The sequence below is a fragment of the Streptomyces sp. 2323.1 genome (genome assembly GCF_900221035.1).
Classification (GTDB): domain Bacteria; phylum Actinomycetota; class Actinomycetes; order Streptomycetales; family Streptomycetaceae; genus Streptomyces; species Streptomyces sioyaensis.
Genome location: NZ_LT907981.1, coordinates 8124836 through 8212355, shown reverse-complemented (window position 1 = coordinate 8212355; position 87520 = coordinate 8124836). Strand labels below are relative to the sequence as shown.

Here is an 87520-nt window from a genome sequence, read left to right as displayed (position 1 = left end):
ATCTCGATGCAGCCAGCATCGGACGCTCCGGTCGGCATCTCGTTGAAGTCCGCGGCTGGGATGGTCTCGAGTCCCCATGCGATGTCGGCAGGTCGATGCTGCCGTAGTCGTACACGAAGGGGGCGTTGTCGCCGTGGTCGAAGAGGAACTGTTCGAGGACATCGTCCGGCCACTCCAGCGAGGCCAGCTCAGGGTCGGTGCGGAAACGGCCATAGCTGAGGCCGCCGTCTCGGCGGCGTGCCATCAGCGGGCCCAGGTCACTCAGCTTCATGTCATCAGGTGTACAGCAGGTTCCTGGTGGTGTTCCCCCTGCTCGACATCACTCAGAAGTGCCGTTCCCAAGCCAGTGGCACCGGACGGGGTGTACCGGCCCATGACAGTCATGCCCGCTACAGGTACCACCCTGTGTCAGTGACCACGCCCTACCTCACCACCCGACCAGCGAAACAATCCCGACCTGACATGCCATCACTGACACCCACCTACTGACACTAAACCGGCACATCGCAGCTCGGCATCCCAGACCTCGGCGGCGATCTGCGCGTGGACGGCATCAGCGGACCGCCGCCTGCGGCCTTGGCGGGGCTGAGGAATCCGGGCCGGGTAGCACGGCCGCCACCATCGCATCGACCGCCGCGGCGTCGCCGGACGGCGGCCGCGCGCTCACGCCAGCTCTGCCTCAGCGCCTCGGGGCCCGGCCTCTCTCTTGCCTCGGCGCTGCGGGGAGCGGACTTCTGCTGGGCGCGGGTCGCAGCGGCGTCGACCGGGTCGGTGACGGCTCATAACAGAGTGTCCTGGTCGGAGTCGAGAGGTCCTGGACGGCCCGTGGACGGCGCAGCTGAACCACCCTTGGGGTTGCAATGACCGCAGCGGGGAAACGTGCGTGCCCGCTATGCCAGAGGGCCTGGATCCGTCGTCGGATCCAGGCCCTCGCGCATCTGGCGGGATTAGCTGGCGTACCGCGTCAACGCAGCTGGCGTCCCATCTTTGCCGACTGACGGTTGTGCCCCTTGGTGTCCCACCACTCTTCGAGCAGGGCGTGGACCAAGTGCACGAGTTGCTTCAGCCGTTCAGGATCGGGCTGGGGTGAGGTGAGCACGTCGGTGAAGGACTTGTCGTCCCAGGGGAGAGTGAACTCCCAGTCTTCTTCCGGGTGCCGTTGCCGCACGACGGTGATCCAGTACGTGAAGGTGACGCTGCGGTTGGCGTGGTGATGAACAGTCAGGTTCGTGACCTCAAACCTGACGTGCCCGTCGCCAGAGGCGAACGAGCGAGCCAGAGCTCGCTCTGCCGGCGTCTGTTCCACCACGCGAACCATCCCCCTTCGCCTCACCTATCGATGAATGAACTCCCCTCGCACGGGAGCGTTAACACTTGCTGGCACTGGCCAAGCTCGTGACATTGTACGCAGTGAGAACATCATTTTGCCCGCCAGGGGTTCCGATGATGGTGCGGAACCGTTCCCTGGGCGGGCATTGATTGGTGAAGATGGAAAATCCAAATGTAACGGGGGTTCCATTGGCGATGGCGTTGCCTATCGTGCTGTCCATCCCGCGGCTCCAACCGTGCCCCTTCTTGATGTGCTTCCACCCCCACGTCGGCGTCCCGCAGCGCAGCGTGAACCTGCGAGGACCGCGGAAGTACTGCCGCACGATGTAGTACCGGCCGTGGTGCTTGCACGTTTCCTCGACGCTGCTGACAGCGACGCCCCTGGGCTTGCTGGACTGCGCGTTTGCCGGACTGGCTGCCGGAATCGCCAGCGCCGAGGCGGCGACGGCGGTCGCAAGTGCCACCTTGGCGGCACGAGCCGGGTTGAGACGCACTAATTCCCCGTTGACTATCTTGCCCTTCATGAATTCCCCGTTCTTCGCGAATGCTTGCGTGACTATTTGTAGCAACCGCGCAAGGCAGGGTCGAGTGAATTTTCGATCGTTGGCGTGATCTGCGCCGCGTGGCCAACACGCCAGGATGGCGAGCCTGCTTGACTCGTTGGCGAGCAATGAAGTGGACCGGGAAAGTCCATTTGGGAGGGCGTCTTAGATACCGGAATTACTCGTACCGCCCCAGGCGGCAGTAGAGCTGACGGCTTCTGGCGGCAGGCCGCTATCCGCGGATCCGCCCTTGTCGACTCTCACCGCACGGGGCTGGTGACCATCCCTGTCCGAGCGGCCAGAACACATTCGACGCTGGGTGATCGACCGCTCCCTCGGCGCGCCGACGGCGTCGGCTAGGGACTCGATCTCCCCGGCCAGGTCCCGCAGCTGCTCGTAGATGGTCGCCGTCTCATCCGCCATGCCCACCATCCTGGCAGCCCCCGCACCCACCCGAGCTCCGGCGCTGCGTAGCAATCGTGTGGCACGCCGGGCGTTACTGGGGTCATGACCCTGCAGTCTTCGTTTCCGGTGCCGAACGCGTTCGAGCTGTTGTGTGCGCAGTACGCACAGCGGCTGCCCGCGCAGCTGGAGGACCTGAACGGTCCCGCCCACGGCACGGTCGACCTGCCGCTGCACGTGGTCTGGTCGGGCCGCCGCTCCTACGGACTGGAGCAGCCGCGCTCCCGGATGAGCCTGTACCGCACCCTTCCAGGTCCGATGACGGGCCGGCATAGCGCTTCAATTGGCGAGTCCCGCCACACGAAGCATTCAGTCACACTGCCGGCGGCTCATGCTCACGGAGCGAGTCAGGCGGCTTGGCTGATGTGGTGCGGCTCAGGCGTTGCCGGTGTCATCGTCCGGCTCGTCGAGGAGGTGAGGGCCGTTGTTACGCACGTTGTTGACGGCTGTCGATACGGCGCGGGCGCCGAGGTGGCCGGCGGCGGGGGTTGCCAGCAGCGCGCGTAGCTCGTCGGCGTCCTGGTGGGCGGGGTCGAGCCAGGCACTCCAGTCGGCGGGAGCGACCGCAAGCGGCATACGGGGATGGACGCGGCCGGCGGCATCGAGGCTTCGGTGGTGATGATCGTGCAGGTGGCCCACCACGCCCCCACTGCGCCGTCGTCTTCGACCGCCGGGTCGCGCCAGAACTCGTACAGGCCGGCAAGAGCCATGACTTGACCGTCGTCGGGGCTGATGAAGTACGGCTGCTTGCGGGCCTTGGCAGTTTTGGTGGCGGCGACGTTCTGCCACTCGTAGAAGCCGTCCGCGGGCAGCAGGCAGCGCCGCTTGGCGAACGCCCGGCGGTAGGCCGGCTTCTCCGCGACGGTCTCCGCCCTGGCATTGATCATCTTCGCGCCCGTGTTCAGGCTCTTCGCCCACGACGGCACCAGACCCCAGCACAGCGCCCGCAACTGCCGCGTGATCTCACCCGTCTCGCACTCGACCCGCTCCAGCACCGACCACACATCGTCCGTCGGCGCCACATTCCAGCTCGGATCCAGAGCCCCGTCAGAGTCCCAGCACGTGACATCGAAGACGCTCGCCAGGTCCTGCGGACTTCGGATGGACACGAATCGACCGCACATACCCCCACCCTGCCAGGAACCCGCCCGAAAGCCGGGCCCAGACGACCGGTGTCCTCTGACATGCAGTCTTGACCGTTTGCCAGGCTGGTTTGACCGGCCCGTTCCGTGCTGAACCGCTCCTTGCTGCAGGCGACGGCCCGGCCGGCCCGGGGTGGCAGCTGGCGATGGGGCGCTGTGCCGGGTGGATATCGGCCTGGCGGCGACGGAGATGCGGGAGTCGGGACGGGACTGGCCGCCGTCAGGGGGACTTCACGGCGTTGACCATGGTGTATCCCATCTTGTCCCGGCACAGGGCGAGGATCCGCGGGTAGACAGTGCCGAGCTGAGCCATCGCATCGGTGCCCACCAGCTCCGCGATCTGGGCGCGCCTCGCGGCGAACAGGCGCGGCATCAGCTCGTAGGTGGGCTTGAACTCCCGGGACATGTCGCGAGTGCCTTGGATGGCGAAGCCGGCCTCGCCGAGCATGCGGGAGTAGTCCTCGGGTCCAGCGGGCAGGCGGGAAAGGGCGAACGCGGCCTGGAAGAGCTGGACTTCCTCGGGTGTGAAGGGCACGGCTTCGTAGCAGTCCGCGAGGACGAAGCGGCCCCCGGGCCGCAGCACCCGCCGAACCTCGCGGATCGCGGCGGGGCGGTCGGAAAAGTGAGCGAAGGACTCGATGGCCCACGCGGCGTCGAAGGTCTCGGACTCCTGGGGCAGGGCCATGGCGTCCGCCTGTTCAAAGGTGACGCGGTCGGACAGCCCTGCCTTCAAGGCGCGGTCGCGGCCGGCCCGGATCTGCCCGGCGCTGACCGTCACGCCGAGCACGCTCGCGCCCGACTCGGTGCCGATCCGCACGGTGGGGCGGCCTGTGCCGCAGCCGACGTCCAGCATCCGCTGTCCCGGCTGCAGCCCGACCACGTCGATGAGGGTGCCGGTCCAGGAGTCCTGGGCCCGGGTGAGTTCCTCCCACATCTCGTCGGCCGTCAGCTCCCCCGTCTCCGCCCGCACGCCGTCGGTCCACATGCCCAGGTGCATGCTGTCGCCCATGGTCAGGCCGTACAGGCCCCGAAGCGGTCGTACCATTCGCCGACCTCCCGGGCCGATGGATTACTCATGTCCAACTCCTCGCTTCCGGGCAGCCCACCAGGTGGGCCGGCGCCCCGGGCCGACCCGGCCGATCGCCCCGCTGCCCTCCACCTTCCCCAGGACGGGCGCGCAGTGAGGCCACAAGGCGGGGCGCACAGAAGCACGGATGGATCCATGCACTGAAACAGCAGGCACACCGCTATCGGCGGGGGTGGCGCTCGTCGCCGTTTACCAGACGGCGGATCACGCGGTCGAAGCGGCCAGTGGGCTCGGCCAGCTGGATACGGCACCCCGCGCAGTGCACGCCGTCGGACGGCGGCGCGGCCTCTTCCCGCGGGTCATATTCGAAGGGGCTGCTCTCCAGCGGCCCGTGGCACTCCTGGCACACCGGGTCGGGCTCCCTGGCGGCCTCGGCAGCGGCCTCCTGTGCCGCCCACCGTTCCCTCGCTTCCTGGCGTTCGCGCTCGCGCTGCTGCTCCTCCTGCTCGCGCTGCTGCTTGCGGAGCTGATCGCGCTGACGCTGGCGGCGCGTGAAGGCGCGCTCGCCGTCGGGGTTGTCCAGGGCCTCGCTGAGGGGCTGCCAGGTGGAGTGGCCGAAGCGCAACCAGACCGGGCCCAGGGGCCCGTGCTCGCGCAGCCGGTCCAGGGTGGTGACCAGGATCGGCACGGCGTCCGTGTAGTCGGTGTAGCTGTCGTATTCGTTGGTGCCGTAGCCGAGAGCGAACCGGCAGTACCGGCCTGCCCAGTGCTCTTCGGTCAGCCGCATGACGCTGTTGATGCGGTTGTTCATCGCGGTGGGCCCGACCTGCTTGGTGAACACGATCGCCAGGGGCGGATACCCCCCTTCCAGGGGACCGTAGAGGGTCTCCCACATCGGTGTCGGCTCGCCTGAGCGGGTGGCTGGCTTCACGGTCCGGCGGAAGAACTCGCGGTAGCGGGCGGCCTTGGAAGGGAGGGCGACGGGGCTTTCGGTGCCGTTGTCTACCTCCACCGGCTGCCCGGCCTCCGGAGCGGTGAGCACCGCGTCGGCGCGGGGGCTGTTCTTGCCGGGGGTGGTGAGCGTGCCGGAGACCGGGAGCACGACCTCTGTCGCCCAGGAGCTAATCTGTCCCAGCCCCTGCGAGCGTTCCTGGGCGGCCGCTGGAGCAGCGGAGGTGCATCGCCCGCCGGTGCGCTGGTCGGCGCTGTGATGGCGGGGTGGGGGCGTTTGCGGGGTACGGGGCGGGTCGGCTCGGGTGGGGTCTGCAGGAACGCGGTGATGGTGTCGGTGACCTTCACCGCGTGCTTGGCACCGGAGCGCGCGGCGCCGCGGGCGGTGCCGCCCATCTCCCGCACCGGCCGGTCCAGCACCGCGGCCGCGGCCTCCAGGCCGGGGCCGGTCAGGTTCCACAGCTTCTCAAAGACCAGGTTGCCGTTGGTGTTGGTGCGGCCGGCCGAGCCGAGCGACTCCACCAGGCGTCGCGGCCGAGGTCGAGGCCGCCGTTGCGGAGGGTCTGCGCGCTGGCAGTGCCCGGACACATCAGCTGCCGGATCTGCTCGGCGGTCGCCACCTTCACCACACCCAGCGCCGCGAGGACCATCTGCCGCGTCTTGGCCGTCGACCCGTACGGCCGGCGCACCGTCCCGCCCACTGCCCCCCCCCCCCCCCCCCCCCCCCCCGCACCGGTCACGCCCCGGTGCGTCCGCCCGGCCATGCAGCCACGAGCCCGGCCCGGACCGACGCCCACCCCAACTCACCAACACCCACCACTGAGTGGGTGTTTCACAAGTCCGCCCTTCCCCACTATGAGATGCCGCCGTCCTACGTCGTCGGTCTGAGCGGGCTCGCTCGCTTCTGCGGGGCTGTCTTCGAAGATCCCGAGTTCGGGTAGCTACGCTGGATCCGCATGCTGGAGGAGGTTGCGATCGGTATGGGTGATGCGCACGGGCCCGGACGGTCTGAGCAGGAGGAGGCGCTCGGAGCCGGATGGGAGAGGCACCGGCCTGCGGTTTTCGGTGTGGCCTACCGGCTGCTGGGGAGTGTGGCTGATGCCGAGGACGTGACCCAGGATGTGTGGTTGCGGGCGGCCGGAGCGGATCTGCGGGACATCGGTGATCTGCGGGCCTGGCTGGTGACGGTGGCCGCGCGGCGGTCGTACGACATTCTCAAGAGTGCCCGTTTCCGTCGGGAGAGCTATGTCGGGCCGTGGCTGCCGGAGCCGCTGCTGACGGGGCCGGACGCGTCGCAGCCGGTACTCGTCGATGAATCCGTCAGCTCGGCGATGCTGCTGATCATGGAAGAGCTGAGCCCGCCGGAGCGGGTGGCTTTCGTCCTGCACGATGTCTTCGGTCTTGAGTTCGGCAAGATCGCCGAAGTGCTGGACGTCTCCGTGCCGGGCGCCCGGCAGCTCGCCTCGCGGGCGCGACGGCGGGTGGCCAAGGCGAAACAGTCCATGCCGCAGGCGTCGAAGGCGGAGCGCGAACGCGTCCTCGCGGTTTTCCGCGCCGCGTACGAGGCCGGGGACCTGGCCGGCTTGGTCAGGCTCCTGCACCCGGACGCCGTCTTCGTCACCGACGGCGGCGGCAAGGCATTCGCGGCACGCAAGCTCATCCACGGCGGCGAGCGCGTTGCCGAGGTCATGGTGCGTGTGGGACGCCGGTGGCGTCCGGACCGTATCGCCTTCGCTGAAGTCGGCGGCGAGCTCGCCCTGGTGTTCTACCGCGAAGGCCGGGTCCACTCCGTGGACACGGTCCAGATCACAGACGGTCTGATCACCGCGTACCGCAGGGTCATCAATCCCGACAAACTCGTGCGCGTCTGAGCTGTCACACCTGGAGGGGCTACCTCGTCTCCCTGGTGAATTGACCGACTCGCGCCGCGCCACGCGGCACGATCCTGAGGAGCCCTGCCATCATGACCACGCCTGCCCCGGCCGCTTCTTCCGCCGCTGCCGTCCCGCCGGTCGTCGCCATCGCCCATCACTCGGGCTTCGGCCACACCTCGGTGCTGGCCGAGGCGGTGCGCGAGGGCGCCGCCGACACCGGGGCGACCGTCCACCTGGTCAAGGTCGACGAGATCACCGAGGAGCAGTGGGCGCTGCTCGACACCGCCGACGCGATCGTCTTCGGCTCACCGACCTACATGGGCACCGCGTCCGGCGCCTTCCACGTCTTCGCCGAGGCCACCTCGAAGCGCTGGGCGACCCGCGCCTGGCAGGACAAGCTGGCGGCGGGCTTCACCAACTCCGGTTCAAAGAGCGGCGACAAGCTGCACACCCTGCAGTTCTTCTCCGTGCTGGCCGCCCAGCACGGAATGCACTGGATCAACCTCGGCCTGCCGTCCGGCTGGCACTCCACCACCGCCTCCGAGAACGACCTCAACCGCCTCGGCTTCTACCTGGGCGCTGGCGCGCAGACCGACACCGACCGGGGCCCGGACGGCGTCCACAAGGCCGACATAGCCACCGCCGAACACCTCGGCCGGCGAGTCGCCGCCCAGGCCGCGGTGTACGCCGCCGGTCGCGCCGCGGTCGCCGCCTGATCCGCCTCCCACGGGTGCCGGGCGCCCGTGAGCGACGTACGCGCCCGGCCCGCGCGCCCCGTTCCGCGCGTGCCGCCCGTACAACTGGCGTCACGCGGCCTGGACGAGTCCGCGGCGGGGCGGCGCTGGGGTAGCGGCGGGGCCCGGTCAGGCGGCGTCGGCCGCGTTGGACGAGGGCGAGGTGGCGGCGTGCTTCGGCGAGCAGGTGGCGGCGGTGGAAGTGGCCGTTGCCGTTCATCACGAACACCGTGGCGGTGACGTCGACGGCCGCCAGGCCGACGTCGACCACGGCGGCGACCCGGGCTCGGATCGCAGCGGCCGCGGCGCGGGCGCGCTCAAGAAGGGAGTCGATGAGGTGGGCGCCGGCGGCAAGGAAGGCCCGCGCGCTGGCCCGCCAGTCGTCGCGCAGCTGCGCCAGGGAGCGGGGCTGCGGCTTGGCCGGGCGGGTCTTGCGAGCAGCGATCCGGTTCAGCTTCGCCCGTGCCGGCTCGGAGACCTCGGGCGCGAACTTCAGGTTCCCGTCGTCGTCGGTGGCGGTGACGTACTCGCGCTCCAAGTCCGTGAGGCAGGCGGCGATCTGCTCGCTGCGACGGGAGGTCCAGCCGATCAGCTCGTGCGGCACCCCGGCGACCTCCATCACCGGTCGGCGCCCGGCCGTGACCGTGCGCGGCTCGGACGCCAGGCCAAGGGCCTCACACGCCTCAGCCATCACGACTTCGTTGTAGAGCGCTGATGCGGCCACAACGTTCTCGTACAGGACCTCTGTGTGAACCGAGCCCCAGGTGCCGTCCGGGCGCTGGGACTTGACCGACAGAAGGAGGTGGTCGTGCAGGAGCGGCATCCCTGAGCGAGCTTCGTAGTGGCGGAATCGGGCGGCGGCCAGGCCGTGGGCGGGACGGGTGCGGTAGATGCCACGGGCGCCGTAGCGGATGACGGCGACGTCGTCCTCGATCCACGCGAGCACCGCGGCGATGGCGAACTCGTGCACGCCCTCGACCACTCGCCGGGTCTCGTCATCTCCGAGGCCCACAGCAGGTAGAGCGTCGGCTGCGCACTGCGCTGCTGGTGGGCTGATCCCCTCGGCGCCGGCCTCGGTGCGCGGCTGACGCGACGCCGAGCCTGTCCCTTTCAGGCAGGCAGCCGGGCAACCGGGTCGCGTTGCCACGATCCGGCTGCCCGGCCTGCAGGCGAGAGTGTGCAAGTGCTCCGGCTCTACCGATCCCGTCCCTCGGCGCGCCAAGCCTGGTTGTTTGCTCTGGTGCACGGCATGAGGCCGACCTCGCGGCGTTCGCCGTTGGGCCGGCCCATGTCCTCAAGGCACTTGCCGCTCATGAGGTGCCGGAGTACCACGATGTCGTCATGGATGGTGACCATGCGCCACTGCTGATTGAAGCCGTAGTTGCACGTCCACTGCTGCACGCCCGCGCCATCGTAGGCGCCGTCACGCGGTTCGACGCACCTGTACGAGCGGTACGTGTGCAGCACAAAATTGCCGGCATTATCCGATCCCATGCCGAACACCTGGTTCCGCCCCTCCTTGCACTTGTACTGCTGGATGACAGCGCCATCGGCGTAGGACTCGTCCCTCACGTCCAGACATCTGAGCGTCTCCAGGCTCCTGAAGCGAAAGGTCTGTAGCGACTGCGCATGGGCAGGCGCCGCCTGCGCGACGCCAGTCGCACCGCTCGCTCCCACGAGGCTCACGAACATGAAGGCACAGAGCAACACAGCGCTGCGGAAGATGCGCTTGGACATACAGATGGCTCCTCTTGACCAGGCAGGTTGATCGGCAATTGCGACGCCATCAGACCGGAGAGGCAGACGCCCGGGTGATACGAAAACCAGACATTCTCACCCATCACTTTCGGCGATTCACCGCACGCCGACATCGTCGGCGCGAACGCGCTCGGGCTTCAAAGCGTGTGGGGGTCGAACGGGCAGTCGTGGACGCCGAACTCCGTCCGGCCCACGCACGTTGCCGAGGACGTCGCCACCGCGATCGACTACATCATCAACACGACGGGATAGGACAGCCATCCGCTCCGCAGCCCCAGCGAGGCTGAACCTGTGAATCTTCGCCGCCACTCACGCAGGTTCGTCGGAACATGTGCGCTTTTCCGAGCGACTCGTTGGACAGGCCGCCGCCCTCGAACACAGCGCCGGCACCACCCTGTTCGAACGCCGCCCGGACGGGGTGCGGCTCACTCCCGCCGGCTTGACCATGCTGCGGCACGCCCACACGATCCTCGCCTCACTCGCAGCGGTCGAGCGTGAACTCACAGGCACCGTCCCACAGACCGAACTGGTGCGGCTCGGGGCAGTCCTGAGCGCGGGCTCGGCGATCCTGCCCGCCGCACTCGCACACCTCGCGAAGGCCGACCCGCAGATCACGGTCACCACCCGCGAGGGCACCACGCCCTCCCTGATCCGGGCGTTGCGCGCGGGCTCGCTCGACCTCGCAGTGCTGACATCCCGCCCACCCCACCGGCCCTTCGACAGCGAGTTGCCGCGCCTGCACCTCGAGACCGTCGCGGACACCGAACTGGTCGTGGCCGTGTCGTCGACCGGAGACTTCGCCGGACGCACCACCGTGCACATCGACGAACTGGTCGACGCCGCATGGATCGCCGCCCCGTCGTCGAACTCCGAGCCGCTGCTCGGCGTCTGGCCCGGCCTGCCCGGACGGCCGCGCGTCGTCCACTCCGCGCGCGACTGGCTGACGAAGCTCCAGTTGGTCGCCGGCGGCTTCGGCGTGACCACGGTGCCGTCCGGGCTCTCACCGATGCTGCTGCCCGGGGTGAGCGTGCTGCGCGTCGACGGCGCACCCCCCGAAATTCGCCGAGTGCTCGTGGCACGCCTCTGCGGCCACCCCACCCCGGCGATCACGGCCGTCACCCAAGCAATCACTTCGACCGCCTGAACCGCCACCAAGGCCGCACACACCGCGTGCACCCCTTTCCCTCTCACGGGTGGGCACTTCTGGTGCGTCATGCCGGCGTCCCGTCAGATCGGAGTCGGGGTGCATGGCACACACCTTCAGCGCCTCCGCGCGAGCCTGCTCGAACGCTCGGACCACGGCTGGCCTGATGGAGTGTCACTACCGTTTGCCCGACACGGAGACGTCCGCGGCCTCAGACGGGACCAAACCCTCGCAACCGAATACTGCGGTGGCCCTCCGCGATCGCTGCCCGAGATCTGTGCCAGAGCCCGCTCGAACCGTGCGAGCCGCACGAACGATGCCCCCGGGGTCGCCATCGGGTCCCAGGGGGCATCGTTATCGTCCTCCCGTAGCTCCGCCGCCAACTGCGTTCCACACCGCACGAGAACACCGCGTGGCCTGCGTCGGCGCGCCCCCCGATCCGCAGAGGTTCTCACTCCCCAGTGCGGTGAGGGTCTCGGAACTAATGGTGACGGTCGCGTGGAAGCTTCACCCAGGTCCTGTGGTCATCTTCGTCCTTGGCGAGCCACCGGTAGCAGCTGAACTTGGCGTTGACGTCGATCGTGACCTTGTTCAGGTACCAGCCAGGTTTCTTACCGCTGTTGTCGTGGCTGATTTTGATGCTCGTGATCCGGCCGACGTCGCGGAGACCGAGAGTGAAGCGATCGGTCTTGCCGCGCTCGAAGTTGTTTCCGGAGTTGTCGAGTCTGATCGGTCCTACGGAACCCCTGGTGCCGTTGATGGTGATGTAGACGTTCGCGTCGGTGCCAGCACCGTCCTTTTTGCCGGTGTACACGGCAATGCGGTATTGGTGTTGAGCCACACCGATCCCTTTGTGCAGGGGAACGGATGGTGTGTTCTGTCGCCCGGAATATGTGTGGCCCGATCCGATGCGGGGTGTGACGCTGGCAGCGGCGCTTTCTGAGGTCGCCATGATGGTGGCGGCGGCAAGCGCCATCGTGCCTGCGACGACACGACCTATGCGCATCTTCAAGACATGCTCCTTTCAGCTGGTGATGTGGATACGCCCCGTACCCTTTCCTTATTTCGTCGGCGGCGGGGCAATCACCAGCTTGCCGGTGTACACCAAGAGATGTCGTTAGCGATGGGTCCTCGATCGGCTTGGAGATGCGTCTACTCGGACTGATGTGAGTGCGTGATTCCGGTAGTCGCTGGGCGGCATGCCGTAGGCAGCGCGGAAGACTCGGGTGGAGTCGGCAGCGCGAGGGAAGCCCCAGCGGGCGGCGATAGCGTGGATGGGGGTAGTGCAGAGAGCGGGGTCACCAAGGTCGCGGCGGGCATGGTCCAGGCGCTGGCGGCGGATCCAGACAGCGATCGGCTCCTCTTCGTGCTCAAAGAGGCGGTACAGGTAGCTGCGAGAGATGCGGTGCGCGGCGGCGATGGCGCCCGGGGTCAGTTGCGGATCGTGCAGGTGCTGTTGGACGAAAGCACGGATGCGCAGGACGAGGCTCTGCCGGTGAGTTTCCGGTGGGAGCGAGCTGCCGGCATCGAGGGCGTGGGCGAGCAGCGCCGACAGCAGGTCGACCACCACAGTCCCGAGCCGAGGCCCGTCGGCCGCCTCGTAGGGAGAGGTATCCCCCGCCAGCTGACTGAGCAGCTGTGCCAGCAGGGCGCCGAATCCTTCGCGGGTTGACAGGCGCACCGCAGTGACTCGGTCGAACGCGTGCCGAGGCAGCGGCAGCAGAGCTTTGGGGACCTCCAGCCCGACTCCCGTGTGCGGCCTTGAGTTGTCACCCGCATGAACGTCGACGGGCCGCGACGTATCGACAACGCACAGGCTGTCCGGACCGTGAACGGTCTCCTCATTGCCCCGAACGGCGCGCAGCGCCCCGTGCAACGACAGAGAGAGGTGCAATCCCTCAGGATCGGACTGGCGGATGAGTTTCGGCGTTCGTCGAAAGCACACTGGCTGGAACGTCGTCGGCCACACTGATACGGCACCGAGGTCCAATACGCGTTGTGAAGCCAGGAAATCCGCCCGGTGGTCGCTGCACAAGTCCAGCGGAGCATGCGTCCCACTGACCAGCTCGCGCCAGCAGTCGAACCGGTCCGCCGGCGGTAAATCGGCAGTCCGGAACAGCCTCTCGGTAAGCATGTCTTCCCTCCTCAGCTGCCTCACGAGCCCTTGAGCAGCACGTGCCTGCGTCCTGATACGGAAGTTCAGGAGTCCACCAGTCGCCGATACACAGCAGATGAATACCCTGGTGGGGAGCGCCCTGCGCCACCGACTCACATCGCATATTTGACCTACAGCAGACTTCAGCCGCAGCGATGGGAGAACCGTCGGTCCAGGAACCGTGAGATCAGCCGAGGTCCGCTTCGGCACCGCCCGCGCCAGGGTCATCGACGTAGCGGTCTATCGCGCGGCCCACATCAACGCGCTGAACGCCGCCCACGATGAGGTCGGCGGGGTCACCCGCACCCTCCACCTCACCGTCTGCCGCCACAACCGGACCCGGAGCCGGTGAGGTGCGGCGCGTGCCCGCCCTGAACCATTCCCCGTCAACGACGGAGCGAGGCTCGGAGCAACGGCAATGCGTACACCTGGTAGGCCGCAGTGGTTTCGTCGTCGGCGTGCCGGTCGGCGGTGCCGGTGCGGATGAAGCCGACTTTGGCCAGGACACGGCCGGAGGCCGGACTGTCGGGGTGGTGCATCGCCTCCAGGCGCTCCAGGCCGGCAGTGGTGAAGGCGAAGGCAACGACGTGTTCGCGGGCTTCGGTGGCGTAGCCGTTGCCCCAGGTATCCTCGCGGAGGATGTAGCTGAGGGGGCCCATGGAGGCCGTGAGGTCACGTACCGGGCCCATTGCGTTGGCCGACGGCGCTGCTGGGGTGGGGCGGAGCCGAAGGCAGCCGGGAACCGTTCCCGCCCAGGCCGTTTCTTTCGGATCATCGTGCGGTCCAGATGTGGATGGCCGCGAGGTGGAGTGCTCGCCCTCGCGGTCTTGCTGTATCTGACCGGGCGCGACCGTGCCGTCGTCGCCGAGGTCCAGCGCAGACTCGCCCTGTCGACGGTCTCGCGGTCGACTTCGTCGTCGAGTCCGTTCCGAGTCAGCTGGTGGAAATCGTCGACCGGGTGCGGGACGGGCGCCTTCGCACGCACATTGGAACCGTCGCGACCCTCGACGACGCCGTCCCCGCGCTCAACCCGACCGAGCGGCGCAAGGGCAAGACCGTCATTCGCGTGCGCCCCTGAGCTTCCTGGAACGGACGGAGCAGCAGGAGCTGACGAGCGGGAAGTTCAGGCAGGCCGAGGCGTGGCCGCTCGTGCGACCCGACCGATGGCTCGCGAACGAGGCGCTCAAGGCCCACGCCGCCGGAATCGTCGCCGCGGTCGCTGCTGCCGGCGGGTGACGCAGCCTTGCCGCCGGTCGGGAAACCGTCACGGTGACGGTTTCCCGACCGGCACTCCGTCCGGAGCTGACAGCGAGATGGACCCCAGCGCCCCAGTCCGCCCGTTCGGGAGGTCCGGACGCCGTATCCAGTAGGCCGCTGACCTGCGACTACTACTGATGCTGCGTAGATCAGCTTCTAACGAACCTTGACAGCGGCGGCGGAGACAGCTGATGTGGCCACTATGCCGCGCGCCGCAGCCGCGGTGGCCGATGCTCTCAGCACGGGTGGCCGTTGTCGACGTTGAGGCCGATGACTTGTGCGCATTCCGCAGGCCGCTGCCCTGGCGCCGATGGCCGCGCACCACGCTCACTTGCCGGGGGCTCCCCGGCGAGCTGATCGAGGATGCAGCGTTGATCGTCTCCCAACTGGTCACCAACGCGGTTCAGCATGCAAACCCGATCCTGTTGCCCAGGAGCCCGAGCGGTCTTCTGGCTCCTCCTTAAGGCTGATCCCCGTAACTTTCGTCGGTCCTTGAATTCCTCACACCCGTCAGGAGGGCCATCAGCACGGTGGATGAATGCCACCCGATGGCGGCCTTCGTTCCGGGACCACACCGCCTTCGGTGCGGCAGCAGGCCGAGGCTTCCTCGGCCTTTCACCCATCGACCCGAGGACTTCACATTGACACGACGACGACGGCCTCCCCTCTTTAAACGGCCCACCTCTCTCGTGGTGACACTAGGACTGGTGGGCTCCTGTGCCACCGTCATAGCGTTCAACGCGTCGGCCAACCCGCCGGGCCCGCGGGGAACTGACATCCGTGCCCTGGTCTACGCGGCGCTCAAGAGCGATCCGGCCACATCGCACTACACGCGGAACCAGACATTTCGAATGCGGGCCATAAAGCAGGAGAAAGACGGAGACCGGCATATACGGATGGACCGGTACTACAAGGGCTTGCCGGTCATCGGCGGCGACCTTGTGCTCCACATGACCAAAGACGGCGAACTCAAGGGCGTCAGTCAGACCCTCACGTCAGAGCCCACCTTTGGTACGAAGCCCCAACTTTCTGCCGAAGATGCGTGGACGAGTGCGTTCAAACGCACCCCCTTGCGGGAAGGGAAACCGGGCGGAAAAGGTAAAAAAGGCGCCCTCCTGAGCAAAGACTCCGTCCGGAACGCGCGGGCCGGATCCCGGCTCGTCGTGTGGGCAGGGAAGAAGAAGCCTCGGCTTGCCTACGAGAACGTGATCCGCGGCGCTTACCCCGACAGCACACCCGCCGAGGTGCATACATACGTCGATGCGGAGAGCGGGAAGGTCCTGGGCACCCGCGATCGGTACATGCACGAGCGGGGAGTCGGCAAAACCCTCTACAGCGGTCAGGTGCCGCTGGAGACGAGTCCCGGCAAACAGGGTGGATTCGAACTCACCGATTCCACACGGGGCGGGATGACCACTGTGGATGCCAACAACCAGTGCGCGCCGCAGGATCCTGACCCGAACTGCCTCAACGGTGGCGGGGGGCCTGGCGGTGATGGCGGGGGACCTGGCGGTGACGGCGGGGGACCTGGCGGTGACGTCGGCGGGCCCGGTGGTGACGTCGGGGGACCCGGCGGTCCTGGTGGTCCGCAGGGGGGAGCTGCCGCCTTCGGTGTGGGGCCCTTGCCAAATGTGTCGGGGGATGCCGGCGGGGACTGCCTGCACGGAGTGCCGGTCTGCTACGGGGAGGGCCCACAGGGCAGGCAACCTGAGGAAGTCCCGCCGCCGGGCGGCGACGGCGGTCAAGTCGGCGGTGGCGGTCAGGGCGGTGGTGACGGCGGTCAAGTCGGCGGTGGCGGTCAGGGCGGCGACAAGGCCAATCCACTGGGAATACCTGGAGCCGCGCCCGTCGTCAGTCAGGACAACAACTTCGGGACCGGGAAGGAGGCCGATCGGGCAACCGTCGCGGCGGACGTGCAATTCGGAGCCGCCCAGGCGTGGGACTACTTCCAGAAGCGGTTCGGTCTCAACGGATTCAGCGGTGATGGGCGAGGTCCGACCCTTTATGCGCACTACGGTCCCCAAATCACCAACGCCCTCACCGACGGGGAGTCCTTCACAGTGATCTTCGGGGACGGAGATGGCAAAAGCGTTGGGCCGTTCACGCCACTCGACGTCGTCGCCCACGAGATGGGGCACCTGGTGACCCTGCCGAACAACATCCTGACCGAACAGGGTGAACCGACGGCGCTCAACGAGTCCACGAGTGACATATTCGGCACGATGACAGAGTTCTTCACCAACAACCGGAACGACCCGCCGAACTTCCTCCTGGGCGAGGACATGGAGGACGGTTCCCAGAAGAGAAAGTTTGAGCGCTTCATGGACCGCCCCTCCCGGGACGGAGCATCGCCTGACTGCTTTTCCCCCGAAGTCGGCAAGCTTGACCCGCACACCGGCGGTGGAGTGTCGAACCACTTCTTCTTCCTGCTGGCCAACGGCAGCGGCAAGTCCAAGTTCGGCAACAGCCCGACGTGTGACAAATCCCAGGTGAAAGGAATCGGCGCGAAAGCCGCAGAGCAGATCTGGTTCCGAGCCGTGACGACGTACTTCACCTCCAACACTGGATTTCTGGATGCCAGGAAGGGCACTTTGCAGGCTGCCGCCGACCTGTTCGGCAAGGACAGCACCGAGGTGAAGACCGTAACCCAGGCATGGGACGCGGTGAACGTGAAGTAGCCGAGCCGGTGGGCTGATTCCCGTAGCGCAGGAGGCCTGAGGGCTTACGATTCACCACACGCCACTGCCGGCTGGGGCAAGCGGGCCGCCACTGGGAAGCCCGGCCCTCGGGCTCCGGCGCGACGGGATTCGGCATGAAGGACGGCGATGATATTCGGGATCAGGGGGCTGCGGGGAGTCGTGGCGCGGGGCGGACCGGAGGCGGGGCGAAAGAGACCGCCCGCGAGGCGATCTAAGCCCCGGCCGCACCGGCACCAGAAGCGGCTGACGATCAGTCGGGCCTTCGTGATCGATGCCGCGCTCGCGGTGGCCGCGCTCACTTACGGCCTTCTGCAAGCGCTGGTGTTCCAGCCGCTCTGGCGCACGGCGTCCTCGCCACCTGGCAGCGGGGCACCCTCTGATGCCCTTTACGTGGCGATCACGGTTGCGGAAATCCTCGCAGCTCTCTCCCTTCTGACCAGACGTCGGCTGCCATTGGTCCTGGCCGCGACTCGTCGACCTATGGCTTGGAGGTTGCGGAACCACCTTTCCCGTAGCGGTCTACACGCTGGTCGTGCGTGGCTGGAGCCGCTGGGCGGTGGCGGTCGGTCTTGCCGGGTCGGGCGGGCCGCTCCTGGACTTTCTGCTGTTTGTCGGCGAACGACCTCCCGTGCTGCTGTTTGTTCAGGAGTTCGCGGTGGGCTACCTGGTGCCGATGCTCGTCGCTCCGACACTGGCGGCCACCACGGTGCGCACACATCGGGCCCTCATACGCAGCCTGCAGCTCAGGGCGGAACAACTCCAGCGGGAACAGAAGTTGGCCACCCGGAACGCCAGGCTGGAGGAGCGCGCACGGATCGCCCGAGACATCCATGACGTAGTCGCCCACTATGTGGGGCTCATCGTCATCCAGTCAGGGGCTCTGGAAATCAGTGAGCCAAAAGGGTCACCGGCGCACCGGAGTGCCCGTCTCCTCGGCGATCTGGGGCGACGCGCAATGGGTGAACTCCGTGACCTGCTGGCCGCGTTGAGGTGCGAGAACGGGGACGGGCAGGCAGAGGTGCCAGCCGCTTCGCCCGAGATCAGCACCGAACCGTGGCAGTGGGATGTTGAGGCTTTGGTGAACGGGGTGCGTCGTGTCGGCGTATTAGCTACGTGTCACGTCATCGGAAAGCCCCAGAAAGTCGGCGTGGCGGCGCAACAGGCCGCCTATCGTGTGGTCCAGGAGGGGATCGCGAACGCGGTCCGGCATGCCCCCGGATCCGAGATCCGCGTGATGGCTGCGGTGTCCGCCCGGAGCCTGGATGTCTGCGTCCGCAACGGCCGGCCGCCCGAGCCGGCCGTGTCGACCCTGGGGGGTGGCAACGGTCTCATCGGAATACGCGAACGAGTATCCGCGCTGGGGGGAACCGTGCGGGCTTCTGCAACGCCGCAGGGCGGGTTCACTCTGATTGCCCGCATACCAGCCGGCGCCCCCGCCGATTCGAGCACGGCCGGCGGGCCGCAGGGTGCGCAGGAGTTCCCGAAGCCCGCTCCCCCTGGGGAGTTCGATGATACGGGTGCTGCTGGCGGACGACGAGGCACTGGTGCGGCAGGGCATCCGTCTCGTGCTCGAATCCGATGACGATATCACCGTGGTCGCCGAGGCCACCGACGGCTCACAGGCCATCGACACTGCTCGCCGACTTCAACCGGACGTCGCCATCATGGATATCCGTATGCCCGTCATGGACGGACTCGCCGCTGCTCGCGAAATGGCGCTCCTTCCGCAGCCGCCACGAGTGGTGATGCTTACGTCGTATGCGCAAGATGAGTACCTTTTCGCGGCCCTCAAGGGCGGGGCCGACGGCTTCCTTGTCAAGGATGTCTCGCCGTATGACCTGATGAACGCCGTCAAAGCAGTAGCGAACGGCGACGCCATCATCTCCCCGTCGATGACTCGGTCGCTGATCCAGCGTTTCACGCCTCCCGAGGTCTCGCCGGCCTCCAGCGCACAGGAGCGCTTGCGCGCTCTCCCGAAGGAGCAGCGCACGATCCTCGCCCTCATTGCCGAGGGCTTGTCCAATGCCGAGATCGCCAATTGCCGCGGCCTGACGGAGTCTCAGGTCAAGGTGCAGGTCAGCCGGATCCTGCGAATGCTCCGCTTGAACAACCGGGTCCAAGCGGCGATCGTCGCTTACTCTGCGGGCCTGTCCCACCAGGATTTGGCGCTTTGATGAGGCTCCTTGAAAATGGGTCTGGGCGGAATTTCGTGGCGGTCACGATCGCAGCAGGACGCGGGTACGGAGGAGTCTGAAGGATCCGCGTCGGTCATCTGCCGCTTGATCGTCTTAGTCGGGTAGCCGGGTCACGTTGCCGTGACCCGGCTACCCGACTTACTACTCCAGCAGCGGTTCGTGTCTTGAGCGGCGTTTTCGATAGTGGCAGCGGCGGGCGATGGCTTGGCGGTGTCTTCTCCAGGCCGACCACTTCAGTGCGTGGGTAACGGCGTTGCGGTCGGCTCGTGGGTGGGGCAGGAGAGCGTCCAGGAGTCGCCGGATTTCTGCCACGGTGAGTGGGACGAGGGCTGATCCGTTTCTGCAGCCCCCTTTGGCGTATCGCCGGCCTGGGCTGTGAGTGCTGTCAGGAAGGCGTGGGCGAGCATCGCCAGGGTGATGTGCCGGTACCAGCCGATGTAGCGGCGGACCTCGTACTGGTCCAGGCCGCATTCGTTCTTCGCTGCCTGGAAGCACTCCTCGATCGCCCAGCGGGATCCGGCGATGCGCACCAGCTCGGCCAACTCGATACCGACGGGTGCGTAGGCAAGGTAGTAGGCAAGCTCGCCGGGATCGGACAGGCTGCGGCGGGCCATCACCCAGCGGTGATGAGTCGGCGGATCGGGGTCGAAGATCAGGCTGGCGGGAAGCTTGGCCGCGGCCCAGTCGTAGACGCGAGGGCCCTTGGCGCCGTCGCCGCAGGACAGCCGCTGCCAGGCATCGGCGGGGGCATCCTCGATGAGCTGGTCGATGCGCCAGATGCCGGCCAGGGATTTGATCTGCTGGGACTTGGGCACCGCGACCACATAGCCAACGTCGAGTTGTTCGAGCAGACGGCGGAAATGCCAGTCCTGCCCGTAAGCCTCGTCCGCGGTGACCCAAGCGGCGGGCAGACCCGCGGCGAGGCATCGGCGGACGATGTTCCGGGCCAGCTCGCCCTTGGTGGCAAAGCCCCGCTCGTCAGGGACCTTCGCTGCTCGGCAGCGGTCGCGGTCGGAGGTCCAGGCTTTCGGCAGGTAGAGGTCCCGGTCGACCATAGCCCGGCCCGAGCTGGTTGCGTAGGCGGCGAACACCCCGATCTGACAGTTGTCGATCTTTCCCGAGGTGCCGGTGTACTGCCGGCCCACCCCGGCCGACGTGGTGCCCTTCTTGATGAACCCGGTGTCGTCGATGATCAGCACTCCGTCCGGACCGAGACGTTCACCGACGTAAGCACGTACATCGTCACGCAGGGCATCCGCATCCCAGACGCTGCTGTTCAACAGCCGCTGAAAGCCGTCCGGAGTGCGATGGCCTGCCCATTCCGCAAGCTGCCAGCCGTTCTTCCTTGCCGCTTGGCCCAGCAGACCGCGGACATAGTCCCGCATCCGCCACCGCAGATCCGCCCGGCCGAACCGGCCCGCCACCCGCTCGAATACCGACTCCAACTCCGCAGCCCAGCAACTGACTTCAGTCATCCCCTCCATGCCAGGACAACGACAACCGCCAGCTCAGGACACGAACCGCTGCTGGAGTATTACAACGGCTAACACAATGAGGTGGATCGGCGCTGATGGCCGTTGCCGACAGGGCAGTCGAGCGTTCGGTCTGGCGTGGGGATGTCGCCGTGGATCGTGTCGGATGGGCTGTGGGACCGCTTGGAGCCGCTGCTGCCGCAGCGTAAGCGCCGCTTCCGGTATCCGGGCCGCAAGCCCTTGCCGGACCGGGAGGTGCTGTGCGGGATCCTCTACGTGCTGCACACCGGGATCCAGTGGGAGTACCTGCCCCAGGAGCTTGGCTTCGGCTCAGGCATGACGTGCTGGCGACGTCTTCGGGACTGGAACGAAGCCGGCGTGTGGCAGCGGCTGCACGAGGTCCTGCTAGCTGAGCTGAACGCAACGGCAAAGCTCGACTGGTCCCGCTGTGTGGTCGACTCCTCCCACGTCCGGGCGTTAAAAGGGGGAGTCACACTGGCCCGTCGCCGGTCGACCGGGGCCGGGCCGGCTCGAAACACCACCTGATCACCGACGGACACGGCACCCCGCTCGCGGTCCTGCTGACCGGCGGCAACCGCAACGACGTCACCCCAGCTCATGCCCTTGCTCGACGCGATCCCGCCCGTACACGGCCGAGTGGGCCGTCCACGCCGCAAGCCAGACTCACTGTTCGCCGACCGCGGCTACGACCACGACATCTACCGCGACCAGGTTCGCGAGCGCGGCATCGTGCCGGCCATCGCTCGCCGTGGTACCCGACATGGCACCGGGCTGGGTACCTACCGCTGGGTGATCGAGCGGAGTTTTGCGTGGCTGCACGGCTTTCGGCGCCTGCGGATCCGGTGGGAACGACGGGCGGACATGCACGAAGCGTTCCTCAAACTCGCCTGCTGCCTGATCGCTCACCGAAAACTCGGCTCATTGTGTTAGCCGTTGTAAGAGGGGCTAACAGAAAGCTGGGTGCGGTTCGAGCCTCTGTTGCCGGTGCGTGAGCGCAGATCCCGCAACGCTGGTCGTTTGCCGTTGGATGACCGGCGGTGTCTGCAGGGGATTCTGTTCGTGCTGAATACTGGTATCCACTGGTAGTGGCTGCCGCAGGAGCTCGGCTTCGGCTCCGGTACGAAGTGCTGGCGCCGGCCGCGGAACTGGAACGAGGCCGGGCTGTCGGATCGACTCCACCAGGTGTTGCTGACCGAGCTGCACCAGGCGGGGAAGCTGGACTGGCCGTGGGCGGTGATCGACGGCTCGCACCGGCAGGCACGTCGGGGCGGCCCAAAACCGGCCCGAGCCCGGTCGACCGTGCCAGACCGGGCTCGAAGCACCAGGTGATCACTGCCGCCCATGGCGTCCCGCTGGCCATCAGGCTCACCGGCGGCAACCGGCACGATGTCACCCAGCTGCTGTCCCTGCTCGACGCGATACCCCACATCAAGGGATGCACCGGCAGACCTCGTCACCGGCCGCGGCAGCTGTTCGCCGACTGCGGCTACGACTTCGACAAGTACCGCCGCTTGCTGTGGAAACGTGGGATCAAGCCGGTCATCGCACGACGCGGCGTGCCGCATGGTTCCGGGCTCGGCACCGTCCGCCGGGTCGTTGAGCGCACGAATGCCTGGATCCACGGCTTCCGTCGACTGCGGATCCGTTAGGAGATCCGCGACGACGTCCACGAAGCCTTCCTCAAACTGGCCTGCTGCGTGATCACCTACCGACGCGCCCAAGCATTCTGTTAGCTCCTTTTAGTGCGAGCGTAGAGTCTCATCGACGCGCAACTTCTCCAACATTTCCCTCTGCTGCTTCGCCGATTGAACGCAGCCGGCCCCCGTTTTCTCTACGGCTGTGCGCCGATGGCATGCCTCGACGATTGCCAGCCGGCGCATTGCGACCAGCAGCGGTTCGACAAGCACGGTGAGTGTCACGGCAGCCCCCGCCCGTGGTGCTTGTGCGGACAGCTGCTGGAGCAGCTTCGCGTCGTGGTCCGCCAGCTCGGCCGCATGCCGGGCATACGGAAAGAGCTGGCAGGCGTCGCACGGGTATCCCAGCCGATGCAACGCTGCGACGGAGTCCACAAGCATGTGGTGAGCGATGCTGCCCTCGCCCTGCTGCGCCCCGGCTGTCCAGCCGACATGCTCCAGTAGGTCCCCTACGACTCGTCGGGCCCGGTCAGTGCTGGGATCGTCGACGTCAGCCCCTGTAGAAGTGGGCGGCAGCGCCTCAACGGCGGTAGCGAGCCGCTCGTCCAGGGGCAATAGTGCCGTCGTCCATGCTCGCGAGCACCTCTCGGACCCGGGACACCGGCATGCCGCCGACCTTGACCAACGCCCGGATCAGGCACAAGCGTTGGAGATGCCCCGCGTCGTAGCGGGCCTTGGTGGCGCTGACGCGCTCGCCAGGAGGGAGCAGCCCCTCACGCAGGTAGTACTTGATCGTCGCAGTGGAGACACCGCTTCTTTCGCACAGCTTTGACAGCCGCATCCTTCTTCGCTCCGTTCTGAGGGCCTACCGCTGACGACGCAGCCGCCGGGTTGGCGTCAGTCACGACGTGTGCCATCAGCGTCACGAAGGCCGTGGCAGCGACGCGCGCCGCGGCACTGCTGTAGGTGTCGTGTGCACGAGGCCTGGAGGTGCCATCCGTGGAGCCGCTGGGGCGCGGAAACGTCTTTGGTGTGTGACTCATGTTCTGCCTCCGCAGCGAGTCGCACGGTCAGCCGATCCCGTAGCACGGCACGGCTATGAGCAGGTGCCATCGACGATGTCACCTACATGCCGATAGGGCTTCTTCACGCGTGCTGCACTCTGCTGTCAGAGGGTGTTCCAGATAAGCTGCTTGTCCGCGATCTGGATCACGTCCGGAGCAGCAGTGCGGGGAAACGTTGGCGTAGGAGCCGACCGGTCACGGCAGATGATCTCCACTCCAGGACGCGTGGTCAGCCATCAGGCCGCAGGCTCGGCCTCGCGCCCAGGCCCTTTCATGTCGACAGTCACGGAGGATCTTCCATGTCTTCATGCGCGCGAAGGCGTGCTCGACGCGAGCATGGACGCGGCGGTGTGAGGCGTTGTGTTGCTGCTTCCCTGCCGCAAGTTCCTCGCCTGGAGCACGTCGGTGCGGGATGACCAGCCCGGTGCCCCGATAGCCGCCGTCAGCGGTGGTGGTTACCCGACCGACCATGACCTTCGCACCTGATTCTTCCCATGCCCTTGCAGTCATTGCGGTTTCCGGGCACCGGTCGGCCAACGGCGACGACCAGGCCGCTCTCCGCGTCCAGCACGACCTGGTGGTTGTTGGAGTAGCGGTAGTTCTTGGACTGCTGGGCAATGGCGCGGTCGCGGGTGGGCACCAAAGTGCCGTCCACGACCAGAACAGGGCCCTTGCGAAACCGTTGGCGCTGCTTGAGCGCGAGCAGCCGACCCGATACAGCGGACGATACGAGCGGCTGAGGACTTCGAGACTCCGACCAACGGGGCTAACTGCCGCAGCGTAAGGTTTCGTGCGCCAATACGTGACCACCAACAGCCCACGGTCCTCCAGCGGCAGTGACCGGGGCCGTCCCGGGCGGGACGTACCCACCTCCTGTCGAAGCATCCCCCTGACCAACGCGTCGAAGGACCGAGGGGACAGTCCCGTGAACGGAGCTATCCAGGACGGACTGGACGCCGTGATCACACCAGCCATAGCAAGATCATCCAACTCCTGGCCAGCGGTTACGAGACCGCCTTTAGTAGCGGAAGTTCGCCTTGTCGCCGCGAATTTGGATCACGATCGGCTTAATGATTTCATTCCCCTCCTGCGGGTGGAGTTCGAGCTCCAGGTTTCTGACCGCGCCGATGGCATGCATCAGCGCCTCTTTGCCTCCGCTGTCCGTGGCTGCCACCTGAGCTGCGAAGAGGTCTCCCACCTCTTCCCACCCCTCACCGGGGGCGAATTCGCAGCGGAACCAAGGCTGGTCGATTTCGATGCAGAAGAGGGTGCCAATCGATGTCTCCCTACTCCTCAGATCCCATGACTGCGCGGACACTTACTGCCTTCCTGTTTTAACTGGCTTCTTGGTATCAGAACGTGGGTGGGGCCCGGGCAGATCCCTTCCCGGGCCCCTGGCTAGCTGCGCTAACTAGCGCAGCGATGTCCCTGAGAATCTCTTCGAGGCTGGCGCCGGCCAGGCCTCTTCGCCGACCGACGGCTTACCCGCCGCTCTGCCCATGCAGGCTACGTCGAAACTGCTGCCCCTGGAGCTGGGGTTCGGCTCGGGCCAGACCTGCTGGCGGCGGCTGGAAAGGTGGCCGCCGCGGCTGTGCGAGCCATCATCGGGGCCCCGCTCACGGAAACGCCGTGACCGGGGCCCCAGGATCAGTTGCCGCGGAAGATGCCGACCGCGACTAGTTCCGGTACCGGAACACGATCCGGCCGCGCGTCAGGTCGTACGGCGGGAGCTCCACCAGCACCCGGTCTTCCAGCATGATCTTGATGTAGTTCTTGCGGATCTTCCCGCTGATGTGCGCGAGCACCTGGTGGCCGTTCTCGAGCTCCACGGTGAACATGGCGCTGCGCAGGCACTCGACGACCTTGCCCTCGACTTCGATGACGTTCTTGTTCTTCGTCATCGCACCAGCTCCAGGTTGCTGCTCATCGGCCGGGCGCCGATGCCCTCAATCAGCGCCGAGGCTGCTTGGTTGGACTCGTGGACTTCGGTCCAGGCCGCGGCGAACCCGGAGCGGTGCAGCGTCCCCAGCGCGTGGGCCAGCAGCGCCCGCGCGATGCCGCGTCGCTGCTCGCCGGATCGGACCGCGACCAGCCCGATGCGCGGCCGGTTCACCGTCACCACCCGGATCAGACCCAGGTAGCGGTCCGGCGCCGCGGCCACCGCGTACTTCGACGGGTCGACGATGGTGTCTCCTTCGGGGCGGGCAATTACCTCCGCGGGCATCGACTGCCACCCGACGGTCGCCTCGACTTCGTCACGGATCGCGCGGTCCACCGCCCGCAGCAGACTCTCGTCCGCCTGACCGGCGGGCACGATCGTCACGCCCGAAGGCGGCAGGACTGCTTCGAGCCCTGTGACCCGCGGGTCGGTCGGCACGACGTACTCCCACTCGCGGCGCCGGATCGTGAACCCGGCCCGCCGCCAGCCAACCGTCAGCTCGATGTCGGCTTCGTCGACCACCGTGTACAGCGGCGCCGGCAGTTCTGCCAGCATCGCCTCGGCGAGCCGGTCGAAGATGGCGTCGTGCCAGGCGTCGATGCTGACGAACAAGCGTCCGTCGGGCCGGTGCTCCGCATGCCCGCGGCCGACCACCAGGTCGTCATCCAGTGCATGCCATTGCCTGTCCGCGACGCGCGTGATCATCACCGCGTTCTCGCTCAGGCCAGATGTGAAAGGCTTCGTGTTCATCGGAGTCTCCTTCCAGGAGTGCCTCGATCTCAGGCGCTCCTGGCGACACCGAACGTCAGCCGCCGGACCGTGACGGGTTGAGGGAGCACCCTTGGGTAACTGTGTCCACGGGGCTCACCTCCATACGACGACTTCACGGTCCACCAGGAAAGTAGCAGCGGGGGGCCGCCTCGCTCCAATCCTTTTCCAGGGCTCGTAACGCGATCATGATCCGGTCTTCTTGAGGCGTCTCCAGCAGATGAGGCTGCAAGCCACGAGGGGAAGGAGTCATGGAGTTCGATACGGCGTTCCCAGCGGACCGCGAGGCGTTTGAACTGGTGGAGCAGGGCGAAGGTCTGGGACACGCCGGACGACGTGTTTGGCGGCTTCGGTGGCGTTGCCGTTGCCCCAGGTGTCCTCGCGGAGGATGTAGCTGATGCCATGGGCGCCAAGGGTTCTGTCAGTGCTGGATTCAGCGCCGTAGCAGCCGCTTTTGCATCAATTCGAGGGGCCCGTGCTCAAACCGTCGCAGCCACAGGCTTGCTCCCGTCACCAGCACCAGGCAGATCACCGCCCACAGACCCATCACCCACCACGGGCCGCTGTCCCCCCAACGGGACGCCAGACCAAGGCCGATGCCGTAACAGGCCAGCATGGCGAGCACGTTCTGCAGTACGTAACAGGACAGGGCTGTACGGCCGACGGAGGTCAGAGCGGAAGTCAGTGGGCCCGGATGACGGAGCCGGTCCATCACCATGCCGATGAGGCCGAGGTAGCCGACCGCCAGCACCGGAGCCGTCACGTACCGTTCCAGGAGGAAGAAGCCCGGACCGCCCAGCACGGCAAGAGTGGTCAGGGGGAGGCCGACGCCCAGGCCCCAGCCGGCCAGTCGGCGCCTGATGCGCCGTCCTGCTGCGTCGTTCTGAAAGGCCCCGGCCCTGAAGAGCCGTACGCCGAGCAGGAACAGGAACACCAACAGTGCGAAGGAGAGCACCGGTTCCATGCGCAGCACGACGGCGTGCGACAGCCGGAAGGTGACCTGCTCCGTGTACCCCCCTTCGGCGTACAGCGTCACGGCATCGGTGTCGGTGTCGGGGCCGCCGCCCGTCGCGCCGCCCGAGGCGAACAGCAGGGCAGTGGTGAGCAGTGTCATCGCCGCCAAGTGGAGTGCGCCCATGGCGATCCACGTAACGCGCTGGGCCCGCGCGGAACGTGTGAGCAGCCAGGCCACCAGCAGGGCGACCACCGCGTAACCCATCAGCACATCCCAGGCGAAGACGAGTACGAAGTGCACGGTCCCCTCGGTGAAGAGGAACAGTGCCCGCCACTTGTACCGGCCCGGCCACGGCTGCCCTCGCTGGGCGGCCGACCGGAACTGGATGGCCAGCCCGACGCCGAAGAGAATCGTCAGCATCGACAGGAACTTGCCGTTCGCGAGGCTCCGGAAGACCGTCTCCACCGCCCCGGCCAGGGTTGATGAATCGGCCCCCGCCGAGGTTGCCGCGTTTCCGCTGAGGGCGCCCCATTCGGCGCCCGGCCCGGCGAACAACCAGACGTTGCTCATCAGCGTCCCGAGAATGGCCACGCCACGCAGCACATCCAGCAAGGGCAGGCGCCCCCGCGTCCCTGACCCTGCGTTCCCGGCGCCCCCCTCCCCCGTCACGACGCGCGTCTCCGCTGCCTCGGCCATCCCGGCTCCTCCTGGGTTGTTCGCTTTCCCACCATGGTCGGGGCGCTCGACGCCGGATTTCTCGTCCGCTGCGACGAGATGCCCTACATCCTTCGATGCAGCGGAGACGAAACGTGTGGGACGTAGGGCACAGTGCGCGCGTCGGTGTCATGCGGGCTCTGGCTGTCTGAACCGACATTGGGGAGGACACCTGGAGGCGCCGACGGTGTGGGCATGGGCAACCCTCCGAAAGTCGGTGGCATGGCGGCGCCGCCGCTCGTACCGTGCCCGCTATGAATGCCACGCCGACCGTCGCGCTCCCCCGCCCTGTCCGTGGAGTGAAGGTGTACTCACGGCAGACGGTCGGGGCGTGCGCGCCGACCTACGGACGAGCAGAGCTGGACTTCGAGCCGGCGCCACCGTCGGCCGCCTCGTCTATCGAGTTCGTCTGTACCGTTGAGCCCGAACCATCGCCAGAGTACGAAGAGTCCCTCGCCCAAGGCATTCTGCGCGAGCTGGCCGCGGCGGACATCGAAGAACCCGACGCCCGCCGCGGCCCCCCGGTGAGGGCCCGCGTCATCGTGCGTGCCATGTCATGGCACTGGGTCGACAGTTGCGAGTTGGTATTCGCACGCCTGGGCGCCCTCGCTGTAAGGGAAGCACTGGCCTGTGTTTTGGAAGACCGTGAACCGCAGTTGATCGAGACAAGAGTGAAGCTGCTCTTCACGCCGTCGCCCTGGCTGTCACGGCCTGCCGGGCCGGCTACTCGATCTACTTCACCAGCCTCGACGACATGGTCCGCCACCTCAAAGCAGCCGAGACCGCAGGCCGTCTGACCAGCAAGCTCGGCACCTACCTGCGGCCCAGCGTCCTCGTCGTCGATGAAGTCGGATACCAGCCTCTGGAACGAGCCGAGGCGAACTTGGTCTTCCAGGTGATCTCGAAGCGCTACGAGAGTGGCTCGATCATCCTGACCTCAAACAAGACCTTCAGCGAATGGGGGCAGGTGTTCGGCGACGAGGTCCTGGCCACTGCCATCCTCGACCGCCTCCTGCACCACTGCGAAGTGATCTCCATCAACGCCCCAGCTACCGCCTGGAGAAACCGCCTCAAGGCCATCGAGCGAGAGACCGAAAGCCGCCTAACTGTAGGTGAGATGTGGCCGTGAGGGGCCTGGTTGGCCATCAACGAAGCGAAGTACCGTGACTGCACGGAGTAACGCATCACTCTGGTCACGCTAGGGGTCTCCGATCTCGCTTGCGCCAAGAGTTTCTACGAGGCCCTGGGCTGGCGGGGGCAAGAAGTCGAAGAGACCGTCTTCTTTCAGGCGGGTGGCCTGGGACTGGTCCTATGGGGTCGAGGCAAACTAGCGAAGGACTGCGGCCGGGAGCCCGCACCGGCGGCCGGTTGCGACGGGATCGCGCTGGCACACAACGTCCGGTCCGAAGCGGAGGTTGATGCTCTGCTCACGGCAGTGGAGCAGGCAGGTGGGACCGTTACGAAGCCCGCGGCCATCAACGCCATCGGGTTCTACTCCAGCGCCTTCATCGATCCGGACGGCCATGCCTGGGAGATCGCGCACAACCCCGGGGTTCCCCTCGCCGCGGACGGCTCGATCACCCCGCCCGATTTCGGCAGCCTCTAGGGCTGCACGTTCATCCATACGCAGCTCTGCATTTCACCCCGACCAACGCCTCCCGGGCCAACCCGATCGAGGCGCACTTTGGACCGCTGCGGCAGTTCACCCTCCCCAACTCCCATCACCCCAACCACACCGTCCAAACCCGCGAGCTGCACCGTTACCTGCGCTGGCGCAACACCAACGCCCACCATCCCGACGTGCTGGCAGCCCAACGCAGCGAACGCGCCCGGATCCGCAGCGAGAAGGACATCCGTTGGGGAGGACTGCCCCTGGCCGCAGCGGCCTGACCGTCCCGGCGCTGCGGTCATAGCGGCAGACAGCCGAGCCGCCGATCAGCTGACATGTGCGGCGATGGTCCGTGCGCACTCCATCGACTCAGCATGCGCGGTGTCCACCTCCAGGTCATAGACCATGCCCCGGTGGACCACATCCGCCTGGGACGCCGCCATTCCGATGACCCGATCGCCTCGTGCGACCTCACGGCCTGCAGCAACCGCACTGTCACACCGGACGCCGACCCACAGCACCCGCAGTTCACCCAAAGCCTTCTGCCATCGCTTCTGCGAGTCCGCTCCACCAAGGAAGACCTCATCGACGATCACCCGGGCACCCGCACGGGCCATCGCAGCGACCCCCTCGATCCATGCCGCTTCCAACGTCCGGAACTCCGGGCCGACAATCACCTGTCCGTCCGGAGCGAACTCGATTCCCGCATCCGACGCCTGCATGGACGCGGGCATCGCGTCGACCAGCGTGTCGGTCCCGAGGGCCAGCCACGGATCCGGCAGAACCACCTGCAGACACCGGACGATCCCGGACTTCCCCGAGCTGGAACCACCGTTGAGAACGATCACGTCAGTCATCACCGCGCCACAATAGAGGCAGCGCAGCAACCCGGCCCGGAAAGTGCTCAGTCGATACAGAACTCGTTGCCCTCGATGTCCAGCATCGGGATGCACGACTCGTTTTCCTCACCGGCATACAGTGTCCGCACGTGGGTCGCACCGAGCGCGACCAGTCGTGCGCACTCGGCTTCGAGCGTGGCGAGGCGCTCATCCCCCACGAGCCCGGTGCCGACCCGGACATGCACCCGATTCTTGACGATCTTGCCTTCGGGGACGCGCTGGAAGTACAGGCGCGGGCCCACGCCTGAAGGATCACTGCAGGCGAACCTTTCACCGGTAGTCATTTCGAGGTGACTTGAGGAGTCATTTCCCGGCGGCAGGCAAGATCAATGCAGGTGACTTTTGATGTCGTTCCCGACGACGCGCCGGGGCCCGAGATAACTGACAGAAGCGTCGCCCCCCTGCACCGCGACGGACGACGCTGGTTCCGGACTGTTGATCGTCACGCAGTAGGCTCATTCCGCAACACGACGCGAAGGGGAGATCGGTGGCGCGGGTTGCGGTGATCGGTGGGGGTATCAGCGGACTGGGGACGGCGCTCATGCTTGGCCGACGGGGCCACAGGGTCACGTTGTTCGAGCAGGACGCGCGGCAGGCCGGAGAGGACCTGGAGCGGGACTTCTTCCACTGGGACAGGCCCCGAGTCCCGCAGGCCATCCAGCCCCACTCGCTGCTCGCGCCTGTCCGCACCGTGTTGCGCGCGGAGGCCCCTGATGTCTATACGGACCTGCTGGCACGGGGAGCCCGCGAGTACCACGAGTTCGACTGGTTCGGTGAGCATCCGCCGCATCGGCCTGGCGATGAGGACTTGGTGACCCTGCGCACCCGCCGCATCGTGCTGGAGACCGCCCTGACCACGGCGGTGCGGCGGGAACCCACCGTTGAGGTGCGGCGAGGCTGTCAAGTGCGCGCCCTCACCCTCCGGGAGGGCCGTCCTGCCCGGGTCACCGGCGTGCAGGTGGGTGCGGCAGCCCACCAGGCGGACCTCGTCGTCGATGCGTCCGGTCGCCGCTCGCCGGTGCCCGCATGGCTGATCGCGGCCGGCTGCCGCCCGCCCGTGGTCGACAACCATCGCACAGGGATCGCTTATCTGTGCCGCTGGTACCGCCTGCGCGCCGACGGCCCGCGTGATCCTGGACGGGTGAAGACCGGCTCGGCCGCACCGTTCGCGCTCGCCGTCGTCTTCCCCTCCGACAACGACACCTTCGCGGTGAGCCTGGTGCTGTCCACGACTGATCCCACCCGCGGCGCGCTCACCGATCCTGCCGTGTTCGAGGCCGTCGCTTGCCACTTCCCCGCGACCGCCGCCTGGCTCGACCTGGCACCCGAACCGCACTCCACCGTCCTGGCGATGGCAGGCCTGGACAATCGCTGGACCGCCCTCGCCGACGACGCTGGACCGGTCGTCACCGGCCTGGTCAACGCCGGGGACAGCCTCATCCACACCAATCCCACATTCGGCCACGGCGCGGCCCTCGGCCTGCGTGCCGCCCAGCACCTGGCCACCCATACCGACCAGATCGCTGCGGACCCCATGAGCTACCACACCTGGGCAGCACAGGTCCTCCGCCCATGGTTCGACGCGCAGGTGAAGGCCGACCACGCCGACGAGCAACGCCTCGCCGAGGGCTCACCACCCGCAGATCGGCGGGCGGCCGCCCTGGCCGCCTGCGCCTTTGACGATCCTGTCGTCATGCGGGTCCGCGCCCAGGTGCGCCATCTCCTGCGACTGGCCGACGACGCCTACGGCACCGACGAAGTGGACCGACACGTCACCGCCTGGCTTGCTGCCCACCCAGAGTTCACGCCGAAACACGACGGCCCCACCCGAGATCAGTGGGATGCACTCATCCCAAGCTGAGTGCTTGCCTGGCGCTGCAGGCCTCATTCAGAGCTTCAGCCCGCTCAGCCTGTGCTTTGGTGTGGGCGAGGCGGTAGGACGCGGTGCCGGTCTGGATGATGGGCCGTTGAAGGTCGCGTCGGCGAAAGAGTGCTGGCGGTTGCGCTTTGGTCCGGGCTGAAGGAGCTGCGGTCGCCTTAGGGCGCGCAGAGGCTGTGTCCAGCGTCTTGCGATTTGCGGGCGCAGTGGTTCCTCACGTGCGCAGATTCTAAGGTCAGTTGACGTCGTAGCACTGCACTTCTGAAGGCCATGCGGCACCAACGTGTACTAGCCACGTGAGTGCTATGTGGGGTGGGCGCAGTCAACAGTGCGGATGATCGGCAAGCGGCAGCGAGCCTCCCCGGATGCCCCCTCCGCGCCACGCTGGTGTGATCGCTGCAGCGACCACACCTCTCGTGCATGAGAGTGGCTGATATTGACTCAAGAGTTCTATCTTGCCGACAGCGTGAGGAGGCCCGGGTGCCGCACAAGCCAGCCGCGCGCGACCAGCCGTTTCACCTCGGCCGCGGCGCCTCCACCCGGGCCGACACCACCCATGCCGAACGCTACGGCCAACTCCTGGCAGGTCAGCGGCCCCTGCTCGAGCCCCGACGGCAACCGCGACCACCGGAGCGCTGGCTGCCGCGCCCGGGTCGTAGGCTCACGTGCGTTCCCGGTGGCGCTCCATTCGTGACGGCCGGACGTCTCGCAGACTGCCTCGCGTGACGTGCTGCACGGCTGATGGAAGGACATGGCCCGTAACGGTCTGCCACACTCCAAGTGCGTTGGCAGGAGGGGGACATGCATGGTCATCGTGGGCTTGACAATCATCGCGGTCGTCGTCTTCGTCGTCCTGGGGTTCATTTTCCGGTCCCACGACCGAGACTCCGCGGCCACGCTCGTCCAGGGGATCGGCGCGATCGTGGTTCCCGCCGCCAGCGCAGCGTTATGGCTGACGAACCGAAGGCCGCGGACGGAACTCACCGAGCCGGCACTGCGCGACTTCGCGGACGAGCTGGCTGAACGGGTAAAGGCGCAGTGGAGTGCCGCGGCGAGCGAACGACGGCTGATACATCCGAGCCCCGTGCCGGTGCGCTGGAGGTGGTCGACTCTTCCCGTGTCGGGTCCGGCGACCGACGCAGTGGGCACCGGGACCGGGTCTTCGCGGTTTCGGCCCCTGCCCGGGCTGGCCCCGATCACCGCGGCGGATCTGGAGTCGGGTGCCGTTCGGGACCTGTTCCGCCTCTATGGTGCGCTGGACTCCGGGCGGATGGTGATTGTCGGAGCCGGCGGTGCGGGTAAAAGCGGCGCCGCCATTCGGTTGCTGCTCGACGCCCTCAGCCATCGCGAGGCGCTCGAACCCGAGGCGCGCGCGAGAGTTCCCGTACCAGTGCTGCTGACGCTGAGCGGATGGGACCCGCTGAACCAGCGGCTTCATGACTGGCTCGCCACTCGACTGACCACGGACTACATGTTCAGGAAGTCCGAAGACCACGCGGGCGGTGTAGTCTCCAGGCTCATCGGCACTGGTCGAATCGCCGTCTTTCTCGACGGGCTGGACGAGATACCCGAAGCCGTACGCCCCGCCGCTCTGCGTGCGCTGAACGAGCAGACAAACTTCCGCCTGGTCCTGTTGAGCCGCGTGGGTGAGCTTGTTACGGCCGTCGCCGCGGAGGGACCGCTGTCCGGCTCCGCCGGGCTTGAACTGCTTCCGGTCAGCGCCCAGGACGCGGCGGAGTACCTGACGCGTTGCCAGGCGCAGCCGCCCCCGGAAGCCTGGCGCAGTCTGGTGCGGCACATCCGTATGAACCCTTCAGGCGCAGTAGCTGAGGCACTGGACACACCATTGATGCTCACGCTGATGCGCGACACCTACCGCGGGGATCAGCGCTTCGATCCCGAGCGCTTTGGGGACAGGGCCGCAGTAGAGGACCACCTCCTTGACCGAGTCCTGCCCGCCGCCTATAACGACGACCGGCCCGGACAACCGCGCAGTCGCTACAGCCTCGGCCAGGCCGAGCGCTGGCTCGGAGTCATCGCGCACCAGATGAACAGCGAGGGAAGCCGCGACCTCGCCTGGTGGCAGGTCCCCCGGTGGCGGCCGACCTGGCCGAGAACGGCAGCCAGTTGCCTCCTCCTGGGATTCCTCGCCGGGGCGGCGGGCCTCTTCTGGGCCGGGCCAGCCGCTGGCCTGGGAGCCAGCGCGGTGGTGGGTCTCTCCGTGACGACGTCACTCACATACGGACGTGCCGGGGACTCGCCCCAGCTGTTGGGCCGTCTGCAGTGGAGGGACTTCGTCGTCCGCGAGAACTTCGTGTTCGGGATCGCAGGCGGTGGAGCGGCCGGAGTGGCCATCGGCGTCGCCCTCCTCCTCACCCATCACCGCGTCGTTATGCTTTTCGGAGGACTGGTGATCGGCCTCCTCGCCGGTGTGGTGGGAGGATTCGTCACGGGTCTCAGCAATCGCAGCGCCGACAACCGGACTCCCATCGGTCCTGTCTCCTGCTGGAGACAGGACCGCCATTACACCCTCACCGCCGGAATCGCTGGCGGCCTCGCCGGCAGTCTCATTGGAGGAGCATGCCTGGGACTGCTCGCCGAATTGGCAAACGAGCGCATCTTCGGGGTCATCGACGGATTCCTGTCCGGGATCGCGCTGGTGACGGTAGGTGGCCTCCTGCTCAGTGTGGCGCTGAGCCTGGTGGGATCGGCGACCTGGCGCACCTTCCTCGCGAGTCTCCAGCTGCGCGTGAGGAACGAGGCTCCAATCCGCCTGGTCAGGTTTCTCTCCGATGCTCACGAGCGGCACGTCCTGCGGGCCGTAGGGCCCGTATACCAGTTCCGCCACGCCCGGCTCCAGGATCGTCTGGAAGAGGCGTTCACGACCCGCAACGGGCCCCGAGCCGACGCTTAGCGGCCGCCCTCCGGACCGGACGACGACGGGCGCGGCCCTCCGTCCATCACACCTTGAACTGGGGTGTTGCAACTTCCACCAGAACCCAAGAACCGCCGGGGGCTTCGTCGTGCTGCCCGGAAAAACCACCGTGCCCACCTCCGAGGCCCTGCCCCGCTTCACTACCGACCTCCAGCACCTCGCCCCCCGGCCAGCGCCGCCGCTTCCACCGCATCGTCCGCAACGCGTTCGTCCCCGACCTGAGCACCGGGCTCCACGATCACTCGCCCCATGGAAACAACCGCCCAAACCCGCTCTGCCGACCGCAGCTGTAGCCTGTCTGCCGCTAGCTGGCACATATTTCAGGAGTAGGGATGTTCGACCTCATCGTCATCGCGTACGTTCCCAAGGCCGAAGACATCACCCCGGTCGCCGACGCCCTGGCCCGAATGCGCCCACTGTGCCTTGCCGAGGACGGCTGTGTCAGTTGGGAGGCTTACCACTCTCACGAGGATCCGGCCCGGTTCGCCCTGGTCGAGCGCTGGGCGACTCGGGACCACTGGGAGACCCACGATGCTGGTGAAGCCATCCAGAAGATCTATCTGCCCGAGATCATGCCGCGCATCGAGCGTGAGGTGCACCCGAGCGCTCCGGTACGGCTCTGAAGCCAGGGCCTGCCTTGAGGCGTGATCAAGATGTTGGACAATTCTTCCGGTGAGCGTTCGGTGGCTGGTGGAAGCCCGGTATGGCGCGTACGGGGCTCAGGGACGATGAGTGGGAGTTGATCGACCCGTTCCTGCCTGTAGGCAGGTCCGGCCCCGTAGCCGGAGCCTCTGCGGGAGCAGTTCGAAGGCGTGATCTGGGGTTCCGCTTTGGCAGTCAATGGCGGGAGATGCCACCAGAGTTCGGCGCCTGGCAACCGTTTACAACCACTTCGTCCCAAAGGGCGACACGGCCCCCATTCACTCAGCCCCACGATGCCCCAGCCCCGCCGGGCGGCTTCAGTGAGGACGCAACCCCAGTCCTCCAGCAGGGCGGTGAACTCGTCGAAGTCGCCGATCCAACGACCAGGGTCGGCGGCATGCTCCACGAAGCCCCTGCACAACCCGCTGAGCCGGGGTCGTACCCCTTCCCACGTCGTGGCCAGTTCCCGAACGCTGTCCGGTGACCGCGCGATCAGCAAGCCGTACGAGAATCCAGGGTCGCTACAGAAAAAACCCGGCTCCGTGTGCTGCTCCGCATCGTTCCCATACTCGACAGAGTCTCGAATCAGCCACACCGGCTCAAAGTGTGGCGAACGCCGCGAGGTCGACCTCATCCCGTGCACCGGAGCAAACAACGCGGCAGCGAAAAAATTGGTGTGCGGGGCCGACGGAACCGGGTAATGTCCTTGTCATGTTCTTCCAGACGCCGATTTACGAGTGAGAGCGTGACGGGCCCCTGCTGACGTCCTTCGGCGTCGCCGCGCCCGTCCCCCACCGATGAATCCGTAGATCACTTCACATCATTCCGGGAGAACCCGTGAGCAAGAACATCAACAACCCCGTAGGCATGGGCGGCGGCCAGCGCAAGAGGCTGTCCCGCGCCGAACGGCAGAACAACGGTCCGCACCGCAACCTCGACCGCCAGGGTGCCGCCGACCAGAAAGCGGAGCTGGTGCGCAAGATGCGCGAGAAGGCAGGCGCAGCCGAGGGCGCCGGGCAGACGGGCGACGAGACCGCACAGAGCTGACGCACCGCCGCCGGAAGGCGGCACCGCACGGGGCAGGGCCCGACCGGGACGCGCGGTCCGGGCCCTGCTGCCGTACTGGGCGGGGCCGGTCCCGCTCAGCTCTCGGCCGACCTTGCAGCACCATGGAGAACGGCGATCTCCAACGGATACTGTTGGCGATTTTGGTGGCGCTCCACTCATCCATCGCGAACGAGACTTCCGCGAAAGCCAGGGTCGTTTGAGAACGTCGGCCAGAGTCGGTCTCAAACGACCTGGCAGCCGCGCTGATCAGCAACCCACCACATGCAAGACACCTCCACAGGACGGCAGTTCGCGCCTGCACCTCGTTCGCGTGGAAAACCGAAGCCTGGAAGGCCACCGCCGCGCCGGGAACAGCCAGGCCGGTCGGCAGGTTGCATCGACCGAGGGACCGGCGCCGCACGGGCGGGGAACACGGAGACCACAAGGCCGTCCGCCCCACCAGGATCCGGTCCCAGGTTCGCGGTACGCCCGCCGCGCACTCGAACAAGACGTATTTCTGCAGGAGGACTGTTTCATGACTGACCGGCCCTTGACACTCATGGCAGTACACGCCCACCCCGACGACGAGGCCACCGGAACCGGAGGGGTCCTCGCGCGGTACGCGGCGGAGGGCATCCGCACGGTTCTCGTGACGTGCACCGACGGCGGTTGCGGTGACGGACCAGGGGGTGTCAAGCCGGGCGACCCCGGGCACGATCCGGCGGCCGTCGCCCTGATGCGCCGTCAAGAACTCCAGGCGAGCTGTGAAGCCCTGAAGATCAGCGATCTGGAAATGCTAGACTACGCCGACTCCGGGATGATCGGCTGGCCGAGCAACGACGCCCCCGGATCCTTCTGGCAGACCCCCGTGGAGGAAGGCGCCGCCCGACTCGCGGAACTCATGCGGCACTACCGACCCGACGTGGTCGTCACCTACGACGAAAACGGCTTCTACGGCCACCCCGACCACATCCAGGCCCACCGCATCACGATGGCGGCGCTGGAGATGACCGCGCTGACGCCGAAGGTGTACTGGACGACGATGCCCCGCTCGATGATGCAGCGGTTCGCGGAGACCATGCGTGAGTTTCAGGAGGACATGCCGGAGCCGGATCCTGCCGAGGCCGCCGCGATTGCCGAGATCGGTCTCCCCGACGATGAGATCACCACGTGGGTGGACACCACCGCATTCAGCGGTCAGAAGTTCGATGCCCTGGCCGCGCACGCCAGTCAGGGCGAGAACATCTTCTTCCTCAAGATGGGGAAGGAGCGGTTCGGCGAATTGATGGGCATGGAGACCTTCGTACGTGTCCAGGACGCCACCGGCACGGCCGTACCCGAGAACGATCTCTTCGCCGGACTGCGCTGATCCGACCGTCCGGCCGAGGCCCGGAAAGGCTCATCGGCCGCACGGCGCGATCGAGCGGATACATCCGGAGGCTTGTCCCCGCGAGTTCCGCTCCGGCAGCCCGCGTCCAGCTGCCGGGGCGACACGGTCCGCATCCCGTGCTGGGGACGGTGGCAGGCCCTCTCCGGAAGCCAGAAGGCGGTGAACCGGTCCCACGCAAAGATCCGGGCCCGCGTCGAGCAGGCCGTCGCCACCCTCAAGTCCTTGCGGCTCCTCCGCAAACTGCGGTGCTCGACCACCCGGATCACCAGCCTCGTCCAGGCCGTCCTCATCCTTCATCTGACCAGCTCAGAGTGATGGTGGAAAAGGCTCAGTGGCTGCCCCGGCTCTTCGCCCGCATCGGCCGCTATGGGCGTCCGAGGAGTTGGCTGCCGGCTGTGTTGTCGGTGCGGGCGGTGAAGTAGTCGGTGAAGGCCTGGACGAATTCGTCTTCGGTGATGCGGCCGTCTCCATCGTGGTCGAGCTGGCGGAAGCCGTGGTTGAGTTCGGCAGGGTGGACCCGGGAGCCGCCGAAGATCGTGCGGTACTCATCGGCGCACAGATGTCCGCTGCCGTCGGAGTCCGCAGCGTGGAAGACCGCCCGCACCGCGACATGCAACCCCTGCTCGAGATAGCCCGGCCCGGCGTCGATTCCGGTGAGCATGGCGGTGACGAACTCCTCGCAGGTCACCTGTCCGTCGTCGTCAGCATCCATGCCGGTCCGCAGGTGCTGCCACCAGGTCTCGAAGGCGGCGTAGACGCGGGCTTCGCGCTCAGGGGTGAGTTCGAGCGGCCAGCACACGTTGTGCGCCATGGCCTGCAGATCGGCCGAGCTGATGCGGCCGTCGCCGGTCTGGTCGAGGACCTGGCGGAAGAAGGTCCGCAGACGCGCCGGGCGCGAATCGGCACCCTTGCGGCGGCGTGGTGCGGGAAGCCGGACACGGCTTGCCTCCGGCGGGGAAGGACGGTCGGTGGAGGCGGTGGAAGGCTCCGAAGTCGAGGAGGTGCCGGCCAGTGGGGTGCGGTAGCGGCGGTGCTCGGGCAGCGCATTCATCAGCACGCGCATGCCACGGTGCAGGATGAAGGACAGCAGGGCCGCGCGGCGGGTGCGGGGCAAGTTGAAGCGCTCGCGGAAGGCTTCCGGCAGATCCGCGATGGTCAGCGCACCGATCACGTGGGCGGCCATCATGCGCACAAGCGGCCAGGCCGGCTTCAGGTGACCGAGGCGGCGGGGTGCGGGTGCTTCACGGAGCATGTCGAAGAGCAGGTAGCGCACGGGTTCGCTGTATTCGAGGCGCTCGCGGATCGTGCGGTCCATATACATGGGCACGTCCGCGGCCGTGGACGGGAACAGATCGTCGGAGAGGCCGAACTCGGTACACACTGCACGGAATTCTCCGTACATCTGATCCAGTTCGGGCGGTGCCAGCGGGCGTCCGGACAGTTCCCGCATCGCCGTCATGCACTCGTACAAGGTGACCAGTACCCACACCCGCACCGCCGGGTCCAACGCTGTGAACTGCCTGCCCTGTTCGTCGGTCCCGGCCAGACGGCGGTGCGTGCGCTCTAGACGGGCAATCTCACGGCGTAGCCCTTCACGGTCGGAGAAGAACAGCCGCTTCCCGCTGTCCATGGTGTGCTCGATACGCCGCCATGGGTGCGCGCGGTAGGTGGAGAAGTGGGCCATGCCGGCGGCGACCGCCGGATCCGCGGTCTGCAGAACCAACAGCCGCCACGCCACCAACCCGATCCGCCACTCCCCCAGCGTGCGGCGCAGCAGCGAATCAGGACCAGGAAGATCAGCGGTAGCCAAGGGGACGTCTCCTCAAGCAGGTACAGGAATGGGCAGGGGACGCCCGAAGAGCGATCATCCGGCTATCCGCCCAGCCCAACGGTCCTACCGGAATCCGGGAGCGGCCAGGTTCCCGAATTCACCCATCCGAGACACGCCACAGGGCCGCAGAAACGGGCGATACGGACACGGGACTTCTACCGGTCCGCCTCTACCCGAGCACGACATTCCGAGCAGAGCGGGTTCTCTGCGGCGCCGCGAGCGTCCGGTTGGAGTTCACATAGCTCAGAGGCGGTGGAGGCGACGGCACCGTGCACAACACCGCCAAGGCGTACTGGCGAAGAAGAAGCCGTGAGGCCGGCCTCAGCCATGGGTGGTGTGCGGACGAAATCGATGGATCGGCCTCCGAAGAGCGCCTGTCCATCCCCACAGGCCTGTACTCCCGCGGCTTCGACTCAGCACGCGGAGCACTCTGGAGGCGGCGTTGGAATCACTGGGGAATCACGAAGGGCCACAGTGGACCGCGGGCGATAGCCGGCCGATTATCCGAGAATTCTCTGGAGATTGTTAAGGTCTGAGCCGTCCAAGAATTCGATGCTTCCTACGGACCGCGGGTATACGACGGCACCATTATCGGCCCGGCCGGCCTCAGCTCCTGTGCGGGCCCCGGCATGAAACGAGGCGTTCATGGGATTCATGCACGGGCGCCGCATCGCACACTGCCCGTATTGCGGCCACGCCTACAGGGACAGAACGGTTGCGCCAGAGCGTCTCCTCACACGCATGGCAGTTCAACGGCCACACCCGCCGGCCGGGCCGGACCCCGGTCCCGCCGCACCGCCCGGCGGGACGTCCGGCACCGGGCCGAGCCCGGCCAGGCTCCCGTCCAGCCAGGCTGCCACCAGCTCCACCCGCGAGCGTCGGCCGGTGCGCTGGAACAGCCGGGCCAGCCGTTGTTCGACCGTCTTCTCACTGCACGCCAGACGGGCCGCGATCTGCCGGTTGGTCCCGCCTTCGCCGACCATGCCGATCAGCTGTACGTCCGCCTCGCTCAGGCCCTCGCGGGCCGAACGGCCCCTCGGCAGCGGCACGTTGCGGCGTAGCGCCGACCGGCCGAGCAGGACGCGCCCGGGGCGCCCCAGCGACAGCAGGTGGGTGTGCCGCGCCGCCTCGGCCAGCCACGGCTGGGGGTCGTCGTCGACCTCGGCGAGGACCTGGCAGCAGTACAGCATCATGTGCCGGTCGCCCCGCCGCCCGGCCGAGCGGTAGGCCTCGTGCGCACCCTCCGCGTCGCGGTCCAGCATCCCGCGGGCGACGAGCAGCGCCTCCCGGGTCAGGGCCGTGTCGGCCTCCGCGTGCAGTGCCACGAGCTGTTCCAGGGCCTGCCGCGCCTGCCGCGGCCGGGTCTCCTCGGCGAACTCCACGATCCGCAGCAGCACCCTCTCGGCCCCCGCGAGCAGGCCGCTGTCGCGCGCCCGCCGCACGTCGTGCCAAGCCTCCTCCAGCGCCGCGTCCTGCTGTCCCGACCAGTACCGCACCCCCAGCCGGGCGCGGGCCACCAACGGGTGGACGACCGTGCCGGGAATGCGGTCGAGCCACTCGCGGGCGCGGACGAGATCACCGCGCAAGCAATGGATCTCGGCCGCCAGTGCCCGGGCCAACTGGCCGCCCGGCCCGCCGCGGGCCCCGCCGCGCCGCTCGATGCCGCGGGCTGCCGACAGGGCGTCGTCCCAGCGCCCGGCCAGGTAGTCGCGGACCATGGCGTGGTAGCGGCCGGCGGCGCTGTGGCCCGCGGGTACGTAGCGCTCGCCCAGCACCGATTCGAGGGCGCCCGCCAGGTCACCGTAGGCCGCGGCGTCACACAGCCGCCCGATGGCCGCCTCGCAGACCTCCTCCCGCTGAAGGCCATGGACGGCCCTCGCCAGCTCCTCGTGGCCGCCCACGGCGGCGGCCAGCGTCCGCAGCTCGGCCCAGGACGGCAGCGGACCGTGCCCGTCGTGCAGCCGGTCGCTGTCCGGGGCGGGTTCCGCGGACGAGGGCCACGGGGTGAGCGGGCCGATCCCGTACCGGCCGCCGAGCGCGGCCAGCACCGCCGCCCGCGGCATCCGCGCGAACACCTCCCGGGCCACGGCGCCGTCGTCGTAGGGCGACCGGTGCTCGTGCAGCGCGGACAGCCCCCAGGCGTGCGTGGCGAACTCCAGCCCGCCGCCGTCGGTGGGGCCGGGGTCCCGCAGGCCGGCGAGGATCGGTTCGGCCAGTGCGAGGACGTGGGCGTGGTCGCCGCACCCCAGTCCCAGTTCGGCGGCCTCGCGCAGCACGCCCAGCGTCGCGGGGTAGTTGGGCGGCAGACGGCGCAGCGCGGACAGGTAGGCCCGCGCCGCCCGCGGGTGGTAGGACCGGGCGTCCTTGGCGGCGGCCGCCAGCAGCAGCGGCACCGCCACGCCGTCGTTCAGCGCGGGGCCCGCAGCCGCGACATGGTCGGCCAGCAGCGGATGGCAGGCGCCCGCGGTAGCGGGGCCCAGCCGCTCGGCGACCGTCCGCACGACGGCGGCGTGCAGCGCGCGGACGTCGCGGCGGGGCGGCAGCGTCCGCAGCGCCGCCGCCAGCGCGGGGACGGCGAAGGCGAGCCGGCCGTCCCCGTCGATGGTCAACGCCCCCTCCCGCGCCAGCCGGTCCACCGTCCGGCAGAGGTCCGCGGCGAGCACCGCGCACGCCGGGATCAGGGGGTGCAGGTCCTCCAGCCGCAGTTCGGCGCGGTGCAGGAGCCCGGCCAGGACGACGGCGGCGTCCGTACCTCCGGCGGTGACCCGGCGCAGCGGTTCCGCGTCCACGGTGAGCCGCAGGCCGTCCTCCGTTCCGGCCAGGCAGGCACGGCCGTCGAGGTCGACGAGGCCGTCGTCCTCGTCCAGCGCGGCGAGCACCGACAGCACGGCCGCGGGGTTGCCGGCCAGGGGGCCGAGGGACCGCCGCACCGCCGCGAGCAGCGCGGGTTCGGCGGGACGGCCGAGGCGCTGTCCGACGAGCTCGCCGACGTCCTCCGGCCGCAGCGGCGGCAGGTCGAGCACCCGGTCGGCCGCCGTCACCAGGTCGGGCGCGCCTGCCGGGCCCCGGAACACCGGACGCCCGGCCATCACCACCGGCAGGCCCGCGGGCCGGAACACGCGCAGCATCAGCTGGAGCGCGGACGCGGTCGGCGGATGCATGCGCTCGACGTCGTCGAGGACGAGGGCGAACGGCACGCGGCGCGCCGCGTCCGCGAGGGTCTCGCCCAGCGTGGACAGCAGCGTCAGTTCGCCGCCGTCACCGCAACGCGACTGCGCCCGGCGCACGGCGGTGATGTGGGCCGGGAGCCGGCCGTCCTGGACCTCGGCGAGCACGCCGCAGACGGCATCGGCAAGGGTGGCGGCCCCGGTCGGCCCGGTGGCGGTCTCCCAGGACAGCCGCAGCACCTTGGTCCCCTCCTGGACCACCGCGTACCGCGCCTCGTCCAGCACGGCGGTTTTGCCCGCTCCGGCCTCGCCGGTCACGAGCAGGGTCCGCGCCGTACCGGCCGGACGCAGGGCGTCGGCGACCACGCCGACTTGGTGGTCCCTGCCGACGAGAGATGCACGGCGTTCCACTGGACTCCTCACTCGCTTTCGGCCCACGTCGACCGGGGCCCTCCCGCTGATCGTGACCTCGTCGCGGGAGACGGCCATAATGCAGGCTCCGACGGGACCGGCGCACCGGTCCCGTCGCGCGTACCAGGCGGAATGCCCGCCGGTGACACGGCGTTGAGGAGGTTCCGTGGACAGTGGCCGGGGGGCGGAAACCGGGGTGGTGCGCGGCGCCATGGCGACGTGGGCGGACGGTGCGAGCGGGCAACTGGTGGGCCGCGAGCAGGAGTTGGCCGAGTTTGAGCGCTGCCTGGACGACCCGGACGGTCCCGGCCTGGTGCTCGTCCACGGAGAACGGGGGGCGGGGCGCAGCGCGTTCGCGCATGCGGCCGCCGAACGGCTGGCTGCGCGGGATCATGTGGCCCTGCCGCTGGCCTGTGTGCGCGGGGACCAGGACCGTCCGCTTCTGCTGGCGCTGCGGGTGGTCACCGCCGTGCGGGAGCACCGTCCGGTCACCGGGAGGCAGCTCGCGGCCGGCCGGGCGGGCCTGGAGGCCGAGGTGCTGCACGCCACGGAGAGGGGCGATCGGGCGGCGCTCGCCGACGCACTGCTGTCCGCGCTGACGCATGCGGCGCCCGTGGGCGTGGTGGTGGACGACGCGCAGTACGCCGACGCGGCGTCCCTCGACGTACTGGGAGCCGTCGCCGCCCGTCGCCCCCCGGAGGTCCGGCTGGTGATCACGTCGGTACGGCACACCGGCGGGACCGGTGACGCCGCGTCCGGCCGCCGGCAGGACCAGGCCGTCGGACTGCCGGCGGAAGCGGGCACGGCGCGGACGATTGCCCTGCCGCGCCTGACCCGGCCGCAGCTCGCCGACATGGTGGCGCGGCGGTCGCAGGCGACGCCCGACCCGGCTCTGGTGGCGCGCGTCCTCGGGCTGACCCGCGGGATTCCCGCAGCCGCCGACGTGCTGCTCACCGAGTGGTCGCGGCGGGACGCGGTGCGCATCACCGACGGGCACGCCTTCCTCGCCGCGGGCGCGCCGGTGCCGGTACTGCCCGATGAGGACCGGTTCATGAGGGCGCTGCACGAGCTCGGCGAACCGTGCCGGACGACGGCCGCGGCACTGAGCATCCTGTGGCCGCTCGGCCGGACGGCGGTGGCGCTGGTGGCCGGGTCCACCGGTCTGTCCGACCAGGAGGTCGGCGACGGCGTGCGCCGCCTGGTCGCCGCGGGCCTCCTCGACGAACTGCCCGGCGAGGACGGCGGCGGCCCCCGGGGCTGGGTGTTCCGGTCACCGCTGATGGAGCACGCCACCCGGGAACGGCTCGGGCCCCTGGAACGCGCCCGGATGTCCGCCGCCGCGGTGGAGGCTCTCTGGGCGGCGCGGGACGGTGCGGCCGCCGCGACGGCACCGCGGCGCCCGGCCGTGCTCCTGGAGGAGGCGGACACCGTCACGTACCTGCCCGACCGGATGGCCGACGCGGGCGGGCTGATCGACCGCGAGCGCGCGACGGCGGAACTCACCGTCGCCGCCGAGACGTTGCACCCCGACCCCGAGGACCGCGGCATGCTGCGGTGGTTCCGGGCGGCGCTGCGCCTGATCGAGGAACCGGCGGCCCGCGAACTGGCGTTGCTGCGGTCGGTGAAGGCTGCCTGGGTCGTCGGCGACCACCCGGCGGCGGGCCGGGCGGCGGAGACGATTCTGCGCGACCCCTCCGACGTCGTCAGCGCCCCGGATCTCCTTGAGCTCGCCGCCGTCCAGGTCCTCGCGGCCGCCGCCGGGAAGGACTGGACGCAGCTGTCCCGGATGGGCTCGGCCGAGTGGTGGGAGCGTCTGCGGCTGCCCCCGGAGGCCGCCGTGCCGGCGCGGACCCTGGCGCTGTGCTTGGCCGATCAGTGGCAGGAGGTGCTGGACCTGCTCTCGCGGACGGAGGCGGTGTGGCGCCCGCACCCTCAGATCCGGCTGATACCCGAGCTGGCGCAGGTCGCCGGGAACCTGGTGCAGGGCCGGACCGACGTGCTCGCCCGCGCCCTGGAGACGCCGCCGGATCCCGGCCTCCCCCCGGAGGCGCTGTACTCGATAGCGGCCGGGTACACCCTCCAGTTGCTCGGCAACGCGGACCTGTGCGGCGCCATGGACCTGCTGAAGGACCGCGGGATGCCGCCCGAGGCGCTTCCCCCCACCACCCACTTGCTCCTGCTCCACCTCCAGGGTCGGTGGGACGACGCACTGGCGCTGGCGCGCGGCATGGTCGCGAAGGACCAGACGTTCATCGCGGCGCCCCAGCACCATCTGTTCGCCGCGGGGACGGCCGCCATCCTGCTGGCCAGGGGCAAGCCGGCCGGCGCCGCCCGTCTGATCGCCGGTGAGCGCGGGACCCACGAGGGTCATGCGGAGATCTTCCTGGACGTCGCCGAGGCCGCGGTGCTGCGGACCATGGGCCGTCCCGACGCGGCCGACCGCATCTTGCGGCGCGGGCTGCGGGAGGCCGACGCGCGCAGCTATGTCTACGGAACCGACGAGTTGGCCGCTGCCCTCGCCATGCTCCGGGCGGAGGACGGCCGGGCCGATGCGGCGGCGGGCTGTCTGTGGCGCCTTGAGGAACTCGCCGGGCGTACCGGCAGCGGACGCACCCGGCTGCTGTACCTGCTGGCAGCGGCGCGGGTGCGCCAGCAGGGCTCCGGCGCCGCGCGCGAGCTGCTGCACGAGGCGGTGGAGCTGGCCCGCTCGCGGTGCCAGCCGTTCGAGACCGCGGTCACGCTCGCGGCGGCGGCCGGGGACGCGGGCCCCCCGGAGCTGCTGCACGAGGCGTACGAACTGTACGGGGAGACGGGCTCGTTGCTGAGCCGCTTCCACACCCGGGCCGCGATGCGCGAGGCCGGGCTGACCGTCCCCGGCCGCAGACAGGCCACCGCCGAGAACGAGCAGCTGCTGGCCACGCTGGTGACCGAGGGGCTCGCGAACCGCGAGATCGCCACCGTGCTGCGGCTCAGCGAGGACGCCGTCGCCAATCGCCTGTCACGGCTGTTCGCACGCACCGGTCTTCGGTCCCGTACCGAGGTCGTTTCGGCCATGCTCACCGGCCACGCCCTGACCGCTCCGGGCCACTGAACGTCCCGCCGCGCGCCCGTCTCCCCCGGGGCAGGCCGGGGCGGAGCGAGGCCCGGGGAGTCCCGGCGGGGAAATCCCTTTCCGCGGAACTCTCCTGGGCGGCCGGCGGACTTCTCCTGAACGGCGGGGGTCTCCTGAACGGCAGGGGTCTCCTGCGGATGGATGCGACAGGTTTCCCTGTCCTTAAGCGATCGAGGCGTGCGGAAAGCCGGTGGGCAAAAGTACGTGGCACGATCATCTACCTCATGGGCGATTACCGATGGGGAGGCGAAATGCCTGAGCAGATACTCACCGGCACCGTGTGTGTGGCGGTCCACTCACCCGACGCCGTGGTCCACGCGGGACTTGTCAGCTCCCTCAACCACGACCACCGCATCCAGGAAGTCCCACCGGAGAGAATCCACGAGGCCGACGCCGTCGTCGCGGCCTTCGACACCGTCGACGCCACCGCACTGGACCAGCTGCGCGCCCTGTCCGACAGGCCCGACACCCGCTTCCTCCTCGTCGCCGGACGACACTGGCGAGCAGACGTCTCCGCGGCGATCGACCGGGGAGTGCGCGCCGTGCTGTGGCGTGACACGTTCACTCCCTCCGCCTTCGTGCGCACCCTGCTCACGGTCGCGGACGGCGGCGGCAGCTTCCCGCCCACCTTGCAGGGCGCGCTGATGGAACAGGTCCGGTGGACCCACCGGGAGGTCCTTGCGCCGCGCGGCCTCACCGCCTCGGGCGTCAGCCCCCGCGAACTCGATGTCCTCCGCCTGGTCTCGGAGGGCAGGGAACTTGCCGAGATCGCCACCAAGTTGTGCTATTCGGAGCGCACCGTGAAGTACATCCTCTACGGCCTGATGAAGCGTTTACAGCTGCGCAACCGCGCGCACGCCGTCTCCTACGCCATCCGCGCCGGCCTCATCTGATCAACGGCAGGACACATGCCGATCCGGCCTGGCACAACCCGCAGCGGAAGGCAATGGCGCCCGAATCGCTCACCATGGCAGCGCGTTGGCGCCTGCGGTGTCCCGGGGTATGCACAGGCCTGTTCAAAGGGGCAAAGGCCCTCAGGAATGCTGGACTCCGGACCGGCGCCCCTGCAATGTGACGGAGCGTGATCCACCAAACAACCGTCCGGTTAATGCCGGATCCAAGGAAGTCAGCGTCATCCACCGGAGTTTGGCGCCCCACCGTGCGTCCGCTTCCACCGCTTTCTCACCCGCGGAAGATTCTCGCCACCGACCGGCCTCCTTCGCTGCGTGCCGTCTTCTGCGCCACGGCACGCACGCCTTTGCATCCCGGCCAGTGGCCGAGCGGAGCCTCTCGTCGTGGTGATGCCCTCCGCGGTCGACTGACCGTCGGGAACGAGAGCAGGCGGGGCCAGAGGGGACTGAGGGTGAAGTGAACTTCCGCATCTTGGGCTCTCTTCAAGCAGTCGTGGACGGCGCGCTGATGCCGCTCGGCGGAGTGATCAAACGCCGGCTGCTCGCCTACCTTCTGCTGAACGCCAACCGGGTCGTGGCCACACACAAGCTGCTCGACGTCCTGTGGCCGGACGAAACGCCCCGCACCGCACGCAAGATGGTCGGCAACGCCGTCCGAGGCCTGCGGCTCGATCTGGCCCACGGGGCCACGGACACGCGTGCGGCCATACTGACGCTTGCTCCCGGATACCAGTTGCGGGTCGACCCCGACACCGTGGATCTGTTCCAGTTCCGCCGGCACGTGGAACGAGGACGAGCCGAAGCCCGCACCGGCGATCATGCCGCCGCGGTGTGCACGCTGCGGGGGGCGCTCGGCCTGTGGGGAGGTGTGGCACTCGCCGACCTGGCGGACGGCGACTTGAACTGGCCCGAACTGGACGGTCTGGAGAGTGAGCGACTGGGTGCCCTGGAGGACTACTTCGAAGCCGGACTGGCGATCGGCCACCACCATGAGATTCTGGGCGAGCTGCAGCGGGCCGTCGCCGAGGACCCGCTGCGTGAGCGGCTGAGCTGCCAGCTGATGGTGGCGCTCTACCGGTGCGGCCGGCAGACCGACGCGCTGTCGGTGTTCTGGCGTATCAGGACCGAACTCGTGGAGCGGTTCGGGCTGGAGCCGTCGCGGGAGCTGCGTCGCCTGGAACGGTCCATCCTCGAACACGCCCCAGACCTGGAGGTGCCGGCCGCGCCGGTGGCGGAGTACCAAAAGGCGCCCGAGCGGCCAACGGTGCCGGCCCTCGTCGAACAGCAGGCGACGCGTCGGCCGGACGCGCCCGACGTCCGTGATGCTTCGTCCGTGAGCCGCGTGCGGTCGCGGGTGGGCAGGGAGCACAGACGCGATCACCGTGTGGTGCCCGACCGCGTGGAGGACGGCGATCGGCAGGGTACGGGCCACCGGGCGACGCCCCGTCGCACGCGGGTGAGCGTCGTCCTGGTGTGGGTGCGGCACGACGTGTCCGACGACCATGATCTGTACGGCGTGCAGAAGGCCGTGGCGGACATCGAGGCGGTACTGCGGCAGCAATCCACGCAGAACGGGGGGACCGTGGGACCGGTGACGGCGCCGGTGTTCTCCGCCGTGTTCGGAGTCGACAACCCTCGCCGGGACGACGCCACGCGTGCCGTGCGGACGGCCGTCGCCCTCCGGGACCGGATCGATGGCGGCGGGCTGCGTAGCAACCCGTCCTTCATCCATGTGCACGTCGCTGTGGTCACCGGTGACGCCTGCTTGTCGTACCTGCCGGCGCACAGCGGCCTCCCGACGGTCACGGGGGACGCGGTCGACCGGGGCCTCCGACTGCTGGCGATGGCGCCCCGAGGGCAGGTGCGGGTGTGTGAGGTCACGCGCCAGGCGACGGAATCGCACATCTCGTACCACCTGGGCCCCGAGCCGCCGGATGGCTGGGAAGCGCTCCGCATCCGGACCGGCGCAGGTCATGGCTTGCAGGATGTGCGTTCACCGGAGCCGTCCGAGCCATCGGACGGACCGGGCCTGCCGCAGCTCACGGCCCGATCTCTCTGAGAGGGCGTTAAGTCCGTTTCTGATAGCGGCCGCGTCCGGGTTGGTCGAGGAGCCCCTGACGAACGAGTCGTCCCAGGCGGGAGCGGGTGACGTTAATCGAGGGCTCGCCGGTGGGCAGGCCGAGGTGTTCGTGCAGGTCACGGACGCGGAATACCTGCCCGGGATGCTCGTTGAAGGCAGTCACGATGCGCTGGTAGACGGTGGCTGACTCCGCGGGGGCCGGTTCGTGGTCGGGCCGGGCGAGGCCGTCGATGACCTTGCGGGTGGCTACCAGTTCGGCCAGGCGCGCCTCGGTCTCGGCGAGGGCGGTGGTGAGCTGCTCGATCTGCTCTCGCAGGTTGTCGGATCGTGCAGCGGTCTCGTCGTGCTCGGCCTGCAGCAGCCGCAGGAGTTCGGAGACATTCATGCGGCCAGCTCCACCTCGTCGCGCCAGGCGGGGCTAGGGGCGGTGAGGCGGCGGAGCATGCCGGCGGTGGAGGCCCAGTAGACGCGGGAGGCGGCGTTGTCGGGCCGGTGGTCGTAGTCACGGGCGAGGCGGCGGTGGAGCATGAGGGTGCCGTTGACCTGCTCGACCACCCACCGCTTCGGTTGCGGAGCGAAGCCTTTGCCCTGGTCGTCGGGGTTGCGGCGGACCACCTCGACGGTGATGTCCTTCACCGCCCCGTGGATGATCACGACGTCCTTGAAGCCCTGGTCGACCAGGGCCTTCTCCAGGCGCATCCCGCACCGTTCGGCTGCCTGGTCCAGCAGGGCCTTGCCGGCCTCGTTGTCGTGCGTACTGGCCGCCAGGACCACCACACCGATGATCAGGCCCATGACGTCCACGGCGAGCCCGCGCTTGCGGCCGGGCGTCTTCTTGTTCGCGTCCAGTCCCGTCGTCGCCTTCGGCACCCCGGCCGCCACGCGGACGGACTGGGTGTCGATGATCACCAGGGACGGATCTTCTAATCGTCTGGCCCGCTCCCTCACCTGGCAGCGCAGGAGCTCCTGGATCCGCTGGTCGAGGCCGTCCTCGCGCCACGGGCCGAAGTAGTAGAACACCGCGGACCAGACCGGTAGATCGTGCGGCAGGTACCGCCACTGGCAGCCCGTCCGGTTCTGATAGAAGAGCGCGTTCACGACCTCCCGCAGGTCGCAGGAGCCTGGGTCGCCCGTCGCTGACCGCGCCCCCGGTCCTTCTTCCAGGCCGTGATCATCGGCTCGATCAACGCCCACTGCGCATCCGATAAGTCGCTGGTGTACGTCCCTCTCTTCACACCCCGCATCTCCACATGGGCATGCCCACCCGAAGGCTCGTACCACGATCAGTAACACGATCAAGCGATCACGAACCGAGAAGGATCAGACTTATCGCCCACTGATGGTGGGGCTGGCCGGGGGTGGCCGGCTCTCAGTCGTGGTGGTCGCTCAGGCGCGCGGTGCGGGTGATGCGGCTGCCGTCGAACAGCTCGATGACTTCGCGCGCCGACCTCTCCAGCAGGAACCGCACGTCATCACTATCGTGGATCTTCACGACGGGTCCCCTTCCTTATCCGTCTTCTTCCGTCGCCGCGACCGGGGCTCTGCCAGGGTCAGCTCCGGCGGGCTCCACTCCTGTGTCCCCTTCTTGTTGGTGACGGCGCTTGTCCGGGCCCAGGGGACGGGGCGGTCGCACGCCGCCTGGATCGAGCGGCGGGCCGCGCGCACCGGTCCACTCCGGCGCGCGGCCCGCACCACCTTCGTGCTCGGTGGGCGAGTTACTCGATTCGGAACGCCTTCGGCGGCGTCTGGTTGCCGGCGTTGTCGTAGCCGACGGCGCAGTACGTCCACGGGCCTTCGGACGCGCTGAGGGTGACCGGGACACGCCGGTAGGGGTGGTAGCCCGAGAGGTCAGCGCAGTCGGTGGTGGCGGCCGGGCCGTACTTGATCTCGAAGGAGGTCAGCTCCCAGAGGTCGAAGACCGGGCGGACCCGGTAATCGGCATCACTGCCTTCACCGAATTTCTGGATGTCGAGGGAGGGCTCCACGGTCGGAGGGGTGTTGTCGATGCGCGCGTACGCGTAGCTGGGGTGGGTCAGGGAGGCGGTCCAGCCCGCGCCCTGGAAGGTGGCATCCGGGCCGCCCGCCGCGCACAGCACGTACAGGTTGTCCTGGGTCGGCAGGAGCCGGGCATAGTCGGCGCCGCCCTTGCCGAGCCGCTGCGGACGGCCGTAGCCCTGCGGGTTCGTGCAGTCGGTCGCGCCGAACGGGCCTGTCTTGAAAGCGACGTAGGACTGGTGGCCGCCCCCGCCTGCGGTGATATGGGCGTCCCAGCGGGCCGGTCCCTCGGGCGTGTGGCTCTGCGTCTCCGTGCCGCTGAACTGGACGTTGACCTGGATGCCGGGGTCCAAGCGGCAGCCGTTGCGGTGGAGGCGCAGGCCCGTCCTGTCCAGGCAGGAGGCGACCGCGTCGACGGGCGTGACGTAGACGGAGTCGTCGGCCGGGACGACGAGTCCGTGTGCGCTGCCCTCGCAGGGGCGGCCCAGGCCGCAGCCCAGATAGCCGGGCGTGGCAACGGTGTTGATCAGGCCGACCAGCCGGTTGTCCGTGGCCGTGGTCACCGGGCCGCCGGACGAGCCGCCGCTGACGCCCCGGCAGTCGGTGCGGGCGAAGCCCTTCCACAGCCAGGTGTACTCGTGCACGGACACGTCCGAGCCGGTGACCTGGCAGCTGGACAGGCGCAGGAACCGCTCGTCATCCGGGACGCCGATGATGGGAGCGTGCGCCGCCTCCAGGCGCGTGCCCCGCGCGGGAGTGCCGGTGGGCGACAGGGTGCGCGGGGTGACATCCAGCTGCGCGAGGTCGCCGTAGGTGACGGACAGCCGCAGCACCGCGACGTCGGTGTCCTTCATCGTCGCGTACTCGACGCGCTCGACCCCGAACGTCTTGTGCTCGGCGGTGTTGTCGTGGAAGAACGCGGGGGTGAACGACCATCCCTCGGGCGCGGGCTGGTCGGCGACCACCTCGTTCGTGCCCAGGGTGTCCCTCACGCAGTGGCCGTTGGTCAGGACCAGCGCCTTCTGTGCCGGAGCAGGCTCGGCGGAGGCCGCGACGACTGTCGCGGTGCACGCCGTCCCGCCGCCTGGGCCCGCGAGGAGCCGGCCCGAGGAACGGAACTTGTGCCCCGCACCGGAACCGGCATCGATCAGCGGTGCCGCATGCCGCCCGGCCGGCCCTGCCGCGTACACCGGTGCCGCCCACAGCAGCCCGGCGGCAACCGCCCCGCCAACACAGGCAGCCAGCCCGGCACGCAGGCGCGCACCGGGCATTTTGGCGCGCGTGGCGCCAGCCCTACAAGTGGTGCCCTTCACGGCACTCCCTCTTCATGATCGGCGAATGATGCGCGCCGACTGTGGCAGAACGCCCCGCACGCCGCCATGGCGACTGTGTGTTTTCGGTCAGTAACATAGAGTGATATGACGGAGGTGGGCGCTGCCGCCGGCGGGGGTGACCCTGTCGCGGCCGACGGTTTCGGCGGCGCGGCTCGACCAGGAGTCGATGACGATCGCGACAGCCTGCGGGGATCGGTCCATGCCCTTGTGGATGCGGCGCCGCGGCTGGTCGCGGAGCAGGTTGAACGCCCCGCACCCGGCCCGCCCGAGACAGGCACCGCCTACCAGGCCATCGTGGACGCCTTCAACCAGTACCCCGGCCAGGTGTTCAGGGCTCGTGAGCTGCACGAACTCCTCGGCATGCCCACCGACAAGACATTCGTCAACATCACCCGCAGCCGCCTCGGACGCCTCACCCGCCAAGGCTTCCTCACCCAGCCCGGACGAGGCCGCTACCAGAAGCGGACTTAACGTCCTCTGATGAGGTGCAGGACGTGGTGGATGTCGTGCGTGAACCGGTCGACCGGGCTACGCATGCTGCGCGGGCCGTCGGCACGGCCAAGGCTGCTGCGGTGCCGGTCCACCGCAGCAGGGGGACAAGGGCAGCGCACCGGCCACCGGCAAAGGACGCGTCACATCGCGGTCTTCCCCGGGCCTGGGTGGGCCTCTCAACCAGGCAGTGGGACAGCGGAGAGCCGCTCGGCGACGAAGCCGGTGACATCGGCGACGTTCTCGCTGAGGAAGAAGTGACCACCGGGGAACACCCGCAGTGCGAAGGCGCCCGTGGTGTGCTCCTGCCAGGCGGCTGCCTCATCCGGGGAGGTACGGGGGTCGTCGGCGCCGGTCAGAACGGTGACCGGGCAGCGGACGGGCGGTTCCGGCGCGAAGCGGTAAGCGCCCAGGGCTTGGTAGTCGGCGCGCAGCGGCTCCAAGATCATCTCAAGCATCTCGTCGTCTCCCAGCAGCCGGGGATCTGTGCCACTCAGCTCCCGGATCTCGGCGAGCAGGCTCTCCCTGCTGCTCAGGTCGACGTTCTCGTCCCGATGGCGGGACGGAGCGCGGCGCCCGGACAGGAAGAGCGCCACCGGTGAGGTGTGGAGTTCCCGCTCGAACCTCCGTGTCACCTCGAATGCCAAGAGTGCCCCCATGCTGTGGCCGAAGAACGCCATCGGGCGGTCCGCGAATTGTCGCAGCCGGTCGAACAGGAGGTCCGCCAGGACGTGCAGATCGGTCACACAAGGCTCATCGCGCCGGTCTTGACGCCCCGGATACTGCAGGGCGAGCGCATTGAATCGGTCCGACAGGGAGGCGCAGAAGGGCCGGTAATAGCTGGCGGAACCACCTGCATGGGGAAAATGGACGAGAGGGAGCGCCTCGGCGGGACCCGGTAGATAGCTGCGGATCCATCGGTCCGACTCGGTGACTTCTGAACTCAACTCATTTCCCCTTCCGCTGTGGTGAACTTGCGCCCTGCGTTGAAGTATTCAGAGAATCGCAGTCGCCCACGGTCGATTCAACCCCCCGCCTCGCGGGGCTATTCAAGTCGGGGGCCATAGGGGGTGGTTAGGGGATTGTCCTGCCGCTGCGGACCGGTGAACCCTTCTAGCGGAACCCGCAGCGTCAGTGGAGAGAACGGATGGTCATGACAGGTGAAGGTCGGTCGGACCAGCTGGTGACCGCGCTCCGGAAGGTCACGCGGGACCTGCGCGATACACGGCGACGGCTTCAGGTGGAAGAGGAGAGGAACGGCGAGCCCATTGCCATCGTGGGAATGAGCTGCCGTTTCCCCGGTCATGTGGACTCCCCTGAAGCGCTCTGGGAGTTGGTGTCGTCAGGGAGGGTGGCCAGCGGTCCGTTTCCCGTGGACCGGGGCTGGGATCTGGACGCGCTTTTCAGCGAGGCACCGGACGGAAAAGTACCGTCGTATGTGCGCGATGGCGGATTTCTCTACGACGCCGGATGGTTCGATGCCGCGTTCTTCGGGATATCTCCGCGCGAAGCCGTGACAATCGATCCGCAGCAGCGACTGCTGCTGGAAGTCGCCTGGGAATCCTTGGAAAGGGCCCGGATTTCTCCACAAACCTTGCGCGGCAGCGACGTCGGCGTCTTCGCCGGGGCCATGAACCAGGACTACGCCGTCCGACTGCACGAGTCCATCGAGGATTTCGAGGGTTTCCTGACGACTGGCAACACCGGCAGCGTGGTCTCCGGTCGGCTGTCCTACACCCTCGGTCTGGTCGGCCCGGCCGTGACCGTCGACACGGCCTGTTCCTCGTCGCTCGTGACCATGCACATGGCGGCCCGGTCGCTGCGCAGTCGGGAATGCTCGCTGGCCCTTGCCGGCGGGGTGACGGTGATGTCGATGCCCACGACGTTCACCGAGTTCTGCAGGCAGCGCAACCTTGCCCCCGACGGCCGGGCCAAGTCCTTCGCCGCCGCCGCGGACGGCACCGCGTGGGCCGAGGGCGTCGGCATGGTCGTGCTGGAGCGGCTGTCCGACGCCGAACGCAACGGCCATCCCGTGCTCGCGTTGATACGTGGATCGGCGGTGAACCAGGACGGGGCCTCCAACGGCCTGTCCGCCCCGAACGGGCCTTCCCAGGAGCGTGTCATCTGGCAGGCCCTGCGCGACGCCCGGCTGACGGCCGATGAGATCGACGCGGTGGAGGGCCATGCGACGGGGACACGGCTGGGTGATCCGATCGAGGCGCAGGCGTTGTTGGCGACGTATGGCCAGGGCCGGCCTGCCGATCGGCCTTTGTGGCTGGGGTCGTTGAAGTCGAACATCGGGCATGCGCAGGCTGCCGCGGGTGTCGGTGGCGTGATCAAGATGGTGATGGCGTTGCGGCACGGGGTGTTGCCGCAGACGCTGCACGTGGATGAGCCGACGCCGGAGGTGGACTGGTCGGCGGGTGAGGTGCGGTTGCTGACACAGCGGCGGGACTGGCCGCGTGCGGGCCGGCCGCGCCGGGCCGGCGTGTCCTCCTTCGGGGTCAGCGGCACCAACGCCCACCTCATCCTCGAAGAAGCGCCGGAAGCTGCTCCACACGACGCTGCCGGGGACCGCGCGGACACCGGCGGCGGCGCGACGCTGCCGTTGGTCCTCTCGGCCCGTACCGCCGCCGCCGTCCGGGAGCAGGCCCGCAGGCTGCACAGCCACCTGACCGACCACCCCGAGCTCATACCCGCCCAGGTCGCCGGCTCGCTGGTGACGACCCGGAGCACGTTCGACCAACGGGCCGTCGTCCTCGGCACGGACCGGGCCGAACTGCTGGACGGGCTGGACAGTGTCGTCCAGGGCGTTCCGGACGCACGGACGGTCATCGGTTCCGCCGTCGGCGGCCGAGAAGTGGTCTTCGTCTTCCCCGGTCAAGGAGGCCAGTGGGCAGGCATGGCCCTGGAGCTGATGGAGGAGTTCCCGGTCTTCGCCGAGACCCTGCACTCCTGCGCCGACGCCCTTGCCGACCACGTCGACTGGTCCCTGCTGGACGTCCTGCGCGAGGCTGAGGGGGCACCGGGCCTGGACCGGGTCGATGTGATCCAGCCGGTGCTGTTCTCGGTCACGGTCGCCCTCGCCGACCTGTGGCGTTCCCTGGGCGTCGAGCCGTCGGCCGTGGTGGGCAGTTCCCTGGGCGAGATCGCGGCCGCCTACACGGCCGGCACGCTGTCGCTCGCCGACGCGGCCAAGGTGGCGGTGCTGCGCAGCCGGGCCCTGCTGGAACTGTCCGGACGCAGCGGCATGGTGTCCGTTCCTCTCGGGCGGGCGCAGGTCGAGGAGTTGATCGCCGCCTGGCCGGACCGGCTGTTCGTCGCCGGGGTCAACAGCCCGTCCATCAGCGTGGTCTCCGGCGACAACGAGGCGGTGGACGAGCTGCTGGCGGTCTGTGCCGAGCGGGGCGTACGTGCCCGGCGCGTCGCCACCGACTGTGCCTCCCACTACCCCGCCGTCGAAGCCCTCGAAGAGCGGCTGCTGACGGACCTGGCGGACGTGGCGCCGACGCCGGCGCGCATCGCCTTCCTGTCGACGGTCTCCGGGGAGTCACCGGAGACGGAAACGGTCCCGGACGCCGCGTACTGGTACCGCAACACGCGCCGGACCGTCGAGTTCGGGCCGGTCATCCAGCGGCTCGCCGCCACCGGGAGCAAGGTCTATATCGAGATCAGCCCCCACCCGGTGCTGCAGGTGGCGCTGTCCGAGATCGTGGAGGGAGAGAGCGGGGAGGCAGCCGTTCTCAGCACCCTGCGACGCAATACGGGCGACCGGCGGGCCTTCCTCACCTCCCTGGCCAAGGCATACGTCAGCGGCGTCACCGTCGACTGGGCGGCGCTGCCGGACCTGGCCGGCGCTGCGCACGTCGACCTGCCGACGTACGCCTTTCAGCGCGAGCGCTACTGGCCCCGTCCGGCGGCCGCGGCGAACGGCAGCCGTGGACCGGGGGCGGGTGCCCCCGCGACCGTCGGCCAGGGGACGGTGGACTCCCACTTCTGGGAGGCCGTGGAGAAGGGGGACCTGGGCAGCCTCGGTCCGGACGTACGGTTCCACGACGAGACCCCGCTCAAGGACGTCCTCCCGGAGCTGGCCTCCTGGCACCGCCACGGGCTCGAACAGGCGAGAGTGGACGGCTGGCGGTACGTCGAGCGGTGGCGGCCGCTCGACGTATCCCCCACTGGGCCGCACGGCAGGTGGCTGCTGGTCCACCCGGGCGGCACGGAGTCCGACGCCACCACGGAATGGGTGCGGGAGAGCCTGCTGGAGGCGGGTTGCCCGGTCGTCGACGTCCTGGTCGACACGACGGACACCGACACCGCGGCGGTCACCGAGCACCTGAAGCAGGCCTGCGCGGGCGGCGGGCCGGAGCCGGTCGCAGTGGTGTCCCTGCTGGCCTTCGACGGGCGGCGCGACACCGCGTGTCCCTCGGTGCCCCGGGGCACGGCGGCGACCCTCGCCCTCGTCCGGGCGCTCGGCGCCGCCGGGATCACGGCACCCCTGTGGTGCCTGACGCAGGGCGCGGTCACGACCGGTACCGGCGACCGGCCCGGTGCTGTCGAACAGGCCCAGATCTGGGGCCTGGGCAGGGTGGTCGCGCTGGAACACCCCGACCGCTGGGGCGGACTCGTCGACCTGCCGAGCACCCTCGACCCGCACGTACGAACCCAGCTGTGCGCGGCCCTGGGCGGCGCGGACGAGGACCAACTGGCGCTGCGCCCGGTCGGCATCCTCGGACGCCGACTCGTCCCGGACGGCGGCGATCGCCCGGCCGCTCGGACCGCCCCCTGGCGGCCGGCGGGAACCGTCCTCATCACCGGCGGTACCGGCGCTCTGGGCGCCCACGTCGCCCGCTGGGCCGCCGCCCGGGGAGCCGGCCATCTGCTGCTGACCAGCCGACGCGGGGCCGACGCACCCGGCGTGGCCGAACTCAGCGCCGATCTGGAGGCGTCGGGCGCCACCGTGACCGTCGCCGCCTGCGATGTCGCCGACCGCCGGGCCGTACAAGAACTGCTCGACGGCATTCCGGACCGGCATCCGCTGACGGCGGTCTTCCACGCGGCCGGAGTACTCGACGACGGCATGACCGCCGACCTGGACACCGCACGCCTGGAAACCGTCCTGGCGCCGAAGACCGAGGGGGCCCGTCTGCTGGACGAACTCACCCGCGACACCGAACTGTCGGCGTTCGTGCTGTTCTCCGGCTTCGCCGCCACCGTGGGCAGCAGCGGCCAGGCCGGTTACGCCGCCGCCAACGCGCACCTCGACGCCCTGGCCCAGCGGCGTCGGGCCGACGGACTGCCCGCCACCTCGATCGCCTGGGGGCCGTGGACCGGAGGCGGTCTCGTGGACGAGGGCATCGAGGAGCGCCTGCTGCGGCGCGGCCTGACCGCCATGGAACCCCGGCTGGCCGTCCTGGGGCTGTCCGCGCTGCTGTCCGACGGCCCCGACGGCCCCGCGAACGTGGCACTCGTCGATGTCGACTGGCGGCGGTTCCTGCCCTCGTTCACCGCCTCCCGGCCGAGCCCCCTGCTGCGGGAACTGTCCCCGCCCTCGCAGGCGGACGCCGGCGCGACCGGCGGGCGCGATGGCACCCCCGGCGGCGGGGCCGGCCCCACGCTGGCCGAACGCCTGCCGGGCCTCACCGGCGCGGAGCGGGACCGGCTCCTGCTCACGACGGTCCGTGCCCAGGTGGCCGGCACGCTCGGGTATCCCGGGCCCGACGCCGTGTCCCCGCGGCAGCAGTTCAAGGAACTCGGTATCGATTCCCTCACCGCCCTCGAACTGCGCAACGGACTGCAGGCCGTGGCCGGAGTCGCGCTGCCGGCCACGCTGGTCTTCGACCATCCGACACCGGAGGCGGTCGCCGGCCATCTGAGCCGGACCATCCTCGGTGACGGGGCGCACACGTCGTCCTCACTCTTCACCGAGATCGAACGCCTCGGCTCCGCGCTCGGCTCCGCCGACCTGGACGAAGCTGAACGGAACCTCGTCGCGACCCGACTGCGCTCGCTGGCCTCCCGGTGGGACGTCGGCCCGTCGAGCGACGCCGGAGACGTCGCACAGACGCTGGCGGACGCCGACCGGGCCGAGGTCCTCGCCTTCATCGACCGAGAGCTCGGCATCTCGTAGCCAGGAACCGTCGTCGGCCCATATTCCAGAGATGAGCAGGAAATGCGATCCGAAGAACAATTGCTGGACTACTTGAAGCGCGTGACCGCGGACCTGCACGACACCCGGGTGCGGCTTCAGACGGCGGAGGAGGCGTCGCGCGAGCCGGTCGCGATCGTCGGGATGGGGTGCCGATACCCGGGCGGCGTGTTCTCGCCGGAGGATCTGTGGCAGTTGGTCGCCGAGGGACGCGACGTCATCGGAGATCTCCCCACCGACCGTTCCTGGAACCTTGACACCCTCTACGACCCCGATCCGACGGCACCCGGTACCACGTACGCCCGCGGCGGTGGGTTCGTCGACACCGCTACCCATTTCGACGCGGGGTTCTTCGGGATTTCACCGCGGGAAGCTGCCGCGATGGACCCGCAGCAGCGGCTGGTCCTGGAGACGGGCTGGGAGGCGTTGGAGCGCGCCGGAATACCCCCGACGTCGCTCGGCGGGAGCGACACCGGTGTCTATATCGGTACGGGCATGCAGGACCACATCATCCACCTCCAGAAGTCCCGGCAGGAGGCCGAGGGATTCGTCGGCACCGGTAACGCCATCTCGGTGGTGTCCGGTCGGCTCGCCTACACCCTCGGGCTCGAAGGCCCCGCCGTCAGCGTGGACACGGCCTGCTCGTCCTCGCTGGTGGCGCTGCATATCGCTGTCCAGGCACTGCGCGCCAAAGAGTGCTCGCTGGCCCTGGCAGGAGGGGCGACGGTCATCAACACCCCTGTGATGTTCGTGGAGTTCAGCCGCCAGCGCGGCCTGTCCCCGGACGGCAGGTGCCGGTCCTTCGCGGCGGACGCGGACGGCACCGGCTGGTCGGAGGGCGTGGGTGTGCTGGTGCTGGAGAGGCTGTCGGACGCGCGGCGTCACGGGCACCAGGTGCTCGCCGTCGTCCGCGGGTCGGCGGTCAACCAGGACGGCGCCTCGAACGGCCTGACGGCGCCGAACGGACCGTCGCAGCAACGGGTGATCCGGCGGGCACTGACCGCGGCCCGGCTGACGGCCGATGAGGTCGATGCGGTGGAGGCGCACGGGACAGGGACGCGGCTGGGTGATCCGATCGAGGCGCAGGCGTTGTTGGCGACGTATGGCCAGGGCCGGTCCGCCGATCGGCCTGTGTGGCTGGGGTCGTTGAAGTCGAACCTCGGGCATGCGCAGGCTGCCGCGGGTGTCGGTGGCGTGATCAAGATGGTGATGGCGTTGCGGCACGGGGTGTTGCCGCAGACGCTGCATGTGGATGCGCCGACGCCGGAGGTGGACTGGTCGGCGGGTGAGGTGCGGTTGCTGACACAGCGGCGGCACTGGCCGCGTGCGGACCGGCCGCGCCGGGCCGGCGTGTCCGCCTTCGGGATCAGCGGCACCAACGCCCACCTCATCCTCGAAGAAGCCCCGCAAGAGACTCCCGACGATGCGGCTGCCCCGGCACCCCGCCTCCCGGGCATGCCGTGGGTGGTGTCCGGGCGGGGCAGGCAGGCGCTGCGGGCTCAGGCGGCCCGATTGCGGGACTGGGCCGCGGGACACCCGGAGGTGGCGCCGGAGCAGGTGGGCCTGGCCCTGGCCACGCGGCGGTCGGTGTTCGAGCACACTGCGGTGATCACCGGCGCCGGCCTCGACGACATGGTGAGCGGGCTGTCGGCCCTGAGCGAGGACCGGCCGGCGCCGGGCGTACGCCTGGAGACGGCGGCCGGGGGCGGTCTCGCCTTCGCGTTCACCGGGCAGGGAGCCCAGCGCCCAGGCATGGGACGCGGCCTGTACGAGACCTTTCCCGCGTACGCCGAGGCGTTCGACGAGGCGTGCGCGGCACTGGACCCGCACCTGGAGCGCCCGTTGGCGTCGGTGGTCTTCGCTGACGATCCCGCCGGTGCCGAGGCGCTGAAGACGACGGCCTACGCACAGCCGGCCCTGTTCGCCGTGGAGACGGCGCTGTTTCGTCTGATGCAGTCGGTCGGCGTCCACCCGGATCTGCTGATCGGGCATTCAGTGGGCGAGCTGTCCGCTGCTCACGCGGCCGGGGTGCTCTCCCTTCAGGACGCGGCACGGCTGGTGGCGGCCCGTGGGCGGCTGATGCAGTCCCTGCCCGGGGACGGACGGATGCTCGCGGTCCAGGCGTCGGAGGACGAGGTGCTGCCGTTGGTCGCCGAGCTGTCGGAGAAGGCCGGTGGCTTGGCGGTGGCCGCGGTGAACGGGCCCGAGTCGGTGGTGGTCTCGGGCCGCACCGAGGTCGTGCGCACGCTGGAGAAGGAGTTCGCCGGGCGTGGCCGCCGCACCCGGTACCTCGACGTGAGCCACGCGTTCCACTCCCCGCTCATGGATCCGGTTCTGGAGGAGTTCGCCCGGATCGCGGCGTCGGTCACCTTCCGGCCGGCGACGATCCCCGTCGTCTCCAACGTGACCGGGGACGTGGCCGGCGACGACCGGCTCGCGGACCCCGCCTATTGGGCGGACCACATCCGCGCCACGGTCCGGTTCGCCGACGGAGTACGGGCGTTGGCCCGCGAGCAGGTGGACACCGTGGTCGAACTGGGCCCGGACGCCGCACTCACGGCGCTCGGCGGCGAGATCCTCGACCAGGACACGGCCGCTTTCGTGACCACCCTCAGCCGCAAGCACGACGAGACGTCCACGTTCCTGACGGCGCTGGCCCGGCTGCACGCCCGTGGCATCCCCGTCCGCTGGACCGCCGCGACCACCCCGGTCGAATCGCCGGACCTGCCCACCTACGCCTTCCAGCGGGAGCGCCACTGGCTGGACGGCGTGGCGGAGACCGATGTCGCGGGCACCGGCCTGACCGGCATCGGCCATCCGCTCCTGCCGGCGGAGACCGAGCTACCGGGCACGGAGGGGGTCGTCCTCACCGGCAGCCTGTCGCTGCGGGACCACGCCTGGCTCGCCGACCACGCCGTGCTGGGCGTGGTGCTGGTGCCCGGCGCGGGGCTGCTGGACATGGCCCTGACCGCCGCCGAGCACGCGGGCTGCAACCGGGTCGAGGAGCTCACGCTGGAGAGCCCGCTGGTCCTCCCCGAACAGGGAGCCCGCTCCGTGCAGGTCCTTCTCGGCGCGGCCCAGGACTCCGGGCAGCGCGCGATCACGATCCACTCGCGGCCGCAGGACGGCGACCCGCACGCTGCGTGGACGTGCCACGCCACCGGGCTGCTCGCCACCGGTCCGCAGGAGGAGCCGGCCACTTCTTCGCAAGCCTGGCCGCCGGCCGGGGCCGTCCCCGTCCCTGTCGACGACCTCTACCTCCGCCTTACCGAGGGAGGCGTCGACTACGGACCGTCGTTCCGGGGACTGCGGGCCGCCTGGCGGCTCGGCGAGGACTTCTACGCCGACATCGGCCTTCCCCTCCTGTCCGACGTGGAGCGGTTCACGCTGCACCCCGCGCTACTGGACGCCGCCCTGCATTCCCTCGCCCTGCCCGGCGCGATCCTGCACACGGGCCAGGCGCACCTGCCGTTCTCCTGGAGCGGGGTACGGCTGCACGCCTCGGGGGCCGACGCGCTGCGCGTACGGGTCCGGGCCACGGGGCCGAGCAGCGTCAGCCTGGAGCTGGCCGACGGTACGGGCCGGCCCGTGGCGACCGTCGGTGAACTCGCCCTCCGTCCGGTGTCCCAGGAGCAGTTGCGGGCCCCCGGCTCCGACGCCACCTCTCTGTACACGGTGGAGTGGCCCGCGAAGGAGCTGCCCGAGGGCGCGGACGGCTCCGCGGCGCGGACCTGGGCACTGATCGCGGCCGCCGAGTCCGACGGGTACGAGGTCAAGGGCGTCGAGCTGAGCCGCTACACGAGTCTCCCGGCGCTCGCCGCCGCCCTCGACGCCACTGACGCGCCCGCGCCCGAAGCGGTCCTCGTCCCCTGCTTCCTCCCCCACTCCCCCGGCGGCCCGCCGGAAGGCTCCGCCGACCTCGTCGAGCGGGCGCACGACTACGCCGCGACCGTCCTCGGCCTCGTGCGCACATGGTTGCGGGATACGCGTTTCGAGGCTTCCCGACTCGTCCTGCTCACCCGGGGCGCGGTCACGCCCGACGCCGGCCACCATCCCCTCGGCGACGCATGGGGCAGTCTCGCCTGGGGGCTCGTCCGGACCGTGCAGAACGAGCATCCGGGGCGGGTCCTCGTGGCCGACATCGACGAGGATCCGGCGTCCTGGTCCGTGCTGCCCGGTGTACTCGCCCACGAGGAACCGCAGGTGGCCATGCGCCGTGGTGTCGCCCACGTGCCCCGCCTGACCCCGGCCCGCGCCGCCGCCCAGCGGCCCGCCCCCTTCGACAGCAGGGGAACCGTGCTGGTCACCGGCGGTACGGGAGGACTGGGCAGTCTGCTGGCCCGTCATCTCGTGGTCGAGCACGGCGTCCGGCATCTGCTGCTGACCAGCCGACGTGGTCCGCAGGCGCCCGGAGCCGCTGCCCTCGCCGCCGAACTGACCGAGCTGGGAGCGCAGGTGACGGTCACCGCGTGCGACATGGCCGACTCCGCCGCCGTCGAGGAGCTCATCGGCTCGCTCCCCGCCGGCCATCCGCTCACCGCGGTGATCCACACGGCCGGCGTCCTGGACGACGGTCTCGTCGAGGATCTGACACCGGAGCGGCTGAACACGGTACTGCGTCCGAAGGCCGACGCCGCCGTCGTTTTGGACCGGCTGACCCGTCACCTGGATCTGGCCGCGTTCGTGCTCTACTCCTCCGTCGGAGGCACCTTGGGCGGTCCGGGCCAGGGCAACTACGCCGCCGCGAACGCCTTCCTGGACGCGCTCGCCCATCGCCGCCGCGCCGAGGGACTTCCCGGGCTCTCGCTGGGCTGGGGGCTGTGGAGCGACACCACCGGCATGGCCGCCGAGATCGGCACCACGCACGTCGGCCGCCTGAACCGCTCCGGGCTGGTCACGATGTCCCCCGCCGAGGGGCTGGCGTTGTTCGACGCGGCGATCGGCGGGGAATACGGCCCGGTGGTCCTGCCCGTCCGTCTCGACCTGGCCGCGCTCAAGGCCCGTGCCACCGCGGGAGCGTTGCCGTCGGTGCTCGCCGACGTGGTCCGCACACCCACGGGTCCGGCGCGCGCGGCGAAGAGCGGCACGGTATCCGGGGCCGCGCTACGGACGAGTCTGTCGGAGCTGCCGGAGGACGAGCGCCGCCGGATGCTGCTGGACGTCGTACGCGAGAACGTGGCAGCCGTGCTGGGCCACCATCAGGGCGGGGCGATCGACGACGAGCAGCCGTTCAAGGACCTCGGGCTCGACTCCCTCACCGCGGTGGAGCTGCGCAACCGCCTCGCCGCCGCCACCGGTCTCCAGCTCCCGGCCACCCTGCTGTTCGATCTGCCCTCGCCGTCGGCGCTCGCCCACCACCTGCTCACCCGCATGGGGTCGCAGGAGAGCAAGTCCCCGGTGGCCGAGGCCGTCGACCACCTCACGGCACTGCTCACCACCCATGACGTGGGGGACCCGGAACGCAGCCAGGTCACCGCCCGGCTGCGCTCCCTGCTGTGGCGGCTCGACGACGGCGCGGCACAGGGTACGGAGGACGCCGCGGACCCGGCGGAGACGGACGACGACATCTTCGCGCTCGCCGATCGGGAGCTGGGCCTGGCGTGAGCCCGGCTCCGCGCCCTTCGAGCCCGGCCGCCCTCCGGCCTCCCACCGAAAACACAAGGAGTCCACCCGTGTCCACCGATCCCACCGCGTCCGAGGCACCCGGTCCATCCCGCGAGTCCGCCGGGTCCTCCGGGTCCCCGCAATCGACCGAGGAGAAGTACCGCGACTACCTCAAGCGCGTGACCGCCGATCTGCGGCAGACCAAGCAGCGCCTGCGGACCGAGCGTGAACAGGCCGCCGAACCCCTCGCGATCGTCGGCATGGGGTGCCGTTTCCCGGGGGGCGTGCAGTCGCCCCAGGACCTGTGGGAGCTGGTCACCGCCGAGGTCGACGCCATCGGCCCGCTGCCCGCCGACCGGGGCTGGCCGCTGGACACCCTTTACGATCCCGACCCGGACCGCCCCGGCAAGAGCTACGTCATGGAGAGCGGGATTCTGCACGACGCCGCCGGATTCGACGCCGAGTTCTTCGGGGTCTCACCGCGCGAGGCCCGGGCGATGGACCCACAGCACCGGCTGCTGCTCGAAACCTCCTGGGAGGCCCTCGAACACGCGGGAATCCCGCCGACCTCGCTACGGGGCAGCACCACCGGCGTGTACGTCGGGCTGTCGCCCTTCGGCTACGGACCCCAGTCCGCGGAGGTCCCCGCCGACGCGGAGGGCCACGTCGTGACGGGCGGTGCGCCGGCCGTCGCCTCGGGACGGATCTCCTACCTCTTCGGTCTCGAAGGACCGGCGATGACCGTGGACACCGCGTGCTCGGCGGGGCTGGTCGCCCTCCATCTGGCCGGTGAGTCGCTGCGCCGGGACGAGTGCGACCTCGCCCTGGTCGCCGGGGCGGCCGTGATCGCCACCCCGATGGTCTTCACCGAGTTCAGCAAGCAGCGGGCGCTGGCCCGGGACGGCCGTTGCAAGGCGTTCTCGGCCGACGCGGACGGCACCAGCTGGTCGGAGGGGTGTGGTGTGCTCGTCGTCGAGCGGCTTTCCGCGGCCCGCCGCAACGGCCACCAGGTACTGGCCGTCGTCCGGGGCTCGGCCCTCAACCAGGACGGGGCGTCGAACGGCCTGACGGCGCCGAACGGCCCGTCGCAGCAGCGGGTGATCGAGGCCGCGCTCACCGCCGCCAGGGTCGCCGCCGACCAGGTGGACATGGTGGAGGCGCACGGCACCGGCACCCCGCTCGGCGACCCGATCGAGGCGCAGGCACTGCTCGCGACGTACGGCCAGGGCCGCGGCGCGGAGCGCCCGCTGCGGCTCGGCTCGCTGAAGTCCAACATCGGCCACACCCAGGCCGCCGCCGGCATCGCCGGGGTCATCAAGACCGTCCTCGCGCTGCGGAACGGGGTCATGCCCAAAACCCTGCACGTGGACCGGCCGACCACCCAGGTCGACTGGTCGGCCGGCCATGTCGAACTGCTCCGCGAGGCGCTGGCCTGGCCGGAGGTCGACCGGCCCCGCCGGGCCGCGGTGTCCGCGTTCGGTGTGAGCGGCACCAACGCGCACGTCATCCTCGAATACGACGCCCGCCCTGCCGAGCCCGGCACCGGCACCGAAGCGGGAGGCAGTGCACCGCCCGCGTCGCCGGGGCCCGTCCCCGTCGTCCTGTCGGCCAGGACGTCCGCCGGTCTCGCCGCACAGGCGGCCAGACTCCACCGGCACCTGCTGGCCACGCCCGACGCGGAGCCGGCCGACGTCGCCTGGTCGCTCGCCACGACCCGCACGCACCTGCACCACCGGGCCGCGGTGGTGGCCCCGGACCGTACGGCTCTGCTGGCCGACCTGCGGTGCCTGGCGGACGGACTCGACCTGCCGCGGAACGTCGCCACCGGCACGGTGACGGCGGGCCGGAAGGTGGCGCTGATGTTCCCCGGCCAGGGCTCGCAGTGGCCGGGCATGGCCCGCGAACTGCTCGCGTCCTCCCCGGTGTTCGCCGAGTCGCTGCACGAGTGCGCCCGGGTGATCGACGAGATGGTCGACTGGTCGCTGATCGGCGTCGTGACAGGCGCCGACGCACAGCGCCTCGACGAGGTGGACGTCCTGCAGCCCGCGCTGTTCGCGGTCATGGTCTCGCTGGCGAAACTCTGGCGTTCCTACGGCATCGACGTCCACGGCGTCGTCGGCCACTCCCAGGGGGAGATCGCTGCCGCGTACATTTCGGGCGCGCTGTCGCTGGCCGACGCCGCACGGATCGTGGTCACCCGGTCCAGGCTCCTGATCAAGGTCGCCGGCCGCGGTGGTGCCCTGGCGGTCGGGCTCTCCGTCCAGGCCGCCACGGACCGGATCGGGCCGTGGCACGGAAAGCTGTCCATCGCCGCGGTCAACGGGGCGGATTCGGTCGTCGTCTCGGGCGAGGCCGGGGCGTTGCGCGATTTCCAGGAAGGCTGCCAGACCGACCGGGTGTGGTCCCGGCGCGTCGATGTCGCGGGCATCGCCGCGCACTCGGCCGAGATCGAGTCGGTGCGCGACGAACTCGTCGCCGCCCTCCAGGGCATCGCACCGCGCGAAGCGGCCGTGCCCTTCTACTCGACGGTCACCGGCACCCGGCTCACGGGCCGGGAGCTGGACCCGGAGTACTGGTACCGGAACCTGCGGGAGCCCGTACGGTTCCTGGACATCACCGAGGCGATGCTGGCCGACGGGTTCGGCTTCTTCGTCGAGGCCAGCCCGCACCCGCAGTTGACGGTCGGCACGCACCAGACCCTCAAGGCCGCCGGGTCCGACGGCACGGTCCTCGGCTCGCTGCGCCGCGACGCGGGCGGCCCGGAGCAGATGCTGCTCTCCTTGGCGGAGGGTTACGTCCACGGCCTCCCGGTGGACTGGACCCGCGTCCTGGAGCCGGGCGCGCGGGTGCCGTTGCCGACGTACGCCTTCCAGCACGAGCACTACTGGCTCACCGCCACGGACACCGTCGCCGCCGTGACGGAGACCGACGCCCGGTTCTGGGACGCCGTGGAGCGCGAGGACCTGGCGCAGCTGACCGACGACATCGGCACGGACGCCGGCCTGGCCGAGGTCGTGCCCGCGCTCGCCCGCTGGCGGCGCGAGGGGCGGCGCCGGTCGCGCCTGGACTCCTTGCGCTACCGGATCGCCTGGCAGGCCGTCCCCGAACCGCCGTCCGCGGCCCAGGTCCCGGGCCGTTGGCTGCTGGTCGGCGACGACGACCGGACCAAGGAGGTGGAGCGGCTGTTCGAGGCGGCCGAGGTGCTGTCCGCGGGCGGCGCGGACCGTGCCGCACTCGTCGAACGGCTCGGCGGGGCGGGCCCGTTCGACGCCGTGGCCTACGTCGGCCGGGACGCCGAACGACTGCTCGTACTCGTCCAAGCCCTCGGCGACCGGGACGTCACCGCCCCCCTGTGGTGTCTGACGACGGGCGCGGTCAGCACCGGCCCGTCCGACCCGCCGGCCGATCCCCACGGTGCGGCCCTGTGGGGGCTCGGCCGGGTCGTCGCGCTGGAACGGCCGGACCGCTGGGGCGGACTGGTGGACCTGCCCGGCTCGCTGGACGACCGGACGGCCGGACTGCTCGCCGGAGTGCTGGCGACCGCCGACGAGGAGGACCAGCTCGCCGTCCGGTCGAACGGCGTCTGGGCCCGGCGGCTCGCCCACGCCGCCACCGCCGAGTCCCCGGGCGAGTGGAAGCCGTCCGGCACGGTGCTCATCACGGGCGGGACGGGGGCCATCGGAGGGGCGGTGGCCCGCTGGCTCGCCGAGCAGGGCGGCTGCTCGCTGGTCCTGGTCTCCCGCCGTGGCCCGGACGCCCCCGGCGCGGCGGAGCTCGCGGCCGAACTGGCAGCCACGGGCACGCCGTTCCGGATCCTCGCCGCCGACGTTGCCGACCACGCCGCCATGACGCGGGTTCTGAGCGGCGTCACCGAGGAGTTCGGGCCGCTGCGCTCGGTGTTCCACGCCGCCGGTGTCCCGCAGAGCACCCCGCTGGAGGACATGACGGCCGACGAGTTCCACGAGGTCGTCTCGGCCAAGATCGACGGGGCCCGGGTGCTCGACGAGCTCCTCGGCGACACCGAGCTGGACGCGTTCGTCGTGTTCTCGTCGATCTCCGCGGTCTGGGGCAGCTCCCGCAGCGGCGCCTACGCCGCCGGCAACGCCTATCTGGACGCCCTCGTCGAGCAACGCCGCGCCCGCGCCGCGGCCGGCACCTCGGTCGCCTGGGGGTTCTGGGGCGACGGTGGCATGGTGGACGCCGAAACGGCCCCGCTGCTGCGTCGCATCGGCCTCGTCCCGCTGAGCCCGCAGGACGGCATCGCCGCACTCCACCTCGCCCTCGCGAACGACGATGTGGCCGTGACCGTGGCCGAGGTCGACTGGGAGCCGTTCGCCGCCACCTACACCGCGGCCAGGCCCCGCCCGCTGATCGAGGGCCTGGAGGAGGTGCGGCAGGCTGCCCTGCGTGGTGAGGCGGGGCCGCGGGCGGAGTCCGTACCGGCAGAGGTCTTCCGCCGCCAGATGCTGGCGCTGGGAGCGGCGGAACGGCTGACGGCGATGACCGATCTCGTGCGCACCGAGGCGGCGGCGCAGCTGGGGTGGAGCGACCCGGAGCGCATCGAACCCCACCGCGCCTTCCGGGACCTCGGACTCGACTCCCTGGCCTCGGTCGGCCTGCGCAAGCGGCTGGACGGCAAAACGGGGCTCAGGACTCCGGTGACCCTCGCTTTCGACCACCCGACACCCGCCGAGGCCGCCGCCTTCCTGCTCGGACTCCTGCTGCCGGAGGGTGCCGACAGCGACCCGGCGGTGCATGTCGGGAACGAACTCGACCGTCTGGAAGCGGCACTCGCCGGCTTCGAGGCGGGATCGGTCGGCCGGGCCCGGATCACCATGCGCCTGTCGAGCATCCTCGCCCGCTGGAAGGAGACCGGGCCGTCCGCCGCCCAGCCGGCCGCCGACGAGGACGCCGCGGACGCGGGTCTCGCCGACGCCTCCGACAACGAACTGCTCGACGCCCTCGGCCGCGAGTTCGGTATCTCCTGACGAGCCGCCTCCCGGCCCGACATCCGTATGTCCCGAACAGGCACCGCCACGAAAGGCTTCCCCCGTGCCCCAAGAAAAGAGTGCGTCCGCCGACGGACGGATGCGGCATTTCCTCACCGAGCTCACCGCGGAGCTGCGCCAGGCCAAGAAGCGGATCAGCGCGTACGAGGCCGCGGAGAACGAGCCGGTCGCCATCGTCGGGATGGGCTGTCGGCTGCCCGGTGGCGCGACCAACCCGGCCGAGCTGTGGGAACTGGTCTCCACAGGCACGGACGCCATCGGAGCCTTTCCCACCGACCGCGGCTGGGACACCGAGCGGATCTACGACCCGCTGGGCGAACAGCCCGGCACCACCCGGGTCCTTGAGGGCGGCTTCGTCCACAACGCGAGCGGCTTCGACGCGAGGTTCTTCGGCATCTCACCACGTGAAGCGGTCGGCATGGACCCGCAGCAACGGCTCCTGCTGGAAACGGCCTGGGAGGCCCTTGAGGATGCCGGGATCCTCCCCGCCGACCTCCGCGGCAGCCGCACCTCCGTCCATGTCGGCGCCGGCACGCAGGGCTACGGCTGGAACATGTACGCCGACGACCGGGACACCGATGCCGAGGACCACAGCATCATCGGCGTCACCACCTCCCTCGTGTCCGGGCGCATCGCCTACACCCTCGGCCTGGAGGGAGCGGCGCTGACCATCGACACGGCCTGCTCGTCCTCGCTGGTGGCGCTGCACCTCGCCTGCCAGTCGCTCCGCCGTGGCGAGAGCGACCTGTCACTGGCCGGCGGTGTGACGGTGATGGCGGCGCCGAGCGTGTTCGTCGAGTTCACCAAGCAGGGCGGCCTGGCCGCCGACGGCCGGTGCAAGTCCTTTTCCGACGACGCCGACGGTACGGGCTGGGCCGAGGGCTCCGGCGTCCTCGTCCTGGAGCGACTCTCCGACGCCCGCCGCAACGGCCATCAGGTCCTTGCCGTGATTCGTGGCTCCGCCGTCAACCAGGACGGTGCGTCCAACGGTCTGACCGCCCCGAACGGTCCGTCCCAGCAGCGCGTCATCCTCGACGCGTTGGCGAGCGCGCGACTGGAACCGCGGGACATCGACACCGTGGAGGCGCACGGAACAGGCACGACGCTCGGCGACCCGATCGAGGCCCAGGCGCTGCTGGCGACCTATGGTCTGAACCGGGATCCCGACAAGCCGCTCTGGCTGGGCTCGCTGAAGTCGAATATCGGGCACAGCCAATCCGCGTCGGGCGTGCTGGGCGTCATCAAGACGGTGCAGGCCATGCGGCACACCACCCTGCCGCCGACCCTGCACGCGGCGACCCCGACCACAGCGGTGGACTGGAGCGCGGGAGCCGTCCAGCTGCTGACCGAGTCCCGTCCGTGGCCGAGCGAGGGACGGCCGCGCCGGGCCGGGGTCTCCTCCTTCGGGATCAGCGGCACCAACGCGCACGTCATCCTCGAAGAGGCCGAAGCCGAGCCCGAGGTGCACGAAGCCGCCCCGGAAGGTCCGGTCCCGCTGCTGCTCTCCGGCCGGTCGGAACAGGCGGTACGGGACCAGGCGGAGGCGCTGCGCGCACACCTGCTGCGCCGCCCCGCGGACGAGCTGACGAGTGTGGCCAGGTCATTGGCCACCACGCGGACCGTGTTCGAACACCGCGCCGTCGTCGTCGGCGAGACCCGTGAAGACCTGCTCGACGCGCTGTCGTCCGTGACCCCGGTGCTCTCGGGCCCCGGACGTGTGGCGGGTCTCTTCTCCGGTCAGGGTGCGCAGCGGCCGGGCATGGGGCGTGAGCTGGCGGGGCGTTTCCCGGTGTTCGCCGCCGTGCTGGACGAGGTGTGCGCGGTGGTGGATCCGTTGTTGGGGCGGTCGTTGCGGGAGGTGATGTGGTCGGGGCCCGCGGAGGTGCTGGAGCGGACGGAGTTCGCGCAGCCGGCGTTGTTCGCGTTCGAGGTGGCGATGGCGCGGTTGTGGCAGTCGTGGGGTGTGGAGTTCTCCGCGCTGGTGGGGCATTCGGTGGGCGAGATCGCCGCGGCGTGTGTGTCGGGGGCCCTGTCGTTGGCGGACGCAGCGCGGATGGCGGTGGCGCGGGGCCGGTTGATGCAGGCGTTGCCGGAGGGCGGAGCCATGGTCGCGATCGCCGCGAGCGACGTCGAGGTCGAACTCCTCGCCTCGGGGGAACCCGCGGCCACCATTGCCGCAGTCAACGGCCCCGAGTCGGTCGTGGTCTCCGGCGCTGAGGCTGCCGTCCTGCGGATCGCGGACTACTGGCGTGAACAGGGCCGCCGTACCTCCCGGCTGAGGGTGAGCCACGCCTTCCACTCCCCGCTCATGGAACCGATGCTCGACGACTTCGCGGCGGTCCTCGGCGAGCTGACCTTCCACGAGCCGTCCATCCCGGTCAGCCCGTCGGCGGACAGCTCGCGGTCCTTCGCGTCCGCGGAGTACTGGCTCGACCACGCCCGCCACGCCGTCCGCTTCGCCGACGCGATCCACGAGATGCCCGCGGTCGACCTCTTTCTCGAACTGGGCCCGGACGCCGCACTGACCCCGCTGCTGGACGGGGACCGCCCCGCGGTGGCCACCGCCGGCCGGGACAAGCCCGAGGCGCTCACCCTCCTCCAGGCCGCGGGCCAGGCGCACGCCCATGGTGTGGCGATGGACTGGCCGGCCCTGCTGGGCGCCGGACGGCGGGTGCCGCTGCCCACGTACCCCTTCCAGCGGCAGACGTACTGGCTCGGCGGCACGGCCTCCCCCACCGCCTCGAACGGCGCCCGTCCGGCCGCCCGCAACAGTCCGGAAGAGCGGTTCTGGGCAGCCGTCGAGCAGGAGGACGAGCAGGCGCTCACCAGCCTGGGCGCACCGGCCGAACTCGCCCCCGCTCTCCCGGCGCTGGCCCAGTGGCACCGTGATGCCCGGTGGCAGAGCACGCTGGACTCGTGGCGTTACCGGGTCGTCTGGCAGCCGGTGGCCGAGCCCCGGTCCGTCGCACAGGTTCCGGGTACCTGGCTGGTGGTGGTGCAGTCGGCCGACGACAGCGAGGAGACCACCGCGGTGCGGCGCGTCGTGACGCGGATCCTCGCCGACACGGTGTTCGTGGAGACCGGGACCGACCGCGGGGAAGCGAAGGCAGCGCTGGTCGACGCCCTCGCCGACACGCCCATGCTGGCCGGAGTCGTCAGTCTGATCCAGCACCCGGACGCGCTCCTGACCCTCCTGCAGGCACTCGGCGACGCGGGGACGGGCGCCCGGCTGTGGTGCCTGACCCAGGGCGGGGTGGGCACGAGCGACGGCGAAGCGCCGCGCAGCGCCCACGCGGGGGCGTGCTGGGGACTCGGTCTCGTCGCCGCTCTCGAACACCCCGACCGCTGGGGTGGTCTGCTCGACCTGCCGGTCCGGCTCGGCGAGCGCACCACCGGCCGGCTCGCCGGCGTACTCGCGGGCGACGTGGTCGAGGATCAGGTGGCGTTGCGGGACAGCGGCGTGCTCCTGCGCCGGCTGGTGCAGGCCCCCGCCCTGCCCGCAGCCCGTGCCTGGAACCCGTCCGGCACCGTGCTGATCACCGGCGGCACCGGATCACTCGGTGCGCACGTGGCCCGCTGGCTCGCCGAGCGCGCCGCGTGCTCCTTCGTCCTGCTCTCCCGCAGCGGGCCCGACGCGCCCGGGGCCGCTGAGCTCGTCGAAGAGCTGGAGAAAGCCGGCGCCCGAGTCAGCGTCGTCGCGGCCGACGTCACGGACCACGGGCGGATGTCCTCCCTGGCGGCCGAACTCGCGGCCAGGGGCGAACCGGTGCGCGCGGTCTTCCACGCCGCAGGCGTCGGCCAGAACACCGCACTCATGGACATGAGCCTGGAGGAGTTCCGGACCGTCTACTCCAGCAAGATCACCGGCGCCACGGTACTCGACGAGGTGTTCGACGATGCGGAGATCGACCTGTTCGTCCTCTTCTCGTCCGTCTCCGGGGTGTGGGGCAGCGGTCGCTACGCCGGGTACGCCGCGGGCAACGCCTACCTCGACGCCCTCGCCCGGATGCGCCGCGCCCGCGGGCTGGCCGCCACGTCCGTCGCGTGGGGAGTGTGGGCGGACTCCCACATGGTCACCCCCGAGGCCGAACAGCAATACCGGCGACGCGGCTTGATACCGATGCCCGCGTCCAAGGCGATCGCCTCACTGGAACGGGTTCTCGACGCCGACGAACTCACGGCAGTCGTGGCCGACATGGACTGGGACCTCTTCATGACCGGCTACGGCGCGGCTCGTCGGCGCCCGTTGCTGGAGGAACTGCCGCAGGTGCGGGCGCGGCGTCCGCAGGAGGCGACCACCTCCACCGCAGACCGCAACGACCTGCGGGGCAGGCTCGCCGGACTGTCACCGGCCGAACGGGGGCCCCTCCTGGACGACTTGGTGCGCGCCACCCTCACCGAGGTGCTCGGTCACACCGACCCGTCCGCCATCGCTCTGGACCAGCCCCTGGTGGAACTCGGCTTCGACTCGCTCTCCGCCGTACAGGTGCGCAACAAGCTGGGCCTCGCCACCGGGCTCTCGCTTCCCATGATGCTCGTCTTCGACCACCCCACAGTGACCGCCGTACGCGACTTCCTGGCTGCCGAACTCGACGGCGCGGGCCGGGACCGGACGGCACAGAAGACGGGTGAGGGGCACGAGGACCTGGTGTCCGGGGCCGACGAGTCCTTCGCCGCCATTTACCGCAAGGTCGCGCTCCGGGGCCGTACGGAGGAGGTCGAAGACCTGCTGGGCAGCGCGTCAGGCCTGCGTGCTCGCTTCTCCGATGCTTCGAAGGCTCCGGACGGCACCCGCTTCGTACGGCTCGCCACCGGCGGGCAAGGGCCCGCTGTCATCAGTTTCCCGCCCTTCGCACCGGTGGAGCAGACCCTGCAGTTCGTCCGGCTGGCCAGCTTCTTCCGTGACCGACGGGATCTGAGCATGGTGACCGTGCCGGGCTTCCTGAAAGGCGAACCACTGGCCGAGAGCATCGATGTGCTCATCGACGTCCTGGCCGAGTCGGCCATTCACTGCGCGGCCGGCTCGCCCTTCGCACTGCTGGGGTACTCGTCGAGCGGCTGGCTCGCGCACTGCGTCACGGCCCGGATGGAAGCTCTCGGCACACCGGCCCAGGGGCTGGTGCTGCTCGACACGTACCTCCCCGACGGTATGTCGGTGGCACTGCGCCAGGCGATGACGTACGAGGTGAACGAGCGACGGTCGCGGTTCACCAAGCTGAACTTCACGACGATCACCGCGCTCGGTACCTACCGCAGGATGTTCCGCGGCTGGACCCCGCAGCCGGTCTCCACGCCCACGCTGTTCATCCGGCCCGAGGACTGCATCCCCGGCGATCCCGGGCTCCCGCCGCTCACCGGGGAGTGGCGCACGCACTGGCCGCTGCCGCACACCGACGCGACGGTCCCGGGCGACCACTGCACGATCGTCGCAGAGAACGCCGACGCCACCGCGGCCCTGGTCCACGACTGGCTGGACGCCCTCTGACCGGCTCGCTGCCTCCGGTCCGGCCCCGTCGCCCTCGCATGGACGACGGGGCCGGCTTCACAAAAAAAGGGGGGTGCCTTGCATTCCGCCCCCAGCTATTCACCGTCCGAAGTACGCCCTTACAGCCATGGTTCAGATATCTGTACCGGAGAGGGAATAAGGGCTAGGGGAAGCTAGGGGTTATCTCTGCCACGACCCGGTCCGTAACGTCTGTCGCGAAGCATGGAACCGGAGGTAAAGGACCGTGTCTCTTTCACTCGTGCACCCATGCCCCTCCCGTGCAGAGGTGTCGGCATAATGGGGCCGCGGACCGAGGCCGCCATAGGAATTCTCGGCACCGGCTCGTACCTCCCCGCGGAAACGGTCTCCAATCATGTGGTCGCCGAACGATCGGGCGTGACCGCCGAGTGGATTCAGGCCAAGACGGGTATCCGCAGCCGTCGTTATGCGGCCGGGCACGAAGCCACCTCCGACCTTGCCGCCGAAGCGGCGCAGGCCGCTCTCGCCACTGCCGGGATCACCGCTGGGCAACTGACGTGGATCGTGGTGGCGACGTCTACCCCGGACCATCCTCAGCCCGCCACGGCCTGCTTGGTCCAGCAACGGATCGGTGCCCGCGCCGCCGCGGCCTTCGACATCAACTCGGTGTGCAGCGGTTTCGTGTTCGCACTGGTGACGGCGGCCCGGCTGCTGTCCTCCACCCCAAACGGGCCGGTCCCGTACGGCCTGGTGATCGGGGCGGACGTGTACTCACGCATCATCGACCCCACAGACCGTCGCACCGCCATACTGTTCGGTGACGGCGCCGGAGCCGTCGTACTCGGCCCGGTGCGGCCCGGCCACGGGCTGATCGGCGCGCACCTCGCCAGTGACGGCGAGCGGCACGATCTGATCCACGTCCCGGCCGGCGGCAGCCGCGAACCGGCCTCGGAGAAGACCGTGGCCGAAGGTCGGCACTACTTCCGCATGAACGGCCGGGCGGTCAGCGACTACGTGCGGTCCGAGCTGCCCCGGGCGGTGCGGGCAGTGCTCGCCGCCCACGACGTGGAGTCCGCCGACGTCGATCACTTCATCCCGCATCAGGCCAACGGCGTCCTGCTGCGCACGGCCCTGCCCGATCTCAGGTTGCCCCGGGCACGGGTCCACCTCACGGTCGCCGAACACGGCAACACCAGCGCCGCGTCCATTCCGCTGGCGCTCGACCAGGCCCGGCGGCAAGGCGCCTTCGCCGACGGAGAGCTGCTCCTGTTGGCCGGATTCGGCGGCGGCATGTCGCTCGGCACCGCGCTCGTCAGATGGCAGAGCGGCGAGGCCTGCCACTGAGGACACGCGCACTCGCCCCACCGGCCGCCCAGGAAACGACTCGAAGGACTCAACGGCATGGCTAAGCGCTTCTCCACCATCGCGGTGATAGGTCTCGGGACCACCGGGTCGGTGCTCGCGAACATGGTCGCCCGCAGCGGCCACCGGGTGATCGCCGTCGACACCGACGCCTCCGCTCTGGACCTGGCCGGTGCCCGGCTGACCGACACCGGCCGAGCCACGGTCGACCTCACCACGCGCCCGGCCGACATCACCTCGGCGGACCTGGTGATCGAAGCGGTACCCGAGCGGATGACGACCAAGTGCGAGGTGCTCCGTCACGCGCACCACGCGTGCGCCCCGGACACGGTGTTCGCGACGACGACCACCGGACTGGCGGTGACCGACATCGCCTTCGGCTCGGGGCGGCCAAGTCGCACGGTGGGGTTGCACCTGTTCCCACAGGGGCCGATGGACCGGGCGACCGCCGTGGAGGTTGTGAGCACGCCCCTGACGGACGGGTCCGTACTCACCGACGTCCAAGCACTGATCCGAGACCTCGGGCAGGTTTCGGTGTCGGTGCCCGATCGCGCGGGCTTCGTCGGTGGGGCCCTGACGATGGCCTATCTCAACGACGCCGCGACGATGTACGCACAGCGCTACGCCTCACGCGACGGCATCGACACCGCCATGATGCTGGGCTGCGGGCTTCCGCGGGGGCCGCTGGCCCACCTGGACGCGATCGGGCTGGATGTCGCGCGTGACACGCTGGACGCCCTGTACGAGCGCACCGGTGACCGCCGGTTCCTGCCCGCCCCCGTACTGACGCACATGGTCGCCGCCGGCCTGCTCGGGCTGAAGACCGGGCGTGGCTTCTACGACTACGGCGCCCCGGACGACGACGGTGCCGCGGACACGGGCGACGAGCTGCCGACGGCCCGCCCCGTACGGCGTATCGGTGTAGTGGGTTCGGGGACGATGGCCACCGGCATCGCGGAGGTCTGCGCACGGGCGGGGTACCCGACGACTCTCGTGGCGCGCAGCGAGGTCCGCGCCAAAGAGGCGCTCGCCACCGTGGAGAACTCGCTGAACCGGGCGGTGCAGCGGGGCAGGCTGACACCGGAGCAGCTCACCTCGTCGATGGAGTCGCTGACCGGGGTGTCCGGCCTGGAGGCGGTCGCCGGATGCGATCTCGTGGTCGAGGCGGTCGTGGAGGACATCGACGTCAAGCGGACGGTGTTCCGGGAACTCGACGCCGGGTGCGAGGCGCAGACCGTGCTGGCGACATCCACATCGAGTCTGCCGGTCATCGAATGTGCCATGGCGACCGGTCGGCCCGAGGCCGTGGTCGGGATGCACTTCTTCAATCCGGCACCGGTGATGAAACTCGTGGAAGTCGTGCGGACCGCGCTGACCTCGCGCGAGACGCTCGGCGTGGCGCACGCGACCGCCACCGCGCTCGGCAAGCGTCCCGTGGGTTGTCCGGACCGGAGCGGTTTCATCGTGAACGCGCTGCTGTTCCCCTATCTGAACAGTGCGGTGGCCCTGCTCGACGAGGGGATCGTCACCGCCGAGGACATCGACACGGTGATGGCCCTGGGGCAGGGCTATCCCATGGGCCCGCTCCAGCTGCTGGACGTGATCGGTCTGGATGTGTCCGTGGCCATCCTGCGCACGCTGCACAGCACGTTCCGGGAGCCATGCCTGCTGCCCTCGCGCCCTCTTGAGCAGCTCGTGGCGGCCGGCCACCTGGGCCGCAAGCGGGGCAAGGGACTGCGCAACCACGAGGGCTGAGCCGGTTCGCACTTCGCGTCCGTGCGCGACACCAGTGACACACCGTACTTCTGGAGGAATCATCATGCGGGAGATCGTCAGCGCTGCCTTGTCGGAAGATGCGGTCGGTGCGGATTTCGACGCCTTGCCGGTTCCGGAGTCCTACCGCGGTGCCGTCGTCCTGCGGGACGAATCGGAGATGTTCCAGGGAATGGCGAGCGCCGACAAGGAACCCGCGAAGTCCCTGCGCGTGCGCGAGGTGCCGACTCCCGAACCCGCTCCGGGCGAGGCCCTCATCGCGGTGATGGCCAGCTCCATCAATTACAACACCGTGTGGACCTCCATTTTCGAGCCGATGCCGACCTTCGGTTTCCTGCAGCGGTACGCGCGGTCCAAAGAGCCTGGCGCGGAGCGGCACGATCAGCCGTACCACGTGGTGGGTTCCGACCTGGCGGGCATCGTGCTGCGTACCGGGCCCGGCGTGCATCGCTGGAAGCCGGGCGACCGGGTCGTGGCGCACTGCCTGTCCGTCGACCTGCAGTCCCCGGACGGGCACGACGACACCATGCTCGACCCGGAGCAGCGCATCTGGGGGTTCGAGACCAACTTCGGCGGGCTCGCCGAGCTGTCCCTCGTCAAGTCCAACCAGCTCATGCCGATGCCCAAGCACCTCACGTGGGAGGAGGCCGCCGCCTCCGGACTGGTCAACTCCACCGCCTACCGGCAACTCGTCTCGCGCAACGGCGGGCAGATGAAGCAGGGCGACGTGGTGCTCGTCTGGGGCGCGGCGGGCGGCCTCGGCTCGTACGCCACGCAGCTCGCGCTCAACGGCGGCGCGACTCCGGTGTGCGTCGTGTCCGGAGAGCACAAGGCCCAACTCGTCCGGTCCCTGGGCGCCGAGCTCGTGATCGACCGGGCGAAGGAGGGGTACCGGTTCTGGAAGGACGAATCCACGTCCGACCCCAGGGAGTGGAAGCGCCTGGGCTCCCACATCCGGGAGCTGACCGGGGGTGCGGACCCGGACATCGTCTTCGAGCATCCCGGCCGGGAGACCTTCGCCGCCAGCGTGTACGTGGCGCGGCGCGGCGGCACCGTGGTCACCTGCGCCTCGACGTCCGGGTTCCGGCACGAGTACGACAACCGCTATCTGTGGATGTCGCTCAAGCGCATCGTCGGCAGCCACTTCGCAAACTACCGGGAGGCATGGGCGGCCAACCGTCTCATCGGCCGGGGGATGATCCATCCGACCCTGTCCACGGTGTACCCGTTGTCCGACGTCGGCATCGCCACGCAGGCCGTGCACCGCAATCAGCACGCCGGCAAGGTCGGGGTGCTGGGCCTGGCGCCCGCGGAGGGGCTGGGCGTCCAGGACGAGGCGCTGCGAGCGCGTCACCTGGCAGGTATCAACCGTTTCCGCCCCCACAGCCACAGCAGTTGAGGCCCGGCCCTGGGCGCCCGCCACGCATGACGAGAAGGAGACAGAGATGGCGTTTGCGCGTGTACACCTCGACGAATCGAAGTGCGTCACCTCGGGGCAGTGTGTCCTGACCGCCCCCGAGGTGTTCGATCAGCGGGAGAAGGACGGAGTCGGCATTGTGCTGACCGACTCCCCCGCCCCGGAGCTGCTCGGCAAGGTGCAGGAGGCCGCGGCCGGCTGTCCCGCGGCGGCGATCCGGCTGTTGCACCAGCCCGCCTGACGGGTGGTCGGCGGCTGATTGAGGGGGCATAGGGGGGTGTCCGACAGCGCGGCGGACAGGCACGTTTGTCGAGGTGACCTCACCGCGATGCCGACGTGACGTCACCACACCGCTGCGGGGGAGGCGGAGGACGGCCGCGAGCGGATCCTGAACCACCCGCGTCGTGGTCCGAGTTCCGGTTTCGACAGACATACTCACTCACCGAGTACGGAGCATAAAGAAATTGGCAGCCAACAGTTCTCTACCAGCCGAGCCGCTCATCGACGAGATCCCGCTCTCCCTGTGGGGACGGAACGATCTACGGGTCCTGCCATGGGAACGCGATCCGGTCGACCTGGGCTTCCACTCCTATACGTATCTGGTCGGATCCGACTCGGACATGTATGTCGCCAAGTGCGTGCCCGCCGCCCAGGGGCCGAAATTCACGAGCGGCCTCACGGTCGCCCTGGTGGTGGAGGAGCACGGCATTCCTACCGGCGGGCCACTGCCGACCGCCAAGGGCGAGATCACCGCGTACCACGGTGAATGGTGCTGGGCATTGCTGCGTCACCTCGACGGCGGGCGGGCCGACGAGAACGATCCTGTGCATATGCGCCGGGCCGGCGAGACGCTGGGAGCCATCCATACCGCGCTGGTCAACACCCCTCCTCCGCCGGACATCCTGAGGTGGGACCACTTGGACGCCATGATGGTCGCCGAGGCTCCGTTCCTGGAGGACAAGCCATGGATCCAGCAGGCCATGTGCGAGGCCTACGAGACGGTGGCCGGCAAGGTCATGGTGGGCCTGCTGCATTCCGATGCCAGCATGAACACGTTCCGGGTGAAGCCCGAATCGATGGGGCTCTTCGACTGGGGCGAAGTCATGCACGGCCCCTTCCTCTTCGATGTCGCCACCGCCCTCAGCTATCTGGAACGGTCCGTGGACGTCGGCCCGCTGCTGCGGGGATACATGGCGAAGTCTCCGGTGTCCCCGTCGGAACTTCCCCACCTCGGAGCCCTCCTGAAGTTCCGTGCGGCCGCGGAGGCCTGGATCTACGCCCGCCGCGAATGGGTGGGCAATGACATCGGGAACATCGGCGATCTCAGCAATGCGAACCTCCTCGACCGGGCACGGAAGAACCTCGCGTCGGCCGAGCAGGACGGCGAGCGTTTCCTGAGCCAGTACGAGTGAGCACCCCCGTATCCGGACCGACCACGCCTCATTGCCTACGCTAGGAGACTGAACACGATGTCGCAGCTCTCGTCCGAACTCCCCGCTTTCCCCATGTCCAAGGCGAAGGGCTGCCCCTTGGACCCGCCCCCCGAATACGCTCAGTTGCGTTCGAACCGGCCGGTCGCGAAAGCGAGGCTGTGGGACGGCAAGGAAGTGTGGCTGATCACCGGGTATGACGAGATCCGCTCGATCTTCACCGACCCGCGTATCAGTGTCGACAACACGCAGCCCGGTTATCCCTGGCTGAGTGAGCAAGCACGGACCGTCGTGCTGACCGGCGGCGTGAAGCCGGTGGGCCGGATGGACCCGCCCGAGCACACCGCCATGCGGCGCATGCTGGGCCAGGGATTCCTCGTCAAGAAGATTCAGAACATGCGTGGCGATGTGGAGGCCCTCGTCAACGGGCTCATCGACGACATACTCGCGGGCCCTCGGCCGACGGACCTGGTGACGGCGTTGGGCATGCCGGTTCCGTCCACCGCGTTGGGATGGGTGCTGGGTGTTCCCCCGGCCGACAAGCGCCTCATCAGCCTGGTTCCCCGGCTTTTCGACGAGGACTCCGGGCTGGAGGGCGCCATGGAAGCCCGCGCCGAACTGTTCGCGTACATCGATGAGTTGATCACGCACCGGGAGAACGAACCGGGCGACGACATCATCAGCCACCTGGTCGGCTACTACCAGAAGGGCGAGCTGTCACGGGCCTCCGTGCTCACCCAGGCGGTCACACTGATCGCGGCGGCACTCGACACCACCAGGAGCATGATCACCAACGGGATTCTGGCCCTGCTGCAGCATCCCGAGCAGGCGGCGGCGCTGGTCGAGGACCCGGACCTCGTACCGGCGGCGGTCGAGGAACTCCTGCGCTACACGGTCGTCACGGAGTTCTCGTCCAAGCGCGTGGCGGCCGAGGACATCGAGATCGCGGGCGAGACCATCAAGGCGGGTGACGGCATCATCTGCCTGATCAGTGCGGGCAACCGGGACGAGAAGGTCTTCACCGATCCCGACACCCTGGACGTCCGGCGGGACGCCAAACAGCACCTGGGCTTCGGGGCCGGCATCCACACGTGCATCGGGAAGCAACTGGCGCGCATGGAGCTGGAAGTGGTGTACGGAACCCTGTTCCGCCGGATCCCCGAGCTGCGGCTGGCGGTCCCCTTCGACCAGCTGGTCTTCCGCAACACGTTCGACGTGCAGGGCGTCCGGGAGCTTCCCGTCACGTGGTGAGGCACGGCTGTTGACGGTGGTTTCCGAAGCATCGCACCTCCGCGCGCTTCGTCCGCTGTCGCTCCTCGGCAGGGCGCACCCGAGCGCCCTGCCGGTCGCGTTGATGTTCCCTCCCGGGCCGTACGCGTTCCTGCGTGGCCGGGGCGCCGGCCGGACCGCGGCCCTGATGAGTCGACCGAGGACAACCGCCATGATGGAAAAGACCCTTCCTGCCAGGTCCATGTCCCGGGCCTGGATAGGCCGATACTCCCTGGCATGGCTCGGGCTGTGGATGGCCTACCTGGTGCCGCAGCAGTTCGCACTGCCCGACCAGCTGGCCCGGGTCGACCCGACCGGCCGGATCGCCGACTTCGGCGTCATCAACGCCGTGTGCGGCGTCGTCGCCCTGTTCACGCTGCCGCTGTTCGGCACGCTGTGCGACCGGACCCGATCCCGGTTCGGCCGCCGGCGGCTCTGGGTCGCCGGCGGCGCGACGCTGTTCGCGAGCGGCCTGGTCGCCACCGGCCTGCAATCCGACTGGACCGGGATCGGCCTGTCCTGGCTGGCGTGTTCGATCGGCTTCTGCATGGCCACGGTCGGCTTCACCGCACTGGTCGCCGACCAGGTCCCCGAGTCCCAGCGCGGCACCGTCTCCAGCGCGATGTTCGGACCGCAGACGGTCGGCGTGGTGCTCGGCCTGTTCTGCCTGACCGCGATCCCCGGCGACCTGCCGCGCTACTTGCTGCTCGCGGCGGGCGTTCTCGTGCTGGCCGCGCCGTTCGTCCTCAAGCACCGCGACACCGCCACGACCCGGTCCGACGGTGGTGTCGGCCTCCGCGAGTTCGTGGCCAGCGTTCGGGACAACCCCGCGTTCGCCTGGACCTTCGGCACCCGGGTGCTGATGAATCTGGCCAACGCGCTGGCCACCAGCTACCAGCTGTACTTCATCACCGACGTGCTGCGGGTGGCCCACCCCGAGCAGGTGCTTCTGCTGCTGACCATGGTCTACCTGGGGTGGACGCTGGTCTCGGTCTACGTCTGCGGGGTGCTGTCCGACCGGCTCGGCCGGCGACGGGCGTTCGTGGCCTGCGGCGCGATCGGCCAGGCGCTGGGCTGCGCGGTCGTCGCGATCGCGCCGGGCATGGGCACCGCGCTGGCGGCGACGTCGCTGTTCGGCATCGGCGTCGGCGCCTACCTGGCCGTCGACCAGGCGATCATCACCGCGGTGCTGCCGGCGGCCGAGAACCGCGCCCGGGACCTGGGCATCATGAACATCGGCCTGTTCGGACCGCAGACCCTGGGGCCGCTGCTGGCCGGCCTGGTCATCGGCGCGCTGGGCGGATACCAGGTCCTGTTCGCACTGGCCGGGGTCACCAGCCTCGTCAGCGGCCTGCTGATCTACCGCGTGTCCTCGGTGCGTTGAGCGCGCCGAGCGCGACGGCCCCGACCGTCTGACTGGAGTCCACCGATGTTCCGTCCGCTGCGGGTGTTCGCCGACGTGCCGTCGCTGCGCGCCCTGCTCCCGCTGTCCCTGATCGCCCGCATCCATCTGAGCGCGCTGCCCGTGGCCCTGTCTTTCCTCGTCGCCGACTGGACCGGCTCGTACACGATCGTCGGCGCGGTCACCGGGGGCATGGCCATCGCCCAGGCGGTGGCCGGTCCGGTCCGCGGCCGGCTCGCGGACCGCGGCTCGGCCGCCCGGCTGCTGCTGGTCACCGGCGTCGGCTACGCCGTCGGGCTGGTGCTGCTGGTCGCGGCGGTCGCGGTGCTGCCCGGCGGGGCCTGGCCGGTCGCAGTGCTGATCTCGTTCCTCACCAGCCTGGCCATGCCGCCGATCTCCCAGATCAGCCGGGCGACGTGGCCGCGGCTGGCCGAGGGGGCCACCCGTGAGTCCATCTTCACGCTGGAGGCCACCGGCAACGAGATCGTCGAGATGGGCGGCCCGGTGCTGTCCGCCGGCGTGGTCACGCTGGTCAGCCCCGCCGCCGCCGTCGGCGTGTGCGCCTTCCTCGGCGCGGTCGGCGCGGTCGTGCTCGGCCTGGTGATGAAGGGCGCGGGCCTGGACACCACGCCCAGGCCCGCCGCTGCCGCCGCAGGCAGTAGTGCGGACAAGCCCGCGCGGCAGCGGTCGCTGCTGCGCAACGCCGCGTTCTCCCGGGCCGTGCTGGTCTCGTTCTTCCTGATGGGTTCGCTGTTCGCGGTCAACCTGTCGGTGGTGGCGTGGGGCCGCAACATCGGTCACGCCGAGGCAGGCGCCGGTCTGGTCGCGCTGTGGAGCGTCGGTTCGGCGCTCGGCGGGGTGGTCATCGCCGGCCGGGGTAAACGCTCCAACGTCCCGCTGCGCATCGGGCTGTTGGCCGTCGGCATGGCGGCACTGGCGTTGCTGCTGCCGCCCATGGCCAACTCGACGTCGTACTGGCTGCTGGCCCTGGTGATGGTGCTGGGCGGTACGGCGATCGCGCCAAGTCTGGCGGCGAGCAACTCGCGGGTCGGCCAGGTCGCGCCGGAGGACCGCCGCGCGGAGGCGTTCGGCTGGCTGGCCGCCGCGACCACCGGCGGCGTCGCGCTGGTCCAGCCGCTGAGCGGGTGGCTGCTGGACACCGTCGGCCCCGCGGTGGCCGTCGGCTGCGGCGCGGCGATGGCGTGCCTGGCCGCAATCATCGCCGGCACGCTCCCCCGGCCCAAGCCTCCCGAGGTGTCCGAGGCGTCCGAGGGCTCCGAAGTGTCCGAAGCGGACGCCGGGGCGCAGGGGTGAGCGCGATGCGGGTTGTCGTTCTCGGGGTGACCACCGGTCTCGGCGGCCGGCTCGCGTCCTACCTGCTGGCCGGCGGGGACACGCCGGTCGGACTGGTCCTGCGGGACAGCGACGCCGAGCGCATGCGGGCCGCCCGCATCGAACCGTTCGTGCTCGACACCGACGGATCCGACCTCGACGTGCAACTGAAGCGGGCCTTCCGCGGCACGGACGCCGTCGTGCTGGCGGCCGGCACCGGCACCGGTCCGGGTTCGCTCGGCGCGGCGGTGTCCTCGCCGGCGGCTCAGTTGTGCGCCGCGGCCGAGGACTGCGGCGTCCGCCGGTTCGTCATGGTGAGCGCGCATCTGCCCGGCGCCCGGGACCGCGCCGCCCTCGGCGACCAGCTCGACGCCTACCTGGCCGAGAAGCGCGCCGCCGAACAGGTGGTGCGCGAGCAGGACCTGGACTGGTGCGTGCTGCGCCCTGGCATGCTGACCGACGATCCCCCGCTGGGGACCGTGCGGGCCCGGCCCGACGGTGTGCCGGCGGTCGGCGACGAACTCTCCCGCGGCGACTGCGCCGAGGCGATCCGTACCGTGCTGACGCAGGGAATCACGGGTGTGTGGCATGCCACGACCGGAATGACGCCCATCGAGCACGCATTTCGCGTGTGATGTCGCTGTTCCTTCTCCCCGGGGCCCGCGAGAGAGCGTCACCCTGCTTCCCCGGGGAGTTGTTCACCGGTCTTCGACCTGGCTTACGCAGGGAACGGCTGCCGGCCGTGCTCCAGCCGGAAATTCGCCGCCGTGGCCAGAAAGAGATCGTTGGATTCCCGGGCGCCCACAGTGACACGGACCCCGTCCTCGGCAAGCACCCGTACCCCGATACCGGCACGGGCACAGACGCCGGCGAATTCCGCACTGCGCTCGCGGAGCGGCAGCCAGAGGAAGTTGGCCTGGGAGCGTGAGACCGGCCAGCCCTGCTCGATCAGGGCGCCCTCCATCCGGTGCCGCTCGGCGATAACCAGGTCAACCCGCTTCATGACGTCGTCCGTTGCGGCCAGGGAAGCGATTGCCGCCTCCTGCCCGATCTGGCTGACCCCATAGGTCGCCATCGTGCGCAGCGCCGCTGCGACGGCTTCCGGGGCAATGGCGAAACCGATCCGCAATCCGGCCAGGCCGAATGCCTTGGAGAAGGTCCGCACCACGGCTACATTGGGGTATTCGCGGCATACGGTGGTGCCGTCCGCCGCGTCCTTGTCGGACACGAACTCGGCGTACGCCTCGTCCAAGACAACCAGCACGTCCTCGGGAACGCGGGCGAGGAACTCTGCCAATTCGTCACGGCCCACTGTCCTGCCGGTGGGGTTGTTGGGGGTGCAGAGGAAAATCAGCCGTGTCCGTGCGGTGACACGCTCCGCCATGGCGTCGAGGTCGTGGTACCCCTCGTCGGTCAACGGAACCGCGACCGGGGTCGCGCCGCAGATGGCCTTGGTGATGACGGGGTAGGCCTCGAATGACCGCCAGGCGTACATCACTTCGTCCCCTGGGGCGGCCATGGCCTGAATGAGCGACTGGATCACGCCCACCGACCCCGCGCCGGCTGCGAATCGGGTGGGCGGCAGGTCAAACCTGTGCGCCAGTGCGGCTATCAGTCGTGCGCAGCCGATATCCGGGTAGCGGTTGAATCGCCTGGCGGCCGCGATCGCCGCGTCCAGGACACCGGGCAGCGGATCGTAGGGGTTCTCGTTCGCCGCCAGCAGGTGCGTGAGTTCCGCAGTGG

The 87520-nt window shown here is 69.5% G+C and carries 54 protein-coding genes and 14 pseudogenes (1 of these 68 only partly in view); 39 read left to right on the top strand and 29 right to left on the bottom strand.

Annotated elements, in window-relative coordinates; genetic code table 11:
• The 3 genes and pseudogenes from CPH93_RS35245 to CPH93_RS37155 form a co-directional block, all read right to left on the bottom strand.
• Nucleotides 1–271: pseudogene (locus CPH93_RS35245) on the bottom strand (hypothetical protein); the annotation flags it as partial.
• A 693-nt stretch (nt 272–964) separates the two neighbouring features.
• Nucleotides 965–1309 (bottom strand): hypothetical protein, encoded by a 345-nt coding sequence (locus tag CPH93_RS35240; protein ID WP_159394935.1) that lies wholly within the window; start codon nt 1307–1309, stop codon nt 965–967.
• 58 nt (nt 1310–1367) lie between these two features.
• On the bottom strand, nt 1368–1853 hold the full coding sequence (locus CPH93_RS37155) for a hypothetical protein (RefSeq protein WP_231977099.1): 486 nt from the start codon (nt 1851–1853) through the stop codon (nt 1368–1370).
• Nucleotides 1854–2378: 525 nt separating this feature from the next.
• On the opposite strand from CPH93_RS37155, the pseudogene CPH93_RS37150 reads away from it, so the two are divergent.
• Nucleotides 2379–2582, top strand: a pseudogene (locus CPH93_RS37150) (hypothetical protein); the annotation flags it as partial.
• A 126-nt stretch (nt 2583–2708) separates the two neighbouring features.
• Here the strand turns inward: CPH93_RS37150 and CPH93_RS35220 are convergent.
• The 3 genes and pseudogenes from CPH93_RS35220 to CPH93_RS35210 all read right to left on the bottom strand — a co-directional run bounded on the left by CPH93_RS35220 (nt 2709) and on the right by CPH93_RS35210 (nt 5604).
• A pseudogene (locus CPH93_RS35220) lies at nt 2709–3457 on the bottom strand (SOS response-associated peptidase).
• 238 nt (nt 3458–3695) lie between these two features.
• A complete protein-coding gene (locus CPH93_RS35215; protein ID WP_096215210.1) occupies nt 3696–4520 on the bottom strand; it encodes a class I SAM-dependent methyltransferase in 825 nt (274 codons plus the stop codon).
• A gap of 202 nt (nt 4521–4722) precedes the next feature.
• On the bottom strand, nt 4723–5604 hold the full coding sequence (locus tag CPH93_RS35210; protein WP_096211572.1) for a hypothetical protein: 882 nt from the start codon (nt 5602–5604) through the stop codon (nt 4723–4725).
• Between the two features lie 829 nt (nt 5605–6433).
• Here CPH93_RS35210 and sigJ point away from each other — a divergent pair.
• Both sigJ and CPH93_RS35200 read left to right on the top strand, forming a co-directional pair.
• Nucleotides 6434–7324 carry an RNA polymerase sigma factor SigJ gene (gene sigJ / locus CPH93_RS35205; RefSeq protein WP_096215225.1) on the top strand — a complete coding sequence of 297 codons (891 nt, stop codon included), beginning with the start codon at nt 6434–6436 and terminating at the stop codon, nt 7322–7324.
• Nucleotides 7325–7416: 92 nt separating this feature from the next.
• Complete coding sequence (locus tag CPH93_RS35200) at nt 7417–8043, top strand: flavodoxin family protein (protein ID WP_096211573.1); 627 nt, start codon at nt 7417–7419, stop codon at nt 8041–8043.
• A 436-nt stretch (nt 8044–8479) separates the two neighbouring features.
• Here CPH93_RS35200 and mobF read toward each other — a convergent pair.
• Both mobF and CPH93_RS35190 read right to left on the bottom strand, forming a co-directional pair.
• Nucleotides 8480–9031: pseudogene (gene mobF / locus CPH93_RS37710) on the bottom strand (MobF family relaxase); the annotation flags it as partial.
• Nucleotides 9032–9255: 224 nt separating this feature from the next.
• A complete protein-coding gene (locus CPH93_RS35190) occupies nt 9256–9798 on the bottom strand; it encodes an RICIN domain-containing protein (protein WP_096215208.1) in 543 nt (180 codons plus the stop codon).
• A gap of 102 nt (nt 9799–9900) precedes the next feature.
• On the opposite strand from CPH93_RS35190, the gene CPH93_RS37385 reads away from it, so the two are divergent.
• On the top strand, nt 9901–10071 hold the full coding sequence (locus CPH93_RS37385; protein ID WP_096215207.1) for an HAD hydrolase-like protein: 171 nt from the start codon (nt 9901–9903) through the stop codon (nt 10069–10071).
• A gap of 79 nt (nt 10072–10150) precedes the next feature.
• Nucleotides 10151–10963: a LysR substrate-binding domain-containing protein gene (locus CPH93_RS35180; protein ID WP_331716968.1), complete on the top strand. Its 813-nt coding sequence runs from the start codon at nt 10151–10153 to the stop codon at nt 10961–10963.
• A 481-nt stretch (nt 10964–11444) separates the two neighbouring features.
• Here CPH93_RS35180 and CPH93_RS35175 read toward each other — a convergent pair whose 3' ends face one another.
• On the bottom strand, nt 11445–11969 hold the full coding sequence (locus CPH93_RS35175) for a PLAT/LH2 domain-containing protein (protein WP_231977510.1): 525 nt from the start codon (nt 11967–11969) through the stop codon (nt 11445–11447).
• Nucleotides 11970–12080: 111 nt separating this feature from the next.
• Entirely contained in the window at nt 12081–13097 is a 1017-nt protein-coding gene (locus CPH93_RS35170; RefSeq protein ID WP_096215726.1) for a helix-turn-helix domain-containing protein, read from the bottom strand.
• Nucleotides 13098–13299: 202 nt separating this feature from the next.
• On the opposite strand from CPH93_RS35170, the gene CPH93_RS36025 reads away from it, so the two are divergent.
• Nucleotides 13300–13470 (top strand): hypothetical protein, encoded by a 171-nt coding sequence (locus CPH93_RS36025; protein ID WP_159395131.1) that lies wholly within the window; start codon nt 13300–13302, stop codon nt 13468–13470.
• Between the two features lie 34 nt (nt 13471–13504).
• On the opposite strand, the gene CPH93_RS35165 is transcribed toward CPH93_RS36025, so the two are convergent.
• A complete protein-coding gene (locus CPH93_RS35165) occupies nt 13505–13807 on the bottom strand; it encodes a GNAT family N-acetyltransferase (RefSeq protein ID WP_096215204.1) in 303 nt (100 codons plus the stop codon).
• A gap of 251 nt (nt 13808–14058) precedes the next feature.
• Here CPH93_RS35165 and CPH93_RS37140 point away from each other — a divergent pair, with 251 nt between their 5' ends.
• The 4 genes from CPH93_RS37140 to CPH93_RS35145 all read left to right on the top strand — a co-directional run bounded on the left by CPH93_RS37140 (nt 14059) and on the right by CPH93_RS35145 (nt 19248).
• The gene (locus tag CPH93_RS37140; RefSeq protein WP_231977097.1) at nt 14059–14196 is read left to right on the top strand and encodes a hypothetical protein; all 138 of its coding nucleotides are present in this window, start codon (nt 14059–14061) and stop codon (nt 14194–14196) included.
• 886 nt (nt 14197–15082) lie between these two features.
• Nucleotides 15083–17053 carry a M4 family metallopeptidase gene (locus CPH93_RS35155; RefSeq protein ID WP_159395130.1) on the top strand — a complete coding sequence of 657 codons (1971 nt, stop codon included), beginning with the start codon at nt 15083–15085 and terminating at the stop codon, nt 17051–17053.
• Between the two features lie 553 nt (nt 17054–17606).
• Nucleotides 17607–18656: a sensor histidine kinase gene (locus tag CPH93_RS35150; RefSeq protein WP_159395129.1), complete on the top strand. Its 1050-nt coding sequence runs from the start codon at nt 17607–17609 to the stop codon at nt 18654–18656.
• Nucleotides 18583–19248: a response regulator gene (locus CPH93_RS35145; RefSeq protein ID WP_096215201.1), complete on the top strand. Its 666-nt coding sequence runs from the start codon at nt 18583–18585 to the stop codon at nt 19246–19248. The genes CPH93_RS35150 and CPH93_RS35145 overlap by 74 nt, the downstream gene beginning before the upstream one ends.
• Nucleotides 19249–19502: 254 nt before the next feature.
• On the opposite strand, the gene CPH93_RS35140 is transcribed toward CPH93_RS35145, so the two are convergent.
• Nucleotides 19503–20744: an IS701 family transposase gene (locus tag CPH93_RS35140; protein WP_096215200.1), complete on the bottom strand. Its 1242-nt coding sequence runs from the start codon at nt 20742–20744 to the stop codon at nt 19503–19505.
• 141 nt (nt 20745–20885) lie between these two features.
• On the opposite strand from CPH93_RS35140, the pseudogene CPH93_RS35135 reads away from it, so the two are divergent.
• Both CPH93_RS35135 and CPH93_RS35130 read left to right on the top strand, forming a co-directional pair.
• Nucleotides 20886–21692: pseudogene (locus tag CPH93_RS35135) on the top strand (IS5 family transposase).
• 30 nt (nt 21693–21722) lie between these two features.
• Nucleotides 21723–22495: pseudogene (locus CPH93_RS35130) on the top strand (IS5 family transposase).
• Between the two features lie 6 nt (nt 22496–22501).
• On the opposite strand, the gene CPH93_RS37495 reads toward CPH93_RS35130, so the two are convergent.
• From CPH93_RS37495 to CPH93_RS35100, 7 genes and pseudogenes are all read right to left on the bottom strand, one after another.
• Nucleotides 22502–22837: a hypothetical protein gene (locus CPH93_RS37495; RefSeq protein WP_331716967.1), complete on the bottom strand. Its 336-nt coding sequence runs from the start codon at nt 22835–22837 to the stop codon at nt 22502–22504.
• A gap of 139 nt (nt 22838–22976) precedes the next feature.
• Nucleotides 22977–23237, bottom strand: a complete 261-nt coding sequence (locus CPH93_RS37490) for a MerR family transcriptional regulator (RefSeq protein ID WP_331716966.1) — start codon at nt 23235–23237, stop codon at nt 22977–22979.
• Between the two features lie 418 nt (nt 23238–23655).
• A pseudogene (locus tag CPH93_RS35120) lies at nt 23656–24435 on the bottom strand (transposase).
• A 43-nt stretch (nt 24436–24478) separates the two neighbouring features.
• Nucleotides 24479–24778 carry a hypothetical protein gene (locus CPH93_RS35115; protein ID WP_096215199.1) on the bottom strand — a complete coding sequence of 100 codons (300 nt, stop codon included), beginning with the start codon at nt 24776–24778 and terminating at the stop codon, nt 24479–24481.
• A 358-nt stretch (nt 24779–25136) separates the two neighbouring features.
• A complete protein-coding gene (gene infA, locus CPH93_RS35110) occupies nt 25137–25361 on the bottom strand; it encodes a translation initiation factor IF-1 (RefSeq protein ID WP_010981942.1) in 225 nt (74 codons plus the stop codon).
• The gene (locus CPH93_RS35105; RefSeq protein ID WP_096215198.1) at nt 25358–26149 is read right to left on the bottom strand and encodes a GNAT family N-acetyltransferase; all 792 of its coding nucleotides are present in this window, start codon (nt 26147–26149) and stop codon (nt 25358–25360) included. Before CPH93_RS35105 ends, infA begins: the two co-directional genes overlap by 4 nt.
• A gap of 451 nt (nt 26150–26600) precedes the next feature.
• On the bottom strand, nt 26601–27818 hold the full coding sequence (locus CPH93_RS35100; RefSeq protein ID WP_231977096.1) for a DUF418 domain-containing protein: 1218 nt from the start codon (nt 27816–27818) through the stop codon (nt 26601–26603).
• Between the two features lie 706 nt (nt 27819–28524).
• Between CPH93_RS35100 and CPH93_RS35095 the strand changes: the two are divergent.
• From CPH93_RS35095 to CPH93_RS35085, 3 genes and pseudogenes are all read left to right on the top strand, one after another.
• A pseudogene (locus CPH93_RS35095) lies at nt 28525–28965 on the top strand (ATP-binding protein); the annotation flags it as partial.
• Between the two features lie 54 nt (nt 28966–29019).
• The gene (locus tag CPH93_RS35090; protein ID WP_096215197.1) at nt 29020–29442 is read left to right on the top strand and encodes a VOC family protein; all 423 of its coding nucleotides are present in this window, start codon (nt 29020–29022) and stop codon (nt 29440–29442) included.
• A 32-nt stretch (nt 29443–29474) separates the two neighbouring features.
• Nucleotides 29475–29726 (top strand): annotated as a pseudogene (locus CPH93_RS35085) (IS630 family transposase); the annotation flags it as partial.
• A 45-nt stretch (nt 29727–29771) separates the two neighbouring features.
• On the opposite strand, the gene cpt reads toward CPH93_RS35085, so the two are convergent.
• The gene (gene cpt, locus CPH93_RS35080) at nt 29772–30302 is read right to left on the bottom strand and encodes a chloramphenicol phosphotransferase CPT (protein WP_096215724.1); all 531 of its coding nucleotides are present in this window, start codon (nt 30300–30302) and stop codon (nt 29772–29774) included.
• 47 nt (nt 30303–30349) lie between these two features.
• Nucleotides 30350–30610 (bottom strand): annotated as a pseudogene (locus tag CPH93_RS35075) (VOC family protein); the annotation flags it as partial.
• Nucleotides 30611–30831: 221 nt separating this feature from the next.
• Here CPH93_RS35075 and CPH93_RS35070 point away from each other — a divergent pair.
• The 7 genes and pseudogenes from CPH93_RS35070 to CPH93_RS35035 form a co-directional block, all read left to right on the top strand.
• Nucleotides 30832–32205 (top strand): FAD-dependent oxidoreductase, encoded by a 1374-nt coding sequence (locus tag CPH93_RS35070; protein ID WP_096215196.1) that lies wholly within the window; start codon nt 30832–30834, stop codon nt 32203–32205.
• Nucleotides 32206–33028: 823 nt separating this feature from the next.
• Complete coding sequence (locus CPH93_RS35065) at nt 33029–35137, top strand: hypothetical protein (protein ID WP_096215195.1); 2109 nt, start codon at nt 33029–33031, stop codon at nt 35135–35137.
• Nucleotides 35138–35490: 353 nt separating this feature from the next.
• On the top strand, nt 35491–35781 hold the full coding sequence (locus CPH93_RS35060; RefSeq protein ID WP_096215194.1) for a putative quinol monooxygenase: 291 nt from the start codon (nt 35491–35493) through the stop codon (nt 35779–35781).
• An 80-nt stretch (nt 35782–35861) separates the two neighbouring features.
• Nucleotides 35862–36032, top strand: a pseudogene (locus tag CPH93_RS36020) (transposase); the annotation flags it as partial.
• 605 nt (nt 36033–36637) lie between these two features.
• On the top strand, nt 36638–36847 hold the full coding sequence (locus tag CPH93_RS35045) for a DUF6243 family protein (protein ID WP_096215193.1): 210 nt from the start codon (nt 36638–36640) through the stop codon (nt 36845–36847).
• A gap of 535 nt (nt 36848–37382) precedes the next feature.
• On the top strand, nt 37383–38216 hold the full coding sequence (locus tag CPH93_RS35040) for a PIG-L family deacetylase (protein WP_096215192.1): 834 nt from the start codon (nt 37383–37385) through the stop codon (nt 38214–38216).
• Nucleotides 38217–38333: 117 nt separating this feature from the next.
• Nucleotides 38334–38552: pseudogene (locus tag CPH93_RS35035) on the top strand (transposase family protein); the annotation flags it as partial.
• A 49-nt stretch (nt 38553–38601) separates the two neighbouring features.
• Here the strand turns inward: CPH93_RS35035 and CPH93_RS35030 are convergent.
• Both CPH93_RS35030 and CPH93_RS35025 read right to left on the bottom strand, forming a co-directional pair.
• Nucleotides 38602–40047, bottom strand: a complete 1446-nt coding sequence (locus CPH93_RS35030; protein ID WP_096215191.1) for an oxygenase MpaB family protein — start codon at nt 40045–40047, stop codon at nt 38602–38604.
• Between the two features lie 770 nt (nt 40048–40817).
• On the bottom strand, nt 40818–43646 hold the full coding sequence (locus CPH93_RS35025) for an AAA family ATPase (protein WP_231977095.1): 2829 nt from the start codon (nt 43644–43646) through the stop codon (nt 40818–40820).
• Between the two features lie 166 nt (nt 43647–43812).
• Here CPH93_RS35025 and CPH93_RS35020 point away from each other — a divergent pair, with 166 nt between their 5' ends.
• From CPH93_RS35020 to CPH93_RS35010, 3 genes are all read left to right on the top strand, one after another.
• Nucleotides 43813–46737 carry an AAA family ATPase gene (locus CPH93_RS35020; RefSeq protein ID WP_159395128.1) on the top strand — a complete coding sequence of 975 codons (2925 nt, stop codon included), beginning with the start codon at nt 43813–43815 and terminating at the stop codon, nt 46735–46737.
• A gap of 272 nt (nt 46738–47009) precedes the next feature.
• Nucleotides 47010–47651 carry a helix-turn-helix transcriptional regulator gene (locus CPH93_RS35015; protein ID WP_096215188.1) on the top strand — a complete coding sequence of 214 codons (642 nt, stop codon included), beginning with the start codon at nt 47010–47012 and terminating at the stop codon, nt 47649–47651.
• 475 nt (nt 47652–48126) lie between these two features.
• On the top strand, nt 48127–49728 hold the full coding sequence (locus tag CPH93_RS35010) for a BTAD domain-containing putative transcriptional regulator (protein ID WP_159395127.1): 1602 nt from the start codon (nt 48127–48129) through the stop codon (nt 49726–49728).
• A 7-nt stretch (nt 49729–49735) separates the two neighbouring features.
• Here CPH93_RS35010 and CPH93_RS35005 read toward each other — a convergent pair whose 3' ends face one another.
• The 4 genes and pseudogenes from CPH93_RS35005 to CPH93_RS34995 all read right to left on the bottom strand — a co-directional run bounded on the left by CPH93_RS35005 (nt 49736) and on the right by CPH93_RS34995 (nt 53015).
• Nucleotides 49736–50134, bottom strand: coding sequence for a type IV toxin-antitoxin system AbiEi family antitoxin domain-containing protein (locus tag CPH93_RS35005; RefSeq protein WP_173909939.1), 399 nt, complete (start codon nt 50132–50134; stop codon nt 49736–49738).
• Nucleotides 50131–50993: pseudogene (locus CPH93_RS35000) on the bottom strand (IS5 family transposase). The gene CPH93_RS35005 and the pseudogene CPH93_RS35000 overlap by 4 nt, the downstream one beginning before the upstream one ends.
• A gap of 125 nt (nt 50994–51118) precedes the next feature.
• The gene (locus CPH93_RS37380; protein WP_269460133.1) at nt 51119–51241 is read right to left on the bottom strand and encodes a hypothetical protein; all 123 of its coding nucleotides are present in this window, start codon (nt 51239–51241) and stop codon (nt 51119–51121) included.
• Nucleotides 51242–51464: 223 nt separating this feature from the next.
• On the bottom strand, nt 51465–53015 hold the full coding sequence (locus CPH93_RS34995) for a trypsin-like peptidase domain-containing protein (protein WP_096215186.1): 1551 nt from the start codon (nt 53013–53015) through the stop codon (nt 51465–51467).
• Nucleotides 53016–53162: 147 nt separating this feature from the next.
• On the opposite strand from CPH93_RS34995, the gene CPH93_RS34990 reads away from it, so the two are divergent.
• Entirely contained in the window at nt 53163–53549 is a 387-nt protein-coding gene (locus CPH93_RS34990) for a hypothetical protein (protein ID WP_159395126.1), read from the top strand.
• 197 nt (nt 53550–53746) lie between these two features.
• Here the strand turns inward: CPH93_RS34990 and CPH93_RS34985 are convergent, their stop codons facing one another.
• Entirely contained in the window at nt 53747–54514 is a 768-nt protein-coding gene (locus tag CPH93_RS34985; protein WP_096215184.1) for a thioesterase II family protein, read from the bottom strand.
• A 230-nt stretch (nt 54515–54744) separates the two neighbouring features.
• Here CPH93_RS34985 and CPH93_RS34975 point away from each other — a divergent pair.
• The 13 genes and pseudogenes from CPH93_RS34975 to CPH93_RS34915 form a co-directional block, all read left to right on the top strand.
• Nucleotides 54745–59697: pseudogene (locus CPH93_RS34975) on the top strand (type I polyketide synthase); the annotation flags it as partial.
• Between the two features lie 42 nt (nt 59698–59739).
• Nucleotides 59740–65319 (top strand): type I polyketide synthase, encoded by a 5580-nt coding sequence (locus CPH93_RS34970; RefSeq protein WP_231977093.1) that lies wholly within the window; start codon nt 59740–59742, stop codon nt 65317–65319.
• A gap of 68 nt (nt 65320–65387) precedes the next feature.
• The gene (locus CPH93_RS34965; protein ID WP_096215181.1) at nt 65388–70307 is read left to right on the top strand and encodes a type I polyketide synthase; all 4920 of its coding nucleotides are present in this window, start codon (nt 65388–65390) and stop codon (nt 70305–70307) included.
• A gap of 64 nt (nt 70308–70371) precedes the next feature.
• Nucleotides 70372–75813 carry a type I polyketide synthase gene (locus tag CPH93_RS34960; RefSeq protein ID WP_331716965.1) on the top strand — a complete coding sequence of 1814 codons (5442 nt, stop codon included), beginning with the start codon at nt 70372–70374 and terminating at the stop codon, nt 75811–75813.
• Between the two features lie 297 nt (nt 75814–76110).
• The gene (locus tag CPH93_RS34955) at nt 76111–77136 is read left to right on the top strand and encodes a 3-oxoacyl-ACP synthase III family protein (protein WP_093481343.1); all 1026 of its coding nucleotides are present in this window, start codon (nt 76111–76113) and stop codon (nt 77134–77136) included.
• Nucleotides 77137–77193: 57 nt separating this feature from the next.
• Nucleotides 77194–78909, top strand: coding sequence for a 3-hydroxyacyl-CoA dehydrogenase family protein (locus CPH93_RS34950; RefSeq protein ID WP_096215179.1), 1716 nt, complete (start codon nt 77194–77196; stop codon nt 78907–78909).
• 64 nt (nt 78910–78973) lie between these two features.
• Nucleotides 78974–80326: a crotonyl-CoA carboxylase/reductase gene (ccrA, locus tag CPH93_RS34945; RefSeq protein ID WP_096215178.1), complete on the top strand. Its 1353-nt coding sequence runs from the start codon at nt 78974–78976 to the stop codon at nt 80324–80326.
• 46 nt (nt 80327–80372) lie between these two features.
• Nucleotides 80373–80585, top strand: a complete 213-nt coding sequence (locus CPH93_RS34940) for a ferredoxin (protein WP_096215177.1) — start codon at nt 80373–80375, stop codon at nt 80583–80585.
• A gap of 223 nt (nt 80586–80808) precedes the next feature.
• Complete coding sequence (locus CPH93_RS34935; RefSeq protein ID WP_159395124.1) at nt 80809–81756, top strand: phosphotransferase enzyme family protein; 948 nt, start codon at nt 80809–80811, stop codon at nt 81754–81756.
• A 57-nt stretch (nt 81757–81813) separates the two neighbouring features.
• A complete protein-coding gene (locus CPH93_RS34930) occupies nt 81814–83025 on the top strand; it encodes a cytochrome P450 (protein ID WP_093481348.1) in 1212 nt (403 codons plus the stop codon).
• 190 nt (nt 83026–83215) lie between these two features.
• The gene (locus CPH93_RS34925) at nt 83216–84427 is read left to right on the top strand and encodes an MFS transporter (RefSeq protein WP_096215175.1); all 1212 of its coding nucleotides are present in this window, start codon (nt 83216–83218) and stop codon (nt 84425–84427) included.
• Between the two features lie 45 nt (nt 84428–84472).
• Nucleotides 84473–85759 carry an MFS transporter gene (locus CPH93_RS34920; protein ID WP_096215174.1) on the top strand — a complete coding sequence of 429 codons (1287 nt, stop codon included), beginning with the start codon at nt 84473–84475 and terminating at the stop codon, nt 85757–85759.
• A 5-nt stretch (nt 85760–85764) separates the two neighbouring features.
• A complete protein-coding gene (locus CPH93_RS34915) occupies nt 85765–86412 on the top strand; it encodes an NAD(P)-dependent oxidoreductase (RefSeq protein WP_096215173.1) in 648 nt (215 codons plus the stop codon).
• An 83-nt stretch (nt 86413–86495) separates the two neighbouring features.
• On the opposite strand, the gene CPH93_RS34910 is transcribed toward CPH93_RS34915, so the two are convergent.
• A protein-coding gene (locus CPH93_RS34910; protein WP_096215172.1) for a histidinol-phosphate transaminase crosses the window boundary here: on the bottom strand, nt 86496–87520 show its 3' portion. Its footprint extends 73 nt past the window's final position; the window shows 1025 of its 1098 coding nt (coding positions 74–1098); its start codon lies off the right edge, out of view — the gene reads right to left on this strand; it ends in the stop codon at nt 86496–86498.

What these genes read in the sequence shown, in the direction of transcription:
- CPH93_RS35105 (WP_096215198.1), bottom strand. Translation starts at nt 26,149, where the DNA reads ATGAACACGAAGCCTTTCACATCTGGCCTGAGCGAGAACGCGGTGATG.
- CPH93_RS35140 (WP_096215200.1), bottom strand. Translation starts at nt 20,744, where the DNA reads ATGACTGAAGTCAGTTGCTGGGCTGCGGAGTTGGAGTCGGTATTCGAG.
- CPH93_RS34915 (WP_096215173.1), top strand. Translation starts at nt 85,765, where the DNA reads ATGCGGGTTGTCGTTCTCGGGGTGACCACCGGTCTCGGCGGCCGGCTC.
- CPH93_RS37490 (WP_331716966.1), bottom strand. Translation starts at nt 23,237, where the DNA reads ATGCGGCTGTCAAAGCTGTGCGAAAGAAGCGGTGTCTCCACTGCGACG.
- CPH93_RS37155 (WP_231977099.1), bottom strand. Translation starts at nt 1,853, where the DNA reads ATGAAGGGCAAGATAGTCAACGGGGAATTAGTGCGTCTCAACCCGGCT.
- CPH93_RS35215 (WP_096215210.1), bottom strand. Translation starts at nt 4,520, where the DNA reads ATGGTACGACCGCTTCGGGGCCTGTACGGCCTGACCATGGGCGACAGC.
- CPH93_RS35175 (WP_231977510.1), bottom strand. Translation starts at nt 11,969, where the DNA reads ATGCGCATAGGTCGTGTCGTCGCAGGCACGATGGCGCTTGCCGCCGCC.
- CPH93_RS35005 (WP_173909939.1), bottom strand. Translation starts at nt 50,134, where the DNA reads ATGAATGTCTCCGAACTCCTGCGGCTGCTGCAGGCCGAGCACGACGAG.
- infA (WP_010981942.1), bottom strand. Translation starts at nt 25,361, where the DNA reads ATGACGAAGAACAAGAACGTCATCGAAGTCGAGGGCAAGGTCGTCGAG.
- CPH93_RS34930 (WP_093481348.1), top strand. Translation starts at nt 81,814, where the DNA reads ATGTCGCAGCTCTCGTCCGAACTCCCCGCTTTCCCCATGTCCAAGGCG.
- cpt (WP_096215724.1), bottom strand. Translation starts at nt 30,302, where the DNA reads ATGACTGACGTGATCGTTCTCAACGGTGGTTCCAGCTCGGGGAAGTCC.
- CPH93_RS34950 (WP_096215179.1), top strand. Translation starts at nt 77,194, where the DNA reads ATGGCTAAGCGCTTCTCCACCATCGCGGTGATAGGTCTCGGGACCACC.
- CPH93_RS35170 (WP_096215726.1), bottom strand. Translation starts at nt 13,097, where the DNA reads ATGCTTACCGAGAGGCTGTTCCGGACTGCCGATTTACCGCCGGCGGAC.
- CPH93_RS34925 (WP_096215175.1), top strand. Translation starts at nt 83,216, where the DNA reads ATGATGGAAAAGACCCTTCCTGCCAGGTCCATGTCCCGGGCCTGGATA.
- CPH93_RS35040 (WP_096215192.1), top strand. Translation starts at nt 37,383, where the DNA reads ATGACTGACCGGCCCTTGACACTCATGGCAGTACACGCCCACCCCGAC.
- CPH93_RS35200 (WP_096211573.1), top strand. Translation starts at nt 7,417, where the DNA reads ATGACCACGCCTGCCCCGGCCGCTTCTTCCGCCGCTGCCGTCCCGCCG.
- CPH93_RS34940 (WP_096215177.1), top strand. Translation starts at nt 80,373, where the DNA reads ATGGCGTTTGCGCGTGTACACCTCGACGAATCGAAGTGCGTCACCTCG.
- CPH93_RS34955 (WP_093481343.1), top strand. Translation starts at nt 76,111, where the DNA reads ATGGGGCCGCGGACCGAGGCCGCCATAGGAATTCTCGGCACCGGCTCG.
- CPH93_RS35065 (WP_096215195.1), top strand. Translation starts at nt 33,029, where the DNA reads ATGGTCATCGTGGGCTTGACAATCATCGCGGTCGTCGTCTTCGTCGTC.
- ccrA (WP_096215178.1), top strand. Translation starts at nt 78,974, where the DNA reads ATGCGGGAGATCGTCAGCGCTGCCTTGTCGGAAGATGCGGTCGGTGCG.
- CPH93_RS35190 (WP_096215208.1), bottom strand. Translation starts at nt 9,798, where the DNA reads ATGTCCAAGCGCATCTTCCGCAGCGCTGTGTTGCTCTGTGCCTTCATG.
- CPH93_RS35100 (WP_231977096.1), bottom strand. Translation starts at nt 27,818, where the DNA reads ATGGCCGAGGCAGCGGAGACGCGCGTCGTGACGGGGGAGGGGGGCGCC.
- CPH93_RS35165 (WP_096215204.1), bottom strand. Translation starts at nt 13,807, where the DNA reads ATGGGCCCGGTACGTGACCTCACGGCCTCCATGGGCCCCCTCAGCTAC.
- CPH93_RS35060 (WP_096215194.1), top strand. Translation starts at nt 35,491, where the DNA reads ATGTTCGACCTCATCGTCATCGCGTACGTTCCCAAGGCCGAAGACATC.
- CPH93_RS34990 (WP_159395126.1), top strand. Translation starts at nt 53,163, where the DNA reads ATGACGGAGGTGGGCGCTGCCGCCGGCGGGGGTGACCCTGTCGCGGCC.
- CPH93_RS35015 (WP_096215188.1), top strand. Translation starts at nt 47,010, where the DNA reads ATGCCTGAGCAGATACTCACCGGCACCGTGTGTGTGGCGGTCCACTCA.
- CPH93_RS34995 (WP_096215186.1), bottom strand. Translation starts at nt 53,015, where the DNA reads ATGCCCGGTGCGCGCCTGCGTGCCGGGCTGGCTGCCTGTGTTGGCGGG.
- CPH93_RS34920 (WP_096215174.1), top strand. Translation starts at nt 84,473, where the DNA reads ATGTTCCGTCCGCTGCGGGTGTTCGCCGACGTGCCGTCGCTGCGCGCC.
- CPH93_RS37495 (WP_331716967.1), bottom strand. Translation starts at nt 22,837, where the DNA reads ATGCTTGTGGACTCCGTCGCAGCGTTGCATCGGCTGGGATACCCGTGC.
- sigJ (WP_096215225.1), top strand. Translation starts at nt 6,434, where the DNA reads ATGGGTGATGCGCACGGGCCCGGACGGTCTGAGCAGGAGGAGGCGCTC.
- CPH93_RS35145 (WP_096215201.1), top strand. Translation starts at nt 18,583, where the DNA reads ATGATACGGGTGCTGCTGGCGGACGACGAGGCACTGGTGCGGCAGGGC.
- CPH93_RS34970 (WP_231977093.1), top strand. Translation starts at nt 59,740, where the DNA reads ATGCGATCCGAAGAACAATTGCTGGACTACTTGAAGCGCGTGACCGCG.